At 71.0% G+C, this 115343-nt stretch carries 85 protein-coding genes and 10 pseudogenes (2 of these 95 cut by a window edge); 36 read left to right on the top strand and 59 right to left on the bottom strand.

The window, feature by feature from the left end; all coding sequences use genetic code 11:
• Together SVTN_RS37420 and SVTN_RS37415 are read right to left on the bottom strand one after the other, a co-directional pair.
• On the bottom strand, nucleotides 1-370 hold the beginning of the coding sequence (locus SVTN_RS37420; protein WP_041133059.1) for a flavin-containing monooxygenase. Its footprint begins 1295 nt before the window's first position; the window shows 370 of its 1665 coding nt (coding positions 1-370); its start codon is at nucleotides 368-370; the stop codon falls past the left edge of the window.
• 197 nt (nucleotides 371-567) lie between these two features.
• Nucleotides 568-1539, bottom strand: coding sequence for an alpha/beta hydrolase (locus SVTN_RS37415; protein ID WP_041133058.1), 972 nt, complete (start codon nucleotides 1537-1539; stop codon nucleotides 568-570).
• A 158-nt stretch (nucleotides 1540-1697) separates the two neighbouring features.
• On the opposite strand from SVTN_RS37415, the gene SVTN_RS37410 reads away from it, so the two are divergent.
• From SVTN_RS37410 to SVTN_RS37400, 3 genes are read left to right on the top strand one after another with little or no spacing between them, the layout of a single operon-like run.
• A complete protein-coding gene (locus SVTN_RS37410; RefSeq protein ID WP_041133057.1) occupies nucleotides 1698-2363 on the top strand; it encodes a hypothetical protein in 666 nt (221 codons plus the stop codon).
• On the top strand, nucleotides 2356-3726 hold the full coding sequence (locus SVTN_RS37405) for a glutamine synthetase family protein (protein WP_041133056.1): 1371 nt from the start codon (nucleotides 2356-2358) through the stop codon (nucleotides 3724-3726). The genes SVTN_RS37410 and SVTN_RS37405 overlap by 8 nt, the downstream gene beginning before the upstream one ends.
• Complete coding sequence (locus tag SVTN_RS37400) at nucleotides 3723-4496, top strand: gamma-glutamyl-gamma-aminobutyrate hydrolase family protein (protein ID WP_041133055.1); 774 nt, start codon at nucleotides 3723-3725, stop codon at nucleotides 4494-4496. The genes SVTN_RS37405 and SVTN_RS37400 overlap by 4 nt, the downstream gene beginning before the upstream one ends.
• Nucleotides 4497-4578: 82 nt before the next feature.
• Here the strand turns inward: SVTN_RS37400 and SVTN_RS37395 are convergent, their stop codons facing one another.
• The gene (locus tag SVTN_RS37395) at nucleotides 4579-5172 is read right to left on the bottom strand and encodes a TetR/AcrR family transcriptional regulator (RefSeq protein ID WP_041133054.1); all 594 of its coding nucleotides are present in this window, start codon (nucleotides 5170-5172) and stop codon (nucleotides 4579-4581) included.
• Between the two features lie 200 nt (nucleotides 5173-5372).
• Here SVTN_RS37395 and SVTN_RS37390 point away from each other — a divergent pair, with 200 nt between their 5' ends.
• The 7 genes from SVTN_RS37390 (at nucleotide 5373) to SVTN_RS37360 (ending at nucleotide 15169) form a co-directional block, all read left to right on the top strand.
• Nucleotides 5373-6272, top strand: coding sequence for a phytanoyl-CoA dioxygenase family protein (locus SVTN_RS37390; RefSeq protein WP_041133053.1), 900 nt, complete (start codon nucleotides 5373-5375; stop codon nucleotides 6270-6272).
• Between the two features lie 19 nt (nucleotides 6273-6291).
• On the top strand, nucleotides 6292-7008 hold the full coding sequence (locus tag SVTN_RS37385; protein WP_041133052.1) for a hypothetical protein: 717 nt from the start codon (nucleotides 6292-6294) through the stop codon (nucleotides 7006-7008).
• Nucleotides 7009-7076: 68 nt separating this feature from the next.
• Nucleotides 7077-9410, top strand: a complete 2334-nt coding sequence (locus SVTN_RS37380; RefSeq protein ID WP_041133051.1) for an AMP-binding protein — start codon at nucleotides 7077-7079, stop codon at nucleotides 9408-9410.
• A 113-nt stretch (nucleotides 9411-9523) separates the two neighbouring features.
• Complete coding sequence (locus SVTN_RS37375; RefSeq protein WP_041133050.1) at nucleotides 9524-10621, top strand: Zn-dependent alcohol dehydrogenase; 1098 nt, start codon at nucleotides 9524-9526, stop codon at nucleotides 10619-10621.
• Between the two features lie 27 nt (nucleotides 10622-10648).
• Nucleotides 10649-12112 (top strand): aldehyde dehydrogenase family protein, encoded by a 1464-nt coding sequence (locus SVTN_RS37370; protein ID WP_041133049.1) that lies wholly within the window; start codon nucleotides 10649-10651, stop codon nucleotides 12110-12112.
• A 118-nt stretch (nucleotides 12113-12230) separates the two neighbouring features.
• On the top strand, nucleotides 12231-13778 hold the full coding sequence (locus SVTN_RS37365; RefSeq protein ID WP_041133048.1) for a long-chain-fatty-acid--CoA ligase: 1548 nt from the start codon (nucleotides 12231-12233) through the stop codon (nucleotides 13776-13778).
• A 44-nt stretch (nucleotides 13779-13822) separates the two neighbouring features.
• Nucleotides 13823-15169 carry an NAD(P)/FAD-dependent oxidoreductase gene (locus SVTN_RS37360; RefSeq protein WP_041133047.1) on the top strand — a complete coding sequence of 449 codons (1347 nt, stop codon included), beginning with the start codon at nucleotides 13823-13825 and terminating at the stop codon, nucleotides 15167-15169.
• A 107-nt stretch (nucleotides 15170-15276) separates the two neighbouring features.
• Here the strand turns inward: SVTN_RS37360 and SVTN_RS37355 are convergent, their stop codons facing one another.
• From SVTN_RS37355 to SVTN_RS46710, 6 genes and pseudogenes are all read right to left on the bottom strand, one after another.
• Nucleotides 15277-16149 (bottom strand): MurR/RpiR family transcriptional regulator, encoded by an 873-nt coding sequence (locus SVTN_RS37355; protein WP_041133046.1) that lies wholly within the window; start codon nucleotides 16147-16149, stop codon nucleotides 15277-15279.
• A 162-nt stretch (nucleotides 16150-16311) separates the two neighbouring features.
• Nucleotides 16312-17526, bottom strand: coding sequence for a M20 family metallopeptidase (locus SVTN_RS37350; protein ID WP_052499536.1), 1215 nt, complete (start codon nucleotides 17524-17526; stop codon nucleotides 16312-16314).
• The gene (locus SVTN_RS37345; protein WP_041133045.1) at nucleotides 17523-18275 is read right to left on the bottom strand and encodes an amino acid ABC transporter ATP-binding protein; all 753 of its coding nucleotides are present in this window, start codon (nucleotides 18273-18275) and stop codon (nucleotides 17523-17525) included. The genes SVTN_RS37350 and SVTN_RS37345 overlap by 4 nt, the downstream gene beginning before the upstream one ends.
• 8 nt (nucleotides 18276-18283) lie before the next feature.
• A complete protein-coding gene (locus SVTN_RS37340) occupies nucleotides 18284-19249 on the bottom strand; it encodes an amino acid ABC transporter permease (protein WP_052499535.1) in 966 nt (321 codons plus the stop codon).
• A 2-nt stretch (nucleotides 19250-19251) separates the two neighbouring features.
• On the bottom strand, nucleotides 19252-20202 hold the full coding sequence (locus SVTN_RS37335; RefSeq protein ID WP_245727793.1) for an ABC transporter substrate-binding protein: 951 nt from the start codon (nucleotides 20200-20202) through the stop codon (nucleotides 19252-19254).
• Between the two features lie 250 nt (nucleotides 20203-20452).
• Nucleotides 20453-20678, bottom strand: a pseudogene (locus tag SVTN_RS46710) (hypothetical protein); the annotation flags it as partial.
• 29 nt (nucleotides 20679-20707) lie between these two features.
• Between SVTN_RS46710 and SVTN_RS46705 the strand changes: the two are divergent.
• Together SVTN_RS46705 and SVTN_RS45910 are read left to right on the top strand one after the other, a co-directional pair.
• Nucleotides 20708-20836 (top strand): annotated as a pseudogene (locus SVTN_RS46705) (aldehyde dehydrogenase family protein); the annotation flags it as partial.
• Nucleotides 20837-21088: 252 nt separating this feature from the next.
• Nucleotides 21089-21166: pseudogene (locus SVTN_RS45910) on the top strand (DNA-binding response regulator); the annotation flags it as partial.
• A gap of 43 nt (nucleotides 21167-21209) precedes the next feature.
• Here SVTN_RS45910 and SVTN_RS41285 read toward each other — a convergent pair.
• The 4 genes from SVTN_RS41285 to SVTN_RS37315 are packed head-to-tail and all read right to left on the bottom strand — an operon-like array spanning nucleotide 21210 to nucleotide 30307.
• On the bottom strand, nucleotides 21210-26357 hold the full coding sequence (locus SVTN_RS41285) for an SAV_2336 N-terminal domain-related protein (protein ID WP_052499534.1): 5148 nt from the start codon (nucleotides 26355-26357) through the stop codon (nucleotides 21210-21212).
• Nucleotides 26350-27294, bottom strand: coding sequence for an AAA family ATPase (locus SVTN_RS37325; protein ID WP_041133043.1), 945 nt, complete (start codon nucleotides 27292-27294; stop codon nucleotides 26350-26352). The genes SVTN_RS41285 and SVTN_RS37325 overlap by 8 nt, the downstream gene beginning before the upstream one ends.
• Nucleotides 27291-29333 carry a vWA-MoxR associated conflict system protein gene (locus SVTN_RS37320; RefSeq protein ID WP_041133042.1) on the bottom strand — a complete coding sequence of 681 codons (2043 nt, stop codon included), beginning with the start codon at nucleotides 29331-29333 and terminating at the stop codon, nucleotides 27291-27293. Before SVTN_RS37320 ends, SVTN_RS37325 begins: the two co-directional genes overlap by 4 nt.
• A 20-nt stretch (nucleotides 29334-29353) precedes the next feature.
• Nucleotides 29354-30307 (bottom strand): hypothetical protein, encoded by a 954-nt coding sequence (locus SVTN_RS37315; RefSeq protein ID WP_245727791.1) that lies wholly within the window; start codon nucleotides 30305-30307, stop codon nucleotides 29354-29356.
• Nucleotides 30308-30628: 321 nt separating this feature from the next.
• Here SVTN_RS37315 and SVTN_RS37310 point away from each other — a divergent pair, with 321 nt between their 5' ends.
• Nucleotides 30629-30832 (top strand): hypothetical protein, encoded by a 204-nt coding sequence (locus SVTN_RS37310; RefSeq protein ID WP_159026561.1) that lies wholly within the window; start codon nucleotides 30629-30631, stop codon nucleotides 30830-30832.
• Nucleotides 30833-30952: 120 nt separating this feature from the next.
• Nucleotides 30953-31372 carry a hypothetical protein gene (locus SVTN_RS44490; protein ID WP_041133039.1) on the top strand — a complete coding sequence of 140 codons (420 nt, stop codon included), beginning with the start codon at nucleotides 30953-30955 and terminating at the stop codon, nucleotides 31370-31372.
• Here SVTN_RS44490 and SVTN_RS45905 read toward each other — a convergent pair.
• Together SVTN_RS45905 and SVTN_RS43445 are read right to left on the bottom strand one after the other, a co-directional pair.
• Nucleotides 31327-31542 (bottom strand): hypothetical protein, encoded by a 216-nt coding sequence (locus SVTN_RS45905; RefSeq protein ID WP_245727790.1) that lies wholly within the window; start codon nucleotides 31540-31542, stop codon nucleotides 31327-31329. The genes SVTN_RS44490 and SVTN_RS45905 overlap by 46 nt on opposite strands.
• Nucleotides 31543-31684: 142 nt before the next feature.
• Nucleotides 31685-32481 (bottom strand): IS5 family transposase gene (locus SVTN_RS43445; protein ID WP_099055258.1). Its coding sequence is split into 2 segments (ribosomal slippage): nucleotides 31685-32148 and nucleotides 32148-32481, totalling 798 coding nucleotides; the frame shifts between segments, so codons are not numbered across the junction.
• Between the two features lie 46 nt (nucleotides 32482-32527).
• Between SVTN_RS43445 and SVTN_RS37290 the strand changes: the two are divergent.
• A pseudogene (locus SVTN_RS37290) lies at nucleotides 32528-33328 on the top strand (IS110 family RNA-guided transposase); the annotation flags it as partial.
• 9 nt (nucleotides 33329-33337) lie between these two features.
• Here SVTN_RS37290 and SVTN_RS37285 read toward each other — a convergent pair.
• Nucleotides 33338-34163 (bottom strand): annotated as a pseudogene (locus tag SVTN_RS37285) (IS5 family transposase).
• A gap of 65 nt (nucleotides 34164-34228) precedes the next feature.
• Between SVTN_RS37285 and SVTN_RS37280 the strand changes: the two are divergent.
• From SVTN_RS37280 to SVTN_RS37250, 7 genes and pseudogenes are all read left to right on the top strand, one after another.
• Nucleotides 34229-35360: pseudogene (locus tag SVTN_RS37280) on the top strand (IS110 family RNA-guided transposase).
• A gap of 556 nt (nucleotides 35361-35916) precedes the next feature.
• Entirely contained in the window at nucleotides 35917-36822 is a 906-nt protein-coding gene (locus tag SVTN_RS37275) for a sterol desaturase family protein (protein ID WP_041133035.1), read from the top strand.
• A gap of 128 nt (nucleotides 36823-36950) precedes the next feature.
• Nucleotides 36951-46277, top strand: coding sequence for a non-ribosomal peptide synthetase/type I polyketide synthase (locus tag SVTN_RS37270; RefSeq protein WP_041133034.1), 9327 nt, complete (start codon nucleotides 36951-36953; stop codon nucleotides 46275-46277).
• Nucleotides 46264-47949, top strand: coding sequence for a phytoene desaturase family protein (locus SVTN_RS37265; RefSeq protein WP_041133033.1), 1686 nt, complete (start codon nucleotides 46264-46266; stop codon nucleotides 47947-47949). Before SVTN_RS37270 ends, SVTN_RS37265 begins: the two co-directional genes overlap by 14 nt.
• Before the next feature lie 11 nt (nucleotides 47950-47960).
• Nucleotides 47961-49604 (top strand): phytoene desaturase family protein, encoded by a 1644-nt coding sequence (locus SVTN_RS37260; RefSeq protein ID WP_041134672.1) that lies wholly within the window; start codon nucleotides 47961-47963, stop codon nucleotides 49602-49604.
• Complete coding sequence (locus SVTN_RS37255; RefSeq protein ID WP_041133032.1) at nucleotides 49601-50656, top strand: MDR family NADP-dependent oxidoreductase; 1056 nt, start codon at nucleotides 49601-49603, stop codon at nucleotides 50654-50656. Before SVTN_RS37260 ends, SVTN_RS37255 begins: the two co-directional genes overlap by 4 nt.
• Nucleotides 50653-51747 carry a Rieske 2Fe-2S domain-containing protein gene (locus tag SVTN_RS37250; RefSeq protein WP_041133031.1) on the top strand — a complete coding sequence of 365 codons (1095 nt, stop codon included), beginning with the start codon at nucleotides 50653-50655 and terminating at the stop codon, nucleotides 51745-51747. The genes SVTN_RS37255 and SVTN_RS37250 overlap by 4 nt, the downstream gene beginning before the upstream one ends.
• Before the next feature lie 78 nt (nucleotides 51748-51825).
• Here the strand turns inward: SVTN_RS37250 and SVTN_RS37245 are convergent, their stop codons facing one another.
• Together SVTN_RS37245 and SVTN_RS37240 are read right to left on the bottom strand one after the other, a co-directional pair.
• A complete protein-coding gene (locus SVTN_RS37245; protein WP_041133030.1) occupies nucleotides 51826-52062 on the bottom strand; it encodes a hypothetical protein in 237 nt (78 codons plus the stop codon).
• A 7-nt stretch (nucleotides 52063-52069) separates the two neighbouring features.
• Nucleotides 52070-52384 carry a hypothetical protein gene (locus SVTN_RS37240; protein ID WP_159026560.1) on the bottom strand — a complete coding sequence of 105 codons (315 nt, stop codon included), beginning with the start codon at nucleotides 52382-52384 and terminating at the stop codon, nucleotides 52070-52072.
• A gap of 1028 nt (nucleotides 52385-53412) precedes the next feature.
• Between SVTN_RS37240 and SVTN_RS37235 the strand changes: the two genes are divergently transcribed.
• Nucleotides 53413-55011 (top strand): ISL3 family transposase, encoded by a 1599-nt coding sequence (locus SVTN_RS37235; RefSeq protein WP_245727788.1) that lies wholly within the window; start codon nucleotides 53413-53415, stop codon nucleotides 55009-55011.
• Here the strand turns inward: SVTN_RS37235 and SVTN_RS37230 are convergent.
• Nucleotides 54997-55584 carry an ATP-binding protein gene (locus SVTN_RS37230; protein WP_245727786.1) on the bottom strand — a complete coding sequence of 196 codons (588 nt, stop codon included), beginning with the start codon at nucleotides 55582-55584 and terminating at the stop codon, nucleotides 54997-54999. The genes SVTN_RS37235 and SVTN_RS37230 overlap by 15 nt on opposite strands.
• A gap of 269 nt (nucleotides 55585-55853) precedes the next feature.
• Between SVTN_RS37230 and SVTN_RS37225 the strand changes: the two genes are divergently transcribed.
• Nucleotides 55854-56180, top strand: a complete 327-nt coding sequence (locus SVTN_RS37225) for a hypothetical protein (RefSeq protein WP_245727784.1) — start codon at nucleotides 55854-55856, stop codon at nucleotides 56178-56180.
• Here SVTN_RS37225 and SVTN_RS46700 read toward each other — a convergent pair.
• Nucleotides 56177-56299 (bottom strand): annotated as a pseudogene (locus SVTN_RS46700) (IS481 family transposase); the annotation flags it as partial. The gene SVTN_RS37225 and the pseudogene SVTN_RS46700 sit on opposite strands and share 4 nt — an antisense overlap.
• Nucleotides 56300-56756: 457 nt before the next feature.
• Here SVTN_RS46700 and SVTN_RS37215 point away from each other — a divergent pair.
• Genes SVTN_RS37215 through SVTN_RS37205 form a run of 3 tightly spaced genes read left to right on the top strand, consistent with a single transcriptional unit; the run spans nucleotide 56757 to nucleotide 61844 of the window.
• Nucleotides 56757-58445: a GMC oxidoreductase gene (locus SVTN_RS37215; protein ID WP_218922699.1), complete on the top strand. Its 1689-nt coding sequence runs from the start codon at nucleotides 56757-56759 to the stop codon at nucleotides 58443-58445.
• Nucleotides 58442-59989, top strand: a complete 1548-nt coding sequence (locus tag SVTN_RS37210; protein WP_041133024.1) for a patatin-like phospholipase family protein — start codon at nucleotides 58442-58444, stop codon at nucleotides 59987-59989. The genes SVTN_RS37215 and SVTN_RS37210 overlap by 4 nt, the downstream gene beginning before the upstream one ends.
• A 16-nt stretch (nucleotides 59990-60005) precedes the next feature.
• Nucleotides 60006-61844 carry a hypothetical protein gene (locus SVTN_RS37205; protein ID WP_041133023.1) on the top strand — a complete coding sequence of 613 codons (1839 nt, stop codon included), beginning with the start codon at nucleotides 60006-60008 and terminating at the stop codon, nucleotides 61842-61844.
• On the opposite strand, the pseudogene SVTN_RS45900 reads toward SVTN_RS37205, so the two are convergent.
• Nucleotides 61801-62462: pseudogene (locus SVTN_RS45900) on the bottom strand (MDR/zinc-dependent alcohol dehydrogenase-like family protein); the annotation flags it as partial. The gene SVTN_RS37205 and the pseudogene SVTN_RS45900 sit on opposite strands and share 44 nt — an antisense overlap.
• A gap of 95 nt (nucleotides 62463-62557) precedes the next feature.
• On the opposite strand from SVTN_RS45900, the gene SVTN_RS37200 reads away from it, so the two are divergent.
• Nucleotides 62558-63655, top strand: a complete 1098-nt coding sequence (locus SVTN_RS37200; protein ID WP_041133022.1) for a baeRF2 domain-containing protein — start codon at nucleotides 62558-62560, stop codon at nucleotides 63653-63655.
• Between the two features lie 297 nt (nucleotides 63656-63952).
• Here SVTN_RS37200 and SVTN_RS37195 read toward each other — a convergent pair whose 3' ends face one another.
• Nucleotides 63953-64405 carry a YbhB/YbcL family Raf kinase inhibitor-like protein gene (locus SVTN_RS37195; RefSeq protein ID WP_041134670.1) on the bottom strand — a complete coding sequence of 151 codons (453 nt, stop codon included), beginning with the start codon at nucleotides 64403-64405 and terminating at the stop codon, nucleotides 63953-63955.
• Nucleotides 64406-64515: 110 nt separating this feature from the next.
• On the opposite strand from SVTN_RS37195, the gene SVTN_RS37190 reads away from it, so the two are divergent.
• Both SVTN_RS37190 and SVTN_RS37185 read left to right on the top strand, forming a co-directional pair.
• On the top strand, nucleotides 64516-65076 hold the full coding sequence (locus tag SVTN_RS37190; RefSeq protein WP_052499531.1) for a nucleoside-triphosphatase: 561 nt from the start codon (nucleotides 64516-64518) through the stop codon (nucleotides 65074-65076).
• 1622 nt (nucleotides 65077-66698) lie between these two features.
• On the top strand, nucleotides 66699-68030 hold the full coding sequence (locus SVTN_RS37185; protein ID WP_041133021.1) for a DUF1254 domain-containing protein: 1332 nt from the start codon (nucleotides 66699-66701) through the stop codon (nucleotides 68028-68030).
• 385 nt (nucleotides 68031-68415) lie between these two features.
• On the opposite strand, the gene SVTN_RS37180 is transcribed toward SVTN_RS37185, so the two are convergent.
• The 12 genes and pseudogenes from SVTN_RS37180 to SVTN_RS37130 all read right to left on the bottom strand — a co-directional run bounded on the left by SVTN_RS37180 (nucleotide 68416) and on the right by SVTN_RS37130 (nucleotide 79796).
• On the bottom strand, nucleotides 68416-70236 hold the full coding sequence (locus tag SVTN_RS37180; RefSeq protein ID WP_159026559.1) for an ATP-binding SpoIIE family protein phosphatase: 1821 nt from the start codon (nucleotides 70234-70236) through the stop codon (nucleotides 68416-68418).
• A gap of 513 nt (nucleotides 70237-70749) precedes the next feature.
• Nucleotides 70750-70911, bottom strand: a pseudogene (locus SVTN_RS45895) (IS110 family transposase); the annotation flags it as partial.
• Between the two features lie 158 nt (nucleotides 70912-71069).
• Nucleotides 71070-71765 carry a FadR/GntR family transcriptional regulator gene (locus SVTN_RS37175; protein ID WP_041133020.1) on the bottom strand — a complete coding sequence of 232 codons (696 nt, stop codon included), beginning with the start codon at nucleotides 71763-71765 and terminating at the stop codon, nucleotides 71070-71072.
• A gap of 38 nt (nucleotides 71766-71803) precedes the next feature.
• Nucleotides 71804-72673, bottom strand: a complete 870-nt coding sequence (locus SVTN_RS37170) for an amidohydrolase family protein (protein ID WP_041133019.1) — start codon at nucleotides 72671-72673, stop codon at nucleotides 71804-71806.
• Nucleotides 72670-72981: an L-rhamnose mutarotase gene (locus SVTN_RS37165; RefSeq protein ID WP_041133018.1), complete on the bottom strand. Its 312-nt coding sequence runs from the start codon at nucleotides 72979-72981 to the stop codon at nucleotides 72670-72672. The genes SVTN_RS37170 and SVTN_RS37165 overlap by 4 nt, the downstream gene beginning before the upstream one ends.
• Nucleotides 72978-73628, bottom strand: coding sequence for a LutC/YkgG family protein (locus tag SVTN_RS37160; RefSeq protein WP_041133017.1), 651 nt, complete (start codon nucleotides 73626-73628; stop codon nucleotides 72978-72980). The genes SVTN_RS37165 and SVTN_RS37160 overlap by 4 nt, the downstream gene beginning before the upstream one ends.
• The gene (locus SVTN_RS37155) at nucleotides 73625-75100 is read right to left on the bottom strand and encodes a LutB/LldF family L-lactate oxidation iron-sulfur protein (RefSeq protein ID WP_041133016.1); all 1476 of its coding nucleotides are present in this window, start codon (nucleotides 75098-75100) and stop codon (nucleotides 73625-73627) included. The genes SVTN_RS37160 and SVTN_RS37155 overlap by 4 nt, the downstream gene beginning before the upstream one ends.
• Entirely contained in the window at nucleotides 75097-75837 is a 741-nt protein-coding gene (locus SVTN_RS37150) for a (Fe-S)-binding protein (protein ID WP_041133015.1), read from the bottom strand. The genes SVTN_RS37155 and SVTN_RS37150 overlap by 4 nt, the downstream gene beginning before the upstream one ends.
• Entirely contained in the window at nucleotides 75837-76835 is a 999-nt protein-coding gene (locus tag SVTN_RS37145) for an aldo/keto reductase (RefSeq protein ID WP_041133014.1), read from the bottom strand. Before SVTN_RS37145 ends, SVTN_RS37150 begins: the two co-directional genes overlap by 1 nt.
• On the bottom strand, nucleotides 76832-77593 hold the full coding sequence (locus SVTN_RS37140) for an SDR family NAD(P)-dependent oxidoreductase (protein WP_041133013.1): 762 nt from the start codon (nucleotides 77591-77593) through the stop codon (nucleotides 76832-76834). The genes SVTN_RS37145 and SVTN_RS37140 overlap by 4 nt, the downstream gene beginning before the upstream one ends.
• Nucleotides 77590-78933 carry an L-fuconate dehydratase gene (locus tag SVTN_RS37135; protein WP_041134667.1) on the bottom strand — a complete coding sequence of 448 codons (1344 nt, stop codon included), beginning with the start codon at nucleotides 78931-78933 and terminating at the stop codon, nucleotides 77590-77592. Before SVTN_RS37135 ends, SVTN_RS37140 begins: the two co-directional genes overlap by 4 nt.
• A gap of 11 nt (nucleotides 78934-78944) precedes the next feature.
• On the bottom strand, nucleotides 78945-79796 hold the full coding sequence (locus tag SVTN_RS37130) for a fumarylacetoacetate hydrolase family protein (protein ID WP_041133012.1): 852 nt from the start codon (nucleotides 79794-79796) through the stop codon (nucleotides 78945-78947).
• Nucleotides 79797-80162: 366 nt separating this feature from the next.
• Here SVTN_RS37130 and SVTN_RS42725 point away from each other — a divergent pair.
• Nucleotides 80163-80342 (top strand): annotated as a pseudogene (locus tag SVTN_RS42725) (DNA polymerase/3'-5' exonuclease PolX); the annotation flags it as partial.
• A gap of 7 nt (nucleotides 80343-80349) precedes the next feature.
• Here the strand turns inward: SVTN_RS42725 and SVTN_RS37120 are convergent.
• The 5 genes from SVTN_RS37120 to SVTN_RS37100 form a co-directional block, all read right to left on the bottom strand.
• On the bottom strand, nucleotides 80350-81012 hold the full coding sequence (locus SVTN_RS37120; RefSeq protein WP_041133010.1) for a TetR/AcrR family transcriptional regulator: 663 nt from the start codon (nucleotides 81010-81012) through the stop codon (nucleotides 80350-80352).
• Between the two features lie 37 nt (nucleotides 81013-81049).
• Nucleotides 81050-82903, bottom strand: a complete 1854-nt coding sequence (locus tag SVTN_RS37115) for a bifunctional sugar phosphate isomerase/epimerase/4-hydroxyphenylpyruvate dioxygenase family protein (RefSeq protein WP_041133009.1) — start codon at nucleotides 82901-82903, stop codon at nucleotides 81050-81052.
• 49 nt (nucleotides 82904-82952) lie between these two features.
• Nucleotides 82953-83816, bottom strand: a complete 864-nt coding sequence (locus tag SVTN_RS37110) for a shikimate dehydrogenase (RefSeq protein WP_041133008.1) — start codon at nucleotides 83814-83816, stop codon at nucleotides 82953-82955.
• Nucleotides 83813-84274: a type II 3-dehydroquinate dehydratase gene (gene aroQ, locus SVTN_RS37105; protein WP_218922731.1), complete on the bottom strand. Its 462-nt coding sequence runs from the start codon at nucleotides 84272-84274 to the stop codon at nucleotides 83813-83815. The genes SVTN_RS37110 and aroQ overlap by 4 nt, the downstream gene beginning before the upstream one ends.
• Nucleotides 84275-84386: 112 nt before the next feature.
• Nucleotides 84387-85760, bottom strand: coding sequence for an MFS transporter (locus SVTN_RS37100; protein ID WP_245727782.1), 1374 nt, complete (start codon nucleotides 85758-85760; stop codon nucleotides 84387-84389).
• Nucleotides 85761-86025: 265 nt separating this feature from the next.
• Between SVTN_RS37100 and SVTN_RS37095 the strand changes: the two genes are divergently transcribed.
• Nucleotides 86026-86346, top strand: a complete 321-nt coding sequence (locus tag SVTN_RS37095) for a hypothetical protein (RefSeq protein WP_041133006.1) — start codon at nucleotides 86026-86028, stop codon at nucleotides 86344-86346.
• Between the two features lie 21 nt (nucleotides 86347-86367).
• Here the strand turns inward: SVTN_RS37095 and pcaDC are convergent, their stop codons facing one another.
• The 7 genes from pcaDC to SVTN_RS37060 form a co-directional block, all read right to left on the bottom strand.
• Nucleotides 86368-87489, bottom strand: a complete 1122-nt coding sequence (gene pcaDC / locus SVTN_RS37090) for a bifunctional 3-oxoadipate enol-lactonase/4-carboxymuconolactone decarboxylase PcaDC (RefSeq protein WP_041133005.1) — start codon at nucleotides 87487-87489, stop codon at nucleotides 86368-86370.
• Complete coding sequence (gene pcaB, locus SVTN_RS37085; RefSeq protein WP_052499528.1) at nucleotides 87486-88844, bottom strand: 3-carboxy-cis,cis-muconate cycloisomerase; 1359 nt, start codon at nucleotides 88842-88844, stop codon at nucleotides 87486-87488. The genes pcaDC and pcaB overlap by 4 nt, the downstream gene beginning before the upstream one ends.
• Entirely contained in the window at nucleotides 88841-89413 is a 573-nt protein-coding gene (pcaG, locus tag SVTN_RS37080; RefSeq protein ID WP_041133004.1) for a protocatechuate 3,4-dioxygenase subunit alpha, read from the bottom strand. The genes pcaB and pcaG overlap by 4 nt, the downstream gene beginning before the upstream one ends.
• Nucleotides 89413-90189, bottom strand: coding sequence for a protocatechuate 3,4-dioxygenase subunit beta (gene pcaH, locus SVTN_RS37075; protein ID WP_041133003.1), 777 nt, complete (start codon nucleotides 90187-90189; stop codon nucleotides 89413-89415). The genes pcaG and pcaH overlap by 1 nt, the downstream gene beginning before the upstream one ends.
• Nucleotides 90190-90281: 92 nt before the next feature.
• Nucleotides 90282-91487: a thiolase family protein gene (locus SVTN_RS37070; RefSeq protein ID WP_041133002.1), complete on the bottom strand. Its 1206-nt coding sequence runs from the start codon at nucleotides 91485-91487 to the stop codon at nucleotides 90282-90284.
• The gene (locus tag SVTN_RS37065; protein WP_041133001.1) at nucleotides 91484-92131 is read right to left on the bottom strand and encodes a CoA transferase subunit B; all 648 of its coding nucleotides are present in this window, start codon (nucleotides 92129-92131) and stop codon (nucleotides 91484-91486) included. The genes SVTN_RS37070 and SVTN_RS37065 overlap by 4 nt, the downstream gene beginning before the upstream one ends.
• Nucleotides 92128-92880, bottom strand: a complete 753-nt coding sequence (locus tag SVTN_RS37060) for a CoA transferase subunit A (RefSeq protein ID WP_041133000.1) — start codon at nucleotides 92878-92880, stop codon at nucleotides 92128-92130. The genes SVTN_RS37065 and SVTN_RS37060 overlap by 4 nt, the downstream gene beginning before the upstream one ends.
• A gap of 144 nt (nucleotides 92881-93024) precedes the next feature.
• Between SVTN_RS37060 and SVTN_RS37055 the strand changes: the two genes are divergently transcribed.
• Nucleotides 93025-93474 (top strand): MarR family winged helix-turn-helix transcriptional regulator, encoded by a 450-nt coding sequence (locus SVTN_RS37055; RefSeq protein WP_041132999.1) that lies wholly within the window; start codon nucleotides 93025-93027, stop codon nucleotides 93472-93474.
• Nucleotides 93475-93554: 80 nt separating this feature from the next.
• On the opposite strand, the gene SVTN_RS37050 is transcribed toward SVTN_RS37055, so the two are convergent.
• The gene (locus SVTN_RS37050) at nucleotides 93555-94925 is read right to left on the bottom strand and encodes an L-serine ammonia-lyase (protein ID WP_041132998.1); all 1371 of its coding nucleotides are present in this window, start codon (nucleotides 94923-94925) and stop codon (nucleotides 93555-93557) included.
• Nucleotides 94926-94976: 51 nt separating this feature from the next.
• Here SVTN_RS37050 and SVTN_RS37045 point away from each other — a divergent pair, with 51 nt between their 5' ends.
• Nucleotides 94977-95774, top strand: a complete 798-nt coding sequence (locus SVTN_RS37045; protein ID WP_078908657.1) for an IclR family transcriptional regulator — start codon at nucleotides 94977-94979, stop codon at nucleotides 95772-95774.
• A 94-nt stretch (nucleotides 95775-95868) separates the two neighbouring features.
• On the opposite strand, the gene SVTN_RS37040 is transcribed toward SVTN_RS37045, so the two are convergent.
• From SVTN_RS37040 to SVTN_RS37000, 9 genes are all read right to left on the bottom strand, one after another.
• A complete protein-coding gene (locus SVTN_RS37040; RefSeq protein WP_041132997.1) occupies nucleotides 95869-96471 on the bottom strand; it encodes a sarcosine oxidase subunit gamma in 603 nt (200 codons plus the stop codon).
• Nucleotides 96464-99763 (bottom strand): sarcosine oxidase subunit delta family protein, encoded by a 3300-nt coding sequence (locus SVTN_RS37035; RefSeq protein ID WP_041132996.1) that lies wholly within the window; start codon nucleotides 99761-99763, stop codon nucleotides 96464-96466. Before SVTN_RS37035 ends, SVTN_RS37040 begins: the two co-directional genes overlap by 8 nt.
• A gap of 11 nt (nucleotides 99764-99774) precedes the next feature.
• Complete coding sequence (locus SVTN_RS37030; RefSeq protein ID WP_041132995.1) at nucleotides 99775-101007, bottom strand: sarcosine oxidase subunit beta family protein; 1233 nt, start codon at nucleotides 101005-101007, stop codon at nucleotides 99775-99777.
• Nucleotides 101004-102287 carry a serine hydroxymethyltransferase gene (glyA, locus tag SVTN_RS37025; protein WP_041132994.1) on the bottom strand — a complete coding sequence of 428 codons (1284 nt, stop codon included), beginning with the start codon at nucleotides 102285-102287 and terminating at the stop codon, nucleotides 101004-101006. Before glyA ends, SVTN_RS37030 begins: the two co-directional genes overlap by 4 nt.
• Nucleotides 102288-102309: 22 nt before the next feature.
• Nucleotides 102310-104748, bottom strand: coding sequence for a GcvT family protein (locus SVTN_RS37020; protein ID WP_041132993.1), 2439 nt, complete (start codon nucleotides 104746-104748; stop codon nucleotides 102310-102312).
• Nucleotides 104749-104953: 205 nt separating this feature from the next.
• Complete coding sequence (locus SVTN_RS37015; protein ID WP_041132992.1) at nucleotides 104954-105931, bottom strand: ABC transporter substrate-binding protein; 978 nt, start codon at nucleotides 105929-105931, stop codon at nucleotides 104954-104956.
• An 11-nt stretch (nucleotides 105932-105942) separates the two neighbouring features.
• Nucleotides 105943-107916, bottom strand: coding sequence for an ABC transporter permease (locus SVTN_RS37010; protein WP_041132991.1), 1974 nt, complete (start codon nucleotides 107914-107916; stop codon nucleotides 105943-105945).
• Nucleotides 107916-109004: a quaternary amine ABC transporter ATP-binding protein gene (locus SVTN_RS37005; protein WP_041132990.1), complete on the bottom strand. Its 1089-nt coding sequence runs from the start codon at nucleotides 109002-109004 to the stop codon at nucleotides 107916-107918. Before SVTN_RS37005 ends, SVTN_RS37010 begins: the two co-directional genes overlap by 1 nt.
• A 20-nt stretch (nucleotides 109005-109024) precedes the next feature.
• Nucleotides 109025-110494, bottom strand: a complete 1470-nt coding sequence (locus SVTN_RS37000; protein ID WP_041132989.1) for an aldehyde dehydrogenase family protein — start codon at nucleotides 110492-110494, stop codon at nucleotides 109025-109027.
• 205 nt (nucleotides 110495-110699) lie between these two features.
• On the opposite strand from SVTN_RS37000, the gene purU reads away from it, so the two are divergent.
• The gene (gene purU / locus SVTN_RS36995) at nucleotides 110700-111593 is read left to right on the top strand and encodes a formyltetrahydrofolate deformylase (protein WP_041132988.1); all 894 of its coding nucleotides are present in this window, start codon (nucleotides 110700-110702) and stop codon (nucleotides 111591-111593) included.
• A gap of 67 nt (nucleotides 111594-111660) precedes the next feature.
• On the opposite strand, the gene SVTN_RS36990 is transcribed toward purU, so the two are convergent.
• Together SVTN_RS36990 and betA are read right to left on the bottom strand one after the other, a co-directional pair.
• A complete protein-coding gene (locus tag SVTN_RS36990; RefSeq protein WP_041132987.1) occupies nucleotides 111661-112497 on the bottom strand; it encodes a methylenetetrahydrofolate reductase in 837 nt (278 codons plus the stop codon).
• A 3-nt stretch (nucleotides 112498-112500) separates the two neighbouring features.
• Nucleotides 112501-114171 carry a choline dehydrogenase gene (gene betA, locus SVTN_RS36985; protein ID WP_041132986.1) on the bottom strand — a complete coding sequence of 557 codons (1671 nt, stop codon included), beginning with the start codon at nucleotides 114169-114171 and terminating at the stop codon, nucleotides 112501-112503.
• 150 nt (nucleotides 114172-114321) lie between these two features.
• On the opposite strand from betA, the gene SVTN_RS36980 reads away from it, so the two are divergent.
• Entirely contained in the window at nucleotides 114322-115119 is a 798-nt protein-coding gene (locus tag SVTN_RS36980) for an IclR family transcriptional regulator (protein ID WP_052499527.1), read from the top strand.
• 1 nt (nucleotide 115120) lies between these two features.
• Here the strand turns inward: SVTN_RS36980 and SVTN_RS36975 are convergent, their stop codons facing one another.
• Nucleotides 115121-115343 carry the 3' portion of an aromatic ring-hydroxylating oxygenase subunit alpha gene (locus SVTN_RS36975; RefSeq protein WP_041132984.1) on the bottom strand. It continues 908 nt past the right edge of the window, so only the last 223 of its 1131 coding nucleotides appear in the window; its start codon lies beyond the right edge, outside the window — the gene reads right to left on this strand; the stop codon is at nucleotides 115121-115123.

Raw genomic sequence — 115343 nt, 5'->3', positions numbered from 1 at the left:
GCTCGTCCGGGAGCCAGGTCGCGGACGTCACCTGGGTGTTGAAGCTGAAGTGCCTGCGCAGGTCGAAGCGGTCCGCGACGTGGTTGATGTAGCTCAGGATCTCGGCCTGCGGAGCGAAGCGCTCGCTCCACGTCCATTCCTGCAGAAGCTCCTGACTGAACGAGTAGGAGTAGTAGACGCTCTCGACGTCGCACCGGGCGCCGGGGTACGTGTTCCAGAACCAGGTGCCGCCGACATCGGGCGCGAGCTCGAATCCTGCGAATGTCCAGCCCTTCTCGACGGCCTTGTAGGCCGCGTAGAGGCCTGAGAATCCCGCACCGACACAGAGGAGGTCGACGACGGGTGCGGTGGGTGGAGCGGTCTCAGTCATGCGTGTGCCTTCGGATAGTCGAAATGCGGATGACATCTGGCCGTCAGGGCTTCGCCTCGGCGGGGGCCGTTCGCCCTCGGCGCATCGGAGCGCAAGTCATGGTCAAACGACTTAGTCGTATGACCAACGGAATCTAGCCATGTGCTCGAGTGCCGTCAACAGTCGGGTGCGCGTCGGTTCGCCCCGGCTGCGCGCACTCAGGAGCCGGCGACGCCTCGCAGGTGGCGCGCCACCTGCGAGATCGCCTCGTCCGTCCTGGCGAACACGCCCACCTCGGTGAAGAAGCCGTGGAAGACACCGGCACAGCGGGTCACCGTGACGTCCACTCCGTCGCGCCGCAGCCTCTCGGCGTACGCCTCGGCGTCGTCGCGAAGCGGGTCGACCTCGGCGGTGAGAACGAGCGCCGGAGGGAGATCCCGCAGCGATTCGGCACGCATCGGGGCCGCGTAGTGATCGACCGCTCCCCCATGGTCCGGGCCGAGGTACTGCTCCCAGAACCAGCGGGCATCCGCGCTGGTCAACAGGGGTGCGTCGGCGAACTCCGTCCAGGACGGGGTGGCGAACGCACCGTCGACGGCGGGGTAGACGAGCACCTGGGACACGGGGCGGGCGAGCCCGAGGTCCCGGAGCTTGAGGCACAGCGCGGCAGCGAGGTTGCCGCCGGCGGAATCTCCCCCGACAGCGATCATGTGCGGATCGACGCCGAGCCCGGAAGCCGCTCGGCGCAACCAGGCGAACGCGTCGAGACAGTCGTCGAGCGCGGCCGGATAGGGATTCTCCGGCGCGAGTCGGTACTCCAGGGAGAACACCGCCCACCCGGATCGGGCGGCGATCGCACGGCAGACCTCGTCCACTCCGTCGAGGGTGCCGAGGACGAAGCCGCCACCGTGCAGATAGACCAGCGCCGGGCGCGGTCCGGCGGACGGCGGCGCGTCGTCCGGGTGGTAGAGGCGTGCACGGAGCTCGCCGGAGCGGGCCGGCAGGGTCAGGCGTTCGACCCGGTCGAGAGGGGTGATCGGCTGCTCCGCCGGCGGGGTCGCCAGGAGCTTCCGCGCCGCCTCCGCACCCAGTTCCCGTACGGGCTTCTTGAGGGTTCCGGCGATGACCTGCGCCGCGTACCGCGCATCGGCGTCCAGCCGGTTCCAGTACGAGGGATTCACTTCATTCACGATGGGGCCTCCCCGAAGTCATTGACAGGTCGCGGCCTGTACCCCACCATCCTAGTCACCTGATCTAGTCACTTGACCATGATGATCACGGTCCATCCGAGATCCGAAGCAGCCGATTCGCGGCGCGCGTGATCTCCCGAAGTCGAAAGGACTGGAGGATGACCGAAACCACTACGGCCCCTGCGGTGTCCGGCGCAGCCACGGCCACAGAGGTCGACGTAAGGATCGAGGACGATGCGACTCCCCTCGTCCGGCTGATCGGCCGCACCCTGCGGGATTCCGCCCGCGCGGGCCATGCGCTCCAGGCGCTGCGGAAGCCGGCCGCCACGGTGGCGATCCGGTCCCACGAGACGCCGCAGGCGGCGACGATCGCCTTCACCGGAGGCGTCGTCGAGGTCTCGAGCGGAGTCCCCGTCGAACCCGATGCCACGATCACCGTCGACCTGAACGCCCGGTTCGCACCCGCCGGCGCCCCGTCGGGCGACGCCGAGCTCGCCGCGGACGCGCTGCTCGCGCTGTCGCCGCCGGTGCCGGACTGGCGGACGGCCGCCGAGCACTTCTGGACCGCCGCACGCTCCGTACCGGGGATTCCGGACGTGCTCATCGCGGTCACCGAAGGCCCCGAAGGCCTGGAGCAGGTCGTGCTCGGCGAGGGCACGACCCATTACCTCATCGCCGGAGCCCCCGAGACGCTCGCCGGCGTGTTCTCCGGAGCCGACGACCTCCTCGCCGTTCTCTCCACGGGTGTGCTGGGGATCCAGGGCACCCTCTCCCAGCTGTCGGTCATGGTCGGCGCTTCCTGGAAGGTTCGTTACGATGTCTGAACTCACCCGATCCGCCAAGGGAGTTGACACCCCCGACGCCACGAATCGGACCGTCCGGATCGAGGCGACGAACCACGACGGCTCGTTCCTCGGCAAGACCCTGACGCCGAAGAAGTTCGCCTCGGGCGTGGACTCGGGATTCGCCTTCGCCGACCTCCTGTTCGGCCTCGACCTCGGCAACGCCCCGGCCTTCGGCTTCGCCTATCCCGACTGGCGCGGGCATCTGGACGACGTCTACTTCCGCCCCGACATGTCGACCCTGGTCGAGTGGGAGCCGGGCCTCGACGCCGTGATCGGCGACTACTGGCTGAAGGACGGCACGCCGGTCCCCCTCTGTCCGCGCAACCTGACGAAGAAGATGGTCGACCGGCTCTCCTCGCTCGGCTTCACCGCGACCGTCGCCGTCGAGATCGAGGCGACCGTCTTCGAGGAGTCCATCCACCAGGCGCGCGCACGCGGTTACCGCGACCTGACCCCGCTCGGCGGGAGCGCGGGTACGGCCTACCACCTGGCGAAGTCCAAGGACTGGACCGGCTACATGAACGCCGTCGCCGACCGGCTCTACGCGGTCGGCATCGAGTGGGAGGCGTGGAGCGACGAGGACGCCGCCGGCCAGATCGAGATCAACCTGGCGCCCGGCGACCCGATCACGGTCTGCGACGCCTGGGCGCGGACCCGCCAGATCATGCGCGAGGTCGCGTTCGACCTCGGCCACACGGTCACCTTCATGGCCAAGCCCACCGCGGGCTACGGGCAGGCCTCGCACATCAATCTGTCCCTCCAGCGCGACGGCGTCAACGCGTTCTACGCGGAGGAGGGGCCGTCGGAGGCCATGCGCCATGCCGTGGGCGGTCTGCTCGCGACGATCGAGGGCAACACCTCGATCGTGCTCCCGCAGATCACCTCGTACCGGCGCCTGGTGGACCTCAGCGGCCCGCCGGTCACCGCCACCTGGGGCGTCAGCAACAAGACCACCGCGATCCGGGCGGTGTGCGGGCACCCGTCGTACTCCCGCCTGGAGTACCGGGTCCCCGGCGCCGACGCGAACCTGTACCTCGCGCTCGCCGGCGTGCTGGCCGGCGTGGTCGCGGGCCTGGAGCGCAAGATCGAACCGCCGGAGCCGGTCAGCGAGATGGCGTGGTGCATGCCGCCCGGGGAGATCACCCGGCTGCCGGACACCATCACGAAGGCCGCCGCCGCGCTCGAGGCGGACCCGGTCCTTCGCGACCTCCTCGGTGCCGATTTCGTGGACTACTGGGTCGGATCGCGCCGGTGGGAGTGGATGCAGTTCCACACCGCGGGCGGGGACCCGTTCTCCGAACTCTCCGAGTGGGAGTCCGCCCGATACTTCGAACTGCCGTGAGCACGACGGGCGACGCGCCGACCGCGGCGCGGCCGCTGATCGGCGTCACCGGCCGCCGGATCCGGCTGGACCTCATCAAGGGTGCGGACCGCCGGTACGGCGACCGCTGCGCCGACAGCTACATGTCCGACTACGCGATCCGGATCGCGCGGGCCGGCGGCCTCCCCGTACACCTCGCGTACGAGACGGATCCGGAGGCGGTCTGCCTCTGGCTGGCAGGCGTCGTCGTCACCGGCGGGCAGGACCTGCATCCGGCGTGCTGGGGAGGAGACCCCTCCGTGGTCCGCGACGTCGACCCGCGGACGAACCCGATGGTCCACGACGTCGAGCGGGACGGGTACGAGCTCGCGCTCGTCCGTGCCGCGCTCGACCGGGGGATCCCGGTGCTCGCCGTGTGCCGGGGCATGCAGGTCCTCAACGTCGCGCTCGGCGGCACGCTCGTCGCCGACCTTCCGCCCGGCGAGGTGCGGCACCTGTCGCAGGAGGCCGCGCTCACCGACGGCACGGACGATCACGTCGTGACCTTCGAGGCCGGCTCGATCGTGGCGGGACTGTTCGGAGAGCGGGCCGTCACCAACTCGTGGCACCACCAGGCCGTCGATCGCTGCGGCACGGGGCTCGTCGTCACGGGCCGGACGACCGACGGCGTGGTCGAGGCGGTGGAACTTCCGGACGCACCGGTTCTGGGAGTCCAGTGGCACCCGGAATGGATGGAGAGCGACGATCCGACGATGACGTGGATCGTCGAGGAATCCGTCAAACGCCTGTGACGGGGCCGACCCGAGCGCGTCAGCGCGTCTCCGGCGGGCAGACGCCGCTCGGGTCCGGTCGGGGACCGTACGAAGTCCGTGATCAGGCGAGCTTCGAGGCCAGCCACGCATCGAACACGTCGACGACGACCTCTGCCTGCTCGGCGGCTCGGGACTGGTCGGCGTACGTCAGCCAGTTCACGACGAAGCCGTCCGTCAGGGTACCGAGGACATAGCCGATCTGGTCGATCGTCTCGGGCGTGACGTCCTGGCCGGCGGCGGCTCGCGCGAGGATCGACCGCACGACGTTGAACGCCTCGTTGTAGACGGTCACCGCCGGGTGTTCTTCCTGACGCTGTGCCCAGCTGATCAGCTCGAAGCTCGCGGACGCGAATTCCGAGTCGGACTCGAGATACCAGTTCAGGAGTCCGCGGAGGATCGCACGCGCGGTCGTGACGAGGTCGCCGTGCACGTCGTTCTCGATCAGAACCTCGCGGTACCGCTCCGTCAGCCTCTCGAAGACGGCCGCGAACAGCAGCTCCTTGGTCTGGAAGCAGTAGTGCAGCGTGGCCAGCGGGGCGTTCGCCCGCTCGGCGATACGGCGGGTCGTCGCACCGTCGACGCCGTGGCTCGCGATCACTTGGATGGCGGCGTTCACCAGGTCGTTGCGTCGCTCGGCCGCCGGTACGCGTGCCACATCTGCCCCCTGTCGAAGTTGGACGTTTGATCAAGTCGACACCCAGGCTACCAGGCGGTTTGTCCACATCGACGGACTCCACAGCCCCGACCGAAATACTTGGTCGGATGACTTGATCGCATGACCAAGATGAACCAGCATGACCCTCATCCCCTCACGAAGACCCGATGCCGTCACCGGCATCGACTGGAGGAACAGCCATGTCGAACCCAGCACTCGCCCGCATCACCGCCGACACGTCCCCCGAAGAGGCGGTCGAGATCATCCTGCGAGACGGCGGGGTGATCGTCGAAGGGCTCTTCGACGAGGCGACGGTCCAGGGCCTCAGGGCCGATCTGGACCCCGTGCTCGACGCGGTGGACACGGGCCACGACGAGGTGTTCGCCGGCAACCGCACCCGCCGGGCGAGCGGCCTGTTCGCGAAGACCGAGCACATGGTCACCGTGGCGCTGAACCCGCTGTACCACCGAGTCGCCGAGCTCATCCTCAACAAGCCACTCAACGTCTTCTTCGGAGAAGAAGCGGTGCCGCACCCCGCGGGAATGCACATCGGCGGCACGATGGCCATCAAGATCGGCCCCGGCCAGGGCGCGCAGCCGCTTCACCGCGACGACTCCGTCTGGCTGTGGCGGCACCCGGAATACCGGCGTGAAGCCCGGGTCCAGATCATGGTCGCGGTCAGCGACTTCACCGCCGAGAACGGCGGAACGCTGGTGATCCCCGGGTCGCACCTCTGGGACGACCACCGGGCGCCCCGGCGCGAGGAGGCGATCCCCACCGAGATGAAGGCGGGTTCCGCGCTCATCTGGATCGGATCGACCTATCACGGCGGCGGCGAGAACACGACCACGGACACCCATCGCTTCGGGCTTTCGATGGGCTGGGACCTCGCCTTCCTGCGGACCGAGGAGAACCACTTCCTCGCGTACAACCTGGAGCAGATCCGGAAGCTCCCGGAAGAGATCCAGCGAGCCCTCGACTGGTCGTCGGAGCACTACCTCGGCTGGGCCGAGGTCGCCGGCCAGATGTCCGACCCCATGGACCTGCTCAAGCGCGACGACTACACCTCCCTCGACGCCGGCCTGCCCACCACGCTCTGACGAGGATCAAGGAGGAAAAATGGCACTCAGAGACCTGCTTTTCCTGCTCGCCGACGTCTGGATGATCGTCGTCGGATTCACTTTCGGGTGGAAATTCATCCGGAATTTCAAGAACTACCTTCTCGGCCTCGAATGGATCATCGTCGCCACCTCCGGGTCGAACTTCCTCGTCTACGCGCTCCTGGGCGCCGACGAGACGAGTCCCATGTACACCGTCGCGTACTTCTTCGACCAGTTCTCCCGGTCGGTCGGCATCACACTGATCCTCGTCATGGGCCTGATGCAGGTGACGCACCGGTACAGGCCGTCCGTGGGGACGGACGTCGGGGTGTTCGTCTTCGCCGCCGCGGTCGGACTCTTCCTGCTGTTCTTCAGTGAGCGGATCGGCGTAGGAGTCGCGATCTTCCTCATCGTGGTCAACGTTCTGACCACCCTGTTCCTGATCCACTTCGCGAAGCGGCTCTGGGCGATCGGCGCGAAGGGAACGGCCCTCGGCGTGAGCCTGGCGACCGCCGCCGCATGCGTCATCGCCTGGACGTACGACTTCGTCCACGTTCCGGGCGACGACGCCGCGCACACCCTCTTCTACATCGGCGCGCTGAGCACCTGGGGATTCCAGATGTTCACCTACTACTTCGCCTACCGCGCCCTGCACAGGCACAACGAGTCGGTCGACGCGGAGCCGAACCGACGCGAGCAGAGCCCTGCCGGGGCCGGGGAGCAGTCGTGGTCGTGAAGGAAACGCCTCAGCGAGAGGGAGACGCGGCCCCTCTCCGTCCGCAGCCGACCGTCAGGCCCGAGCAGATGGGAGCGGACCCGTCCGTCGCGACGCTGACCGGGTTGCTGGCCGAGCGCGCGCGGCGATCACCCGATCGGGAGTTCCTGCGCTTCGGCGACGAGTCCTGGACCTTCGCCGAGATCGACGCCTGGACCTCCAGGCTGGCGCACCGGCTGATCGAGGTGGACGGCGTCCAACCCGGCGACCGTGTCGCGATCATGCTCCCGAACATCGTGCACTGGCCGGTCGTGTGGCTCTCCGCGCTGAAGGCCGGCGCCGTGGCGGTACCGGTCAACTCCTCGTACAAGCGGGCCGATCTCACCTTCCTCCTGCGGGATTCGGGAGCCCGGGTCGTGTTCACCGATCACGAGCGGGCAGGTCTCCTGAAGGAAGTCGCCGACACCGAGACCGATCTGGCGGACCTGCGCGTCGTCGACGTCGCCGCCGACGGGTCCGCGCCCTTCCCGGCGACCGCTCCGGCGGTGCGCCCCACCGCCGGGACCCTGGCGAACCTGCAGTACACCTCGGGCACCACCGGCTTCCCCAAGGCGTGCATGCTCACCCACGACTACTGGGTGCGGCTGGGCTGGACCTGCGCCGCGGTGACCGGCCTCGGGTCCGACGACGTCCTGCTCACCGCTCAGCCGTTCTCCTACATGGACCCGCAGTGGAACACCGCGCTCGCCCTGACGATCGGGGCCCCGCTGGTCGTGCTGCCCCGGTTCTCCGCGTCGGGCTTCTTCGCCGACGTCCGCCGCCACCGCGCCACCTTCTTCTACGTGCTCGGATCCATGCCGACGCTGCTCTTCAAGCAACCGCCGCACCCCGACGACCTGGACAACCGGCTGCGCCTGGTGCTCTGTTCGGGCGTCCCGGTCGGGATCCACGCGCAGCTGGAGGAGCGCTGGGGCGCGCCGTGGCGGGAGATCTACGGCATGACCGAGACCGGCGTCGACCTGTTCGCCTCCGTCGACGACGCGGACTCCGTGGGGAGCGGGAGCCTGGGGTTTCCGGTGCCGACGAAGCGGGTCCGGGTGGTCGATCCGCAGGGAGTCGATCTGCCCGAGGGCGAGCCCGGTGAGCTGATCGTCTCGGGCAGGCCGATGATGCTCGGCTACTGGAACCGTCCGGAGGACACCGCCCGCGTGCTGCGGGACGGCTGGCTGCACACCGGCGACGTCGTCGTCCGCCGGCCGGACGGGGGCATTCAGCTGGTCGGTCGCATCAAGGACATGGTGCGTCGTGGCGGCGAGAACATCGCGAGCGCCGAGGTCGAGGCCGCTCTCGAACGTGACGGGGAGGTCGTGGCCGCCGCCGTCGTCGCCGAACCCGACGAGACCTTCGGCGAAGAGGTCAAGGCCTTCGTCCAACTCGCCGCCGGGGTGCCGGCCGACCGTACGACCGCCGCGCGGCTCGTCGACCGGGCCGGCCGACAGCTCGCCCGTTTCAAGGTGCCGCGCTATGTCGAGTTCGTCACCGACTTCCCGCGGACGCCGTCCGAGCGCGTGTCCAAGCTGGCGCTCAAGGCCCGCGCCGCGGCCGAGCCCGGCGTCACCTTCGACCTGGGCGACCGGCGCGGCTCTGCGGGCGCGCCCGCCGCATCGTCTGCGGGCGTCCTCGACGTCGACGTCGTACGGGGCGTGGCGGTGCTGACCCTGCGCCGCCCGGAGAAGCTGAACGCCATGGACGTCGCCACGCGACGGCGACTCGCCTACCTCATAAGGAAGTTCGGGTCCGGCGAGAACGTGCGCGGCATCGTGCTCACGGGTGAGGGCCGGGCGTTCTCGGCCGGCGAGGACCTCCAGGCGCCGCCCACCTCGTACGAGGAGATGCGGGAGGCGTTCGAGACCTTCCACGACATCACCCGCGCCGTCGTGGAGACACGGGTCCCCGTCATCGCGGCTGTGAACGGTCTCGCGGTGGGCGGTGCCTCGGAGATCACCCTCTGCTGCGACGCACGGATCGGAAGTCCGGCGGCGGAGTACTACCAGCCGGAGAACGGCCGGGGCATCACGATCTCGAACGCGTCGAGCCTGCTGCTGGCCCGGATCGTCCGGAACCACGCGATGCGCATGGTCCTCGGCTCGCCGCGGATCGGCGCCGAGGAGGCCCTGCGGATCGGCCTCCTGGACGAGATCGTCGCGCCCGGCGAACTCGTCGACCGCGCGGTCGACCTGGTCGTCGAGTGGACGCCGGACAACAACACGACGGCGCTCCACCTGGCGCTCCTGCGGCCGCGGCTCGACGAGATCGAGCAGGCCTTCGCCCGTGAGGACGCCGCCGCGCGGGAGACCTGGGAGAGCGGGGTGTTCAGGGCGGGCGTCGAAGGCTTCTGGACCGCGAAGGGCACCGGCAAGTAGCTCCGGACAGGGGGTCGGTACGGCCCCTTCCGTAAGAAACGGGTCGGTACGGCCCCTTCCGTAAGAAACGGGTCGGTACGGCCCCTTCCGCAAGGAACGACAGAGGAGAAGACGTGATCGACACGGAGGCCGCGGTGCTCACCGCGGTGAACGAACCGCTCGAGATGACCACGATCCAGGTGGACGATCCCGAGCCCGACGAGGTGCGCGTCGCGGTCTCGCACGTGGGCCTGTGCCACAGCGACCTGCACTACATGACCGGCACGGTGCCGACCGACCTGCCGGTGGTGGTGGGTCACGAGGTGGCCGGTGTGGTCGAGGCGACCGGCTCCGCGGTGACCGGACTGCGTGTCGGCGACCGCGTGGTCGGGGCGCTGACGCCGTCGTGCGGCCGGTGCGCCAACTGTGAGGCCGGCCGGTCGACGCAGTGTCAGCGCGTGGCGGAGGTCCGTCGTCGCCCGCGTCCCGCGTTCCGGCTGGCGGACGGCAAGCCGGTCGAGCGGCTCGGCGACGTCGGCGCGTTCTCGCGGCACACCCTCATGCGGGAGAACGCGCTGGTGAAGCTGGACGACGCGGTCCCGCTGCACGTGGGATGTCTCCTGGCGTGCTGTGTCATCACCGGCGTCGGCGCCGTCTTCCGCGGTGCCCGGGTGCGTCCGGGAAGCACGGTGGCGGTGATCGGCTGCGGCGGCGTCGGGTCGGCCATCGTCCAGGGAGCCAGACTGGCGGGGGCCTCGGCCGTCGTCGCGATCGACCTGGACGAGGCGCGGCTCGAGGCCGCGCGCGGCTACGGCGCGACGCACGTCGTGAACGGGGGCGCCGAGGACGTCGCCGCGGAGGTCCGGAAGCTGCTGGGCGACGGGGTCGACTACGCGTTCGAGGCCGTCGGCTCGGCGCGCACCGCGGCCACGGCACTCTCGGTGGTGCGGGCGACCGGCACCGCGTGCCTGGTGGGCATCGCCCCGGAGGGCACCGAGCTCAAGGTGCCCGCGTCGGACTTCTTCTTCGGCGAGAAGCGCCTCATCGGCTCGTACATGGGATCGGGTCAGGTGCGCCAGGACATCGTCCAGCTCGCGCGCCTCTACCAGCAGGGGCGGCTGCTGCTCGACGAGATGGTCACGCAGGTCATCCCGTTCGGCGAGATCAACGAGGGCTTCAAGGCGATGCGCAGCGGTGACGTGACGCGCGTCGTCGTCGATCTCCAGGCCTGACCCACAACGGATGCAGAGGTGACTCACATGTCGAGCGGCGAGACGACGATCCCCCAGCCGGTGAACTACATCGCGGACGCCTGGAGCGACTGCGAGACGATCCGGGGCGAATGGAACGTCGACCCCAACACCCGGGAACCGGTGCACCGCACGGTCACGACCGGCTCCGAAGACATCGAACGGGCGCTGCGGCACGCCGAGCGCGTGTACGGCGTCGGCCGGTGGGACGACGAGGCCCGCCAGGAGCGTGCCGACGTGCTCGAACGCGTCGCCGCGCTCATCGAGACCCGGGCCGAGGACATCGCCCGTACGGATTCCCTGACCAGCGGTGTGCCGATCGGCGTCACCCGGAAGGTGGCGGCGTTCCTGCCCGCCAGGATACGGGCGACGGCGGCGGACCTGCTGAACATCCCCCGCGTACGCGCTCTGGCGGCGGGCGGCCGCGATGTCCGCCTCTACAAGGTCCCGTGGGGGCCGGCCGCGATCCTCACCCCGTGGAACGGCCCGAGCTTCATCCCCGCGGCGAAGGTCGTGAGCGCGGTCGCGGCGGGCTGCCCGGTGATCCTGAAGCCGTCGGAGCACGCCCCGGGCAGCGCGCAGATCGTCGTCGAGTGCTTCGTCGAAGCCGGGCTGCCCAGCGGTGCGCTGCAGCTCGTGCACGGCCGGGGCGACGTGGGTGCCGCACTGAGCGGTGACCCGCGCGTCAAGGTGCTGTCGTTCACCGGTGGTCCGGCCGCCGGCCGGGCGATCGCCCGGGCCGCCGCGGAGGACTTCAAGGTCCTCCAGCTGGAGCTCGGCGGCAACAACCCCGCGCTCGTCCTGGACGACGCCGACGTCGAGGTCGCCGCCGACGGGATCTTCGAGGGCATGACCAAGCTGAACGGCCAGTGGTGCGAGGGACCGGGCAAGGTCCTCGCCCACCGGAGCCTGGTGGGGCCGCTGCTCGAAGCGCTGACCGAGCGCATCTCCAAGGTCGTGATCGGTCACTCGCTCGACGAGGGCACCGAGCTCGGCCCGATCTCGAACGCACCGCACTTCGCGACGCTGGAGAGCCGGATCGAAGGACTGCGCGCCCTGGGAGCGAGCGTCCACGGACCGGCCCGGCTGCCCGAGCTCGACGGGTTCTTCCTCTCGCCGACCGTCGCCGCCGGGGCCGACCCGGCGAAGGCCACCGCCGAGCTGTTCGGTCCCGTGGTGTCCCTGCACGCCGTCGACTCCGACGAGGAGGCGCTGCGCCTCGCGAACGCCCACCCCTCGGGACTCGACGCCTATGTGTTCGGCGGCGACACGGAGCGCGCGATCGAGGTCGGCTCGCGCGTGCTGTCCGGCGAGGTGCGGGTCAACGGCGCCAAGGTCGCCGACCTCGGCGACGATTCCGCGCAGAGCTTCTGGGGACCGTCCGGCATCGGCGGGCACGGCCCCGCCGAGTCGGTGCGCGTGTTCTGCGGCGACCGGGTGGTCGGAGTCGACTCGCCGGACCTTCCCTTGTGAAACGCGCCGCTGTCGTGTCCGGGACGCGGGTGGAGGACGCAGCGGCCGAGAGCTGACGTCTTCGACTCATCCGTCGAGACCACCCGCTGACCGAACCCAGAGCCGCTGGAGAACCACCTTGCTGAACCTCTCGATCCTCCTCGAAGACTCCGCCCGTACGTTCCCGGACCGGGACGCCCTCGTGCTCGGCCCGACCCGGCTGACCTACCGCCAGGTCGACGCGGCGGCGAACCAGGTCGCCAACCTGCTGGTGTCCCGGGGCATCCGGCCCGGCGACAAGGTCGCCCTCAGCTGCCCCAACCTGCCCTCCTTCCCCATCGTCTACTACGGCGTGCTCAAGGCGGGTGCGGTCGTGGTCCCGCTCAACGTCCTGCTCAAGGGCCGCGAGATCGCCTACCACCTGGACGACGCGGACGTCTCGGCGTACTTCTGCTTCGAGGGAACCCCGGAGCTGGCCATGGCCGCGGAGGGCCATGCCGGATACGAAGAGGCCGGAACGGTCGAGCACTTCTTCGTCATCACCGCCGACCAGGAGGCCCCCAGCCCGATCGCCGGTACCGAGACGCTCGGTCAGGCACTCGCCGGCATGAGCACCGTGTTCGAGTCGGTGGTCAGGGAGCCGACCGACACCGCGGTCATCCTCTACACGTCGGGAACGACGGGACAGGCCAAGGGCGCCGAACTCTCCCACGCGAACACGATGATGAACGTACTGGCCAACAACCGGTTGTTCCGCAACGAACCGGCCACCGACAGCCACGCGGTGTGCCTTCCCCTGTTCCACACCTTCGGCGCGACGGTGCAGATGCACGCGGGGTTCTCGGTCGCGGCGACCCTGCACCTCGTGCCGCGCTTCGCCGCCCGTGAGGTGGTCGAACTCATGAGCCGCGAGGTCATCACGTTCTTCGCGGGTGTCCCGACCATGTGGTGGGGGCTGCTCAACGCCCTCACCGACGACGTCGACGTCCGTCGGATCGCCGGCAACCTACGGATCGGCATCTCCGGTGGGGCGGCCCTGCCGGTCGAGATCATCAACCGGGTCGAGCAGCGCCTCGGCGTCACCGTGCTCGAAGGGTACGGACTGTCCGAGACATCGCCCGTCGCCACGTTCAGCGACCCCCGGCTCGAGTCCCGACCGGGCTCGATCGGCATCCCGATCTGGGGTGTGGAGCTGAAGCTGATCCGACCGGACTGGACGGAGGTCACCGAGGCCGGGGAAGTCGGCGAGATCGCGATCAGGGGCCACAACGTCATGAAGGGCTACTACAACCGCCCTGAGGCGACGGCCGAGGCGATCCGCGACGGATGGTTCCGCACCGGGGACCTCGCACGACGCGACGAGGACGGTTTCTACTACATCGTCGACCGGGCCAAGGACCTCATCATCCGCGGCGGTTTCAACGTCTACCCCCGCGAGATCGAGGAGGTGCTCCACACCCATCCCGCGGTGAGCCTCGCGGCGGTCATCGGCATCCCGCACGACAGCCACGGCGAGGAGATCAAGGCTTTCGTGATCCTCGAGAAGGACGCCGCCCTCACCGCCGACGAGCTCGTCGCCTGGGGCAAGGAACGGATGGCCTCCTACAAGTACCCCCGCATCGTCGAGATCGTGTCGAGCCTGCCGATGACCGGCAGCGGAAAGATCCTCAAGCGCCGGCTGGCCTGAAGCCGAGCCGCTGCCGCGTACCACACGAAGCAAGGAACCATGAGATGAAGACGGACAACGTCGAGTACACCACCTTCAGTGGATGGGTCGACCCGCCCGGCGACGTCCAGTCCGCCCTGGAAGAGGACGTCACCTGTGAGGTGGCGGTCGTGGGCGGCGGCCTGGCAGGGATGTCGACGGCGCTGCGGCTGGCGGAGCGCGGCCAGGACGTGGTGCTGCTGGAGGCCGAGTTCTGCGGCCACGGCTCCGCCTCGCGCAATGCCGGACAGGTCGCGGGTGCCCCGGGCGGCGACATCCAGTTCCTGAACATCCTCTACCCCAGGAAGCTTCCCGGCATCGTCCGGTTCGCCGAGAACTCCGCGCACTTCGTGGAGCACCTGATCGAACGGCTGGACATCGATTGCGACTACGAGGCCACCGGCAACGTCTGCGCCGCGGTTTCCCGTGGGCAGATGGGCCGCGTGCGTCGCGTGGCCAAGATCCTGCAGAAGGCCGGCGGGAAGGTCGAACTCGGCACGAGTGCGGAGCTGGGCATCCCCCGCGGATTCCTCGGCGGTTTTCGCGAGTCCGTCGGCGGGATGATGAACCCCGGCAAGTTCAGCCTGGGCATCCGCCGCGCCGTCCTCTCGTCGAGTGCCCGGGTCTTCGAACGGACGAGGGTCACCGACATCACGCGGGACGGCGATCGCATCGCCGTCAGGACATCCGGCGGTGAGGTGCGCGCGAACAAACTCGTGCTCGCGACGAACGCCTTCGGCGGCGAGCTGGCGATCACTCCGAAGCGACTGTCCGTGCCCATCTGGGTCACCGAGGTGGAGACCGAGCCCATCGATCCCGCGCGCCTGGCCGCGCTCGGCTGGAGCAGCCGGTCGGGGGTGGTCACCCAGCACAACTTCATGGAGAACTACCGGCTCACCTCGCGCAACACGATCGTGTTCGGCGTCCGTCGGATCCAACGCGGGAAGAGCTACCCGCTTCCTCTGAGGAAGCCGGACGAGGCAGTCGTCGCCGACCTCGCACGCGGCTTCGAGACCCGCTTCCCCGCGCTGGCCGACGTCGCAGCCGCTCGAGCCTGGGGCGGCTGGATCGGGATCACGACGTCATGGCTTCCACTCGCCGGCACCATCGAGGACAACGTCTTCTACTCGGTCGCCTGCAACGGCCACGGCTTGGCCCAGGCGCCGTACCTCGGCTCGCTCATCGCCGACCACATCGTGGACGGAGAACAGCACGAGGATCTGAAGGCTCTCTGGGTGAAGAAGCCCAAGTTCGGACGCCCCGTGATGATGGGTGCTCCAGGGCTGCGGACCATCTGGGCCGTCGACCGGTTCAACGACCGGATCAACGGAAGCCGGCGAAACGCTCGACGCGGCGCGGCCCCGGTGAACTGACCGGGCCCCTGGGGCAGAGGGGCCTCGGGCAGGCTCGTTCACGTCTGCCGGCGCCGTCCGTTCACCGCGAGCCGATGCCCCGGGTCACTGCAGCCCGATACGCCGGGTCACTGCAGACCGATACGCCGCGCGATCTCCTCGGTGTGCCGCAGACGCGCGGGCGCGTCCTCGCCGAGCGCCGCGACGACCCCGGCGACGACGGTCTCGACCACCGCGAGGGTGGGCACCAGACTGTCGTACGGCGACGGCGTCGTGACCAGGCTGGTCAGCACGACCTCGGCGTGCGCGGAGACCGGGGACAGCCATCGGTCGGTGAACAGGACGACCTTCGCGCCCTGTTCCAGGGCGAGTTGGGCCATGGTGACCTTGTCCTGCTCGTAGCGGCGGTAGTCGAAGACGACCAGGACGTCGCGGCGCGTGAGCGCACCGAGTGCCGCGGTCCGCTCGACGTCGCCCGCGGGCAGGAGCCGGATGTCGCCGCGCAACTGCATGAGGTGCAGTCCGAGGTACTGGGCGAGGAGATGGGTGAAGCGGCCGCCGGCCAGGGTGATGCGCCGTTTGCCGTCGGCCAGGAGCGAGACGGCGTGTTCCAGGTCGTGCGGCGGGAGTTCGGTGAGGGTCTGCGCGACGGCGGAGCTGAACAGTCTGCTGCCCTGCTCGAGAAGGGATGCTTCGCCGTCCGGTGCCTCGTCGGTGCGGGTGCGGTCGGCGGATTCGTACAGGGACAACGGCGAGGCGTTGCGCTCGTCGAGTTCCTCGCGCAGGGCGGTCTGGAAGTCGGGGAAGCCCCGGTAGCCGAGCCGGTTGACGAAGCGGATGACGGTGGGGGCGCTGACGCCCGCCCGTTCGGCGAGGACGGCGACGGTCTCGAAGCCGGCGGAGGGGTAGTTGGCCAGGAGGACGCGGGCGACCTTGCGCTCGGCCGGGCTGAGATCGCCCAGCTTGTGCCGGATCACGTCGGCGAGTGCGCCGGAGGCCATCGCGGGTTCCTTTCTCGTTCGTCGGCAGGCGTGCGCCCGCGTGCCGAGCCTAATGCCGATCGTCGGGGCCGCGATCGCGGCCGCCGCGCCCCGGGGCGACGACGGGTGCTCCCGCACCGGGCAACGGCGCGGTGAACCGGTGCGGGAGCGTCGGGGGCAGCGTCAGTCGCTGCGGCCGTCGCCGAGGTCGGCGATGAGGGAGGCGAGCAGGGCGACCCTGGCCGGGACCGTACTGACGTCGAGCCACTCCTCGGGGGTGTGGTCGGCGCCGCCGACCGGTCCCAGACCGTCCAGCGTCGGAACCCCTGTGCCGGCGATGGTGTTGGCGTCCCCCACGCCGCCCGTCGCCGTGGCGCCGAAGGTCAGCCCCAGGCGTACGCCGATGTCCTGGGCCCGGGCGAACATCCTGCGGGAGGCGGCAGTGTCCTCCATCGGCGGGCAGGACGCGAGTTCCTCGACGGTGGCGCGGGTGCCGGGGACGACGCACCACGAGGCGGCCTCCTCGAGGGCGACGGTGGCCGCGCGCATGCCGCTGTCCGTGGCCGAGCGGATCTCGACGAGGAGTTCCGCGTCGGGGCAGACGATGTTGAAGCGGCTGCCCGCGCGCACGACGCCCACGTTGAGGGTGACGCCCTCCCACGTGCCGTTCAGCGCTTGGATCGCGATGACGAGGTGGGCGGCGGCCAGTGCCGCGTTCGCTCCGCGTTCGGGTTCGATGCCCGCGTGTGCGGCGCGGCCGGTGACGGTGACCCTGAAGTCGGCCACACCCTTGCGCGCGATGACCAGGTCGCCGTTCTCCCGGGCGCATTCGAGGGCGAGGGCGTAGTGCGCCCCTTCGGCCGCCCGCCGGGTGACCGGCCTGCTGGCGGGTGAGCCGATCTCCTCGTCGGGTGTGGCGAGGAAGACGAGTTCCGCGTAGTCCTCGATGCCGGCCGAGGCGAGGATCTCGAGGGCGGCGAGGCCCGCGACCAGGCCTCCCTTGTCGTCGCTGACGCCAGGTCCGTGGGCGAGGGATCCGCTGAGGGAGAAGGGGCGTTCGGCGGCGGCCCCGTCGTCGAAGACAGTGTCCATGTGCGCGGCGAGCAGGAGTCTGCGGCCACCGTCGGCGACGGCGAGGCGACCTTCTTTGCGGCCGATGAGCACGTCTCCGGTGCGGTGTCCGTGGGCCGGCGGCAGCGGGACGCGTTCCACGGAGAAGTCCAGCCGCTCCAGGTGGGCCCGGACCAGGTCGGCGACCCGGTTGACGCCGTCGGCGCTGTACGAGCCGGAGTCGATCGCGACGAGTTCGGCCAGGTCTTCGAGGTACCGGGCCTGGTGTGCGTGGGACAGGGACAGCAGCGCTTCGTCGAGGGGCCGCTGCCGGGGCGGGGCGCTCACAGGACCTTCGACAGGAAGGCGCGGGTGCGTTCCTGCTCCGGTTCGGCCAGGACCCGTCGGGGGTCACCGGATTCGACGACGACGCCTTCGTCCATGAAGACGGCCAGGTCGGCGACTTCGCGGGCGAAGCCGATCTCGTGCGTGACGACGACCATGGTCATGCCGTCGTCGGCGAGCCGGCGCATGACGTCGAGGACGTCGCCGACGAGTTCGGGGTCGAGCGCCGACGTCGGCTCGTCGAACAGCATCAGTTTCGGTTTCATGGCGAGGGCGCGGGCGATGGCGACGCGCTGCTGCTGGCCGCCCGAGAGCTCGGCCGGGTAGTGGCCCTCCCGGTCGGCGAGCCCCACCTGGTCGAGCAGGGCCCTCGCCTCGTCGCGGGCCCGGTCGCGGGTGGCGCCGGCGACCTTGACGGGGGCCTCCATGACGTTCTCCAGGGCGGTCATGTGCGGGAAGAGGTTGAACCGCTGGAACACCATGCCGATGTCGCGCCGCCGGGCGGCGACCTCGCGCTCACGCAACTCGTGGAGGCGAGTGCCCTGCGGCCGGTGGCCGACCGGTTCGCCGTCGACGGAGAGGCGTCCTCCGTCGATCTTCTCCAGATGGTTGATGCACCGCAGGAACGTGGACTTGCCGGACCCGGAGGGCCCCAGGAGGCAGCACACCTGGCCGCGTTCGACCGTCAGGTCGATGCCCTTGAGGACCTGGAGCTTCCCGAAGTGCTTGCGCACGCCCTCGGCGTGCACCATGGGCGCGTTCAACGGCCCTCCTCCTTCTGTGTGCGGCCGCGCAGGGCGGTGAGGGGTCCGGCGCACAGGCGTCGCAGGGGGGAGATCTCCGCGCTACGGGCCGTGCCGCGCCCGTAGCGGCGTTCGAGCCAGGCCTGCGGGACGCCCAAGACGCTGACCAGAGCCAGGTACCAGAGCGATGCCACCACGAGCATCGGGATAACCTGGTAGTTCTGCCCGTACACGTCCTGGATGTTGGACATCAGGTCGTGCGCCGCGATCACCGACACGAGGGCGGTCATCTTGAGCATGTTGATCGTCTCGTTGCCCAGCGGCGGGATGATCACCCGCATCGCCTGGGGCAGCACGATCCGCCGCATGGTGAGTGCGGGGCGCATGCCGAGCGAGTGGGCCGCCTCGGTCTGCCCCGGGTCGACAGACCGGATCCCGGCGCGGACGATCTCGGAGGCGTACGCGGCCTCGTTCAGGCCGAGCGCGAGCAGGGCCGCGACGGACGGGGTGAGCAGGGTGTTGGTGTCGGCCTGGAAGAAGGTGACGCCGGTGAACGGGATGCCGATCATCACGTGCTGGTAGAGGGCTCCGGCGTAGCCCCAGAAGATGATCTGTACGAGCAGGGGGGTGCCGCGGAAGACCCAGACGAACAGCGACGAGAGGCCGTACAGGACCGGGTTGTCGGAGAGCCGCATGACGGCGACGAGGGTGCCGAGGACGAGGCCGAGGGTCATCGCGGCGGCGGTCAGCCACAGGGTGGTGGCCAGGCCGTCGAAGATGAGCCCGGCGAACAGGTAGTGGCCGACGACGTCCCAGTGCAGGTTGCCGTTCTTCGCGAGCGAGCCGACGAGGCCGGCCAGCGCGGCGACGGCGGCCACCGCGGAGACCCATCGGCCCCAGTGGCGGACGGGGACGATCTCGAAGGCGTCGGGTGCGAGGGTCTCGCCGGTGTGCGGTGTGCCCACGTGGGTGGTGGTGGTCATCTCTAGTCCACCGCCGCGTTCTTGGTGGCTTCCTTCACGGCGATGGAGGCGACGCCGTACTTGTCGCAGATCTTGGTGAGGGTGCCGTCGTCGATCAGCGCCTGGAGCGCCCGCCTGATCGCTTCGGTCAGTTGCGGGAGTCGTCTGCTGACCGCGATGCCGTTGGGCGAGGCGCGGTAGCCGGCCGGCGCCTCGGGGTCCTCGGCCAGGTCGAAGGCCTTGCCGCCGTCGGCGGTCTTGGCCGACCAGCCGGCGGCGGGCTTGGTGACGACCTCCGCGATCACCTTGCCGGAGCGCAGGGCGAGTTGGGCGTCGGAGTCCTTGGGGAAGGTCTGGATGTCGGCCGGCTTCCGGCCGGCGGCCCGGCATGTGGACTGGTGGGCGTCGAGCAGCTTGTACTGGTTGGTCGCCGCCTGGACGCCGACCTTCCTGCCGCAGAGGTCGTCCAGCGTGCTGATCTTCGCCGGGTTGCCCTCGGCCACCAGGATGCCCGAGCCGGAGCGCGAGTAGTCGACGAAGTCGACGACCTTCTGCCGCTCCTTGTTGTCGGTCAGCGCCGACATCGCGGCGTCGAACTTGCCGGCCTGGAGGGCGGGCACGATGCCGTCGAACTTCGTCGGGGTGAAGGCGAACCTGACGCCGAGCTTCGCGCCCAGGGCCTGGCCGAGGTCGTAGTCCAGGCCGGTCAGTTCGCTCTTCCCCTCGGTGACGAACATCGCGAACGGGGGGTAGGGGACGTCCGTGGCCACGCGCACGGTGCCCGCCTTCTTGATCTGCTCGGGCAGGGCCTCGTGGAGGGCCGCGTCCCGCGTGACCGTGACCCCGGCGACCCTGCCCCCGGCCGCCGGCCCACCACCGCCGGTATCGCTCGCGCCGCAGCCGGAGACCACCGCCAGAGCCGTGCAGGCCAGCACGGCAGTCGCCCCGCGGCGGGGCACAGAGATGTACGTCAACGTCGTTCCCTCTCGGACGTCCGAAGCAAGCGGAATCACCTCCGCCGACGTTGCAGAAGTTACACATCAACGTTCACGATGGCTAGATGTAATGCTTATTACTAACAAGTCTCTGCCATGGGACCGGTCCCCAGACGGTGTGCAGGTCTTCCTCAGGAGCACCCCTGGCCTGCGCAAACGCCAGCCAGGTGCGATCTGTCCCGGTTGGTCTTGCCAGCAGCGTTTCGGCAGGTTCTGGGTCTGCTCTTCAGGACCAGCCGCGTTCCTCCAAAGCGAGCCGGAAACCCACGCTTCGGCCGTAACCGGCGTCCGCCACGATCACCGGCACCGCAAGACTGCCGGGGGCCCACGGAAGCGGTGCCGCACTTGGGAAACGACCCGCCGGCGATCACCCACACCTCAGGCGCGATCACCTCACACAACCGCTCGGCGATCCGCCGCACCGGCAGCAGATCCCGCGGCGACTGGTTCACGAACTACTTACGGAGTTCGATCGAACTCCGTACATAGCGCTTTCGGGGGCTACAAGCAGTCGGGCATCGGCCGGGAGACCCACAAGATGATGCTGGAGCACTACCAGCAGACCAAGAACCTGCTGGTCAGCTACTCGCCGAAGAAGCTCGGGTTCTTCTGAGCGTCTTCGGTGAGACGTGCCAGGAGGCGCTGAGGCAGCCGAGACCGCGAGCCACGAGGCGGTGTTGCGGAGGCGGCATGTCACGCAGCAGCGGCCGATGGCGTCCTTGGCTCCGGACAGTCCGACAGACCGGCTTCCGTAATGGAGTTGGCCGCTGAAGCACGCCACTTCACACTGGCAGTCATGACCACGAACCCCCGCCCCCTGCTCATCGTCGACGTCGACGACCCCGCCACGTGGCCGCAGCCTCTCGCCGACCTCTTCCAGAAGCTGGGCATACGCAACCGCCTCGAAGTCACCCGCTACGCAATCCGAGTGGGGCTGATCGAGCTGCAGGGACGCCCCAGGCGCGGTAGCGACGGGAGGATGCGACTCACTGGCGCCTCCCAGGTGGCCGGGTCCATGCGTCGATGCCCGGGGGCTCCGGGTACCCAGCCACGGAGATCCACGCTTTCTCCGCGCCCTCCTTAGTTCCAACAAAGACGACGCGGAAGGTACTAGCAGGATTGGCGTCGGTGGCAAAAGCACGCGAGAAGAGGGCGTCGGAGATCGCCACGGCCACTGGCGCACGGCTCCCCGCCTTCAACGTCGCGCGCAGCGGCGCCGACTCCACCAGTCGGGCCGCCGTCACCAGCCCCGGGCCGAACCATCCCGCCCCCTTACGTTCGACGGTGCCGTGATGCAGGGCGATGCGCAGCCTCAGCGACCCAAAGTTGTCGTGTTCATTTAGCGCGCTCTCCAGGCGCATGAGCAAGCGGGGCACGAGGTACCCACGCTGCATGCGCACAGGGAAGAGAACGACCATCCCGTCCCCCGTGCTCCAACTCTCCCGGAGTGCGGCATCCTCGTACGGCAGCACGCGGGAGGCGAGATCGTGCAACGCACGCTGCGCGTGTTCCTGCTCCCGAGTCGTTCGCCCGGCATAGCCGACGATCTCCATGATCAGGATCAGTCGACCGGGCGTGTCCTTCTGGTGCGTGACACGGTCGACCAGTGCCTTCACTCCGTGGTCCGACTCGCCCCTGCCCACGCGGCCGAGGCTCCATGCCGTCCCCAGTGCCACCGCCTCGGCCTTCGCTTCATGGCTCAGGTCGGTGCGTGCAAGCAACGGGGAGAGGACGAACCGGGCGGCCCGGTCGGTCGTCCGGGGGCGGAGCCAGGCCAGCGCGTAACCCACGGCGGCGTCCGCTTCCGCGGGGGTGAGGTCGCCGCGGTGGAGCAGTGCGCTCAGGACGAACTGGGCGTCACGGGCGGCGCCGTGCTCCCTCAGCCACGCCAGGGCGAACGCCGTGCCGGTCCGGACCTCTTCGGGCGCGAGGTCGGAGCGCTGCAACAGGGGGCGGAGCACGAACTTGGCCGCGGTGTGCCCGTCGACCGCCCGCAGCCAGTCGAACCCGATCCGCAGGAACGCGTTCCGGGCGGTTCGGTCCAGGTCCGTCTTGCGCAGCACGGCGCTGAGGGCGAACTGGCTCTGGATGTCGGTCTCGCGTCCTTCCAGCCAGCCCAGCGCGTGCCCCTCCGCCGCCCGGGCCTGTTCTTCCGGCAGGTCCCCGCGCAACAGCAGGGGGCGCAGCACGAACTGCGCCGAATCGCCCTGTCCATGGATGCCGAGCCAGTCCAGGGCGTGGTGCACGGTGGGGCCCGCCTGTTCCCCGGGCAGTCCGGTGACCGCCAGCAGCGGGCCGAGGACGAACTCCGCGGCCCGTGCAGCCCCGTGCGCGTCCAGCCAGTCCAGCGCGTACCGTACCGCTTCGGACTTCACCTGGCGGGACAGGCCGGTACGGGAGAGGAGGCCGTTGAGGACGAACTGGGCTTCCTCCGCGAGGGGGTCGACACGCAGCCACTCCAGTGCCCGGTCCACGGTGGCTCCCGCCTGCGCGTCGCTCAGGTCGGTGCTCCGCAGCAGTTTACGCAGGGCGGGGGCGGCGATGTCGTGCGGGGTGAGCGTCTCCTCAGGCCGTGGGGTGGGTTGGGAAAGGGTGTGGAAGCGTTCCGCGCGCGCCGTGTCCCCCCGCTCCCGCGCGGCGCGGGCTACGGCTTCCAGATCATGCCGGGAGGCGTGCGCGGCCAGTGCGTCCCACAGACCTTCGGGCGGCTCGATGCCGTCCCGGACCCAGCTTCCGTACCGTTCCAGCTCGTCGGAGAGGAGGTAGTGCTCGGGGAGCCAGTGCTCCCCCCATGTCTCCGTCTCGTGCGCCGGGGGGCGTACGGGGGACAGCAGAGCCGCGCCGGTGGGCACGTCGGCGCAGAGCGAGTCGAGGGCGGACGCCAACCAGATGTCGGAGCTGTGCTGTTCGGGTGCGGGCAGGTAGTGGGGGGCCGCCGCTCTCAGCAGGGTGAGGGGAAGTCGCGGGCCGTGCCCGCAGCGCCGGGCGTCGATCGCGGCGTCCAGGAGCGCCCGGGAGGGGGCCGGCTCGGAGAGGTACCGGCTGATCCGGTCCTCTCCCGGTGTCCGGGGCGTCTGGATGCTCAGGGCCTCCCGGCACAGGGCACGGGCCTGCGCGTGGGGGTCCGGGGCGCCGGCCGGCGGGGGCGTCATCAGGAGGTTCCAGACCTCCGGTGTCAGCAGGCCCAGCACCAGCACCGGATCCCGGTCGGTCCTCCGGAGCCGTGCCCGCAGAGCGGCGGAGATCCGTTCGCCGAGGCCTCCGTCCGATTCGTCCAGGAGGTGGCGTGCCGCGTCCTCCAGCCGGACCACCGTGTGTGGACCGATCGAGGAGGGCCCGTCGAGCTCGGCGGCCAGCGCGGCAGGGCTGGGAGGCTCCCACACCCGGTAACCGTCCGGGAGCAGGCGCAATGCTTCCAGGCTCGCATCGGTCCGGCCCGATCCGGGCGCGCCGATGAGCAGGACCAGTCCGCCCGTACCGGTGGCGAAGCCCTCTACGGCAGCGCGCAGTTGTAGGTCGGGGGGACGTCTGATGTGCGGTTCGGGCGTGCTTCCAGTGAATTCGGTGATCGGGCGTCCGAGGCTCTCCGACCTTCGGCCCTTCGCCCTGCGCTCCTCCCCCAGGGCGTGGTGGCGGAGCGCCGCGAGCCGGTAGGGCGACCACTCGGCGTCATCGGTCAGCCCCGCTCGTCGGACGAGGAGGCGCGTCAGCCAGTCGAAGGCCCGTTCGTCGGCGGGGACGGCGTGTCCGAGGAACCAGTCGCTCAGCGTCCCGGGATCGAGCGGGATCGGGGGCGACGCCTCGGCGGCCTCCCTCGCCAGTTCCTCGAACGCCTGGAAGCCCGCCAGTTGGTGCAGTAGGACCAGATGATCGGTCAGCGTGGCCCGGCTGTCCTGGGGCGTCCTTCCGTACCGGGTCTGGAGGCGGAGGACGACGACCGCTTCCTGTCCGCTGGTCCCTCTCCGGATCAACCTCACGCAGGAGGCCGGGTCGTGGAGGCCTTCGGGTTTGTCCGACTCGTCGAGGACGAGCAGGAACTCGACCGGGGGGCCGGATGCCGAGGGGGGGATGGTCCCGGACCGCACGGCATCCGTCACCTGTGCCCAGGAGAAGTCCGCCTGGGTCTTCAGATCGACGGAGAGGATACCGCCGGGAGTCTTCCAGACCAGGTCGTGCCCGGTGTCGCGCGCGCCCTGGACCGGCTTCTCGAAGGTGACGTCCTCCGGAGAGAAGCGGTTCACGAGGTCGTCGAGCACGTCGGCACCGGTGAGGGAGCCCTTCGTCGCGCGCAGGTCGTCGAAGCACGTGTCCTGTCCGGGCCAGCCGCCCCAGGGGGCCGGAAGCCGGGAGATCAGGTAGCTGGTCAGGCGCCACAGGAGGAGTTCGGCATGCTGCGTGCCCCGGTCCCAGGAGCTGTGCTCAAGGAAGCGCCGCAGTTGCCGCAGCACCGCGTACGCGTCGGTCGGGTCTTCGGCCCGGTCTTCGGTCACGTCCGCCGGCGTGTCCTCGCGCGGTGTCGTGCCCGGCCGGTGTGCCTCCGGCGGCATGCCTCGGGCGTCGTCGTCCCGCGCTTCCCGTGTCGCCGTTCCGGCTTGCCGTACCAGGACGTTCTTCTCCGCGAACGCCCGGGGTTCCGCCGGGATCTCCGTGTCCGCCAGCGCGTCGTGGAGGACGGCGGTGATGCCCTGGGGGGCGTACGGGTGGGCGGCCGCGTGGTGGCTGAGAGCGGCCTTGGTGAGCCACATGTCGTGAGTCGTCAGATGGGTGCCGAGGTGTTCCCGTGCTTCGGCGCGCAGGGCGAGTACGGGGTCGCCGCCAGGATCGCGCCGTACCGCGAACAGTCCGCTGGTGAGCAGCTCGGCGAGGTCCGCGTACCGGGCCTCGGGCACCGCCTGGTCACGCAGGACGTGCAGCAGTGGCAGGGGCAGCTCGGGAAGGCCGGCGCACAGGACGGCGAGTCGCACGGCGGGAGTGGGCGCCGTGCGGGTGAACGCCTCGGCCAGCCGCGCGGGGTCGGGCCGTCGGGGAGGGGGTGCGCCGTCCCGTGCCGTGGAGGGGCGGCCGGTGGCGGGGATGAGGACGGCGTCGCAGCCCCGGGGGTCGGCACGCATGAGGGTGCTCGCCCAAGCGCCCAGGGAGCGCGGGGTGCAGGACACCACGGGCAGGGCGGTCCATGGTCCGGCCGGGTTCGCGCCGTTGGCGGGCGGCCTCAGCCGGGGCGGCAGGGTGTAGCGGAGGGCGCCGTTCCGGGCGCCGGCCCGGCCTGCGGTGACGCGTACGGCGGGCAGGTTGAGGGCGGAGCGGCGCCATAGGCGCGGGGGCAGCGGGTCCAGCAGGGCCACCGGGACGCGCTCGCCCCATTCCCTCAGGAGCAGCCAGGGGGCGGGGGTGTGCCAACCGCGGGCGGCGCAGTCGGAGACCATCAGGACCATGCGCCTTCCCCGGGTGCCGCCTCCATGGTGGGGAACGCGCCCGCCGGGCACCTCGTGGCCGTGGTGGTCGCGCACCACCGGCGCACCCTGCTCCCATGCGAGGTGCCAGGTGTGCACCGTGCGGAAGCCTCCCAGGGCGGTCAGGAGTCGGGTCAGGGCGCGGGTGGTCTCTTCCCACACGCTCATGGACAGGGAGGAGTCGACGAGGAGCACCACTTCGAACCAGGGTTCGGGGGCCGGGTGGAACAACGGCACCAGCGGACCGCCGCGCGCGTAGTGCTCCACAGTCGCCTCAACGTCGAGGCGGTCGCGTCCACCACGCGGCCACGGCCTGCGGAACGGCTGGATCGCGCGGCCGACGGCGAGGGCGTCGGGCAGCGGGTCGGCCCGCCCCAGGGACATCGGAACGCCGCGGACGGTGGTGTCCGCTCCAGCGCCGCGCACGGACAGTTCCCTGCTCTCCGTGCGGTGGACGGGGGCCTCTCCGTCAGGTGGTGCTCCGCCGCCGACCGGAGGCGCCTCGCCGGGCTCCGGGTCGGCGGTCGTCTCGTCGGAGAGCCCGTCGTGGACCTTCGGCGCGCCTTCGGCGGGTGTGCCGGAGGCGGCGAGCCACAGTGCGTCGGCGAGGACGGTGGCCTCCGCTCCGGAAGGCAGCGGGACATTGGCCCACGCCTGCAGGAGACGGTCCAGGGCCTCAGACACGGGAGAGTTCACGCAGGATCAGTGCGCGCAGTTCCTCGTGCTGGGCGCCTTGTGGGGCCTGGTCGCCGGTGAGCAGGGCCACCGCGTTGAGCAGTTGGTCGATGGCCAGGTGTTCGCCCGCCATGACGCGTGCGGCGAACCCCTCGACGAGGTCCTCTCCGCCGTCCGGCACATCGTCGAAGTGGGCCCGGACGATGCCGTGCAGCAGTTCGGCGGTGAGCGGCGGCATCGTGTAGCGGACGCACCGGCGCAGGAAGGCGGGTGAGAAGTCCCGCTCGCCGTTGCTGGTCAGGAGGATGAACGGGAACTGGGTGCACTGCACGCGGCCGTCCTCGACGAGGTGTTCCTCGTCGCTGTCCCACTGCCGGACCATGACGCGGGAGCGCCGGTAACGGACGAGTTCGGGGATCTCGTACTCTCCGCGCTCCAGGACCTCCAGGAGGTCGCTGGGCAGGTCCAGGTCGCTCTTGTCGATCTCGTCGACGAGCAGGGCGCGAGGCCGCTCGGAGGGCAGAAGCGCGGTGCCGAGGGGGCCGAGTTGCAGGAAGGGGGCGATGTCGTCCCGGCTCCGGCCGTTGCGCGCGCCGCGCGCCGCCGCCGTGCGCAGGCTCTGGGCGTGGATGCGGCCCAGCGCGTCATAGCGGTACAGGGCTTCGGTCAGGGTGCTGCGCGAGGTGATGTGCCAGCGCAGCACCGGTCCGAGGTCCAGCTCGTGCGCCACCTGCTCGATCACGGTGGACTTCCCGGAGCCTGCGGGGCCGCTGACCAGCAGCGGCCGGCGCAGGTGGACCGCCGCATTGACGGCGTCGACGAGGCCGTGGGGCGGCTGGTACTGGCGGTGCTGCGGTGTGCGCGGGAACGATCGCCACGGCGGCGGGTCGGCCAGCGGGGTGACCCGCCGCTCGCCGTCACCTCTGTAGTAGGGCTTCCAGGTCACAGCTCCTCCTCGGGGCCGGTCACGACACGCTGTTCGAAGGGTCGGCAGAACTCCAGCCAGGCCTCGTCGTGCCAGACCGCGCGGACATCGCCGAGGCACATCACGCATCCGGCGTGCTCCTTGGCCCACCGTTCCCGGTAGGCGGGGGCGAGGTCCCGGGGAAGCCCGCGCCAGTGCCGGCGCACCAGCAGTCGCAACCAGTTCCGGTCCGGCGTGTCGTTGTGGCCCGGCCAGAGGATGATCGGCGCGTACGGCAGCAGTTGTTCGAGGGTGTCCTGCAGGTCGTCCGGGTGGTGGTCGAGCCCGACGACGGTGTCGTACCTGCCGGTCATGAGCTCCTGTTCGAGAGTCTGCCGGTCTCCCAGGACGGACGAGTCGATCCATTCCACCGGCGCGGCAGAGCAGTCCGTCATCCGGCTCAGCGCCTTGCGGGCCGCGTCGTTCATCTCGGAGTTCTCCTCGTCCGGGTCCATGCGGCCGCTCCACCGGACGACGACGTCGTGGTGGACGCCGAGCCACCGGCGGTCGATCGGGGTCTCCTCGGGCCGCCAGGAGGCGAGCAGGTGGGCGGGGGCGGCCACGTCCACGTTCTCCAGTCGCTGTGGGGCGGTCAGGAGAGAGCGCGCCCAGGTCAGGGCCGCTCCGATCGCCCGGCCCGTGCCGGTGCGGTCCGCGGTGCCGCACGGGAAGCGCTCGTACGGTGGCAGCCTCTCGCCCGTGCCGACCAGCCAGGCGTCCACCTCTTCGGGCCAGTCGGTCAGCGCGCCGGCGAGGCTGACCACGAGCCTGAGCCCGTCCTGCCGTCGTTTCCTCTCGAACCCGGTCACGGCGTCGTTGAACTCGGCGATCACTCCGTGGTCCACAGCCCACTTCCGCAGTTCTTCGACCACGGTGCCCGATCCGGACAGGTGGGCGAGGGCGCCGACGAACCGCGTGGGCGCCTTCAAGGGGTGCTCGCCCCCGCGCGGTGCCCGTACGGCCGCGTACTCGACCAGGTCGCGCAGGAGTTCGGACCCCTCGGCTTCGGGCGGCAGCCCGGACAGCCGGCGCGCCTCCCTCAGTAGATCGGTGGACATCACCGAGGCGAGCGTGTTGTCGAGGAGGGGGACGATGCGGGCGCAGACGAGGAGGGCGGCGACCAGCTGGGTGACCCTGTCGTGCCAGTTCCGGTCGCCCGTGCCCGCCGCTTCCGGCTGTCGGACGAAGGCGTACAGATCTTCCAGCACCGAGCGGGTCAGGGGCGTGGGCAGGCTCTTGCCGGCCTGCCACATGGTCACGGCCTGCTCAAGGGCCTGGCGTCCCACCTTCCCGATGACGCCGCCCGTGGTGCCGGTGGCGAAGCACACGTTGCGGGCCAGCCACAGGTCTTCCTGCGCGAAGGGGTCGTTGTCGTACTCGAACCGGCCGACCACCTGGCCGGCGATGCGCTCGCGCAGCCCACTGGTCAGCAGGGCGTCGACGCGCACCTTGGCCCCCGCCCCGGTCAGGCCCTCCCGGAGGATGGCGACGAGGGCACGGGTCAGACGCATGCCGCGGGCCGGCTGGTCGGCGGCGGCCGCCGTGAGCACGGACAGCCGGGTCTGACCGGACCGGACCCCGCCCGCGATCCGGCCCGCGTCCGGCATCCCGCCCGCCGAGTAGCAGGTGTCGATCAGGGCGATCACACCCTCGACGCCCGACTCGTCGACAGCCACGGCAAGCAGTTGACCGACGTCCACCGCGGAGAGGGGACTGCCGGTACTGGAGCCGGCGACCATGAAGTACAGGTCGGTCTGCTGCGGTGTGGTGAAACCGTGTCCGAGCAGTGCCAGGACGAGGACTGCTTTGTCCTCCCGGGCCCGGCGCACCGCTTCCCGTACGGCCCTGTGGACGTCCTCGGGTTCGAGGGAGTCACTCACCACGAGGGAGCTGTACTCACCGGTCCTGGTAACGCACTCCCCGAGCGACGCGTCCGTCAGGACGGCGTGCAGGTCCCGGGCGGCTTCCTCCAACCGGGACAGGGTGGGCATGGAGGCGCACTGCGCCGCTATGACCAGCACGTGCCGGCGTCGTGCTCCCGTCACCTCTTCAGGGCTTCGACCAACGGGCCCGCGACGTCGGACTGGCGCAGGTACTTGGTGGCCGTGTGGACCCACAGGCCGTCGGAGTCCACCCGTTCCGTCACCGGCAGGACGCCATCGGCGTTGGGCAGCATCCACTTCTCGATGCGGGGGCGGCCCACCACGACGTCGTCGCGGTCCCAGAAGTTCAGCCACCGCTCGACCCGTGCGGGAGTGCGGGGCGGCTGGGGCACCAGGCGGTGCAGGACGGCCGCCGCCGTGGCCAGGGGCGAGCCGAGCGTCATCAGCAGCGGGACCTGGCCTTCGTAGCCGCGCAGTGCCTCGAAGGCGACCACCGTGCCCAGGGAGTGGGCCACCACGATCAGTGGACGTTCAGGGTCCGTCCCCTGAAGGACACGTTGCCTGATGCGGGCGTCCAGGGCCAGCCCGCCATCCGCGGCACGGCGCCTGCTGAGATAGCGGCCGACCTGGGAGAGGTGCCCCAGCAAGGGCAGGCCGCTGGCCCACTGGGCGCTTCCCCGCAGCCCGGGGATCTGCAGCAGCGACGTCAGCGCCCGGCCGAGGACGCGGACGGGCTCTCCGAGGCCCTGCTCCTGCTCGTCGTCCACACCCGGCAACTGGGCCCGGGCGTCCTCGACGATCGCTGATGCCCTCCTGTCGCCCTGTTCCCGAGCCTGGTGGCCGAGTTCGTCGACCAGTGCGGCGACGAAGTCCTCCAGGAAGGCGATGCCCTCAGGGTCGTCGGACACCCCGGCCGATCCCCCCTGCGCCTCGGCGTCCGTGAACAGATCGCTGTAGTTGGCGAAACGGGTTTCCGCCAGCCATCCCCGCGTCAGCCCGGAGATCACATCGGAGTGTCCGGCCCCGCGCGCTCCGTCGGCCAGGGCTTCGAGCCACTCGCGGCGCTGCTGCTCCGTGTCCCGCAGCCCACCAATCCCGTGAACGAAAACCAACTGAGGAGTAACCGAACCACTCACCCATGCCCCCGAAAACCCGCACACCGTCGTTCAGCCGCACCCTAAGCCACGACGCGCGGGCACCGGATGCGAATCGGCCATTTCCCCGCCCGCGGGGGCACGCCCCTGAGGCGAACGGCCGGTCAGACACAAACGTACGGGCCACAGATGTCGTCGCAGCGGGTCGACAAGGGCCGTCCAGGATGTCTCCGCCATGCATGAACCTGCCGACATCGTAAGAGAACTGCTTCCCGTTGCCGTGCGGCCAGTGGAGAGGAAGACAACCTTGGGGTCTCGCACCTCGTGCGCGGCGATGCCATGCGGCTCGTGAAGGCGAACCTTGCCAGCAACCCCACCCTCGAACAGGTCCGCGGGATGAAGTACCAGTGCTCCAAGGCAGACATCGAACAGTGGAGGATCCGAATCTCCGCGCTGGAGGCCATCGTCGACAAGCACGAGCTGGTACGCGAGTATGCCGCCATCAAGGACGCATTCGAGCCCTTGGAGGAGTCGGCAACCTGATCGCTGCCCATCAAGCCGCCCCGGCCATGGCCTACGAAGAGGCCGTCCGCCTCAGTCCCCGCCGACAAGCCGCTGGGCGGCACCCTGCACAGCCTGGCCGCACACGCCATGGGCCGGACCATGGACATGGACACCCTGCACAAGGCAAGGCAGGCCCGGAACTGGATCGCCCACGAAGGCGCCTCAATCGGCTCCACCTGGTCCGTTAACCGTGCCCGCATCCTTCAGCATGCCCTCAAGCCGCGCACCGCGATGACGGATCTCGCGCTCGGCGACAACATCATCTCGCAGTGGTGCCACGGCCTGGCTGAACCGCGTACCCCGCCCCCAAGAGACTGGATCAACGGCTACCCCGACGTGGTTGTCGCCTGGTCTTCAGCCATCTCCATGGCCTGCTGCCGAGCAGACTTCGAGCCTCGCCAGCTCGGAGTGACGGCGCAGCCCCTGTGGTCAGTCGTCTTCGCCCTCGGCCAGGTGCTCCATAAGAGGTCGTCTCATTCGGTGCTGGAGAGAGCCCTTGATGCGAGTAGGGCGAGCTGACGCAGGCGCTCGTAGTACTGGGTTCCTGCGGGTTCGGTGATCTGAGGGATGACTCGGTCCAGGTCCTCGATGCAGCTCTGCAGGATGCGGGTGCGCTTCGGGTCGAGAGCGCCGCCGTTGTTCAGCCACGTAAGAACGCAGCCGGCGGTATCCGCGTCGAGCAGCACCATGTCTGTATCCCCGAACTCGGCACCGCGCAGACTGGCGGGGAAAGGTGCATGACGGTGTTCGTGCCAGAGACGGGCTGCGTTCTGAACCTGCTCAGATGATGCGCTCACCTGCACCATGTTGCCGCAGCCCCTGGTGCGATGGTCACGACTTCAGGCGGCGGTAGCAGATGAGGGTGCAGGCGATGGCGGTGAAGGCCAGGAAGTGTTCGGCCTTGCGCTCGTAGCGGCGGTGCAGGCGGCGGCAGCCGCCCAGCCATGACATCGTGCGCTCGATCGTCCAGCGGTGCCGGCCCAGCCGCGTGGAGGACTCGACGCCTCTGCGGGCGATGCGGTGACGGATGCCGCGCGAGCGGAGCCAACGGCGCAGGTGGTCGTGGTCGTATCCCTTGTCCGAGTGGAGTTTGGCGGGCCGCCGGCGTCGCGGGCCGCGACGGGACCGGATCGGCGGAATGCCGCGGACCAGCGGCTCAAGCGCCTGGCTGTCGTGAAGGTTCGCGCCGGAGATCCCGACGGAGATGGGCAGACCGGTCCGCTCGGTGATCAAGTGGATCTTCGAGCCTTTCTTGCCCCGGTCGACAGGATTCGGGCCTGTCAGCTCCCCCCTTTCAGGGCCCGCATGTTCACCGAGTCGATCGCGCAGCGCGACCAGTCCAAGCTGCCGCGCGAGCCCAGTTCATCGAGGATGACGCGGTGCAGCTTGGCCCAGACCCGGGCGGTACTCCACTCGGTGAAGCGCCGGTGTGCGGTCGGCCCCGACGGACCGAAGACCGGCGGCAGCTGCCGCCAGGTGCAGCCTGCTGTGGCCACGAAGACGATCGCGGCCAGCACTTCGCGGTCTCCGTACCGGCGTCGGCCGCCGCCCTGCGGTCGTGCCGGAGCGGGCGGGACCACCCGCTGGAACAGCTCCCACAGCTTGTCCGGCACCAAATGTTCGACCATCACCACACGGCGCAGACTACTCAGCAGGCCAAATGAGACGACCTCTAAGATTCTCACCGGTCGGCGCGTAGACCTGGTCGCCGACCGCACCCGCACCGTCAACCGGCTGAGGGCCCAGCTGACTGGGATTTTTCCCGATCTGGAGCGGGCCCTGGACCTCACCAACAAGGGTCCGCTGATCCTGCTGTCCGGCTACCAGACCCCCGCGGCCATCCGCCGGCTCGGCGCCAGGCGTCTGGAGACCTGGCTGCGCAACCGCAAGGTCCTGCGCGCCGACCAGCTCGCCGAGGCCGCGGTCGAAGCGGCCGAGCGCCAGCAGACCAGCCTGCCCGGGGAGACGCTGACCGCCCAGATGGTGCACACCCTGGCGAAGGAGGTGATGACCCTCAACGAGCAGATCGCCGAACTGGACAAGCTCATCGAGACCCGGTTTCGCGACCACCGCCACTTCGATGTGATCACCAGCATGCCCGGCCTCGGCGTCATCCTCGGAGCCGAGTTCCTGGCCGCTACCGGCGGCGACATGTCCGTTTTCGGGACCCCCGACCGCCTCGCTGGCTCCGGCGGCGTCGCACCGGTCCCGCGTGACTCCGGAAAGATCAGCGGCAACCTGCGGCGCCCGCAGCGCTACAACCGAAGGCTCCAGCGCGTCCTCTACACCTCCGCGCTGTTCAGCATCCGGCGGAGCGACGAGTCACGCCGGTTCTAGGATCGCAAACGCGCAGAAGGCAAGCGTCACACCCAAGCCGTCCTTGCCCTCGCCCGCCGCCGGGTCAACGTCCTCTGGGCCCTTCTCCGCGACGGACGGTGCTATGAGCTCACGCCGCCGGCCGCCCTCGCAGTTTGACAGACGGCATTAGGAATCACTGAGCCTCTTCCATCCTCTGTATTCGCAGGTCAGGAGGGTGTGAACGGCGGCGATGATGCGTCCGATGCGGTTGGTCGAGCATCGGGCTCGGCGAAGTAGGCGCCACGTTTTCAGCTGTGCGAAGGCGCGTTCGCCCGGGGCGCGCAGGCGGGCGTGGTCCCGGTTGTACTGCTGGTAGCGCTCGGGCAGTTCGTGGTGGCGGTAGTAGGGGGTTCGGACGGTGGCGCCGGCGCCCTGGTAGGCGCGGTCGGCCAGGACGAGGATCTGCCTGGTCGGGCAGCTCTCGATCACGCCGTGGGCGCGGGCCGCGGTCAGGTCGTGAGTGCGTCCGGGCAGGGCCCGCGAGAACCACAGGGGTGTGCCGTCGGGTGCGGCAATGACCTGCACGTTCATGCCGTGCTTCTTGTGTTTCTGGGAGTAGTACGGCTCGTCCGCGGCGATGCGGTCGGTGGGGATGAGGGTGCCGTCCAGGATCACGAAGTTGTCCTCGCCGCGACCGGCCAGGGCCTCGCGCAGGCCGGGCGCCCAGGCGGCGAGGACGTCGACCGTCTCGTCGACGTAGCGCCAGGCTGTCGCTTCGGAGATGCCGAACCCTGCGCCGAGCTGGGCGAGCGTGTCGTTCTTCCGTAGATGGGCGAGCGCGAGCAGGGCCTGCCGGAAGCAGTTCAACTTCCGCCAACGGGTGCCTTGTTCACACCTTCGGGCGTAGATGAGCCACGAAACATGCTCGACCAGCTCGTGCGGGACATCGAGCGTGGAAGGATACGGAGCCAACGAAGCCCCCGGCCGTCGGCGTGTTGAGTGAGATCACCACACCAACGACGAGGGGCTTCGCCACGTCACCGCTCTTGACCAACACGGTTCACCCCACAGCCCAGGATGAAAGGGCTCAATGAGATCGGAGCTTTCCTCGGCCTGGACGTCAGGAAGGGCGAACACCACGCTACCGCCGTCCCCCGGCCGGGAAGAAGGCGTTCGACAAACGGCTGCCCAACAGCGAACCGAAGCTCCGCGCGGTCTTCGGCAAGCTGCAGGCCAAGCACGGAACGGTGCTCGTGGTGGTCGACCAGCCGGCCTCGATCGGAGCCCTGCCGCTGGCGGTGGCCCGGGACATAAGCTGCCCGGTCGCCTGTCTGCCTGGACTGACGATGCGGCGGATCGCGGACCTCTACCCAGGTGAAGCCAAGACCGACGCCTGCGGTGCGTTCGTCATCGCGGACGCGGCCCGCGTCATGCCGCACACGCTCCGCTGGGTCGACCTCGAAGACGAGACCATCGCCGAGCTGGAGATGATCGTTGGCTTCGATGACGACCTGGCCGGCGAGGCAACGAGGATCAGCACCCGGCTGTGCTCAAGCTCCTCGATCAGTTCGGTTCTCCGGCCCAGATCCGCAAGCCCGGACGCCGTCGGCTGGTGACGCTGATACGTCCGAAGGCGCCGCGGATGGCCGAGCGGCTGGTCGAGGACATCTTCACCGCGCCGGACGAGCAGACCGTCGTCGTCCCGGGCACGGACGCAGCCGCACTGATCGTTCCCCGTCTTGCCGACTCGCTCCAGGCAGTGCTTGACCAGCGGAAACTGCTGGCCGCGAGGATCGAGGAACTGCTGGAGGCACACCCTCTTTCCACGGTCCTGACGTCCATGCCGGGGATCGGCGTCAGGACCGGAACCCGGATCCTCATCGACGTCGGCGACGGATCCAGTTTCCCGTCCGCCGCCCACCTCGCCGCCTATGCCGGCCTGGCCCCGGCGACCCGGAGCTCGGGCTCGTCGATCCGCGGCGAACAACCGCCCCGGAGAGGAAACAAGCAGCTCAAACGGGCCTTCTTCCTCTCCGCGTTCGCCGCCCTGGCCAACCCGGCCTCCCGCACCTACTACGACAAGAAGATCATCCAAGGCAAACACCACACCGAAGCCCTGCTCTGCCTCGCCAGGCGCCGGGCCGACGTCCTCTTCGTGATGCTCCGCGACGGAACCTTCCACGAACCCCGGTCGGCTACTTCGGGCTGAACCTCAGCACCCTCGCCACACACCAGGCAGTCACGCTCGTCGATCGAGCTCAATCACGACCGGGTGACCACAGAAGTCGCACGAACGCATGGCCTCACCAGCCGCCCCCGAACAGACACGTCATCACTCACGACAGCCACACTGCCGGACCCACCAGACACCGACCCGACCACCTTGACCAAAGACATAGGGGCACCCCCCGTGAGCCCGGCGCGGGAGGATGAGCGGATCAGCGGATGGCGTGGCGGCACGGGGCGATGGTTTCGGGCATATCCGCCGGGCCCGGGACCCACGGCAACCGCTCTCCGGGCGGGTGGCGACCGACACGGCCGGCGTCGCCCGCACGAGTGCGGAATCGTTGCTTCCGAGCACCGGCGCCCCGCGCCCTCCAGCCCGCCCCACGAACACCGGAGAACGAAAAGAACTTCTTCTTATAAATACCCCTCGCGCGCCCCCTTTCCGCGCTGTCCAAAAAACGCCGTCCACTCATTCACGGCCCCTCACGTCCGCTGCTACTCTGCAAACTCCCCATTCGGATGTGATGGAGATTCTCCGCATGGAAGATCGACCCGATAAGGGGTCGCCGCCGGCGAATTCGTGGACCATCGGCGCGTCCGCCCGCGAGTGCCTCCGCTATGCCGCGTACCCGATTCTGCTCCTGTCCGCAGTCTGGCTCTTCACCTCGGTCCTGCACTTCGGCTGGGACCGCGGCCGGGCCGTCCAGTTCTTCCTGATCGGCACCATCGTCTATCTCGCGGCACTGGAGCGGCTGATCCCGCACCGGACCGACTGGCACCCGAGCGGCCCGGAACTGTGCTGGTACACAGCGTATTTCGGGTTCACCATGGCCGGCGCCGTGTTCGGCAAGTCGGTCGTCACGGCCGTTCTGGCCGCGACCCCCGTCACGGGGCCGGGGCTCCCTCTCGGGGCCGAGGTGCCCCTCGCCCTGCTCGCCTCCTCACTGGCCGGCTACCTCGCCCACCGCTGGGCGCATTCCAATCGGTGGCTGTGGAAGGTACACGGAATCCATCACGTCCCGGGAAAAGTGAACGTCGCCAACAACGGCGTCAACCACCTACTGGATGTCGCCTTCAAGCAAGGCGCTGTCCAATTGACACTGGGATTTCTCGGATTCTCCACCGACTGCCTTTTCGCGGTGGCGCTCTTCACCCTTGTGCAGGGTTATTTCGTGCATGCGAACGTGGACGTCCGGCTCGGTCCGCTCCACCACGTCCTGGCCACTCCCGAGCAACACCGGCTGCACCACAGCGCCGACCTGGCCGAGGCCGGTCACTTCGGCGTGGACCTCTCGGTCTGGGACCGCCTCTTCGGCAGCTTCACCTGGCGACCGGACCGCCGCCCGGCGATCGTCGGCGTCAAGGACCCCGCCACGTTCCCGGAGACCGGCTCGATCCTCGCCAGCCTGCTCCACCCCGTGCGCCGTCCGCCCCGCACCGCGTAGTCCCCCCGTACCGCGCGCACCCGCTCGGTACCGCGCACCTCCCCGCCCCGTACCGCGCCGTACCGGCGTCGTGCCCCCACACGCCCCGCCCGGCCCGTACCGAGGCGTCGTCCCTACCGGATTGGACCATGACGGACTCACCCAGCTCCGCCCACCGCGACAAGATCGCCATCATCGGCATCGGCTGCCGGCTCCCCGGACACGCGGGTGACCACCGGTCCTTCTGGCGCAATCTGATCGAAGGCCGGGACTGTCTCGTCCCCACCCCGGCGGACCGGTACGACACCACGACCCTCGGCAGCCGCGACCGGGCCAAGCCGGGCCGGCTGACCGGCGGGCGGGGCGGCTACATCGACGGCTTCGACGAGTTCGACCCCCACTTCTTCGGGATCAGTCCGCGCGAGGCCGAGCACATGGACCCGCAGCAGCGCAAGCTCCTGGAGGTGTCCTGGGAGGCGCTGGAGGACGGCGGGCAGCTGCCCGCCGAACTGGCCGGGCGGGACGTCGGCGTCTTCATCGGCGCCTTCACCCTGGACTACAAGATCCTGCAGTTCGCCGACCTCGGCTTCGAGACGCTGGCCGCGCACACCGCGACCGGCACGATGATGACGATGGTCTCGAACCGCATCTCGCACTGCCTCGACTTCCGCGGCCCCAGCGTCTCGATCGACACGGCGTGCAGCTCCTCCCTGGTCGCGGTCCACCTGGCCTGCCAGAGCCTGCGGCGCGGCGAGAGCGAACTCGCCCTGGCCGGAGGCACCCTGCTGCACCTCGCGCCGCAGTACACCATCGCCGAGACCAAGGGCGGCTTCCTCTCCCCGGACGGACGCTCCCGCGCCTTCGACGCCTCCGCCGACGGTTACGTACGGGCCGAGGGCGTCGGCGTCGTGGCGCTCAAGCGCCTCTCGGACGCGCTGCGCGACGGCGACCCGGTGCACGCCGTGGTGATCGGCAGCGGGGTGAACCAGGACGGACGGACCAACGGCATCACCGTGCCCAGCGCCGACGCCCAGGCCACGCTCATCGAGCGGGTCTGCGCCGAGGCGGGAGTGTCACCGGGCAGCCTCCAGTACGTCGAGGCGCACGGCACCTCCACCCCCGTCGGCGACCCGATCGAAGCGCGGGCGCTGGGCCGGGTACTGGCGCAGGGCCGGGCGCCCGGCGCGCGGTGCTACGTCGGCTCGGTCAAGACCAACATCGGGCACACGGAGGCCGCCGCCGGCGTCGCGGGCCTGATCAAGACGGCGCTGGCCCTCCGGCACCGCCGCATCCCACCGCACCTGAACCTCGAGCAGCCCAACCCCGCCATCGACTTCGCCGCGCTGCCCTTCGAGATCCCGACCGCACCGGTCGACTGGCCGGAGCACGAGGGACCCGCGCGGGCGGGCGTCAACTCCTTCGGCTTCGGCGGCACCAACGCCCACGTCCTGCTGGAGGAGGCGCCGCCCCGCCCGCCGGAGGAGCCGCACGCGACGGCCCGGACGCCCGCCCGCTCGGTCCTCCCGCTGAGCGCCCGGCACGTGTCTGGTCCGGCCGAACTGGCCGCGGGCGTCCGCCGCGAACTCGCCGCCGGAGCGTCCCTCGCGGACGTCGGGCACACCCTGGCCCACCGCCGCCAGCACTTCGAGGAGCGCCTCGCCGTCGTCCACTCCCCCCTCGACCCGCCCGGCTCCCTCGACGAGGTGCTGGCCGCCTGCGAGCGCGGGGAGCAGCACCCCCGGGCCGTGCGGAGCCGCCTCCGGGACGCCGGGGCGCGGCGGCTGGTGTGGGTGTTCACCGGCATGGGGCCGCAGTGGTGGGGCATGGGGCGCGAGCTCCTCGACTCCGAGCCCGTGTTCCGGGAGGCGGTCGAGCGCTGCGACGGGGAGGTCCGGCGCCAGGCGGGCTGGTCGCTGCTCGACGAGCTGACCCGGCCCGAGGCGGAGTCCCGGATGACCGAGACCTGGCTCGCCCAGCCCGCCAACTTCGCCGTCCAGGCGGGGCTCGCGGCGCTGTGGGAGCACCACGGGGTGCGGCCGGACGCCGTCGTCGGGCACAGCACCGGCGAGATCGCGGCCTTCCACCTGGCCGGGGTGTACGGCCTGGAGGACGCCGTCCGGATCGCGCTGGCGCGCAGCGCCCTCCAGCACCGGCTCGCGGGCACCGGCGCGATGCTGGCGGCGAACCTGTCCGAGGAGGAGGCCGAGCGGCTGGTCCGCCCGTACCGGGACCGGGTGTCGGTCGCCGCCGTGAACAGCCCGGCGTCGGTGACGCTGTCCGGGGACCGGGACACCCTCGGGGAGCTCGCCGGGCGGCTGGAGCGGGAGCAGGTCTTCGCCCGGTTCCTCGACGTCGAAGTGCCCTATCACAGCGTGCGGATGGACCCGATCGAGGCCGAGCTGCACGAGGCGCTGGCCGGGATCGCGCCGCGCGCCGCCGGTCTCCCGCTGTACCTCACCGCCCGCGAGGGGCGTGCGCTGGGGCCGGAGCTGGACGCCGCGTACTGGTGGGAGAACGTCCGGCGGCCCGTCCGGTTCCGTGCCGCGGTCGACCGGCTCGTCGACGACGGGTACACGCTGTTCCTGGAGATCGGTCCGCACCCGGTGCTCGGCCACTCGATCCGGGAGTGCCTGGAGGGCCGGGCCGTCGAGGGGGTGACGCTGCCGTCGATCCGGCGCCGGGAGGACGAGCCCGATCGGTTCGCCCGCTCCCTCGCGGAGCTGTACACGCTGGGTGTCGACGTGGACTGGTCGGTGCTCCAGCCCGTGGGGCGGCCGGTGCCGCTGCCGGGCTATCCGTGGCAGCGGGAGCGGTACTGGGTGGAGCCCGCGCCGGTGGAGCAGATCCGGCTCGGCCGGCTGGACCACCCGCTGCTCGGCCGGCGGACCTCCGCGCTGCAGCCGACCTGGGAGAGCCGCCTGGACACCGAGCGGCTGGCGTACCTGGCCGACCACCGGATCGAGGACAGCACGGTCTTCCCGGCCGCCGGGTACCTGGAGATGGCCGCGCAGGCGGTCCGGGCGCTGACCGGCGGCGACACGGCCACCCTGGCCGACGTCGAGTTCTCCCGGGCCCTGTTCCTGCCCGACGGCGAGGCGACGACCGTCCAGCTGGCCTTCGCGCCGGAGGAGTCCGGGTTCACCATCGCCTCCCTCGCCGGTTCCGGGACCGGGGCTCCGGACCGTACGGTCCACGCGAGCGGGGTCGTCCGCACCGGGCAGCCGCGCCGGCACGCGGAACCGCTGGACGCGGACGCGGTACGGGCGCGAGCGGGGCGCCGGCTCGACCGGGAGGCGTGCTACGGCGAGCTGGCGGCGCTCGGCTACCACTACGGCCCGGCGTTCCGGGCGATCGACGAGGTGTGGACGGCGCCCGGCGAGGCACTGTCGCTGATCCGGCCCACCCCGGGCATGGGCGACGGGGCAGCGGACTGCCATGTGCACCCCGTGCTCCTGGACGCCTGCTTCCAGACCGTGCTCACCGCGATGACGCCGGACGACGGCCGGTCCGCCGGGATCCGGCTGCCCGTCGGCATCGCGGAGCTGCGGCTGGACGCGGTCGGCGACCGGGCCCTGTGGGCGCACGCGACGGTGACCGCAGAGAGCGCCGGGGAACTGGTCGGCGACCTCGCCCTGTACGCCGAGGACGGGACGCCGCTCGGCCGGATCAGCGGCTTCCGCGCGGCGGCGGTGGACCGGGGGGCATCCTCGGTGAAGCTCGGCACCATCGACGGCTGGCTGGCCGAGGTGGTTTGGGAGGAGGCGCCCGCCGAGGCGCCGGAGGACGGCGGGACCGCAGAGGGGACCGGGGACGGCCCCGGCGGCTCCCCCGCGCCCGACCTCGTGGTCTTCGCCGACGAGGGCGGGCTCGGCGCGCGGCTGGCCGAGGCAGTCGTGGCGCGCGGCGGGCGGTGCCGACTGGTCCGCCCGGGGAGCCGTTACCGGAGCGGGGCCCGGCACGTGACCGTACGGCCCGATTCGGCGGCCGATCTGCGCAGGCTGTTCGACGAACTCGGGTCGGGGTTCGGAGCCGTGGTGCATCTGTGGAACCTCGATCTGCCGCCGCTGGACACGGTCGGCGCGGCGGACCTCGACGGGATCGGCACGCTCGGCGGCTACTCGCTCGTCCCACTCGCCCAGGTGCTGCCCGAGGCGTGCCCGGAGGGGCGCCTGCACATCGTCACCCGGGGCGCCCAGGCGGTGGTGCCGGGCGAGCCGGTGGAGCCGTTCGGCGCGCCCGCCTGGGGCATCGGCCGGGTGCTGTGGCAGCAGGAGCTGACCGGTCACAGCGGCAAGCTGATCGATCTCGACCCGGCCGGGGGTCCCGGCGAGGCCGAGGCGCTGCTGCGCGCGCTCACCGCGGACGACGGGGAGTGCGAGATCGCGCTGCGGTCCGGGCGGCGGCACCTCAGCCGGCTGCGTCCGCCCGTGGGGCTGACCCGTCCCCTGCCGCTGCGGCTGCGCGCGGACGGCGCCTATCTGGTCACGGGCGCGTTCGGGGCGCTGGGGCGGCTGCTCTGCCGCACCCTGGTACGGCGCGGGGCCCGGCGCCTGGTCCTGCTCGGCCGCACCGGCGTGCCGGAGCGCGGCGCGTGGCGGAGGCTCGATCCGGGCGGCCCCGAGGGGCGGCGGGTCGCGTTCCTGCGCGAGCTCGAAGCGCTCGGCGCGGAGGTGTTGGTCGCCGCGGTCGACGTGACCGACACGGCGGCCATGGAGGGCTGGCTGGCCGGGCGTCGGGCCGCCGGTCTGCCGCCGGTGCGGGGCGTGTTCCATCTCGCGGGGCAGGTGCGGGACGTCCTGCTGCCGTCGTTGGACCGCGAAGCCTTCGACGCGGGCTACGGGCCGAAGGTGCACGGCGGGTACCTGCTGCACCGGCTGCTGCGCGAGGAGCCGGTCGAGCACTTCGTGCTGTTCGCGTCGGTCGCCTCGCTGCTGACCACGGCCGGTCAGGTCAACTACTCGGCCGGGAACGCGTTCCTGGACGCGCTCGCCCATCACCGCCGGGCACTCGGTCTGCCGGCGCTCAGCCTGGACTGGGGGCCGTGGGCCACCGGCATGATCGAGGAGCTCGGACTGGTCGCCCACTACCGGGACGCGCGCGGGATGAGCTCGCTGGCGCCGGAGGCGGGCATGGCGGTCCTGGAGCGGGTGATCGGGCAGGACCGGGCCCAGTTGCTGGTGGCCACGGTGGTGGACTGGCCGGTGTTCCTGTCCTGGTACCCCACCCCGCCGCCGCTGGTGTCGGCGCTCGCCGCCGCGGCGGCCCGGGAGGTCCCGGCGGGGCAGGGCGGCGGTCTGCTCGACGCGTTCCGCGCCGCCGACGAGCCAGCGCGTACGGCGCTGGTGACCGAGCGGTTCGCGGCCCTCGCGGCGGGTGTGCTGCGGGTGCGGCCGGAGCTGGTCGACGCGGACGCCCGGCTCGGCTCGCTCGGTCTGGACTCGCTGCTCGCGATGGAGCTGCGGGTCCGGGTCCACGCCGAGCTGGGCGTCTCGCTGCCGGTGGTGGCACTGCTCAGCAACGGGCCGGTGAGCGAGCTGACCGAGCGGCTGCACGCGGGGCTGACCGAGCTCGCGGCGGCCGGGGGTCCGGTGACGGAGACGGCGGTGGAGCCCTTCACCGACGAGGCGTGCCACCCGCTCACCCACAACCAGCAGGCCCTGTGGTTCCTCCGGCAGCTCAACCCGGACGGCTTCGCGTACAACATCGGCGGCGCGGTGGAGGTGCGTGCGGAGCTCGACCCGGAGCTGCTGTTCGAGGCCTTCCGGACGTTGATCGCCCGGCATCCGAGCCTGCGCGTCAACATCACCGCCGAGGACGGGCGTCCGGTCCAGCGGGTGCGGCCCGAGGTCCTCGCCGACACCGGTCTTCTCGATGTGTCCGGGCTGCCCTGGGACGAGGTCCGCTCCCGACTGGTGGCGGAGTACCGCAGGCCGTACGACCTGGAGCGGGACCCCCTGGTGCGGCTGCGGCTGTTCCGGCGGGCCCCGGACCGCTGGGTGCTGATGAAGGCCGTCCACCACATCGTCTCGGACGCGATCTCCACCTTCACCTTCATCGAGGAGCTGTTCGAGGTCTATCACGGGCTGCGCACCGGCCGGCCGGCGGAGCTGGCACCGGTCCCGGCCCGCTACCTGGACTTCCTCAACCGGCAGAACCGCTTCCTGGCCGGGCCCGAGGCGCGGCGGATGCTGGAGTACTGGCGGGAGCACCTGCCGCGGGAGGTCCCGGCGCTCGAACTGCCCACCGACCGGCCGCGCCCGCCGGTGCAGACCGACAACGGCGCCTCGGAGTTCTTCCAGCTCGACGACGAGCTCAGCGCCCGGGTGCATGCGCTGGCCCGGGAGCACAACGTCACCGTGTACACGGTGCTGCTCACCGCGTACTACCTGCTGCTGCACCGCTGGTCGGGGCAGGACGAGATCGTGGTCGGCAGCCCCGTCACCGGGCGCACCGAGGAGGAGTTCGCCTCCGTCTACGGCTACTTCGTCAATCCGCTGCCGCTGCACGTGAGCCTGGCCGGGGAGCCGTCGGTGGCCGAACTGCTGGGCCGGGTGCGGGACACGGTCCTCGGGGGCCTCGACAACCAGGAGTACCCGTTCGTGCTGCTCGTGGAGCAGTTGGGCCTCCAGCACGACCCGAGCCGCTCGGCGGTCTTCCAGGCGATGTTCATCCTGCTCACCCACAAGGTGGCCGTGGAGCGATTCGGCTACGCGCTGGAGTACATCGAACTCCCTGAGGAAGAAGGGCAGTTCGACGTCACGCTGTCCGCGTACGAGGACCGTTCCGACGGCCGCTTCCACTGCGTGCTGAAGTACAACACCGACCTGTTCGACGCGGCGACGATGCGCCGGATGGCCGTGCACTACCGGACCCTCCTCGACGGCCTGACCCGCGCGGAGGGCGGCCGTCCGGCGGCACGGCTGCCGATGCTGGAGGCCGGCGAACGGGAGCGGATCGTCACCGGGTTCGGCGGCGTCGGCCGACGGATCGACCACGACGTGCCGGTGCACGAGCTGATCGGGAAGATCGCCGCGCAGTTCCCCGAGGCGGTCGCGGTCTCCGTACCGGGCGGGCGGCGGCTCGGCTACCGGGAGCTGGACCAGCGCTCGCGGCGCGTGGCGGCCTCTCTGCGCGAACGCGGCGTCGGCGTCGGGACGGTCGTGGCGGTGCGTCTCGCGAAGTCGCCGGAGCTGGTGATCGCGCTGCTCGCGGTGTTGCGGGCCGGGGGCGCGTACCTGCCGCTGGACCCGGACCACCCGGCGGAACGGCTGGCCGAGCTGATGGAGAACGCCGGGGCCACGCTGGTCCTGACCGACGGGCGGCCGGGCGAGGCGGCCCGGCTGCCGGGACGGCCGGTCACCCTCGACGAGCTGGACCGGCCGGGGACCGAGGAGCGGCCGGAGCCGGCCGTCGGCCTCGACCAGACGGCCTACGTGATCCACACCTCGGGTTCCACCGGCCGCCCCAAGGCGGTGCGGGTCAGCCACCGCAACCTGGCCTCGGTGTTCGTCGCCTGGCAGCAGGAGTACCGGCTGGACACCGACGTCCGGGTGCACCTGCAGATGGCGGGCGTCTCCTTCGACGTGTTCACCGGGGACCTGGTCCGGGCGCTGTGCTCGGGCGGGACGCTGGTCCTCGTCGACCGGGACCTCCTCTTCGACACCGCGCGGCTCTACCGGGCCATGCGCGCGGAGGGCGTGGACTGCGGCGAGTTCGTGCCGTCGGTGGCGCGCGGGCTGCTGGCGCACTGCGAGCGGGAGGGGCTGGGCCTGGAGTTCATGCGCCTGGTGATCATCGGCTCGGACGCCTGGCGGGTGGGCGAGCACCGGAGGCTCATCGCGCTGTGCGGGCCGGGCACCCGGGTGGTCAACTCGTACGGGCTGACCGAGGCCACCATCGACAGCGCCTACTACGAGGGGCAGGCCGAGGGGCTGGAGCCGGGCCGGATGGTGCCGATCGGCCGGCCGCTGCCCAACAGCGAGCTGTACGTCCTCGACCGGCACGGCGAACCGGTGCCGCCGGGGGTGGCCGGTGAGCTGTGGATCGGCGGCGCCGGCGTCGCCGACCACCACCTGAACGATCCGGAGCGGACGGCCGAACGGTTCGTGGCCCTCGAACCGGGCGGCGAACCCGTACGGCTGTACCGGACGGGGGACCTCGGGCACTGGGACGCGGAGGGGGTACTGCACCTCCTCGGGCGGGCCGACGGGCAGGTGAAGGTGCGCGGCCACCGGGTGGAGACCGGGGAGGTCGAGGCGCGGCTGGCCGCCCAACCCGAGCTGGCGCAGGTGTGCGTGACGGTACAGCGGGACGAGACGGGCGAGAACGTGCTGTGCGCCTACTGCGTGCCCGCGCCGGGCGCGGTGGCCGACGCCCGGGAGCTGCGCCGCCACCTCGCGGAGGAGTTGCCGACGTATCTGATCCCGGCGCACTTCACGGAGCTGTCCGCGCTGCCGCTGACCGCGAACGGCAAGGTCGATCTGGGTGCGCTGCCGGAGCCGCGCGCGGAGGCGGGACCGGAGCGGTACGAGCCGCCGGTGACGCTGTACGAGACGCGGATGGCGGCGCACTGGCGGTCGCTGCTCGGGCTGGAGCGGCCTGGGCTACGGGACGACTTCTTCGAGGCGGGCGGCAGTTCGATCAAGCTGATCGAACTGATCCACCACCTGCGGACCGAGTTCAACGCGTCCGTGCCGGTCGGGCGGCTGTTCCAGACCAGCACCCTGCACGGCATGGCCCGCACCCTGGAGGACGTCGTCACCGGGCGGCTGCCCGGCGCCGAGCCGTACCTGTGGTTCAACCCGGGCGCGGACCCGGCGGCGACGGTGTTCTGCCTGCCGCCCGCGGGCGGGCACGGGCTGGTGTACCGGCAGCTCGCGGCGCGGCTGCCCGAGCACCGCTTCGCCGCGTTCAACTACCTGTCGGGTCCCGACAAGGCGGCCCGGTACGCGGATCTGGCCGAGGAGCTGCACCCGGGCGGGCCGTACACGCTGTTCGGCTACTCCCTCGGCGGCAACCTCGCGTTCGAGATCGCCGGGGAGCTGGAGCGGCGGGGCCGCGTGGTGGACCTCGTGCTGATCATGGACTCGTACCGGATCGCCGAGGCCGTCGCCCTCGGCGAGGAGCACCTGGCCGAGTTCGAGGCGGAGCTCGCGGAACACCTGCGACGGCACACCGGTTCCGAGATCGTCGCCCGGGAGACCGTGGAGCAGGCCCGCGAGTACCTGGCACACTGCGGTGCCCACCCCTCGCTCGGTGTGCTCGGCGCGCCGATCGCGGTGATCTCCGACCAGGACAAGCTGCTCCGCTTCGCGGCGGACGAGCCCGGCGGCTGGCACGGCGTCACCACCGCCGGGTGCACCGTGCGCGAGGGACACGGACGGCACGCCGAGATGCTCGACGGCTCGTTCCTCGACGGGAACGCGGAGCTGGTCCGGACGCTGCTGGCGGGAGGTGCCGCGGATGGGCGTGCGTGACGGCGGGCCCCACTGGGAGGCCCGGCCTCCCGGCGGGCGGCCCCGGGTGATCATCATCGGCGCGGGCATGTCGGGTCTGGCCGCCGGCTGCTACGCGCAGATGAGCGGACTGGAGAGCCGGATCTTCGAGAAGCACGTGCTGCCGGGGGGCTGCTGCACCGCCTGGGCACGGCAGGGCTACCTCTTCGACTACTGCATCGACTGGCTGATCGGCACGGCACCCGGGACCGGGGCGAACGAGGTGTGGCGCGAGCTCGGGGCGCTGGACGGGAAGCGGATCACCCTGTTCGACCAGTTCAACCGGGTGGTGGCCGAGGACGGCCGGTCCGTCACCTTCTACAACGACCCGGACCGGCTCCAGAAGCACCTGCTGGAACTCTCGCCCGGCGACGCGCGCCTGATCCGGGCGTTCTGCCGGGACCTCAGGCGCTTCGCGGAGCTCGACCCGCACTGGGAGCTGAAGCCGCCGCCGCTGAAGTCCCCGGCGGAGAAGGTGCGGACGCTGCTCGCGATCCTGCCGGCGTTCCGGCTGTACTGGCGCACCGCCGCCACGCCCATGCGCCGGTTCGCGGACCGCTTCGAGGACCCGCTGCTGCGCCGGGCGTTCCCGAACGTGTTCCTACAGGAGCTGACCGGCTTCCCGCTGCTCCCCTTCCTCTTCACGATGTCCTGCGCCTCCAACGGCAACGCGGGCTTCCCGGAGGGCGGTTCGCTGGGTCTGGCCCGGTCGGTGGAGGAACGGTACACGGGGCTCGGCGGGCACATCGGCTACCGCGCCCGGGTGGAGCGGATCCTCGTCGAGGACGGGCGGGCGGTCGGCGTACGCCTGCGGGACGGGCAGGAGCACTTCGCCGACCACGTGATCGCCGCCTGCGACGGGCCGACGGTGCTGGACCGGCTGCTGGAGGGGCGGTGGAGCAGCCCGCGCACCGAGCGGCTGTACAAGGAGCTGCTGGACCGGCCGGACAACCTGTACCCGGCGGTGGTCTCCGCGTTCGTCGGGATCGACGGGCCGCTGCCCGCCGGTGAGCCGCACAGCACCACGTACCTCCTCGGGCCGGAGCGGGGCGCGGCGCTGCCGGGGAGCCTCCAGCACAGTCTGGTGGTGCAGCGGCGGTCCGACTACGCCGACGGCTTCGCGCCGGCCGGGAAGTCGGTGCTGCACTGCACGTACTTCACCGACCACCGGTCCTGGCAGGAGCTGCGGAACGCGGACCGGCGGGCGTACCGGGAGCGCAAGCAGGAGGTCGTCGACTTCCTGCGGGGCTTTCTGGCCGAGCGTCATCCGGGCCTCGAGAAGCGGATCGAGCTGGTGGACGTGGCGACACCGGCGACGACGGAGCGGTACACCGGCAACACCTACGGCAGCATCCTGGCCTGGAAGGCGTTCTCCGAGGCCGACGACGTGTCGACCGCGCTGGTGGACCGGGACCGGATGCGGCTGCCGGGGCTGAGCGGCTTCTCGATGGCCGGTCAGTGGACCGGGATGGGCGGCCTGATCCGGGCCGCGACCAGCGGCCGGTACGCGGTCCAGTTCCTGTGCGACGAGCTGGGCCGGGAGTTCCGGGCCTGGCCGAGCGAGGGTGTCGGGCCGTGGCATCCCGGGAAGCTGGGCCGGCTGCCACGACTCGAACAGCGGGGCGACACCCGGAAGGCGGTGGTGGCCGAATGACCAGAAAGACCATGCTGATCGTCGGCGGAGGGCTCGGCGGGCTCTCCACCGGCTGCTACGCCCAGATGAACGGCTATCGCAGCCGGGTGCTGGAGATGCACGAGATCCCGGGCGGCTCCTGCACGGCCTGGGACCGGGGCGACTTCACCCTCGACTGCTGCGTGAGCTGGCTGCTCGGCAGCGGGCCGGGCAACGAGATGCACCAGATCTGGCTGGAGCTCGGCGCGCTCCAGGGCAAGCGGATGCGCAACTTCGACGTGTTCAACACGGTGCGCGGCCGGGACGGGCGGGCGGTCCACTTCTACTCCGACCCGGACCGCCTCGAAGCGCACCTGCTCGCCCTCTCCCCCGGCGACGCCCGGGTGATCCGCGACTTCTGCGCCGGACTGCGGACCTTCCGCAAGGCGCTGGCCCGCTACCCCTTCCTCACCCCGGTCGGGCTCATGGGCCGCCTGGAGCGCTGGCGGATGCTGGCGTCCTTCGTCCCCTACTTCAACGTGATCCGGCGCTCCATCGGCACGCTGATGCGGGACTACTCGGAGCGCTTCCGGGACCCGCTGCTGCGCGAGGCGTTCAACTTCATCCTGTACGAGAAGCATCCCAACTTCCCCGTGCTGCCGTTCTACTTCCAGCTCGCGGCGCACGCCGACGCCTCGGCCGGTGTCCCCGAGGGCGGCTCGCTGGGCCTGGCCCGCTCGGTCGAGGAGCGCTACCGGGGGCTCGGCGGCGAGGTCACGTACAACGCCAGGGCCGTGGAGATCCTGGTGGAGAACGACCGGGCGGCCGGGGTCCGGCTGAGCGACGGCACGGAGCTGCGGGCGGACATCGTGGTCTCCGCCTGCGACGGGCGCACCACGCTCCTCGACCTGCTGAAGGGCCGCTACCTCACCGACACGTACCGGGAGTTGTACACCCGGACCATCACGGAACCCGGCATGGTCTTCCCCGGCTACCTGACGGTCTTCCTGGGGCTGCGCCGGCCCTTCCCGGACTGCGAGCCCTGCACCACGTACCTCCTGGAGGACGCGGTCGCGGAACGGCTCACCGGCATCCGGCACCCCAGCGTCAACGTGCAGTTCCGCAGCCGCCACTACCCGGAGCTGTCGCCGCCGGGCACCTCCGTGGTGTACGCCACGTACTTCTGCGACATCGCGCCGTGGCGGGAGCTGAGCACCGGTCCGGAGCGGTCCACCCGGAACCGCCGGGGCGAGGAGCTGCACACGCTGCCGGTCGGGCGCGGACGCGAGTACCAGCGAGCCAAGCGGCAGGTGCGGGACACGATCGTGGACTTCCTCGACGAGCGGCACCCCGGGCTGCGGGACGCGATCGTGGTGCGGGACGTGTCCACCCCGCTCACCCAGGTCCGCTACACCGGCAACTACGACGGCACGGTGCTCGGCTGGCAGCCGTTCGTGGACAGCGGCGAGACCGTGGAGAAGGAGGTCAAGCGGCACGGCCCGGGGCTGCCGGGGCTCGCGGACTTCTATCTGTCCGGCGTCTGGGCCACCACCGGCGGCCTGATCCGGGCCGCGGCCTCGGGACGGCACGTCATGCACTTCGTCTGCCGCGACGACGGGCGGTCGTTCACCGCCTCCGTCGACGACAGCGCCCCTCTCCCCGTCCAACTCATCGAACCCGCAGGAGCGACCCCGTGAAGATCGAGAAGTGGATCGTCAGCGAGCACAACGACGGCGTGCCGGACGTGGACCGGATGTACGTGAAGGTGGTGGAGGAGCTCGACACCGACCTGGCCGAGGACGAGATGCTGCTGCGCACGCGGTACGTCTCCGTCGACCCGTACCTCCAGGGGATCGCCCTGGACACCCCGGTGGGCGACCACATGGGCGCCGACTCGATCATGGAGGTGCTGGCGGCCGGACCGCGGGCGACGTTCGGCGTCGGGGACCTCGTGCAGGGCTTCGGCGGCTGGCGCACCCACCTGGTCAGCAACGGCGCCGAGGCCCTGTGGCAGACCGGCACGTTCCCGATGGTCTTCCCCGCGTACCGGAAGCTGGACCCGGCCCACTACGACGAGGCGCTGCCGCTGAGCACTGCGCTCGGCATCCTCGGCGGCGCCGGGATGACCGCGTGGGGCACCCTCACCACCTTCCTGGCCGTACGGCCAGGCGACACGGTCCTGATCAGCGGCGCGTCCGGCGCGATCGGCACGCTGGTCGGGCAGCTGGCGAAGCGGGCGGGCGCGCGGGTGGTGGGCACGACCGGTTCGCCGGAGAAGGCGGCCCGGCTGACGGCGCTCGGCTTCGACGCCGTCGTCGTCTTCCGGCACGGCGGGGACCCGGCGCAGCTCCGCGAGGACCTGGCGAAGGCGGCTCCCGGCGGCGTGGACCGGTACTTCGACAACCTCGGCGGGGTCATGACCGACACCGTCTTCACGATGCTCACCGTGGACAGCCGGGTCGCGGTGTGCTGGCAGTGGTCGAGCCAGGTCGGCGGCGAGTGGACCGGACCCCGGCTGCTGCCGTACATCATGTTCCCGCGCACGACGATCCGCGGGATCTTCGCGCTGGAGTGGTTCACCGAGGACAACTGGGCGGCGCTGCATGCCGAGCTGGGGCCGCTGGTGCGCGCCGGCGAGATCCGCTACCAGCAGACCGTGCACCGCGGCTTCGACTCCATCCCCGCCGCCTACCGCAGCCTGTACACCGACCGCGCTGCGTCCTTCGGCAAGGTGCTGGTCGAGCTGTGAGGCGCGGCCACACCCGGGCGCTCACGGAGGGCCCGAGCCCGGCCGACGCGCACGAGCCGGCCCTGCCGTACCCCGACGGCTGGTTCTCGGTGGCGTTCTCCTCGGAGGTGGTGCGGGGCGCGCTGCTGACCCGGCCGCTCCAGGGCGAGGACGTGGTGCTCTACCGGCTCCGCGACGGCGAGGTGCGGGCGGTCCGCCCGTACTGCCCGCACCTGGGGGCGCACCTCGGGCTCGGCGCGCTGGAGGGCGACGAGCTGCTGTGCCCCTTCCACCGCTTCGCCTTCGGCCCGGACGGCGCCTGCACGCGGACGGGGTACGGCACGCCCCCGCCGCCGTCCTCGGACCTGACCCTGCTGCCGGTGCGCGAGGTCGACGGCGCCGTCTTCGTGTGGCGGCACCACGACGGGCGGGCGCCGGACTGGGAGCTCACGCCCTGGCACACGCTCGGGACTCGGGCGCCGCGGCTGGCTGCGTGGGAGATGGCGGGGCACAGCCAGGACGTGGTCGAGAACACGGTGGACATCGGGCACTTCACGCCGCTGCACGGCTGGGGTGCGTCGGAAGTGGCCGAGCCGGCGGTCTTCGAGGGGCGGTCCTTCCGGATCTCGGTGCGCTCCGAGGAACGGGTGCCGCTGCTGGGCGCGAGTCCGCTGGAGGTGACGCTGGAGGGCAACGGGATCAGCCGGGTGCACGTGTGCACGGCGCTCCCCCGGTTCGGGGTGCGCACCTGTGCCGTATACACGACCACAATGATCGCGCCCGCGGCTTTCCAGCTGCGCCAGACGAGCCGCTTCGAGGTGGCCGAGCCGGCCTCCCTCCCGGCCCCACTGGCCCGCTGGTTGAGCGGCTCGGCACACTGGCTGCTGGCGGGTGTGATGTTCCGGGGCAACTGCGCTTTCGTGTCCCAGGACTTCCCGGTCTGGTCGACGAAGCGGTACGTGTCCCCGCCCCGGCTGGCCCGCGGCGACGGCCCGATCGGCCCGTTCCGCCACTGGGCCCGGCAGTTCTATCCGCCGGACCGGCTGCGGGCGCACGTGCCGTCGTCGGTGGTGCGGAGAGCGGCGGGGGAAGCGGAGAGCAGGATGACGTAGTCCGGCTGCTCCCAGAAGCGGGGGCTTCGCCGGACGGGAGGACGGAAGGACGGGGCGTTCGGGGGCGGCGGCGAGGTGTCAGGCGCTCCGCCGCGCCTGCTGCTCGGCGTGGAGCTCGCGCGCGTTGCCGAGGGTGCCGTCGTCGGTGTGGGCGCACAGGGTGGCGTCGGAGCGTGGACCACCGTGTGGGGCCCGTCCGTCGGCGACCCGCATACGGTGGTGCGCCGTGCGGTCGTCGCGGGTGTCGGCAGGCGCCGAGGTCCTGCCGGACGCCCCGCCGCCCATGGCGCCCGGCTCCTCGCCGTTGTTCACCACCTGGCCTTCAAGGTGTGGCCCTGTGCGAGACCTGCCGGCCGCCGGTGCAGACGCTGGACGAGACCCACCGGGCCGCCGTGCACCGGGTGGCGCCGCCGGTGACGGTCGGGGAGAGGATCGCCATGTGGCCGGCCGAGGCGCTCGCCCCGTCGACCGCGATCCGGTACGTGCCGCAGACCGTGGCCGCGGTGGTCTCGGGAGTGAGAGCCGAGGGCTCTCCGGCCGTCACGGGGGCGAGGCTGAACGCGGCGGTGCCGCCGGCGGGCAGGCCGCTGGCCGTGGGGTTCACCATCTGGCCGTACATGGCCGCTGTCAGCGTCACCGACATGCCCCCCGGCGTCCCGCTGTCCCTGCCCGTCCACGGGTATCGCAAGCCCGAAGGGCAGATGACACAGGGCGAGCAGTACGACGGTTGGAGCTCGCCGCCCACGCCTACGGCCACCCCCTGCCCGACGCCTTCGTCGCCGCCGTGCAGCGTGATGGCCGGCACTGCACTGCCGCAGGCACGGCCGGACGCCGGGATCACCCTCTCCATCAGCGCCGAGGAGGGCCTGGTCGCCTCCCCCGGGGGGCGAGAAGCACTCCCGCGGACACGCTGTCCTCCGCTCGACAGGCGCCTTCGGGAAACAGAAGACGGCGTCCACGTCCTGCGCGACCTCGGCACGATGCGGGACGTGATGCCCTCTCCGGTCAGGCCGCCACGCTCTGCCGCGTCGCACTGACCACCAGCCACCGCCCACACCTGGGGGACCACGCCCAGGAACTGCGGAGCCGAGCCTCCCTGGACCTCGGGGATCAGCACAGAAGAGGAATATCCAGGTCAGCACACCCGCCCCCGCGCCTTCAGCTGCGTCGCCGGACCTCCGGGGCGTCCAGGCGGTCGCCGTCGTATGCCCTTCACCCCGCCGAAGCGGTCGGTCGCCATCTGGTCCTCGCGGGCCTTCCGGATCTCGGGCCCCCTCCGCCTGAGCGGGGACGTAAGGATCACAACTCCCGGTTCATCATGGCCATAAGGAGGCAGGGCTGATCGGCCGTCGTCCTTCGGTTCGACCTGCTTCTGCATGGCGGTCGCCCTTCAGGGCTAGGGACGAGACCGACCCAGATCCGGTCCATACGCGGACCAGCCGCCTGCAGCTTGGCCGGATCGTGGCCGTTTCCGCTGGTCAGCGGCCACACGACGCGTGTACCACCAGCACACGAGGGTCTGGCCCAGGTTCTGTGGTCGGTGACGCTGAGTGACGGATTCTCGAGGTCGGTGGGGCTGGGAGATCGTCCGGATCTCGTCGGCGAGGCGCCTCGGATAGCTGACTGTCGGCGACTGTGTCGCAATCATGGTCGTGGCTCGGCAAGTTGCTGTTTCCGTCGCTGCCGCAGGTGGAGATCGTCCACTTCAAGGCGTCGGGTCCGGTGGTGCGGGTCGAGGCCCGGCTCACCACGCTGGGTGCTGCTTGCCCGTCCTGCGGAGCGTGGTCGGAGCGAGTGCACGGCTCCTACCTGCGCTATCCGTCCGATCTACCCAGCTGCGGGCGGCCGGTGGTGGTGTCGTTGAGAGTGCGCCGGTTCATCTGCGGGCAGGCGTCGTGTCCGCGGCGGACCTTCGTCGAGCAGGCACAGGGGCTGACCCGCCGGAACGGTCAGGTCACCGAGCGACAGCGTGCGTCGGTCGCGTGTCTCGGCCTGGCCCTGGCGGGGCGGGCCGGCGCGCGGATAGCCGCGCTGCTTGGCATCCGGGCGAGCCGCAGCACCCTGCTCCGACGGGTGATGGACCTGCCCGACCCGGCCGTCGGCGCCCCGGTCGCGGTCGGCGTCGATGACTTCGCACTGCGCCGCGGCCATGTGTACGGCACCGTGATCACGGACGCGGCCACGCACCGGGTGCTGGACATGCTCCCGGACCGCGACGCGGCGACGCTCGTCCCCTGGCTGGCCGGACATCCGCAGATCGAGATTCTGTGCCGCGACCGGGCCAGCGCCTACGCGGACGCCGCTACGACCGCCGCGCCGCAGGCCAGGCAGGTTGCTGACCGGTATCACCTGTGGGCGAATCTTGTCAGCGCGGTCGAGAAGACCGTGGTCGACCACCGCCGCTGCCTGCACTCGCTGCCCACCATCGCTCCGGAGCCCGACCCGCAATGGGAAACTCCACCACACGACGATTCCGCCGGTGAGCCGGCAACCGGGCCGACGGAGCCGGCCGGCAAGATGGCCGAGCGCCGACGTCTCCACCACGCTCTGGTCCACGACCTCCTCGACCAGGGCCTGAGCGAGCGGGCGGTCGCCCGCCACCTGAGCTGGAGCCGTAACACCGTCCGCCGCTACGCCCGCGCCGCGCGGTGGCAGGACATGATGAAGGGGCGGCCCCAGCCGCGCGCGAGCATCCTCGACCCGTACAAGCCCTACCTGGAGCGACGCTGGGCAGAGACGGGTGGGAAGATCACCGGTCTCGCGCTCCTGGCAGAGATCCGCGAACGCGGCTACCGGGGCGGCCACACCGTGCTGTCCGTGTGGAAGCAAGGCCAGCAGGGACCCGACCCGCCTGCTCCGCCTCCCGCACCGCCCACCGTCCGGGCAGCGGTCGGCTGGCTCACCCGCCACCCCGCCGGCCTCACCCTCGACGAGGAACTACAGCGCAAGACTCTCCTGGCCCACTGCCCCGAACTGGAGACGACCGCCGACCTGGTCCGGTCCTTCGCCGAGATGCTCACCAGCCTGGAAGGCAACCGGCTGCCCGAGTGGATCACCCAGGCGAGGACGTCCGGACTACGCGGGATCAGCACCTTCGCCACCGGACTGAACAGCGACTACGACGCAGTCGGAGCCGGGCTGACCACCCAGTGGAACTCCGGCCATGTCGAAGGCGCCGTCAACCGCATCAAGATGCTCAAACGACAAATGTTCGGACGCGCCGGCTTCGACCTCCTACGAAAACGAGTCCTACTCGCCGAGTGACCCCTCAGTCTCCACGCGGAGGTCGTGAATCGGGAACATCGCGGGTGAGGGATGTTCTTTGCACGTTCCTCCTTCTCGGTGCAGTTCTTCGGGGCTCAGCGCCCAAGCGATGGCCTCGCCCGGACCACAGAATGAAGGATCGAGGTGGAACGTGGTCCGGGTCCCGAACGGTTTCGGCGCTGAGAACTCTTCCCGAGGGCCGGTCGGATCCATCCCGACCAGCTGCTGGCGATAGCCGTGACCGTTCAGCCACACCTCGATGACCGTGCAGACGCTGAGTGCGGCAGCGGCAGAGGGAGCCCAGCGCTGCATGTCGAACATGTCGAGCAGAGAACCGAAGAACCCTGGAAGAAGCCTCTCCCGTTCATCGATGCTGGGGCGCTGATCGCTCTCCACGGTGAAGGTGAAATCAGATCCGATCTCGACGCTGATCCGTCCATGCCTGCCGTCGCGACGATGCAGAGCATCCCAGGCCACCGCCCGAAGGACCTCGGTGGGAAGCTCAGGGCTGCCCTGCTCAACCAGAAAGTACATCTGTGGGCGGCGCCGCACGTGCTTCACGAAGTCGACCACCCGAAGTGGCTCGACTGTGAACCTCTCCATCCGCCCTCCCATCTCTGCACTTTCCAGCCAGCTACAGCCGATATGACACCCACCACTGCCAAGCTCCACGCTTCTTATCCGCCCGGCAGCTGTGACGGAATGTCACCAATCACGGAAGTTGAGCCAGACTCCGCATCGGCGCGGAGGAGGACGCGTACTACCTCCTGGACGCGGAAGGCACCGAGGCCGCTTGCGGCGGATTCAGCGCCACCGCCCGCGACCTGGCCCGGCTCGGCGAGATGATCCGCTGCGGCGGCGCAACCGGCGACTGCCAGATCGTCCCGGAAACCGTCGTCTCCGGTGTTCCTGACGGATACCCCCGCCGCGTCCGCTTCCCCGCCCCCCCCGAGGCGCCCGCCACGCTCTCGTACCACGACCCCCGGTGGATCCCCAACGATCCCTACGGCTCCTTCATGGCCAGCGGCATCCACGGCCAGCGCCTCTTCGTCTCCCCCGCGCTCGACCTGGTGATCGTCCACTACGCCTCCCAGATCGTCTCCCCGGTCGTCCCCCAGGTCCCCCTGGTCCAGGCGTTCCTGAAGATCGGCACGCACCTCCGCGGCTAGGTGTATTGACCCGCAGCGTTGTTGACGCAGTTGATGGGCGGGTGCCCGCCGAGTGCGGTGTGGCAGCGGTGGTGGTAGGTGTGGAGGAAATCCGACAGAGCAGCTGTCCGCTCGTGGTGCGCGATGCCGGCCGCGGTGAGGCTCTGGGTGAAGAGCTTGGACCTGTAGCAGGAGCCGTTGTCGGACAGGACGCGTTCGACCAGGATCCGCCTGCCGTGAACGGTCAGCCGGGCATCACGGTGGGAGACGAAGACCTCCGTGTGCGGTGTGGAGCCCAGACACCTCCACCGCACCGGAGGTCTTCGCCATGATCAAGACCAGTCAGCGTTGACAACGCTCGTGATCAATACACCAGGCCGCCCTCTTCGGACCGTCCGGCTCGGGGAGCACGTCGACGCCTTCGGCCTCGACGCCCTGTGCCAGGGCTGAGTCCACGACGTACACCTGGCCTCCGCCCGACTTCGACATGCGATTCACCGCACGCGGGTGAACCATGGAGAGAGGTCGTGCGTGCGGCAGCCGCAGACGGGGGAGTCAAGGCAGCTGTTCCGGCTCCGGCTTCCAGAGGTGGCGAGCGTGGACGTTTTCGATGCCGTCGTCGTCGGGTCGGGTTTCGGCGGGTCCGTGACGGCGTATCGCCTGGCCGACGCCGACCTCCGTGTATGCGTCCTCGAAAGAGGGAAGCCGTTCCCGCCCGGGTCCTTCCCCCGCAGCCCCCACGAGACGGCCAAGAACTTCTGGGACCCGGATTCCCGGTTGTACGGGATGTACGACATGTGGAGCTTCTCAGGGATGGACGCGCTCGTGTCCAGCGGGCTGGGCGGGGGGTCGTTGATCTACGCGAACGTGCTGATCCGCAAGCCGGAAAGCTGGTTCGTGCACGAGTCCTTCGATGGCGGCTACGAGAACTGGCCCGTCACCCGTGAGGACCTCGATCCGCACTACCAGTCGGTCGAGACCATGCTGGGCGCGCGGAGATACCCCTTCGACGTGGAGCCCTATCGGAGCACGCCCAAGACCCTCGCCATGCGCCAGGCTGCCGAGCGGCTGGGGCTTCCGTGGGAACTTCCGCTGCTGGCCGTCTCCTTCGGAGACCCTCCGGTGCCCGGCGCCCCCCTCGCCGGCGGCGAGGACAATCTGCACCACAGCCCGCGCTATGCGTGCAGGCTCGTCGGCGAATGCGACCTGGGCTGCAACCTCGGCAGCAAGAACAGTCTGGACTTCACCTACCTCAGCGCAGCGCACCGGCTCGGGGCGGACATCCGGACCCTCTGCGAGGTCCGCTCGTTCGAACCGGTCCGAGAGGGCTTCCAGGTCTCGTACATCGAGCACCGCGCCGCCGGGGACGAGGATCCGTCGGCCCCTCCCGTACGGCGAACCGTCAGGGCCAGGCGGCTGATCCTCTCCGCCGGCACGCTCGGCACGACCTATCTGCTGTTGCGGAACCGCAGCGCCTTCCCCACGCTCAGCCCGGCCCTTGGAACGCGTTTCTCCGGGAACGGGGACTTCCTCGGGCTGGTGTTCAAGGCCAAGGAGCGGCGTCGGGACCGGCCCGGGGAGACCGTGCCGCGCCTGATGGAGCCGAGTTTCGGGCCGGTCATCACGAGTGCGATGCGGGTGGACCGCAAGGGGAGCGGCGAGAGGGACCGGGGGTTCTACATCGAGGACGCCGGGTACCCGGAATTCCTCAACTGGCTCGTCGAGGACAATGTCCTCACGATGTCCGACAGGGTCGCGAGGTTCCTGCTGCGCCGAGGGTGGTCGCGGCTGACCGGGACCGCACGAAGCCGTGTGGGACGACAGCTCGGTGACGCCCTGGGCAAGGGGCTGTTCACCGCGACGTCCCTGCCGCTGCTCGGCATGGGAAGGGACGTGCCCGACGGCCGGATGTTCCTCCGGGACGGGAATCTGGACCTCGACTGGAAACCGGCCGCGTCCGATCGGTACTTCGAGCAGATGAACGAGACCATGGAGCGAGTGTCCCGCAGTCTCGGCGGACGCTACGCGGCGAATCCCCTGTGGCTGCTCAACCGCCTCATCACCGTGCATCCCGTGGGCGGCGCTCCGATGGGGAGCAGCGCACGGGAAGGCGTCGTGGACCCCTTCGGCCGCGTGTACGGCTACCCGGGACTGTCGATCGCCGACGGCTCGGTGCTGCCCGGCCCCGTCGGCCCGAACCCGTCGCTCACCATCGCAGCGCTCGCCGACCGGTCGGCCACCCGCATCATCGAGGACCACCGGCAGAACTCCGAGGACCCCTCATGACGACCGGACCGGGCACCACGCCCCACGGCGGATCCCCGCGCAGATCCCTCCTCCTCGCCGGCGGCGGGCTGAAGGTGGCCTACCAGGCCGGCGTCCTCCAGGTCCTGCTCGACGAGGCCGAGCTGACGTTCGACCACTCCGACGGCGCCAGCGGAGGCGTGTTCAACCTCGCGATGTACTGCCAGGGGATGTCCGGGCGCGAGATCGCCGACAACTGGCGCACGCTCTCTCCGCTGAAAGGCGTCAGCCCGAACTGGCGCGAACTGCCGAAGGGGCCCTACGCCCGTTCCCTCTTCACCCTGGACGGCTACCGGCGTCACGTCTTCCCGGACTGGGGTCTCGACTGGGAGCGGATCCGGGCCACCGACCGTGAAGCCACCTTCAACCTCTACAACTTCAGTGCCAACGAACTGGAGCCGGTGACCGCCGACCGCATGGACGAGGACCGGCTCTGTGCCGGGGTGGCGCTTCCCATGTGGTTCCCTCCGGTCGTCATCGACGGGCAGACGTACATCGACCCGGTCTATCTGACCGACGCGAACGTCGAGGAGGCGATCCGGCGGGGCTGCGACGAACTGTGGATCATCTGGACGGTCAGCCGAAGGCACCGCTGGCGCAACGGCTTCGTGGCCAACTACTTCCACATCATCGAGACGACGGCCAACGGCCGGCTCCAGGAATGGCTGCGCCGGATCGAGGCCAGCAACGCCGCCATCCGCGACGGGGAGGAGGGAGAGTTCGGGCGCCCGATCGAAGTCCGGCTGCTGGACGGCGAGGTCCCCCTGAACTACCTCATCAACTTCAGCCGGGACCGATTCGCCCAGGCCGTGGAACTCGGAGTCCAGCACGCGCGCCGCTGGTGCACGGACCACGGGATCCCCTGCAAGCCCGGCGAGCCTCCGGACCGCCCCGACGACCCGACCCGCCTGCGCTTCACCGAGCGCATGGTCGGCCGTGTCGTCTTCGGGGAGGACGACCCCCGGAAGGCGGCCTCGTCGGCGGGCGGAGCCGCCGCTGACATCACCTTGCACGTGACCGTGGACATCCGGGGAATGGACCGCTTCCTCGCCGACCCGGAGCACGAGGCCGAGCTGCGCGGAGAGATCCTCTGCCAAGAGCTGGGCGGGCGCCTGCCGGTCGAACGCGGAACCTTCCAGCTGTTCGTGGAGCACTCCGACCCGGAGCACCTGCGGATGCGCTACCGCCTGTTCTTCACCGACCGGGCCGGTCACCGGCTCACCCTCAGCGGGTACAAGGAGGTCAGCGAGGACTCCCGTCGGGGGATCTGGAAGGACACGTCCGTCCTGTACACGCACATCCTCCGTGGTCACGTCGCTGCCGGCGAGGAGTCCGGAGCCGAGTCGGTGGCCTCGGGAACCGTTCACATCCGCCCCACCGACTTCCTGAAGCAACTCACCACCTTCCGGGTCGAAGCGCCGACGCTGCCCGGCAGGGTGACCGCCCTGGGACGGTTCGGTCAGTTCTTCCTCGGCAAGCTGTGGGACGTGTACGCGCAGAACGTCCTGCCCTGGTCCCCGCTGTGACCGAGGAGGAGTCGACATGGACTTCCATGAACTGCGCAGACACGCGGAGGCGCTCCGATTCACTCCTCAGGAGCAGGTCCGCTGGCTCGCGCCGAAGGAGCTGGCGCGTACGGCGGTCAAGGTCCTGCTGGCCGCCGTCTTCGCCGACTACTCGGACAAGCGAGAGATCCAGGGCGCCCTGAAGGCCGGTCTCCTGCGGGCGCCGTTGGCGGATCCCGGCGCCGAGGAGATCTGGATCGATTTCGTCGCGGACCTCGGCGACGGATTCGAGGCGACGGCCTCGGTGGCATCCGTCCTGGGGGCGGACCGACTCGCCGTCGACGGGGCCGACCCACTCCCCCGTGGCGCGCTGCTCGTCCTCGGCGGGGACCAGGTGTACCCGGTGGCGTCGGCGACCGGGTACGAGGACCGGATGAAAGGGCCCTACCGCGCGGCGCTCCCGTCGGCGCCGGACGAGCCGCTCATGGTCGCGCTGCCGGGCAACCACGACTGGTACGACGGACTCACCGCGTTCCTACGGATGTTCGCCCAGGAAAGCGCGATCGGCGGCTGGCAGACCCGGCAGACCCGGAGTTACTTCGCCGTGGAACTGCCGCAGCACTGGTGGCTCGTCGGTCTGGACAGCCAGCTCGGCACCTACTTCGACGATCCGCAGCGGCGCTACTTCGAGACCCACCTCTCGCCGCGGCTGCGTCCGGGTGACAGCGTGATCGTCTGCTCGGCCGAGCCCACCTGGGTGAGGAGCGACGAGAGGCCCGACGCCTTCAACTCCCTGCACTGGTTCGACCGCAACATCGTGCGGTCCCGCTTCGACCGGACGACCCGGAAGCGCGAGGAGACGGGCGCCTCGATCCGGTTGTGGCTGACCGGCGACAAGCACCACTACGCCCGCTACGCGGAGCGGCTGCCCGACGACCGGGCCGGGGCCGGCGACGCCCTGCCCCCGGACCCCCGGCGGCGCCAGATGGTGACGTGCGGCCTCGGCGGGGCGTACCTCTCGTCCACCCACAGGCTCCCGAAGGCCCTGCTCCTGCCGCCGGCCGCCTCGCGCATGCAGAAGAAGGACCAGCCGCCGACTGCGCTCGCCCTCGCCCAGCACACGTACCCGGACGCGGCGGAGTCCCGCTCGCTCGCCCGCGCCATCGCCGAGCCGTGGTCGCGGTACTGGCTCCCTCGGCGCAACCCCGGATTCGCCGTCCTGGCCGGGGCGGTACAGATGGTGCTCGTCCTGATCATGAGCGGCGCGTTCGCGCTGGCCGAAGGCCGGCACAATCCCGTCGGGGCCTTGCGGAGCGCCGGCGTCGACGATGTGCTCGGCCTGCTCTGCACGAGTGCCGTCCTCTTCGTCCTGCCCTTCGTGATCGGCTGGTGGAGTGGGCTGCTGCGCGAACGGCGCCCCAGGGCGCCGTCCGGTCCGGTCGTGGCCGTGCTGTTCCAGGCGGCGGTCGCCGCCGCGTCGCTGACCGTCACCGTCGCCATCGCCCGCTCGGTCCCGTCCTCCTGGAACGGCTTCGCGTTCCTGGCGATCCTGCTGGTCGTCGCCGCGGTGATGGGCGCTTCCCTCGGCTCCCAGCTCTTCGCCCTGTGGGTGCTGTGGACGAACCGGGGCCTGGTCGCCGACTGGCAGATGTCCGGGCAGTCCATCGACGACCACAAGGGCTTCCTCCGGATGCACCTCGCACAGGACGGCACGCTCACCCTCTACCCGCTGGCACTCGACGGGACCTGCCGGAACTGGAAGATCGACGAGGTCGCGGACGCAGAGGGCGTGTGGAAGCGGCCGGTACCCGAGCCGGCGCCGACCGTACGGCTCATCGAGGAACCCGTCGTGATCGCACGGCACGGTCAGGGGTGACCGCGAGGAGGCACCGGACCGATTGTCTGCGAACCCACTCCTTCCGGCTGACGGCGACCGCCTCACCGTCACGGCTCTCCCCAGCACGGTTACGGTCGGCCGGCGGGTAGGCGCGGATCAGCCGGTCGAAGGGGAACCGTCCGGCCCGCCACAGGCCGGTCAGCCGGGGTACCAGCGGTCCGGGTACCGCGTCGCCTTCTCAGATGTGGCGGAGGCTGCGGCCCCGGTCGAGCGTGCCCGGTCCGAGCGGCAGCGGGGTGCGCAGGCGTGCCACGAAGCCGGGGGTTCCGGTGGGGCACAGTGTTTGGAGCGCGTTGTTGATGAGCGGGGCCGCCCCGGACGGCGTTGCGGGCCGGGACGAGCGCGTACGCGGCGAGGGAGGACTGGCCGAACCATCAGGGGGCCGGCGCCTTCCCCGATGGCGCCGGTGAGCCGTGGCGCGTCCTCTCGCGTCCTCCGAAGAGGTTGAGAGAGGCGAAGGAGCCGCAGTAGGCGGGGGCGGCGGCAAGAAGGTCGTCTCGGCCGAGTTCTGCACGCCCCGGCCCCCCTGACGCCGGGCGCCACCCGCTCCCGCACGTGCCAAGGGCCGGGAAGAGGAGATCGTCGGCCGCTGTGCCGCCACCGCTCTTCTGCGCTCGTCGGGCTCCGTCACCCTCGGGGGCATGCATCATCGAATGTGGGGAGACCATCGGCACCATCGACGAGGAGTGGCGATGAGGTTGTCGTTCCTTGAGCCCCTCTACGCGGAGCCGGGTCCGTACGCCTCCGTGTACCTGGATACCTCCCGGAACACAGAGGATCCCGAGCGGGCGATCGCGCTTCGCTGGCGGCAGCTGCGCGAGAGCCTGTCCCGTCAGGGCGCGGATCAGGGGCTGCTGAACGTGCTGGAGAAGGTGGTCGGCACCGACACCGAGGTGCCCGGGGTGCACGGGCAGACCCTCTTCGCCGCACACGGCACGCTCGTGCTGAACGGGGAGCTGCCCTGGCCGCCCGAGCACGACTCCGCGCGCTACAGCACCCTGCCGGACGCGATGCCCCTCGTCACCCAGCACGTTCCGGAGATCCCCTACATGGCCGTGGTCGTCCACTACGGCGGCCTGCCGACCGCCGAAGCCCGCGGGTGGGTGACGCTGGAGGCGGAGACCGGCACCTGGCCCACGTCCACCGTCGCCCCGGGTGAGCGGCTGCACCGCAGGGTCTCGGTGGCGACCTGGCACCGCACCGCCCTCCGGCTCGGCCATCGGCTGGACGAACGGGCGCGGCGCGCCCATGCCGACGCCGTCGTCGTCGGCGGCGACGAGTGGGCGTGCAACGTACTGATCCGCCGCCTGCCGCACACCCTTCGGGACAAGGTCGTACGCGTGGGCGGCCGGACTCCCACCGACACCCGACGCGCCCTCCTTGAGCCCCAGCTCGACGGCGTCTTCCGCGGGCGCATGGCCGCGCACGACCGGGAACTCGTGGACGTCTTCATCGGCCGGCGTGCCCTGGACGGACCCATGGCGGAAGGGCTGGCCGCCACTGTGGCCGCTCTCCAGCGCGGCCAGGTGGCGGCACTGTTGCTGAACCGCCCACCCGCGTCGTCGCTGCTGCTCTGGGCAGGCTCGCAGCCCACTCAGCTCGCCCTGAGCGAGGCGGAGCTGATGTCCTTCGGCGTGCGGGCCCCGCGTGAGGAGCGCGCCGACGAGGCCCTTGTCAGGGCCGTCGTCGGCACTGGTGCCGAACTGGTGGTCGTACCGGAGAGCGAGCTGGGACTGTACGAGGGCGTGGGCGCCCTGCTGCGGTACACCGACCTTGGGACCCCCTCCTGACACCGGCACGCTGCCCGTTCCACTCCCCCGGCAGATGAGCACCCAGCCCTTTCTGATCGCGATGATGGTCTCGGCGCTCGGCCATGCGCGTCGTCGGCGTCGAGCTTCTGCACGACCTGCTCGACGGGGCCCGCCCACGGCCGGCCGGACAGGACGTCGGCAAGACCGAGGGCGTACTCGGCAACAGGATCCTCGGATGTCACGCCGTGCCGCTTACGGCCGCGCCTCGTTCCCGCAGGCCCCGGGAACAGCTCCGCGCCGGTGACCGGCTCATCCGGCCGATCGGCGATGCCACGTTCAGCGCTGATAGGTCCCGACCAGGGTGCCCGAAGCCAGCTCCCTGCCCTTCAAGGCACGGTGCACGTCCTCGGCGCCTGGGTGACCGTGCAGCGGCAGCGGCTCGGACAGGGCATACAGACGGAAGAAGTAGCGGTGCTGCCCGTGCCCCGGCGGGGGCATCGGCCCTCCCCAGCCGACGCGCCCGAATCCGTTGGGCCACGGCAGTCCGCCCTGGGGTTTCTGGCCCTCCGTCACGCCGGCGGTCCCCGGATCGATGCCGGTCACCAGCCAGTGCAGGAACGTCGTCCCCGGCGCATCCGGGTCCTCGCACAGGAGCACCAGCTCCGTGGCCTCCCGGGGCACCCCCGACCAGGTCAGGGGCGGTGAAATGTTCTCTCCTTCCCCGCTGTGGCGACGGGGGATCACCGTTCTGTCGTCGAACGCGGTGCTGCTGAGTTCAATTCCGCTCATGCGCCCCGCCATACCCGCGGGTGGCGGCGTCGGCACCGGTCCGCACCCGAAACCCCTCGTTCGACCCAGCCCACCCGGCCCACCGCGGGAGGCTGGGCGAAAACGGCGGTGTGCCGACAAGGATCCTGATCGAGGGCCGCCCTGGCGCGGGCAAGACAACCGCCCTCCGTCGGCTGGCCGCGCTGCTGCCCACCCGCCCGGCCACCGGCTTCACCACCGAGGAGATCTGGCAATCCGGCGTCCGGGTCGGTTTCGTCCTGGAGACCCTGGCAGGCCGACGTGAGGTGCTCGCCCATGTCGACCTGCCCGGTCCGCCGCGGGTAGGGAAATACGGCGTCGACCTGGGCGTCATGGAGCGACTGGCGCTGCCGACACTGCGACCGACAACAACGGCGGAGTCGGCACGGCGGCTGGTTCTCATCGACGAGCTGGGGCGGATGGAACTGGCGTGTACTGCGTTCCGGGACGCGGTCGACGCTCTCTTCGCCGCAGAGGCCGACATCGTCGCCACAGTCCACACGCACCGCGATCCGTTCACCGACACCCTCAGGCGGCGTGCCGACATCGAGGTCGTCCACCTCACTGCGGCGAACCGGGACGTCCTGCCCGGGGAGCTCGCGGCCCGGCTGCAGCAGCCCGGGACTCGTCAAGGGCCTCCCGCTCACCGATGAGACGTATCGCGTCCGAGCTACGGGGTGGTCGATCGAGCACTACCACCTGAGTCCTTGCGTCCTCGGCAGGGGCAACGGGCCCGGTCTGACGAACCTGCTTCGGGTGGACGTCGTCGAGGGCCGGAGCTCTGGTGCCGTACTGGTTCCGGACGTGTGCGTAGGTCTCGGTCAGCCGGTGGACCGAGATGTGCGCGTCGATCATCGTGGCTACGCGGGACGAGCACGGGATCGCTCGGCAGGGACCGGGTGTGCACGACGGAGCCGGAGCAGTCGACGAGTACGACCCTGGCCCGTCGAGTCGGCCGGCTCGGCGCCGGCGAAGGCGTGCGGGGCGGGCGCGGCGGCCGCCTACAGGGGGCATGGCCTCCCTGCTTCGCCGAGGGGAACGCCGGGGCCGAAGCACAGCAGGATGACACGGTCACCGGCTTCGGAGGGCACCAGAGCGAAACAAGCCGGGATGCGATTCCTCTTGCCGAGGACGGTCGCCTGCTCGTCGGTGGCAGCGGCCCGTCGGGAAGCCCAACGACGCCGGCCGAGGAGGGTGGCCAGAAGGCCGGTCGTCCGGGGGCTGGTCATGCCAGGGCCGGCCGCCTCGGCGCTGCTCGTGGCGAGGTTCCCTGTGTCGCGGTGCGCCGTCTTCGGGCCGGGCCGCGTAGCCGGTTCCCCGACCGTCCGTCACCTGCCGTCAAGACCAGCAGATCAAGGACCGTGGAGTCGTTCACCGACCAGGCGGTCCGACTCCCCGGCGCGCCGGTGACACCTGTCGGTTGACCAAGATGCGGACCATACCCGGTCCAAGCCACTGACCTGATCCCAGAAGACCACCGTTTCCCATGGTCAGCACAGTTGCTGCTCGTGTACCACCAGCAGACGAAGAACCTGCTGGTCGGCTCCTCGCCGAAGAAGCTCGGGTTCTTCTGGGACTTGTTGCCGAAATGATCTCCATCTGTAGATCATGATGTGGTGATACGCCGCCATGAACTGACTGATGCGGAGTGGGATCTCGTCCGGCCGTTGCAGCCCCGCCCTGTGCTTGGTCGGCCTCGGCTGGACGATCGGACGGTCCTGAACGGGATGGCGTAGAAGTTCCGCGCTGAGGTCACATGGCGGCATGTCCCCGAGCGAAACGGCTCCTGGGCCACGCTTCACACCCGCGGCGCGGCGCAGGGCCGCCGCCGGCAGCGCGGCTCACACGTTCTCGCACCGATGACGCGGCGGTCTCGGCCCCCGCCGCGACGTGGCCCCACGGCCGGAGCAGGACGGCCGTTCCGGCAGCCGACCATCCGGAGGTGTTGCGCAACTTCCTCAGCCAGACCGGCTCGTCCCCGGGGCGGCTCTCCTTGGGCCGTTCGTGGGTCATGGCCCGTCGGGCCACGCCTCGCCCAAGGCCCGGACCACTCGCGGAGCACTACGCCGTCCCGCAGACCCACCCATCCATTTCGATCGCCGACCGCGGCCGGCAACTGTCCAGGCGCTCTTCGTACGGCGGCGAGCAGCCCCTTGCCGGCCGGCTCCGACACTTCCGCCCAGCTCACCCGTTCGGCGGACTCGCCGCGCCGGAGGCAGGCGACGCTCGTAGCGTCGGGGCGGACAGCGTTCGCCGTAGCACCCGGGAGAAGCCGATGACGGATGAGTCGATGGAGAAGCTGGCCACGGAGGCATGGCTCTACGGGTACCCGCTGGTCACGGCAGCCGTGACGAAAAGCAACATGACCGCGGTCCCGGCCCGGGACGACGCGCGCCGGAAGGCCCCGGTCAATCAGTTCTGTTACATGCGAGCCACCCCGGACGCCTCCTTCACCGAAGTCGTCTCACCGAACGCCGACACCCTGTACTCCAGCGCCTGGCTCGATCTGTCCGAGCAGCCTCTGGTGCTGACCGTTCCCGAGTTCGGTGACCGGTTCTGGATGGTCCCGATCCTGGACGCCTGGTCGAATGTCTGCGCTGTCGTCGGCCAACGCAAGAACGGTCGGTCCGCTGGCCCGTTTCTGATCGCTGGGCCAACCTGGTCGGGAGCGGTCCCCGCCGGCCTGACCCTGTTGAAGTCGCCCACCGCCGTGAACTGGATCATCGCCCGGTACGCGACCAGCGGCCCGTCGGACTTCCCGTCCGTCAACCGGCTCCAGGACGGCACGCGGCTGATTCCGCTGTCGGAATGGACCGGCGATCCCGAGAGCTACTCCCCTCCCACCAGCGTCCCCGTCCCCGCCGGCGCCGACGCCACGACGGCGCCCGTCGACAAGGTCCACGCACTCAGCGGCCGCGAGTACTTCACTCTCCTCAACCGGATGATGGTCGACAACCCTCCGGACCCTGCCGATGCCCCGTTCCTGGGCACCCTCGCGAAGCTCGGCATCGTACCGGGCGCGACCCTGGACGACCTGTCCCCCGAGGAGCTCGCCACCCTGGACGCGGGTGCGCGACGCGGCCCGGAGGTCCTGCGTGATCTGCTCGCCGGTGCGGAATCCGCGGGCTCCGGTGGGTGGACCGTGCACCGAGGCCTGGGGGATTACGGAACCGACTACGCCAAGCGCGCGGTGATCACCCGGTTCGGGTACGGAGCCAACCTCGACGCCGACGCCCTGTACCCGCACGCCACCACCGACTCCGAGGGTCGGCCCCTCGACGGCGCCCACACCTACGTGCTGCACTTCGACGCCGGGGATACCCCGCCCGTCGACGGCTTCTGGTCCCTCACCATGATGAACGAGCGCCAACTCTTCACCGACAACCCGCTGAACCGCTACGCGATCGGCGACCGCAGCAGCATGCGGACCAACCCCGACGGCTCCCTGGACATCTACGTCCAGCACGACAACCCCGGACCCGACCGCGAGACCAACTGGCTCCCCGCCCCCGTGGGCAGCTTCAACGTCTTCCTGCGCCTCTACTGGCCCCAGCAGCCCGCCCTCACCGGCAGCTGGACCCCGCCGGCGCTGCAGCGGACCAGTTGACCCCCGCACGGGAACGGACCATACCCGGTTCGATTCCTGGACCAGGCCTGCCGAGGCGGTGGGCCTGGTCCTCGTGCGCCACGTCGTACTGTCATCCAAGCAGATGTGTCCAGGTGATTAAGCCGCACAGGGAGCAGTCGCGATCACCCACGGATTCAGCGTCAGTCTGCTGAAGTTCCCTTCCCGCCACCGCACACCGACTCGAACGACCAAGAGAAATGACCGGCCGACGCTCACGCACTCGCAGAACTCGACCACCCGCAAACGCCGGAGGCTTTTTGCCGTGCCGCTCGGCGACGCCCGCGATCCGCGCCGGCGTCTCCGTCGGGAGGTCCCGGGCCTGCGACAGCCAGTGGTCGAGCCAATCGCCGTCCGTCGCACCTGTCTAGGCTCCGTGCGGCAGCGGTTGCCGCGCCCAGATGGTCTTGCCGCGGTCGTGGTAGCGAGTCCCCCACAGGTCGGCGAGCTGGGCGATCATGTAGAGCCCGCGTCCGCCTTCGTCGGTTTCGGCCGCGTGCCGCACATGGGGGGAGGTACTGCTGCCGTCGGTCACCTCGCAGGTCAAGCCCTCGTCTCGGATCAGCCGCAGCTGGATGGGCGGCTTGCCGTAGCGCAGTGCGTTGGTGACCAGCTCGCTGACGATCAGCTGGGTGCCGAACTCCAGGTCCGCCAGGTCCCAGGCGTGCAGCTGCTCGGTCACCAGCGTGCGGGCGCGGCCGACCTCCCTGGAATCGCTCGCCAGGTCCCAGCCGGCGTGGAACTCCGGCCCGAGGCTGCGCAGCCGCGCGGCCATGAGCACGGCGTCGCAGAGCCGGCCGCTCGGGCCGAGCAGATTGATCAGCTGGTCGCACATCCCGGTCGGATCGGTCTGCGCCGCGTCCGGCCCGGCCGGTGGGACCAGTGAGCTCAGCGCGGCCAGCAGGGCCTCCGGGCGGCCGTCGGCGTCGGTGCTGCCGAGACCCTTGGTGCTCAGGACCAGCACGTCGCCGTCGGTCCAGGGCATGACGGTGCTCTCGTAGGGCGTGCCGGGGACCCCGAACGGGTGACCGACCGGCATGTCGACGGCCCGTACGCCCTGGCCGGCGGCGCGGATCACGGGCACCGGGTGGCCCGCACTGGCCAGCGAGAGTTCCTGCTTGATCGGGTCGAAGGTCGCGAACAGACAGGTGGACCCGATCGGGCCGCTCCCGGTGTGCGCGAACTCCGCCACGAAGCGCTTCACCATCGCGTCCAGCCGCGTGAGCACCTCCTCCGGGCTCAGGTCCTCGTACGCGAGGGCTCGGGTGGCCGTGCGCATGCGGGGCACGTAGACGGCGGCCTGCAGCCCCTCCCCCGGCGCGTCGCCGACCACCAGGACGGTCCGAGAGCCGGAGAGCCGGATGACGTCGTACCAGGCGCCGCCGAGCCCGCCGGGGCCACGTGCCGGCAGATGGCGGTAGGCCACGTCGACGGTCGATGCGCCAGGCAGCAGGCTGGGAAGCAGGCCGGGCAGCATCAGGCGCTGGAGGTCCAGGGCTCGGGCCTGGTCCCTCGCGTGGAGCCGGGCGTGATCGATGGCGATGCCGGCCTGCTGGACGATCTCCGCGGCGGTGGCCACGTCGTCGCTGTCGAAGCGCTGCGCGGCCTTGAGCGGGTCGGTGAGCGGTTGTTCGAGCGAGTCCTCGAACCGGACGAGGACCACGACGCCGAGCGGCAGCTCCCCTACGTGCATCGGCACGGCGAGCCAGGAGCGCACATGGCCGCGCGCCACTGCCGCCACCCGCGTGTTGCCGCTGTCGGCGGCTGCCGAGGCCAGTTCCTCGCCGGTCAGAAGCACCGGCCGCCGACTCGCGAGGGCTCGCAGGACCGGCCCGCCCGGGAGGGACGCGAACGCGTCGGCCTCCCCCACGTCCGAGACCGTCCGGATCGGCGGCCGACCGGCGGTGGCGGTCGCCGCCCGCAGCAGCGGGAGTCCCGAGGCGACGGCGTCGGGATCGGGCTCGCCGGTTCCGACGACGAACTCGAAGAGGTCGACGTGGGCGTAGTCGCACAGCCGCGGGACGACGAACTCGGCCAGGCGCTGCGCGGTCTCGCGGACGTCGAACCGGCCGCCGCCGAGCCACAGGCCCACCTCGTTCACCGGCCGCAGCCGTTCTCGGGCGAGTTCCTCGCGGGCGTTGTCGACCAGGATGTGCGCCTGGCCGACTGGCTCGCCGGCGCCGCGCAAGGGGAAGAGCATCTCTGACGAGACCACGTGGCGGCGACTGGGCGCTGATGCGGTGCCTTGCGCCTGGACCCGCAGCAGCGGCTCGACGGTGCCGGGAACAGCGCGCTGCCGCTCCTCGAAGGCGTCCGCATCCAGCAGCCGACCGCGTCCACGACTGCGAAGGCGTCGCCCTGCGGATGCGGGTCGGCGTGCGGGCTCTGCGGTGAGGCACCGCTGGCAGCCATGGTCCACCTCGGTACTCAGGGGATGCCAACCTCAAGTCCCGGCGAGCCGGTGCCGCTGCCGGACCGGACCGACCGGATCTTTCTCGGTCCCCTTGCGTCAGCATAAGTCGGGGGTCGCCGGCCTGCCCGGTGCGTGGTCCGGTGCGTCCCGGCGCAGAGCGTCGCCGCGCCGCTCTCCACGCTGGTCCGTGCGGTGTGCAGTGCGTATGCGTACGAGAGGTCGATGGCCCCGGAGAGGAGACACAGACCACCAGGGCGGGCGCCACCAGCCCCCACCAGGACAGAATCGGAACCGTTCCAGCAGGGTGAGGGTGGCCGGGTGCTGCGACCGCGACCCCGGCACTCGCTCCAGCGAAGGATGGATCTGCGTCGGCAAGCCATGGAGTCGATTGGCGAAGCGGGTCGATTCCCCGGCCGGGTCGTCGTCGAAGCCGACGCTCATCTCCAGTTCGCGATCGCGTCGTCCTCCCCTCCCCCACAGCCGGCGGACGCTCGTGACGCAGCGGCCGGACATCGGCTCGGCCACCAGCGGAGGTCGGTCTACTGAGGCCGAGGACACTCCGCGGAGAAGTCGCCGCTGACGGGCCGGATGCCCGGGGATCCGGCCCGTCAGGCGCGTTCGGGCTCCACCGCGTCGAGCGTCCCCCGCAGCCACTGCTCGACCTCGGCCACGTGTACCGTCGCCCACGCCTGGGCGACTTCGGGCTGCCGGGCGGCGACCGCCTCGTAGATGGCGCGGTGCTGCTGCCAGGCCCGCGCCACCGCGCCCTCCTCGATCCGGCCGCGCCACAGGCGGGCGCGGGCCGTGGGACCGGACATGCCGTCGAGGAGCGAGCAGAGCACGGCGTTGCCCGATCCAGCCGCGAGCCTGCGGTGGAACTCCAGGTCGTGGTCGATCAGTCCCTCCAGGGTCGGATCGTCGTCGAGCCGGTCGAGGACCTCGCCGAGCGCGGCGATCTCCTCGTCCGGCATCACCCGGGCGGCCATCGCGGCGGCGGCCGGTTCGAGGATGCGCCGGACCTCCAGGAACTGCAGGACGGTGTCGTCCTGCTGGAGGTCGGCGACGAACGTCAGGGCGTCGAGGAGCAGGTCGGGTTCCAGGCTCGTGACGTAGGTGCCGTCGCCCTGGCGGACGTCGAGGACCCGCATGAGCGAGAGGGCCTTGACCGCCTCGCGCAGCGAGTTGCGGGAGAGGCCGAGCCGTTCCGCGAGATCGGCTTCGCGCGGGAGTCGGGAGCCGGGGCGGAGCTCACCGCTGACGATCATGGCTTTGATCTTGTCGATCGCCTCGTCGGTGACTGGCACTCTCTCGCCTCTCTCTGGGGTGGTCCGTGCAGGATAGGTCACGGCCGTGCGGGCGGCCGCAGGCCGTAGACCCCGGCCGCGTTGTCGTGGAAGACCGCGTTCTTCTCGGCGGGACTCAGGCCGTCGGTGAGGGCGTCGGCGATGCGGATGATCTCGCCGTAGCCGGCCTGGAGGGTGGAGACCGGCCAGTCGGAGCCGAAGAGCAACCGCCGGGGGCTGAAGGCGTCCAGGACGGTGTCGGCGTAGGGGGCGAGGGTGGCGGTGGTCCATGCGCCGGGGGTGGCCTCGGTGACCATGCCGGAGAGCTTGCACACGGTGTTGGGCAGGGCGGCGAGACGGCGTACGTCGGCGGCCCAGGGTTCCAATGCGCCGCTGGCGATCGGCGGTTTGCCGAGGTGGTCCAGGACGAAGGTCAGGCCGGGTACCCAGGCCGCGGCGGCGGTCGCGGCGGCCAGTTGGGGCGGGGTCACGACGAGGTCGTAGGCGAGCCCGGCCTCGGCGACCGCGGTCAGGCCGCGCCGTACGGCCGGACGGAGCAGCCAGCCGGGGTCGGGCTCCTCCTGGACCTGGTGGCGGATCCCGACCAGGCGGTCCCCTCCCGGTCCCTCGCGCAGTGCGGCAAGTGCGTCGGCGATGTCGGGGGCGGTCAGGTCGGTCCAGCCGACGACCCCGGCGATCAGGTCGTCTTCAGCGGCGAGGGCCAGGAGTTCGGGGGTCTCGTCGGGGACGCAGACGGTCTGGACGACGACGGTGGCGGTCACGCCGGCGGCTCGCGCCTCGGGGGCCAGATCGGCGGCGGAGAAGGAGCGGGCCAGCGGGGCGAGGGCCTCGCCGGTGATCCAGGGCTGGGGGCGTACGGCCAGGTCCCACACGTGGTGGTGGGCGTCGACGATCGGACGGTCGGTCACAGCTGCCACACCACCGGGAGCCCCGCCTCGGCGCCGGCGCGGGAGTAGTCGTGCGTCACGTCGAGGAGGTCGGCCATCCGTGCCTGCCAGGCGATGTTGACCGGGAGGTGTTCCAGTTCGGCGAGCAGGCGGGCGTAGTCCTCGCATTCGAGGAGGTGGAAGAGTTCGCGGCCACTGCGCCAGATCGTCCAGGAGGTGACACCGGCGGCCCGGATGGCGGTGGTGAGCTCCTCGGGTACCTCTCGGTGCGCCGTCTCGTACTCCTCGATCCGGTCCGCGCGGACGCGGGTGTGCAGGGCGATCCTCATGGGTGCTCCGGGTGGGTGGGGTCGACGACGATGACGTCGAGGGTGCGGGGGCCGTGGACGCCTTCGACGCGGTCGAGTTCGATGTCGCTGGTCGCGGAGGGGCCGGACACGAAAGTGAGCGGCCGGGTCGGGTCGAGGAGGCCGAGCGCGTCGGGGACGTCGGCGGCGATCTGCTCGGCGTACACGATGCACAGGTGGTGGTCGGGGACGAGGGTGAGGGCGCGACGGCCCTGCCCGGCGCCGGTGTCGAGGACGACGGTCCCGGTGACGGCGATGCCCGCGGCGGCGAGGGTGACGGTGCCGTCCAGGGCGTCCAGGTCGGGCACCTCCAGCGGTTCCCTGTGCCACGTCCAGGGGCCGGAGGGCAGCAGCGCGGAGGGGAAGTCGCGGGGCAGGGCCAGCCGGCGGACACCACGGGCGGTGAGCGCGGCGGCGATCGCGTCGGTCAGTCCGGTCTCGTCGGTGCGGTGGACGGTGGCGCGGTAGTCGGCGACCCGTTCGGCGAACAGGGTGACGAGGTCGTCGCCCGGTGCGGTGTGGGCGCGCCGGTAGTTCCTCGGTACGGGAACGTCCTCCGGGATTTCGTCGACGGGTACGTCCGCGAGTGCGGCGCGGACGCGGCCGAGGATCGCCTCGCGGCTGCTCATCGTTCCCCTTCCTTCTGCGAGCGGTTCTTGCGCCACCAGGTACGGAACGACTCCGCCGGCGGTGCGGGGGTGTCGCGGGAGTCCGACCACCCGCGCAGCGGACCCGGCAGGCGGCCGATGCGGCCGCGCCGGGCGAGGGCCCTGCCGCCGATCGCCGCCGTCCTCTGGGCGACGCCGAGCAGTGCCGGTGAGCCGAGGACGGTGGCGGCGGCCTTCATGGCCAGCGCCTCGGCGGTGGGGGTACGCCTTTCGGCGCGCGCCTGCTCGACGACCCGGGCCCGCAGGTGGGCCAGTACCTCCGGGATGTCGATCTTCACCGGGCAGGCGTCGTAGCAGGCGCCGCACAGCGTGGAGGCGAAGGGCAGCGAGGCCGCGTTCTCCACACCGACGAGCTGCGGGGTGAGGACGGCGCCGATCGGGCCGGGGTAGACCGATCCGTATGCGTGGCCGCCGGTGCGCTCGAAGACCGGGCACACGTTGAGGCAGGCCGAGCAGCGGATGCAGGCGAGGGCCTGGCGGCCGACGGTGTCGGCGAGGGTGTCGGTGCGGCCGTTGTCGAGGAGGACGAGGTGGAACGCGGCCGGTCCGTCGCCGTCGGTGGTGCCGGTCCAGGTGGAGGTGTACGGGTTCATCCGCTCGCCGGTCGACGAGCGGGGCAGCAGCTGCAGGAAGACCTCCAGGTCGGTCCAGGTGGGGACGACCTTCTCGATGCCCATGACCGTGATCAGGGTGGGTGGGAGGGTGAGGCACATCCGGCCGTTGCCCTCGGACTCGACCACGACGACGGTGCCGGTGTCGGCGACGGCGAAGTTGGCGCCGGAGACGGCGACCTTGGCGGTGAGGAACTTCTCGCGGAGGTGGCGGCGAGCGGCGTCGGCGAGTTCGGCCGGGTCGTCGGTGAGGCCGTCGGGCGCCGGGCGCCCCCAGTGGCCCATCTCGGCGGCGAAGAGGTCGCGGATCTCGGTGCGGTTCTTGTGGATGGCGGGGACGAGGATGTGGGAGGGGCGGTCCTCGCCGAGCTGGACGATGAGTTCGGCGAGGTCGGTCTCGTAGGCCGTGATCCCCTCGTCCGCGAGGTGCTCGTTGAGTCCGATCTCCTGGGTCGCCATCGACTTGATCTTCACGACCTCGCGCTCGCCGGTCGCCCGTACGAGCTCGGTGACGATGCGGTTGGCCTCGGCGGCGTCCGAGGCCCAGTGGACGGTGCCGCCCGCCGCGGTGACCGACTCCTCCAACTGGACCAGGTAGTGGTCGAGATGGCGGGCGGTGCGCTTCTTGATCGCGGCGGCCGAGGTGCGCAGCTCCTCCCAGTCATCCAGCTCGGAGGCGACCGCGAGGCGTTTGTCGCGGATGGTGGAGGTGGCCCGCTTCAGGTTGGCACGGAGCTGTGTGTCCTTCAACGCGTCGCGGGCGGCGTCGGGGAAGGCCGGGGAACCGAGCCAGACGACACCTCGGCCTGCGGGATCGCTCATGGGGTGGCTCCTTCCGTGTGCGCGAGGATCTCGGCCAGGTGCAGGGTGCGTACGGCGCTGCCCTGGCGGGACAGGCCTCCTCCGATGTGCATCAGGCAGGAGTTGTCGACGGCGCACAGCACGTCGGCGCCGCTGTCGAGGACTCCCCCGGTCTTGTCGGCGAGCATGGCGCTCGAGGTCTCCGCGTTCTTGACGGCGAAGGTGCCGCCGAAGCCGCAGCAGGAGTCGGCGGCGGGCAGGTCGACGAGTTCGATGTCCTTCACCCCGCTCAGGAGCCGGTGCGGCCGGTCGCCCAGCCTGAGCCCGCGCAGGGAGTGACAGGCGGGGTGGTACGCGACCCGGTGCGGGAAGCGTGCGCCGACGTCGGTCACGCCGAGGACGTCGGTGAGGAACTCGGTGAACTCGTGGACGCGGGGCGCCACTTCCGCGACGTGCCGTTGGAGCGCGGCGGATCCGTGCTCCCGGGCGAGGACGGGGTGGCTGTCACGGATCATGCCGGCGCAGGAGGCCGAGGGGGTGACCACGGCGTCGTAGGCGGCGAAGGTCCGCGCGAAGCGCTCCACCAGGGGGACGGCCTCCGGGCGGTATCCGGTGTTGAAGTGCATCTGCCCGCAGCAGGTCTGCTCCTGCGGGAAGTCCACGGTGTGGCCGAGGCGTTCGAGGACGGTGACCACGGCCCGGCCGGTGTCGGGGAAGAGGGTGTCGTTGAAGCAGGTGAGGAAGAGGGCGACGCGCATCAGCCGGCCTCCCCCGGTGTCGGGACGTCGGCCGGGAGCAGTCCGCGTTCCTCGAGTTCCGCCCACAGCGCGTCCGGGACGTGGTGGGCGAGCATGGCGGCGGCGTCTCGGACCTCGGCGGCACTGCGGAGCCCGACGAGGACGCTCGCGACGGCCGGGTGCCCGAACGGGAAGCGGAGTGCGGCGGCTCGCAGCGGTACCCCGTGCCGCTCGCACACGGCCTTGAGGTCCAGGGCCCGGGAGAACAGGTCGAGGGGCGCCACCGCATAGTCGAAGGTGGCACCGGGGCGGGGGTCGGCGAGCAGGCCGGAGTTGAACGCGCCGCCGATCACGACGCCGACACCACGCTCGGCGGCGAGCGGCAGCAGTTCGGCGAGGCCGCCCTGGTCGAGGAGGGTGTAGCGGCCGGCCAGGAGGACGGCGTCGATGTCGGTGTCGCGGACGAAGCGGGCGAGCGGGGCGGCCTGGTTCATGCCGACGCCGATCGCGCCGAGCACGCCTTCGGCGCGGAGCCGTTCCAGCTCGGGGTACGCCGTTTCGAGGGCCTGGTCGAGGTGGTCGTCGGGGTCGTGGAGGTAGACGACGTCGATGCGGTCGAGGCCGAGCCGCTGCAGGCTGTCCTCGATCGACCGGCGCACGCCGTGGGCGCTGAAGTCCCAGCGCCTGCGGTGCGTGGCGGGGACGGCGAAGCCGTTCGCGAGGTCGTCCCCGGTGGCTTCCGGGGTCGGGACCAGGATCCGGCCGACCTTCGTGGAGACCACGTACTCGTTCCGGGGGCGGGAGCGCAGGGCGGCGCCCAGGCGCCGCTCGGACAGGCCGAGGCCGTAGTGCGGGGCGGTGTCGAAGTACCGTACGCCCGCCTTCCAGGCGGCGTGCACGGCCTGTTCGGCCTCGGCGTCCGTCACGGCCGTGAACAGATTGCCGATGCCGGCGGCTCCGAAGGCGAGCTCGGTGACCTGGACGGCGCTGTGGCCGAGCGTATTCCGGTACGGGGTCACGGCGTGGGCTCCGGGCGCAGGCGCAGGCCGGCCATGCCGCCGTCGACGGCGAGGGCGGTACCGGTCACCGAGGCGGCGGCCGGGGAGGCCAGGTAGGCGATGGCGGCGGCCACCTCCTGGGCGGTGACCAGGCGGCCGGTGGGCTGGCGGGCGTTCAGTGCGGCGCGTTCGGCGGCCGGGTCGGGGGCGGCGTCGAGGAGGCGGCCGACCCAGGGGGTGTCGACGGTGCCGGGGTTGACGCAGTTGACGCGGATGCCCTCGCGGACGTGGTCGGCGGCCATGGCGAGGGTGAGGGAGAGGACCGCGCCCTTGCTGGCCGAGTACAGCGCGCGCTGCGGCAGCCCGGCGGTGGCGGCGATGGAGCAGGTGTTGACCACCGCCGCGTGGGCCGAGGCGCGCAGAAACGGGAGGGCGGCGCGGGTGGTGCGGACGATGCCGAGGACGTTGACGTCGAGGACGCGGTGCCACTGCTCGTCCGGGTTGTCCTCGACGGTGCCGGCGGCCCCGATCCCGGCGTTGTTGACGAGGATGTCGATGCCGCCGAGGGCCTCGGCGGCCGCCTCGACGGCGGCGCGGACGGATGCGTCGTCGGAGACGTCTGCGGTGAAGCCGTGCAGCGGGGCGGGGGCACCGCTCGGGTCGAGGTCGAGGACGGCGACGTCCGCGCCCCGCTCGGCGAGCAGTGCGGCGGTGGCCAGGCCGATGCCGGAGGCGCCGCCGGTCACGAGGGCGGTGAGGCCGTGGAGTTCGGTGGTCATGCGCGTGCCTCCGGGGTCGGTGCTGCCAGGTCGGCGGCCCAGAAGGCGCCGTCGGGGTAGCGGTAGGCGTCGAGGCTCGACTGCCTCATGGTGGCGGAGAAGCCGGGCTCGGTGGGGGCCCGGTAGTGGCCGCGGTCGATCATGACCGGGTCGAGGAAGTGCTCGTGGAGGTGGTCGACGAACTCCACCACCCGGTCCTCCGTGGTGCCGGAGAGGGCCACGTAGTCGAACATCGACAGGTGCTGGACGAGCTCGCACAGGCCGACGCCGCCGGCGTGCGGGCAGACGGGGACGCCGAACTTGGCGGCGAGCAGCAGGATGGCGAGGTTCTCGTTGACTCCGGCCACACGGGCGGCGTCGAGCTGGAGGAAGTCGACGGCTTCGGCCTGGAGCAGCTGCTTGAAGACGATCCGGTTCTGCACGTGCTCGCCGGTGGCGACCTTGACGGGGTGGACACCGCGCCGGACGGCGGCGTGGCCGAGGACGTCGTCGGGGCTGGTGGGCTCCTCGATCCAGTACGGGTCGAACTCGGCGAGCGCGTTCGTCCACTCGACCGCCTCGGCCACGTCCCAGCGCTGGTTGGCGTCGATCGCCATCCGGATGTCCGGGCCGACGGCGGCGCGCGCGGTGCGGCAGCGGCGGATGTCGTCGTCGAGATCGGCGCCGACCTTCAGCTTGATCTGGGTGAAACCGTCGGCGACGGCCTCCTCGGCGAGGCGGGTGAGCTTCTCGTCGGAGTAGCCGAGCCAGCCGGGAGAGGTGGTGTACGCGGGGTAGCCGCGCCGCAGCAGGTCGGCGGCGCGCTCGGCGGCGCCCTGCTTGCCCTTGGTCAGCAGCTCCAGCGCCTCGTCGGGGGTCAACGCGTCGGTGAGGTACCGGAAGTCGACCTGGGAGACGAGCCACGCGGGGGCGGCGTCGGCGAGGAGCCGCCACAGCGGTTTGCCCTCGCGCTTGGCGGCGAGGTCCCAGACCGCGTTGACGACGGCGCCGATCGCCATGTGCATCACGCCCTTCTCCGGCCCGAGCCAGCGCAGCTGGCTGTCGCCGACGAGGTCGCGGTACAGGACGCCGGGGTCGGCGCAGAGTTCGACGACGGACCGTCCGACGACGTGCCCGCGCAGGGCGTCGATCGCGGCGACCTGGACGTCGTTGCCGCGGCCGATGGTGAAGGTGAACCCGTGGCCCTCGTGGCCGTCCGCCGCAGAGGTGCGCAGGACGAGGTAGGCGGCGGAGTAGTCGGGGTCCGGGTTCATCGCGTCGGACCCGTCGAGCTCCCGCGAGGTGGGGAAGCGGACGTCATAGGTGTCGATGGAGGTGATCCGTGCCGTGGGGTCGGGCAACTCGATGCCTTTCACGCGTTGTTGAACGTCTGGCGCTGGGTGCCGAGGCCGTCGATCGAGAGCTCGACGGTGTCGCCCGCGCGCAGGTAGGGGGTGCCGGGCAGGCCGAGGGCCACGCCGGCGGGGGTTCCGGTGTTGATGACGTCGCCGGGGCGCAGCACCATGTACTGGCTCAGGTACCAGACCAGGTACGCGACGTCGAAGATCATGTTCTTGGTGTGGCCGTTCTGGCGCGTCTCGCCGTCGACCGCCAGGCGGAGCCCGAGGGCCTGCGGGTCACCCACCTCGTCGGGGGTGACCAGCCACGGACCGAGCGGGTTGAAGGTCTCGCAGGACTTGCCGAGGTCCCACTGGGCGGAGAACTCAAGCTGGAACTCCCGCTCGGACACGTCGTTGCTGACGGCGTAGCCGGCGATGTGGCCGGGGGCGTCGGCGGGGCTCGCGAGGTAGCGGGCCTCGCGGCCGATGACGACCGCGAGCTCGACCTCCCAGTCGGTCTTGACCGAGCCGCGCGGGATCAGCACCTCGTCGTACGGACCGACGACGGTGGACGGGTCCTTCATGAAGACCACGGGCCGCTCCGGAACCGCCGCACCCGTCTCCTCCGCGTGGTCCCGGTAGTTGAGGCCGACGCAGACCACCTTGCCGGGCCGGGCGACCGGGGCGCCGACCCGCGCTCCGGCGATGTCGAGCACGGGGAGGGCGCCGGCCGCGCGGGCCTCCTCGATCCGGCCGATGACGTCGCCGGCGAGGAACTCCCCGTCGATGTCCCGGGTGAGGGCCCGCAGATCCAGCGCGGCCCCGTCTTCGAGGAGCAGCGCCGGAATCTCCCGCCCTGGATCTCCGATACGGATCAGCTTCATGTCCGGTCTCCTGTCATCGCGCGGGACACACCCCAGGTCGATACATCCGATGAATCGGGCGGGATGGCTCGACCATACGAGGCAGAGCCGCCCCGCCGCAAGAAGACATCCGATGTCTCATCCCCGGAAGGGGAGGGATGCGCGATTTCCGCCCTCTCGCCCACCCCTACCGGCAACTCATCCGACGTTTTGGGAGGTGTCTCCGCAGACGTTTGGGAGGTGTCTCCGCAGACGGGCGAGGAGACGAAGGTGAACTCGCTCGGCCTGGCCTGGAGCCGGGGCGCCGTTCTCCTGCGGGCGGACGTACGGGGTCTGCAGACCGTCCATCGGGGTGGACTACAGGGCGGCGAGGTGGACGGCGGTGGTGCCCGCACCGGCACTGCCCCGGAGACCGACGCCCGGCCCGACCGCCTCGACCTGGGCGGCGAGGACATCCTGCGGGCCAGAAGTCCCGGGGCGAAGTTCGCCGTCGACACCGATGCCCGCTCGATCCCCGCGCTCGCGTGTCTCCGCTACGGCATCGGCACGGCACAACGGGGCCGGCTCGTGTTCGTCAGTGGGTCTCGGCCGTGAGGTAGGAGATGACCAGGTCTCCCAGCATCGTCCGGTAATGCGCGCGGCGGGCGGCGTCCGTCAGGTCGCGGCCGAAGAGGGCGCGGAAGGTGTGCCGGTTGGAGATGCGGAAGAAGCAGAAGGAGCTGATCACCGCGTGCAGGTCGACGGCGTCGACATCCGCGGTGAAGACTCCTTCGGCCCGGCCGGCTTCCAGGATGCGGGCGATGACGTCGATCGCCGGAGAGCTCAGGGAGGCGAGGCTCGGCGATCCGGAGATGTGTTCGGCCTCGTGGATGTTCTCGATGGAGACGAGCCGGATGAAGTCCGGATGCGCTTCGTGGTGGTCGAAGGTGAGTTCCGCCAGGCGGCGGATGGCCGAGACCGGGTCGAGGTGCTCGACGTCCAGTTTCTGTTCCTCGTCGCGGATGACCGTGTAGGCCCGCTCCAGGACCTCGGTGAAGAGCTGCTCCTTGCTCCCGAAGTAGTAGTAGATCATCCGCTTGGTGGTCCGCATCCGGGCGGCGATCTCGTCGACCCGGGCGCCCGCGAAGCCGAGACGGGCGAACTCCTCCGTGGCCACGTCGAGGATCTCCGCCCGGGTCCTCGCCGCGTCACGGGTGCGCTTGACGGGCCGGGACGACGGGGGGACGGCGGCTGCCATGCGGCTCCTCGGGGCGGACTGTGCGGCGGCGGCCAGTCTAACCGCGAGGTCCGTGCGCCGGGACGCCGTGCCGGTGGGTGTGCTGGGCGGCGAGGCGGACGCCTGCGTTCAGCGCCCCGTACCCCTGGTACCCGCCGATCCGCTGGACGAGCTCGAAGAACACCCGCCCGACGGTGACGGTGTAACAGTGCAGGAACTCCCCCGCCTCGTCACGGTCGTAGAGGACGCCGAGTTCCGCGAGGGCGGCCAGGACTCCGGGGTCGAGTTCGTGGCGGGCGTCCAGGTCGTCGTAGTAGTTCGCCGGGATCGGCAGGAGGGCCCCACCTCGTTCCCGGATACGGCGGGCCGCCGCGACGACGTCTCCCGTGGCCAGGGCGATGTGCTGGACGCGCGGGCCTTCGGCGTCCGGCGCAGGGGCGATGTTGAGCGCGATCCGGACCGCGCCGTCGGCAGTGGCGAGCGCCTTGCTGCGCCGCAGCCCGTACGGGTCGGCGAGGTCGAGGCTGTCGTCCGCGTCGAGGCCGAGGACTCCCTGGTGGAAGAGAGCGGCCTCGTCGAACTGGTGCCAGGGCTGGATGAGGGCGATGTGGTCGATCCGCTCGATCCCGACCGGTTCGATCCCGACGGGTCCCACGCCGGGTCCGGGCCCCGGCACAGCCGTGAAGTCCGTCGTCCAGCCGGGACGGTCGAGGGCGTCCGTACGGCAGAAGAACACCTCGGTGCCGTCGGGTGCGGCGACCGCGTCCAGGGGCGCGTCCTTCGGAGCACGGCGGCGGGGAACGACGGGGGCGAGCATGGCCTCGGCCCGCGCGACCGCCCGGTCGGGGTCGGGAGTCTCCAGGCCGATCGCGGTCAGCGCGGGACCGGCGCGGCGGTCACCGGCCGTCCCGGCGGTGTTGAGCAGGATGCGGGCCTCGCCCTGCTGCCACAGTTCGACCGGTTTGGAGGTGTGGCGGCCGGTACGGGTGAAGCCGAGGGCGCCGAGCATCCCGCGCAGGGGGTCGGTGTCGGCGGCGTGGAGTTCGGCGAAGGCGATGCCGGTGGGGACGGCCGGTGCGGGCGGGGCGGTGAGCCCGGCCTTCTCCTGGAGGAGGAGCAGGGAGCGCAGGGCGTCGACGGCGGTGGAGGCGGCCTCGGACTGCCGGAAGACGTCGTTGAAGACCTCCAGGGAAAGCGGCCCGGTGTATCCGGCTCGTACGGCGTGGCGGAGGGGCCCCGCCACGTCGAAGCCGCCCTGTCCGGGGAAGCAGCGGTAGTGGCGGCTCCACTGGAGGACGTCCATCGCCATCAGGGGGGCGTCGGCCAGTTGGAGGAAGAAGATCTTCTCGCCGGGGATGGACTCGATCCCCTGGGGGTCGGAGCCGCGCGAGAGGATGTGGAAGCTGTCGAGGCAGGTGCCGAGGGCGGGGTGGTCGGCCTGTTCGACGATGCGCCAGGCGTGGTCGTACGTGCTGACGTGCCGCCCCCAGGCCAGCGCCTCGTACGCGATGCGGATTCCGTGCGCCTCGGCACGGTCGGCGAGCAGACGCAGCTGCTCCGCGGCGAGCGCGTCGTCGTCGACGGCGGCGGGCGAGACGCTGGAGCAGACGAGGAGCAGGTCGGCGCCGAGGCGCTCCATGACGGCGAACTTGCGCTCCGCGCGCCTCAGATTGCGGGCGAGGAGGTCGGCAGGGACGGCCTCGAAGTCGCGGAAGGGCTGGTAGAGGTCGATGCTCAGGCCGAGGTCGGCGCAGCGCAGCCGGATCTCCTCGGGGCTGTGCGGGCCGGCGAGCAGGTCGTTCTCGAAGATCTCGACTCCGTCGAACCCGGCGGTGGCGATCGCGGTGAGTTTCTCGGTCAGCGGTCCGCTGAGGGACACGGTGGCGATCGAGGTGCGCGGGGGGCGGGGCATGACGGTTTCTCCCTCAGGCCGCGGGGGGTGGGGCATGACGGTCTCTCCCTCAGGCCGCGGTGGCGGTCAGGTCGGTGAGGTCGGCGAGCATCCGCTCGGTGTGCGGTTCGAGACCGGTGAAGAGCCGGAAGGCGTCGGCGGCCTGGAAGACGGCCATGCCGCCGCCGTCGAGGGTGCGGCAGCCGATCGCGCGGGCCTCGCGGAGCAGGGCGGTCTCCAGCGGGCGGTAGACGACGTCGGCGACCCAGAGGTCCGGTCGCAGCAGGGCGGCGGGGACGGGGAGACCGGGGTGGGCGGCCATGCCGGTCGGAGTGGCGTGCACGAGCCCGTCGGCGCGGGCGAGCCGTTCGGCTGCCTCGGCGGCGAATCCGGCGGCGGCCCGCCCGGGCCCGAAGCGCCTGGTCAGCGCGTCGGCGAGGGTGCGGGCCCGGCCGGAGTCGGTGTCGAGGACGGTGAGCCGGTCGACGCCGAGGGTGAGCAGGGCGTGGGCGACGGCGGCGCCGGCGCCGCCCGCGCCGAGCTGGACGACGTCACGGGTGGGGGCGTCGGGCAGGCCGCGGGCGAAGGACTGGGCGAAGCCGGTGACGTCGGTGTTGTGCCCGACGGCGCGGCCGTCCTGGAAGACGACGGTGTTGACGGCACCGAGTTCGGCGGCCTCGGGAGCGAGTTCGTCGAGGTGCTCGATGACGAGCTGCTTGCAGGGGTGGGTGATGTTGACGCCGTCGAAGCCGAGGAAGCGGGCGGCGTGGATGATGTCGCCGACGTCCTCGGGCTCGACGTCGAGCGTGTGGATGTCGAGCGTGCGGTAGAGGAGGCGGATGCCGTGCCGGTCGGCCTCGCGTTCGTGCAGGGCGGGGCTGAGGGACGGGCCGATCCCGGAGCCGATCAGTCCGGTGAGATACGAGGTGGTCATCGGGCGCTCTCCTGAGCGTGGTCGAGAAGGCGGGCGAGGTGGGTCACCGCGAGGGCGTAGCCGTGGGCGCCGGCGCCGCAGATGACGGTGTCGGCGACGGCGGAGACGTAGGAGTGGTGCCGAAACGGCTCTCGGCGGTGGATGTTCGAGAGGTGGACCTCGACGACGGGCAGGCCCACGGCGGCGAGCGCGTCGCGCAGGGCGACGGAGGTGTGGCTGTAGCCGGCCGGGTTGATCACGATGCCGCGGTGCGCGGTGCGTGCTTCCTGGACGGCGTCGACGAGTACGCCCTCGTGGTTGCTCTGCCGGAAGTCGATGTCGAGTCCGAGCGGTGCGGCGGTGGCACGGCACAGCTTCTCGACGTCGCCGAGGGTGTCGCTGCCGTAGATCGCGGGTTCCCGCAGACCGAGGAGGTTGAGGTTGGGCCCGTTGAGGACGAGTACGGAAGTCGTCACGATCGCTTCACTCCCTCTAATGTACTAACTGGTTAGCTCATTAAATCGCCGGAAGGCCCCCGGGGGAAGCGAAGGCCCACTCGGGGGCTCCGGCGAGAACTGCTGGGGAGAGGCGTCAGATGGTGGCGGACTGACGGGCGGCGATCGACGCGGACCGCTCCCGGGGGCGCAGGCCGAGGTCGGCCGTGGGCACGCGATGCGTTTCGCGCCCGGTGGCGACGGCGATGGCGCAGACGGCACAGAACACGGCGGTGAAGATCGCGACGCCGAGCCAGTCGTCCCCGTCGGGGCCTGCGATCTGCGCGGCGAACGTGACCGCGAAACCGGCGACCGCGAAACCGATCTGGGTGCCGACGGCCATGCCGGACAGCCGGACGCGGGCGGGGAACATCTCGCCGTAGAACGACGGCCAGATGCCGTTGGCGGCGCTGTAGACGACGCCGAAGAACGCGAGGCCGGCGACGAAGACGAGCGGGTAGCTGCCGGTGGAGATCGCCCACAGGTAGACGAAGACCATCACGCCGCTGCCGAGGGCGCCGGTCAGGAAGACGGGCTTGCGGCCGATGCGGTCCGACAGCTTCGCCCAGAGCGGGATGGCGAGCAGGGCGACGCCGTTGGCGCAGCCGTTGACCCAGAGGATGTCGGCCTTGTCGAACCCGACCGCGTCACTGGTGGCGTACGCGAGGGCCCAGACGGAGAAGACCGTGGAGACGGTGGCGATGGTGGCCGCGGCGACCACGCGCAGGACGTCGGCCCAGTGGTCGCGCAGGAGCTCGGCGAGCGGCATCCGGGCCACGTCGCGTTCGGCGCTGGCCTGCCGGAAGACGGGGGTCTCCTCCAGCGTCCGGCGGATGACGTAGCCGGCGACGGCGACGACCACGCTCAGCAGGAACGGGATGCGCCAGCCCCAGGTGTAGAGCTGCTCGTCGGGCAGCGCGGCGACCGGGATGAAGACGACGGTCGCGAGGATCTGGCCGGCCTGCGTGCCGTTGAGCGTGAAGCTCGTGTAGTAGCCGCGCCGGTGCTCCGGTGCGTGTTCCAGCGTCATGGCGTTCGCGCTGGCCTGCTCGCCGGCGGCCGACAGTCCCTGGAAGACGCGCATCAGGACAAGGAGTACGGGAGCGAGGGTGCCGACCTGGGAGTACGTGGGCAGACAGCCGATGAGGAAGGTGGACAGGCCCATCAGGACCAGGGTCCACACCATGATCTTGCGGCGGCCGAGCCGGTCGCCGAGGTGCCCGAGGAGCAGGGCGCCGAGGGGGCGTGCGGCGTACGCGACGCCGAAGGTGGCCAGCGAGATGAGCGTGGCGGTGGCCGGGTCGTCCGGGTCGAAGAAGACCTTGGGGAAGACCAGGGCGGCGGCGCTGCCGTAGATGAAGAAGTCGTAGTACTCCAGCGCGCTGCCGATCCATGCGGCGAGGGCGGCCTTGCGGGGCTTGCCCTGGGGTGGCGCTGCGGACACCGGGGCCGTCTGCGGCTGATCGGACACGTGAACTCCTCGGGGAGATGCAGCCTAGCCCGGAAGCGGGGAGGCGGCGAGGGTGGCAGGGGGCCGACGCGAGAGAGGCGCCGGAGCTGAGGCTCCGCGTGAGAACGCGGGCCCGACACGTGCTGTTAACGCACTAGATAGTTCATTAACCTGGTGGTGATGCTCCCCCGCCCCCCGGGCGGTGTCAATACATCCAGGCGTAACAGAACACGCAGCTTCCCCCAGTGACTCAGTGCACTGAGCGTCTTCCTCCGAAAGGACCGTCATGACGAACGATGGACACCCCTCCCCCACCGCCGCGGACCTGTGGGTCACGGCCGCCCGGGGACGCGACGCCGCCGCCGACGCGCTGCGCGAGTCCCCCACCGCCGACGACCTGCTCGGCACCCTGCGCGCCCTGCACCAGGCACAGCGCGCGGCCGAGCTCAGCGTCGGCGCGGCCGTCGAGGCCCTCCTGAGCTCCGGACACCCGTGGCACGAGATCGCCGCGGCGCTCGGCCTGGGCCCCACGGACGAGGCCCGTCGCGTCACCGAGCGCGGACGCGCCGAAGCGCGGGAGGCGACTCGGCGCCGCCTCCCGCACTGATCGCGCTGATCGCGCTGCCGTTCAGTTCCCCGGCGCGTCCTCCTCCAGAACCCGCTGAGCCACGGCGAACGCCGTGTTCGCCGCCGGCACTCCGCAGTAGACCGCCGTCTGGAGGAGGGCGGCGCCGATCTCGTCGGGAGTGAGCCCGTTGCGGCGGGCCGCCCGGACGTGCATCGCGAGTTCGTCGTGGTGGCCGTGGGCGACGAGCGCGGTGAGGGTGATCAGGCTCCGTTCACGCCGGGAGAGGGTGGGGTCGGTCCAGATCTCCCCCCAGGCGTAGCGGGAGATGAAGTCCTGGAAGCGGGCGGTGAAAGGGGTCTGCCGGCCCTGGGCCCGGTCCACGTGGGCGTCGCCGAGAACCTCGCGGCGCACGTTCATTCCGCTCCGGGCGGACGTACCCGCGAGGTGGGCGCGCAGGGCGGCGAGGACGGCCTCCGGCTGTTCGGCCGGCGCCAGGTGGGAGGCCCCGGGGATCTCGGTGAGCGCCGCGCCGGGCACCGCGTCGGCGATCTCCCGCAGATGGGCGGGCGGGGTCGCCGGGTCCTCGCGCCCGGCGACGACCAGGGTGGGAGCGGTGATCTCCCGGAGCCGGTCGCGCAGGTCGAAGGCGGCGAGCGCGTCGCAACAGGCCGCGTACGCCTCCGGGTCGGCGCTCCGGTGGTCCTCCACCAGTTCCGGGACGGTGAACCCCGGGGTGAACCAGCGGGCGTTCGCGGTCGCGGCCAGCTTCTCCAGACCCTCGCGGCGCACGGTCTCCGCCCGGTCCTGCCACATCGCGGAGCCGTCGAAGTGGGCCGAGGAGCACAGGACGGCGAGTCGGTCGATCCGTTCGGGGTGCTGGGCGGCGAGCTGCAGCCCGACGGCGCCGCCGAGGGAGACCCCGGCGTACGAGAAGCGGTCGACGCCGAGCGAGTCGGCGAGGTCGAGGACGAGGCGGGCGAGATCGGCGACGGTGGCACCCGGCCCGATGAGGGAGGAGGGTGAGCGGCCGTGCCCCGGAAGGTCCCAGCGGATCACCCGGTGGGTGGCCGAGAGTTCGGGAGCCACCGCGTCCCACAGGGCGGTGGAGGTGCCGAGCGAGGGCCCGAGGAGAAGGACGGGCGCGGTGGCCGGGCCTTCAGCCCGGTGGTGAAGGGCGGTCATGATCGCTCCAGGGCACGGTCGGTGAGGGCTCCGGCGGAGCCGGTGTAGCGGGTGGGATCGGTGACGTCGTCCACGTCGATGCCGGCCGCCTCGGGTGCCTCTCGCAGGAGCGCGGCGAGCGGGCGCCTCTCGCGGTGGGCCCGGGCGGCGAGTTCGGTGAGCAGGGACCTGGCCCGGGCGCGGCCGAGGATCGGGGCCAGTGCGGCCGACAGCCGCTCGGAGACGATCAGGCCCTGGGTGAGATCGAGGTGTTCACGCATGGCGTCCGCGTGCACCCGCAGCCCTTCGGCCAGCTCGGCGGCGTCGCGCGCCGCGCCGCCCACCAGCCGGAGGAGATCGCGCAGCGGCTCCCACTCCGCGTGCCAGGCCCCGGCCGGCCGTTCGTCCTCGGCGGCCATGGAGAGGTACAGGGTGCCCGCGAACCCCGGAGCGCGGCGGGCCGCTGCCGCGATGAGTGTGGCGCGCACGGGGTTCGCCTTGTGCGGCATCGCGGAGGACCCTCCGCCCGCCCCCTCCGACACCTCGGCGATCTCGGTGCGGGAGAGCGTCAGGACGTCGACGGCCGTCTTGCCGAGGGCCCCGGCGGTGAACGCCAGGGCGCCCGCGAGGTCGGCGACGGGGGTGCGCAGGGTGTGCCAGGGGATCTCGGGCGCGGCGAGGCCGAGCTCACGGGCGTACGTGGCCGGAAGCGTCGTCGCGCGCTCGGCACCGAAGGCGATGAAGGCGGCCAACGTTCCTGCCGCTCCCCCGAGTTGGGCGGGCAGGGAGCTCCGTACCGTACGCAGACGGTCGCGCGCGTCGAGCACCAGCGAGCGCCAGCCGGCCGCCTTGAGACCGAACGTGGTGGGTACGGCGTGCTGGGTGAGCGTGCGGCCCGGCATCGGCGTGTCGCGGTGCGCCGCCGCGAGCGATCGCAGGGCCTGTTCCGCACGCCCCAGGTCGGCGTCGATCAGGCTCAGCGTCCGGGCGGCCATCAGCATCACGGCGGTGTCCATGATGTCCTGGCTGGTCGCCCCCCGGTGGACGTACGGGCCCCATTCCCTCCCGACCGCCGCCGTCAGGTCCGCGACCAGCGGGATCACGGGATTGCCCCCGTCACGCGCGCGCAGGGCGAGTGCCTGGAGGTCGAAGCGGGCCTGGTCGGCGGCGGCCGTGACCGCCCGGGCGGCGGCCTCGGGGGCGAGGCCGTGGGAAGCCTGAGCGCGGGTGAGTGCCGCTTCGGCGTCGAGCAGGGCCTGGAGGAAGGCGCGGTCGCCGGTGGCGGACTCGGCGGGGCAGCCGGCCCGCCCGGGGGCGAGCAGGCTCGCGTCGGCTTCGAGCGGGTGGCGACCGTCGGGTGCCGCTTCGGGGGTCATCGGAACTCCAGGAAGACCGTTTCGCCTTCGCCCTGGAGGCGGATGTCGAAGCGGTACGTACGGTTCGGCTCCTCGGTCGCGATCAGGGTGGCGCGCCGCTCGCCGGGCAACTTGTCGAGCAGCGGATCGGGCCCGTCGGCGAGATAGGCGCGGGTGAAGAGGTGGTCGAGCAGGCCGCGGGCGAAGACGCAGACGCTGATGTAGGGCAGTCCGGGGTTGCCGGGCGGCAGGGTGTGCAGGGCGTAGTGGCCGTCGGCATCGGTGGCGACGCGGCCGAAACCGGTGAAGTCCGTGCCGCTGCGGCCGAGGAAGCCACCGGTGACGGGATCGCGGCGCATCGAACCGGGTGCGCCGGCGAGGGAGCCGTCGGGGGCGGCCTGCCAGAAGTCGAGAAGGGCGTCGGGGACGGGGTTCCCGTCGCCGTCGAGTATGTACCCGTGCAGGGAGATCCGGTCGGGGTGGCCCAGGGGGGCGATCTCCTCGCCGCCGGGGAACGGCAGGGCATAACCGTAGAACGGGCCGACCGTGTGGGACGGGGTGGGCAGCAGTTTCTCCGTACGCGCGGTCATCAGTCGCGTCCTTCCTCGATCCAGGTGGCGGCGGGGCCGTCGAGCACGATGTCCCACGCGTATCCCAGCGAGAACTCGGGCCGGGAGAGGTCGTGCCGGTAGGCGGCGACCAGCCGGTCGCGCGCCGCCCGGTCGGTCACGGACCGCAGGATCGGGTCGTACGGGAACAGCGGGTCGTTCGGGAAGTACATCTGCGTCACGAGCCGCTGGGCGAACGCCGAGCCGAAGACGGAGAAGTGGATGTGCGCGGGGCGCCAGGCGTTGGTGTGGTTGCGCCAGGGGTACGCACCGGGCTTGATGGTCGTGAAGCTGTACCGGCCCTGATCATCCGTCAGGGTGCGTCCCACTCCCGTGAAGTTGGGGTCGAGGGGGGCGGGGTGCTGGTCGCGCAGATGGGCGTACCGACCGGAGGCATTGGCCTGCCACAGCTCGATGAGCTGACCGCGCACCGGGCGGCCGGCCCGGTCGAGGAGGCGACCGGAGACGGTGATCCGCTCGCCGAGCGGTTCGCCGGGGTGGCCCACGGTGAGGTCGTTGTCGGTCTCGGTGACGTCGGTGACGCCGAAGACGGGCCCGGACAGCTCGACGGCCTCGGGGTCGCCGCCGCCTCCCACGGCCACCAGCGGCTGCCGGGGGTGACGCAGGAGGGAGCTGCGGTACGGGGCGTAGTCGCGCGGTGGGTGGTGCCGCACCGGCCTGCCGTCGGACACGGCCTTGTCGTAGGCGTTCTGGAGGTCGCCCATCTCGGTGTCGATGTCGGACTGGGTGAGAGCCATGGGGACTCCTGCGTTTTTTTGGAAGGTCTCGGCGCGGGAAGGTCTCGGCGCGGGAAGGTCTCGGCGCGGGAAGGTCTCGGCGCGGGAAGGTCTCAGCGTTCGAGGACGAGGGCGAGGCCTTGGCCCACGCCGATGCAGAGGGTGGCGACTCCGGTGCCGGAGCCTGCGCGGGCGAGCTGGTGGGCCACGGTGCCGGCGAGCCGGGCCCCGGAAGCGCCCAGCGGGTGACCGAGGGCGACCGCGCCGCCCAGCGGGTTGAGGATCGCCGGATCGAACTCGGGCCACTCGGTGACGCAGCCGAGGACCTGGGCGGCGAACGCCTCGTTGAGTTCGAGGACCGACAGGTCGGCGAAGGTCCTGCCCGCCTTGGCGAGAGCCCGGTTCACCGCCTCGACGGGACCGAGTCCGAAGTAGTGCGGGTCGATGGCCGAGACGCCGGTTGCGGAGATCCGGGCGAGGGGCTCACGGCCGGTGGCCCTCAGCCCTGCCTCGTCGACGAGGAGGAGCGCGGCGGCCCCGTCGTTGAGCGGGGAGGCGTTGCCCGGCGTGACCGTTCCGTTCTCACGGAAGGAGGGCCTGAGCTTGGCCATGGCCGCCAGGGAGGCGTCCGCCCGGACGCATTCGTCGGCGTCGAGGACGAGCGGGTCGCCGTGCCTCCGGGGGAGGGTGACCGGGACGATCTCGTCGTCGAAGAGTCCCGCCGACCGGGCTGCGGCGGCCTTGCGGTGCGAGGCGAGGGCGAACTCGTCCTGCTGCTCACGGCTGATCTTGTGCTTCTCGGCGATGAGTTCGGCGGACTCCCCGAGGGGTACGGTCCACTGCGGGTCCATGGCGGGATTGACCATGCGCCAGCCCAGCGTGGTGGAGTACAGCTCCGCGTGGCCCGCCGGGAAGGGGCGGTCGCTCTTCGGCAGGACGTAGGGAGCGCGGGTCATCGACTCCACGCCGCCGGCCAGGGCGATGGAGGCGTCGCCGAGTGCGATGGCCCGCGCGGCCTGGACGACCGCCTCGAGGCCGGAGGCGCAGAGGCGGTTGACGGTGACGCCGGGCACGGAGGTCGGCAGGCCCGCGAGCAGGGCTGCCATGCGGCCCACGTTGCGGTTCTCCTCGCCCGCGCCGTTGGCGTTGCCGAGGTATACGTCGTCGATGCGCGCCGGGTCCAGGCCGGGGGTCCGGGCGAGGAGCTCACGGACCGCGTGCGCGGCGAGGTCGTCGGGGCGGACCGGGGCCAGCGCTCCGTTGTACTTGCCGATCGGGGTGCGGACGGCGTCCACGATGTAGACGGTGCGGGGGTTCATGCCGCGGCCTCCTCCGGCATGCGGACCTCGGCGGCGGTCTTCGCCGTGATCTCCTCGGCGGTGACGCCGGGTGCGGTCTCCACGAGGACCAGGCCGTCGTCCGTGACGTCGAGGACGCCGAGGTCGGTGACGATCCGGTCGACGCAGGCCCGGCCGGTGAGGGGCAGGTCGCACTCCGCGACGATCTTGGGGGTGCCGTCCTTGGCGGTGTGGGTCATGACGACGATGACGGTGCGGGCGCCGTGGACGAGGTCCATGGCGCCGCCGATCCCGGTGATCATCTTGCCGGGGACGGCCCAGTTGGCGAGGTCGCCGCGGGCGGAGACCTGCATGGCGCCGAGGACGGCGACGTCGATGTGGCCGCCGCGGATCATGCCGAAGGAGAGCGCGGAGTCGAAGTAGGAGGCGCCGGGCAGGACGGTGACGGTCTCCTTGCCGGCGTTGATGAGGTCGGGGTCGACCTCGTCCTCGGCGGGGTACGGGCCGGTGCCGAGGATGCCGTTCTCGGACTCCAGGACCACCTCGACCCCGTCCGGGAGGTGGTTGGGGATGAGCGTCGGCAGGCCGATGCCGAGGTTGACGTACTGGCCGTCCCTCAGCTCCCGGGCGGCGCGGGCTGCCATCTGCTCACGGGTCCAGCTCATCGCGTGGTCCTCTTCTCTATGCCCTTGTCGGCGGCCTGGGCGGGCGTGAGGGCCACGACCCGCTGCACGAAGATCCCGGGCACATGGACCTCGTCGGGATCGATCTCGCCCGGCTCCACCAGTTCCTCGACCTCGGCGACCGTGACCTTGCCGGCCATCGCCGCGAGGGGGTTGAAGTTCCGGGCCGACTTGTTGAAGACGAGGTTGCCGTGCCGGTCCCCCTTGGCGGCGCGGACGAGGGCATAGTCGGTGCGGATGGCGTGCTCCAGGACGTACGCGACCCCGTCGAACTCCCGTACCTCCTTGGGCGGTGAGGCGAGCGCGACGCCGCCCCGGCCGTCGTAGCGCCAGGGCAGGCCGCCGTCGGCGACCTGGGTGCCGACGCCCGCGGGGGTGAAGAAGGCGGGGATGCCGCAGCCCCCCGCGCGCAGTCGCTCGGCGAGGGTGCCCTGCGGGATCAGCTCGACCTCCAGTTCGCCGGCGAGGTACTGCCGGGCGAACTCCTTGTTCGCGCCGATGTACGACCCCGTCACGCGAGCGATGCGCCCCGCGGCGAGCAGGACGGCGAGGCCGGAGTCCATCGCCCCACAGTTGTTCGACACCACGGCGAGATCCCTGACGCCGCGCTCGTACAGGGCCTTGATCAGGACGTTCGGCACTCCGCTCAGCCCGAAGCCGCCCACGGCGAGCGACACCCCGTCGGGCACGTCGGCCACCGCCTCGGCGGCGGTGGCGACCACCTTGTCCATAGGAGCCCCTTAGGATTTAGTCAGTGCACTGAGCATCTGGGAATGGCGTCATGCTGACAGCCTGATCCAGCAGAGTCAATAGCCACCCGAAGTGGGCGAGTATCGTTCAGTGCACCAATGGATCCAGCAGGAGGCGAAGGAATCATGGCCGCGGTGGACCTGACCACGCACCCCGGGCACCTGGCCCGGCGGCTCCAGCAGGCACACCACCTGCTGTGGACGACGATGGTCTCGGAGGAGATCACCTCCCCGCAGTTCGGCGTCCTCAACGCGCTGACGGCCGAACCGGGCCTTGACCAGCGGACCGTCGGCGAGCGGGTCGGGCTCGACCGCTCCACCATCGCGGAGGTCATCAGCCGGCTCACCCGACGGGGACTGCTGGAGAAGGAACGCGACCCGGACGACGGCCGCCGGTTCCTGCTGCGGCTCACGGACGACGGAGTCCGCACCCACCGTCGGCTGACGACGCGCACGGCCCGGATGAACCAGATCTTCCTGGCTCCGCTCACCCCCGAGGAACAAGCGCTCTTCCTGTCCCTGCTCCGCCGGGTCTCGGACGCCGCGGAAGAGCTCCGCACCCCCGCCGGCCCGTGACCTGACGCCCCGGCCACTTGGCGCGGCCGGGGATCCCGGGGCCGGCCGTTCGTGTGCATGAACGATTCAGCGTGAACGGTTCAGCACTCGATGATGTTCACCGCGAGACCACCCCGCGCGGTCTCCTTGTACTTCACGCTCATGTCCGCACCCGTCTCCTTCATGGTCTTGATGACCTTGTCCAGGGAGACCAGATGGCTGCCGTCGCCGCGCATCGACATCTTCGCCGCCGTGACCGCCTTGACCGCCGCCATGCCGTTGCGCTCGATGCACGGGATCTGCACCAGACCCCCCACCGGGTCACAGGTCAGACCCAGGTTGTGCTCCATGCCGATCTCGGCCGCGTTCTCCACCTGCTCCGGCGAACCGCCCAGCACCTCGGCCAGCGCCCCCGCCGCCATCGAACAGGCCGAACCCACCTCGCCCTGGCAGCCGACCTCGGCACCGGAGATCGAGGCGTTCTCCTTGAACAGCATGCCCACCGCGCCCGCCGCCAGCAGGAAACGGACGATGCCGTCCTCGTCCGCACCCGGCACGAAGTTCATGTAGTAGTGCAGCACCGCCGGGATGATGCCGGCCGCCCCGTTGGTCGGGGCGGTGACCACCCGGCCGCCCGCCGCGTTCTCCTCGTTCACGGCCATCGCATACAGGGTGATCCACTCCATCGCGTGCGCGGCCGGGTCGCCCTCGGAACGCAGCTTGCGGGCCGAGGTGGCGGCCCGGCGGCGAACCTTCAGGCCGCCGGGCAGGATGCCCTCGCGGGACATGCCGCGCGAGACGCAGGCCTGCATGACCCGCCAGATCTCCAGCAGGCCCGCGCGGATCTCGTCCTCGGTGCGCCAGGCCTTCTCGTTCTCCAGCATCAGCGAGGAGATCGACAGGCCGGTCTCCCGGGCCAGCCGCAGCAGCTCGTCGCCGGTGCGGAAGGGGTACTTCAGGACGGTGTCGTCCGGGATGATCGGGTTCTCGCCCGCGACCGCGTCGCCGTCGACGACGAAGCCGCCGCCGACCGAGTAGTAGGTCTTCTCCAGCACCAGCGCGCCCTGCGCGTCGTAGGCGAAGACGGTCATGCCGTTGGCGTGGTACGGCAGTGCCTTGCGGCGGTGCAGGACCAGGTCGTCGTCGAAGGAGAAGGGGATCTCGTGGGCGCCGAGCAGGTTGATCCTCCCGCTCGCCTTGATCCGCTCGACCTCCTCGTCGGCGGTCTCCACGTCGACGGTGCGCGGCGAGTTGCCCTCCAGGCCGAGCAGGACGGCCTTGGGGGTGCCGTGGCCGTGGCCGGTGGCGCCGAGCGAGCCGTACAGCTCCGCCCGTATCTGCGCGGTGTGGGCGAGCAGGCCCTCGTTCTTCAGGCGGCGGGCGAACATCCGGGCCGCGCGCATGGGGCCCACCGTGTGGGAGCTCGAGGGGCCGATGCCGATCGAGAACAGGTCGAAGACCGAGATGGCCACGGGAGGACTCCTTGTGGGGGCTAGAGATCCGACCTTGCTTATAGTTGCACCATGAGCAACCAGTCGGCACATGGCGAAACACAGGCTCCCGCAGTGAACGGGGTGCAGTCCGTCGACCGTGCCGTCAGCGTCCTGGAGATCCTCGCCCAGCGCGGTGAGGCGGGCGTCAGCGAGGTCGCCGCCGAGATCGACGTCCACAAGTCGACCGCGTTCCGCCTGCTCGGCGCGCTGGAGGCGCGCGGTCTGGTCGAGCAGGCGGCCGAACGGGGCAAGTACCGGCTGGGCTTCGGGATCGTGCGCCTGGCGGGGGCGGTCACGGGCCGTCTCGACATCACACAGCAGGGCCGGCCGGTGTGCGAGCGGCTCAGCGAGGAGATCGGCGAGACCGTCAACATCGCCGTCCTGCAGGAGCATTACGCGGTCAACCTCTACCAGGTACGCGGCCCGGGCGCGGTCGGCACGCACAACTGGGTCGGGCAGCTCACCCCGGTGCACGCGACGTCCAGCGGCAAGATCCTGCTCGCCCATCTGCCGGCGAAGGAGCGCGCCGGCGTGCTCGCGGCATCCGGGTTGAAGAAGCTGACGCCGCACACCCTGACCGCCAGGACCAAGCTGGAGAAGAACCTCGCCGAGGCGCGGGAGCGCGGGTACGCGGTGACGCTGGAGGAGTTCGAGCTCGGACTGCACGCCGTCGCGGCCCCGATCCGTTCCCACCAGGGCGAGACCCTCGCCGCCCTCAGCGCCTCCGGCCCCGCGTACCGCTTCACCGAGGAGCGCGTCCACGAGCTCGCACCCCTGCTGGTCCAGGGCGCCGAGGAGATCAGCCACCGGATGGGCTACGTGGGCTGAGTCTCTCCCGGCCCCCGTGGAGGGGCGCCGCTCGCCCCGGGAGGCGTGCACGGTCCCCGGTGCGGCGGCGCGGAGCGCCGCCGCACCGGACCGTTCACCCGTATTCCACGGCCGCGTCAAGGAGCCAGTCCGTCAGGTAGCCGGCGAAGGAGGAGCGCACGAGCACCCAGAACCCCGCCCTGGGCTCGTCCCGGGCCACCAGGACGACCTGGGTGCGGGCCAGCGTCGTCTGGGCCGAACGGCCGGGGCCGAAGACGCGCGGGTGCAGGTCCAACCGGCAGCCGTGGGACAGCAGGTCGCGGGCGCGCGGTCCGCCGACCAGGAGGGTGGTGCGCTGGGCGGAGACGTCGGTGACGGAGACGTGCTCGTCCCCGGCCGCCGAGCGGATCCTGCTCTCCAGGTCCCGCTGGGTGCCGGGCGGGCCCACCACCAGCCATTCGTCGGGGCCGAGCCACACCGCGCCCAGCTCCCCCACGCGTACGACGGTGTCGGGCTCCAGGGGCAGTGGGAGTCCCAGGGCGAGTCCGACGGCGTCCGCCGCCGGGCTCTTGGCGTCGAGGCGGACGTTCAGCTGGGCCAGGAAGGGGACTTCGGCCAGGCGGACCGCGCCGCCCGAGGAGCGCGTCGCGGCGGCCAGGCGGTCGGCGGCATGCGCCAGCGGGCTGCGCTGCCGTGCGGTCGGAGCGGTGTCAGCCATCGCGGCGGGCTCCCTCGGGGTCGTAGAGGACGGGGCTTGCGACGGTCACCGGCAGCAGCCGGTCGCCGACGGGTGCGTAGAGGCGTTCGCCGATGCGGTCCCGGCCGCCCTTGACCAGGGCGAGCGCGAAGGTCCGGCCGAGCGCCGCGCTGCGGTAGCTGGAGGTGACGTGCCCGAGCATCGGGACGGGCGGGGCGGGCAGTTCGCCGTCGGCGACCAGGTGGGTGCCCTCGGGGAGGAGGGCGGCCGGGTCTTCGGGGAGGAGGCCGACGAGGTGCTTGCGGTCGGGGCGGACGGTGTCGGCGCGGGCGTAGGAGCGCTTGCCGATGAAGTCGGGCTTCTTCTTGGACACCGCCCAGCTCATGCCGAGGTCCTGCGGGGTGACCGTGCCGTCGGTGTCCTGGCCGATGATCGGGTACCCCTTCTCCGCGCGCAGGACGTGCATGGTCTCCGTCCCGTACGGAGTGATGCCGTGCGGGGCGCCCGCCTCGTACAGCGCCTCCCACAGGGCGAGGGCCTCCCACGGTGACACGTTGATCTCATAGGCGAGTTCGCCGGAGAAGCTGATCCGGCACACCCTCGCCTCGATGCCCGCGACCGTCGTCTCCCGCCACGCCATGAACGGGAAGTCGTCGTTGGCGACCGCAAGTCGGGGCGCGAGCGAGCCGAGCACCTCGCGAGAACGCGGGCCGACCAGGGCGACGGTGGCCCACTGCTCGGTGACGGAAGTGCAGTGGACGCGGAGTTCGGGCCACTCGGTCTGCAGCCACTCCTCCATCCAGTCCAGTACGGCGGCCGCGTTGCCCGTCGTGGTGGTGACCAGGAAGCGGTCCTGGGCGACGCGGATGACCGTGCCGTCGTCGAAGATCATGCCGTCCAGGCGGCTCATGACGCCGTAGCGGATCATGCCGACCTTCAGGGTGCTCATCATGTTGGTGTAGAGCCGGTCGAGGAAGACCGCGGCGTCCGGGCCCTGCACGTCGATCTTGCCGAGGGTGGAGGCGTCCATGAAGGCCACGCCCTCGCGGGCGGCGCGGCACTCGCGCAGCACGGCCGCGTCCATGTCCTCGCCGTCCTGCGGGTAGTACCAGGGCCGCTTCCACTGGCCGACGTTCTCGAACAGGGCGCCGTGCGCGACGTGCCACGCGTGGACGGCGGTCGTGCGGATCGGGTCGGACAACGCGCCGCGGTCGCGGCCGGCGAGGGTGGCGAAGGAGACGGGGGTGTACGGCGGCCGGAACGTGGGCAGGCCGAGCGCCGAGATGTCCACGCCGAGGAGTTCGGCGACGATCCCGCTCGTCAGGACCCCGCCCGTCTTGCCCTGGTCGTTGGCGGTGCCGGCCGTGGTGTAGCGCTTGGTGTGCTCCACCGAGCGCAGGCCCGCCCCGGTCGCCCGCGCCAGGTCGTCGACCGTGACATCGCGCTGGAGGTCGACGAACCGGGGGGCTCCGGTGCCGGTGGGGACGGCGAACACCTGCATGGGCGGGGTGTGCGGCTGGGCGGCGACGGCCGGGAGGGCCGGCGCCTCGGCGGCGTAGCCCTCCGCCTCGACCGCGCGGGCGCCGGCCGCCGCGCCCTGCGCGAGGGTCGTGGCGAGATCGAAGGCCCCGTTCGCGCTGCCCGCGACGTCCACCGCCTGACGGCAGCTGTCGGGCACGAACGTGCCGAGTACGTCGTCGTGGCGGAGCTTGCCGCCCGCCTGGCTGAACAGATGCGCGACCGGGTTCCAGCCGCCGGAGACCAGGAGCAGGTCGACGGCGAACTCCCGTCGTCCCACGGGCTCCCCGTACGGGGCGACCGTCACGGCGGTGAGGTGGGCCCCGCCCTCCGTGGCCGTGACCGCGTGTCCGGCCAGCACCTCGATCCCGGCGGACCGGGCACGCTCGGCCCACTCCCCCGGTTCGGGCCGGGTGTCGACGATCGCCGCGATGTCCACTCCCGCCGCCGACAGGTCGAGGGCGGCGGCGTAGGCGCTGTCGTTGGTGGTGAACACGACCGCGTGCCGACCGGGCAGAACGGCGTACCGGTGGAGGTACGTCCGGGCCGAGGCGGCCAGCATCACACCGGGGCGGTCGTTGTCTCCGAACGCCAGTGAGCGCTCGTGGGCGCCGGTCGCGAGGACCACGCGCCGGGCGCGGATCCGCCAGACGCGCTCGCGGGAGACGTGCTCCGGGGCCTCGGCGCCGAGGTGGTTGGTGCGGTGCTCGACGGCGAGGAGGTGGTTGTCGTCGTAGTGGCCGAAGACGGTGGTGCGCCGCAGGACGCGTACCTCCGGGGCGGCTTCGAGCCGTGCGCGGGTCGCCTCCACCCAGTCGAGGTGTTCACCGGTGCCGAGCAGGCTGCCGCCGGGTTCCGGCTGGTCGTCGGCGAGGACGACGCGTGCGCCGCTCCTCGCGGCCGCCGCGGCGGCCGCGAGGCCGGCGGGGCCCGCGCCGACGACCAGCAGGTCGCAGTGGGCGTGTACGGCGTCGTAGCGGGCGGGGTCCGGTTCGGTGGCGAGGCGTCCCTGGCCCGGGAGGCTGCTCGCGACCAGACCGTCGTAGAGCTCGATGGTGGTGGCGGGGAGCATGGGCTCGGGGAAGGGGGCCTCGATCTGGACGATCGCGTTGGGTTCCTCCACGCCGGCCGAGAAGATGCCGCGGGGGCGGCCCAGCTTGATGCTGGTGGCGGCTTGGACGACGCCGTTGGCGAGGAGGGCGGAGGCGAGGGTGTCGCCCCGGAACCCTTCGTACCGGATGCCGTCGAAGGTGAAGGTGAGGGGGGTGCCGCGGTCGATCCGGCCGCCGGTGGGGGTGCGGAAGGGATGGTCGTCCCTGCCGCCCCTCCCTGTCCCGCCCTCCGGGGGCGCTGCCCCTTCGACCCCGCCGGGGGGCTCCGCTCCCTGGATCCCCGTCGGCCCTGAACGGGCCTCGTCCTCGGTCGCCGGACGGGCTGACGATTCCGGGCGCGGCTGAGAGGTGACCGGACGCGGTTGTGAGGTGACCGGACGCGGCGGTGAGGTGACCGGACGCGGTTCCACCGTCTCCGGGCGCGACTCCCCCGCCTTGTAGACGGCCAGGATCTCGTTCGTCGCCGTGTCGCGCACCGCGTTGAACCACCTGCGGCAGCCCGCCGCATGGCTCCACCGCTCGGCGAACGGGCCCTTGGGGTTGTCGCGGAAGAACAGGTACCGCGCCCACTCCTCGTCGGTGAGGGCGGCGGGATCCTCGGGATAGGGCACGTGCGCCTGGCCGCCGTAGTGGAACTCGGCCTCGTCGCGGGGCCCGCACCACGGGCAGGGGATGAGCAGCATGGTTCGGCTCCCTAGTGGGCCACCGCGGCCGCGCCGTGCTCGTCGACGAGCGCGCCGGTGGTGAAACGGTCGAGCGAGAAGGGGGCGTTCAGGGGGTGGGGGGTGTCGTGGGCGATGGTGTGGGCGTAGACCCAGCCGACGCCCGGGGTGGCCTTAAAACCGCCCGTGCCCCACCCGCAGTTGAGGTAGAGGTTGTCGACCGGGCTGAGGCCGACGATCGGCGAGGCGTCCGGGCTGACGTCGACGATGCCGCCCCAGGTGCGCAGCACGTGGGCGCGGGCGAAGACCGGGAAGAGTTCCAGGGCGGCGGACATCTGCTCTTCGATGATGTGGAAGGCACCGCGCTGGGTGTAGGAGTTGTACGCGTCGATGCCGGCGCCCATCACCAGCTCGCCCTTGTGTGCCTGGCTCACGTACACGTGGACGGCGTTGGACATGACCACCGTGGGGTGGACCGGCTCCAGGAGTTCGGAGACCAGGGCCTGCAGCGGGTGGCTCTGGAGCGGGAGTTCGATGCCTGCCATGGCGGCGAGGACCGAGGTGTGGCCGGCCGAGCACAGGGCCACCTTGCCCGCGCCGATGGGACCGCGCGTGGTCTGGACGCCGACCACCCGGCCGCCGACCACGTCCAGGCCGGTGACCTCGCAGTTCTGGATGATGTCGATGCCGGCGGCGTCCGCGGACCGGGCGAGGCCCCAGGCCACGTAGTCGTGCTTGGCGATGCCGGCGCGCGGCTGGTAGGTGCCGCCGAGGACCGGGTAGCGCACGTCCGGGGAGGTGTTGACGATCGGGCAGACTTCCTTGACCTGCTCCGCGTCCAGCCACTCGGCGTCCACGCCGTTGAGCCGGTTCGCCTCCACCCGGCGCACGCTGTCGCGGACGTCCTGCAGGCTGTGGGCGAGGTTCAGCACGCCGCGCTGGGAGAAGAGGATCGGGTAGTCCAGCTCCTCCTCGAGGCCTTCCCACAGCTTGAGCGCGTGCTCGTAGATGCCGGCGCTCTCGTCCCACAGGTAGTTGGAGCGGATGATCGTGGTGTTGCGGGCCATGTTGCCGCCGCCCAGCCAGCCCTTCTCCAGGACCGCGACGTCGGTGATGCCGTGGTTCTTCGCCAGGTAGTGGGCGGTGGCCAGGCCGTGTCCGCCGCCGCCCACGATCACCACGTCGTACGAGCGCTTGGGCTCGGGATCGCGCCAGAGCCAGTCGGGGTGGTCGGGGAGGTCGGCGCCTGGGGTGCTGGGGCTCATCGGACGTCTCCGTCTTCCGAAAGGTGCGGGTAGAGCGGGTACTTGGCCGCGAGCGCCTCGGTGCGGGCGCGCAGGGCGGCCACGTCCGGCTCGGGCTTGAGGGCCAGTGCGATCACGTCGGCGACTTCGGCGAAGTCCTCCTCCGTGAAGCCCCGGGTGGCCAGGGCCGGCGTTCCGATGCGCAGGCCGGAGGTGACCATGGGCGGGCGCGGGTCGAAGGGGACGGCGTTGCGGTTGACGGTGATGCCGATGGCGTGCAGCAGGTCCTCGGCCCGCTTTCCGTCGAGTTCGGAGTCCCGCAGGTCGACGAGGACGAGGTGGACGTCCGTGCCGCCCGTCAGGACCTTCACTCCGGCCGCGGCCGCGTCGGACCGGGTGAGGCGCTCGGCGAGGAGGCGGGCACCGGCCAGCGTACGGGCCTGGCGTTCGGCGAACCCGGGCGACGCCGCCACCTTGAAGGAGACCGCCTTCGCGGCGATGACGTGCTCCAGCGGGCCGCCCTGCATGCCGGGGAACACCGCCGAGTTGATCTTCTTGGCGAGGTCGGCGTCGTCGGTGAGGATGACTCCGCCGCGGGGACCGCCGAGCGTCTTGTGCGTCGTGGTGGTGACCACGTGCGCGTGCGGGACGGGGCTGGGGTGCAGTCCGGCGGCGACCAGGCCCGCGAAGTGCGCCATGTCGACCATGAGGAGGGCACCGACCTCGTCGGCGATCCGCCGGAAGGCCGCGAAGTCCAGCTTCCTGGGGTACGCCGACCAGCCCGCGATGATCATCTTGGGCCGGTGTTCCTTGGCGAGCCGCTCGACCTCCTCCATGTCGACGAGGTGGTCGGTCTCGGAGACGTGGTACGGCACGACATCGAGCATCCTGCCGCTGTAGTTGATGCGCATGCCGTGGGTGAGGTGGCCGCCGTGCGCGAGGTCGAGGCCGAGGACGGTGTCGCCGGGCTGGAGGAGGGCGAAGAAGACGGCGGTGTTCGCCTGTGCGCCCGAGTGCGGCTGGACGTTGGCGAAGCCCGCCCCGAAGAGGGACTTGACGCGCTCGATGGCCAGGCGCTCGGTGACGTCCACGTGTTCGCAGCCGCCGTAGTAGCGGCGGCCGGGGTAGCCCTCGGCGTACTTGTTGGTCGCGACCGACCCTTGGGCCTCCATCACGGCGGACGGCGCGAAGTTCTCGGAGGCGATCATCTCGAGGGTGGACTGCTGGCGGTGCAGCTCTGCGCGGAGGGCCTCGTGGACCTCGGGGTCCAGCTCGGCCAGGGAGGTGTTCAGCACGTTCATACGGTGTTCGCCTTCCTCGTGGTCAGCCACGGAGGCGGGACATGGTCGGGTCGAACAGCGGCTCCTCGGCGACGACCGCCTCGACGCGCCGGTCGAAGTAGCCGATGTGCAGGGTGGTGCCGGGGGTGGTGAGTTCCGTCGGGAGCCAGGCGTACGCGATGCCCTTGCCGATCGTGTGGCCGTAGGCGGCGCTGGTGACGTAGCCGACCGCGCGGTCGCCGTCGTAGACCGGCTCCTTGCCCAGGACGACCGACCGCGGGTCGTCGATGGTGAGGCAGGTCAGCTTGCGCCGTACGTCTTCCCTGCGGCGCTCCAGGGCTGCCTTGCCGATGAAGTCGCCCTTGTCGAGCTTGACGGCGAAGCCGACGCCTGCCTCGTAGGGGTCGTGCTCGTAGGTCATGTCGGTGCCGAAGGAGCGGTAGCCCTTCTCCAGGCGGAGGCTGTTGAAGGCGCCGCGGCCGGCGATGACGCCGCCGAGCGGCTGGGCCGCCCGCCACAGGGTGTCCCACAGCTTCAGGCCCTGGTCGGCTGTGGTGTAGAGCTCCCAGCCGAGCTCGCCGACGTACGACAGTCGCATCGCGGTGACGGGCACCGAGCCGATGTAGGCGCGCTTGGCGCGGAAGTACTTCAGGCCGTCGCCCGAGAAGTCCTCGTCCGTCAGCGGCTGCAGGACCTTGCGGGCCAGGGGGCCCCACAGGCCGATGCAGCAGGTGCCGGCGGTGATGTCGCGCACCTGGACCGTGCCGTCGGCGGGGAGGTGGCGGGTGAGCCAGTCGAGGTCCAGGTTGCCGTTGGCGCCGACCTGGAAGAGGTCGCGGGCCAGCCGGGCGACGGTGACGTCGCTGCGGATGCCGCCGTCGTGGTCCAGGAGCAGGGTGTAGGTCACCGAGCCGACCGACTTGGCGACCTTGCCGGTGGTCAGTCCCTCCAGGAAGTCCGCGGCACCCGGGCCGCTGACCTCGAGTCGCTTGAGGGCCGTCATGTCGTACATCGCGACGGTCTCGCGGGTGGCCTGTGCCTCGGCGCCGACGACGGGCGACCAGAACCGCGCGGCCCAGTCGTCGGGGGTGGGAATGTTGCGGCCTTCGACCAGCCCCGCGTTGGCCTCGTACCACTGGGGGCGTTCCCAGCCGCTCGCCTCCAGGAAGAACGCGCCGTGCTCCTGCTGGCGGGGGTGGAAGGGGCTCGTGCGGATCGGGCGCGGATCCCCCGACGGCTGGAGGGGGTGGATGATGTCGTAGACCTCGACGAAGTTCCGGCAGTCGCGGGCCAGGACGTACTCCGGGGACAGCTGGTGCGGCTCGAAGCGGTTGACGTCGCACTCGTGCAGGTCGAAGGACGAGCAGTGGCCGTCGACGAGCCATTCGGCCATGGCGCGGCCCACGCCCGCGGAGTGGGTGACCCACACCGCCTCCGCCACCCAGAAGCCCTTGACGTCCTGGGACTCGCCGAGGAGCGGGAAGTTGTCGGTGGTGAAGGAGAACAGGCCGTTGATGCCCTCTTCGACCTTGGCCTCCGCCGTCGCGGGGAGCAACGACCGGGTCTCGGTCCAGGCGTCCTCGAAGTCCTCCTCGGTGAACGTGAGGACCGAGGGCATGCGGGCGGCCTCGTCGACGGAGAGGATGTCGTCGGCCGAGACGGGCATGGGGCGGTGGCCGTAGTAGCCGATGCCGATGCCGTCGAAGCGGTCGCGGTAGTAGAGGTCGGCGTCCTGGTGGCGCAGGATCGGTCGTACCGCCTCCTCCGTCTGGCCCGCGAGCGCCGGGACCGGGCCGGTCCAGGCGAGCTGGTGGGCGAGCGGGGTCAGCGGGAGGTTCATGCCGACCATGCGGGCGATCTTCGGGCCCCAGATGCCGGCGCAGCACACCACGATGTCGGCGGCGAGCTCGCCCTGGTCGGTGAGGACGCCGGTCACCCGGCCCTCGCTCTGTCGGACGTCGAGGACTTCGTGGCGGGCCAGGAAGGTGACGCCGCGTTCGGTGGCCCGGCGGATCTGCGCCTCGACGGCGAGGACGGCCTTGGCGATCCCGTCCGTCGGGATCAGGAGGCCGCCGAGGATCCTGTCCCGGTTCACCAGCGGATGCCGCTCGACGCACTCGTCGGCGCTCAGCATGCGGGCCTCGACGCCCCAGGCGGTGATCCAGCCGTGGCGGCGGTGGAGTTCCGCGAGGCGTTCGGGGGTGGTCGCCACTTCGAGGCCGCCGACCTGCAGGAAGCAGGGCTTGCCGTCGACGTCGAGGGAGCAGAACTTCTCGACGGTGTAGCGGGCCAGCTCGGTCATGGTCTTGGAGGAGTTCGTCTGGAAGACCAGGCCGGGGGCGTGCGACGTGGAGCCCCCGGTCGCGGGGAGCGGGCCCTGGTCGACCACGGTCACTTCGGTCCAGCCGCGCGCGGAGATCTCGTCCGCGAGCGCCGCTCCCACGACGCCCGCTCCGATGATCACCACTCGGGGTCCCGCCATCGCCGCACCTCCTGATTCAAAACCAGTCAAGTTGCTTGCTGCGCAACATGGTTCAGGTTGCGCAACTCAATGTGCCGCTCGCGGAGAGGGGTGTCAAGGGGTCGGTGACGCCGGCGAACAGCCCGGAACGCGGCAATGCCCGGAGGGCGGCGCACACAGGTGCACACCGCCCGCCGGGCATCTCGGACCGCCTTCTCGACGTGGGCTACTTGAGCCAGGCGTCGACCTTGTCGCGGTTGGCCTCCACCCACTTCTTCGCCGCCGCCTCGGGCGACATCTTGTCCACCGCGATGTACTTGGCCACGGTGTTCTGGTCGTCGTTCGTCCACGTGAAGTTCTTCACCAGGCGGTAGGCCGGGCTGCCGGACTTCGCGAACTTCACGCTGACGATCTTGTCGAGGTCGTACACGGGATAGTCGCAGGCGATCTTCGCCGCGTCGGCGTCACAACCCGTCGTGTACGCGGGCAGGTTCACCTTGACCAACGGCACCTCGGACAGGAACCACTGCGGCTCGTAGAAGTAGCCGATCACCCATTCCCTGTTCTTCTCGGCCTTCCGGAAGGACTGGATGAGCGCGGTCTCGCTGCCCGCGTACACCACCTTGAAGTCCAGCTTCAGGTTCGTCACCAGCGCCGCGTCGTTGGTGACGTACGAGGGGTCGCCGTCAAGCAGCTGGCCCTTGCCGCCCGACTCGGAGGTCCTGAACTCGGACGCGTACTTGTTCAGGTTCTTCCAGTCGGTGATGTCCGGGTGCGCCTTGGCCAGCCACGGCGGCACGTACCAGCCGATGATGCCCTTGTTGCCGGTCGAGCCGGCGCTCACGGCGGTCTTCTGCTGGGTGATGTACTTCTTCTTCAGATCGTCGTGGCCCCAGTTCTCCAGGACGGTGTCGACCTCGCCCGTCCCGAAGCCCTGCCAGGCGATCTCCTCCTTCAGGTCCTTCTTCTTGACCGTACAGCCGAGGTCCTTCTGCGCGACGTACGCGACGACCGCCGCGTCCGCCTCGTAGCCCACCCACGGGTTGACCGCGAGGTTGAAGGTGCCGCACTTGCCCGGGCTGCCCGAACCCGCGGAGTCGTCACCGACCTTCGCGCCGCCGCAGGCGGTGAGGGTCAGCCCGAGGACGGTCACGACGGCTGCGCCGACCGTGCCGGTTCTCCACTGTCGTACCTGTGCTGCCATGCTGGTGCTCCTTACGCGCTCGCGCGTCGCGCCGCTGCCTGGGTGATCCGGTCGAACATGACTCCGAGAAGGACGATGGCGAGTCCCGCCGCGAGCCCCTTCCCGTACAGCTGGCCCTGCGAGAATCCGGCCACGACGTCGTAGCCGAGGGCGCCCGCCCCCACCAGGCCGCCCACGACGACCATCGACAGCACATAGATCAGGCCCTGGTTGGTGGCGAGCGTCAGGGCGCCGCATGACATCGGCAGTTGGACCTTGGTGATGATCTGCCAGGTGTTGCACCCGGCGGACACGGCCGCCTCGACGGTGGTGCCTGGCACGGCCCGCACCCCGTCCGCGATGATCTTGATGGCGACCGGCACCGCGTAGACGACCGCCGCGACGATGGCCGTGAAGCGGGTCGCGCCGAACAGCGCCAGGAACGGCACGAGGTAGACGAACGGCGGCATGACCTGCGCCGCGTCCAGGGAGGGCCGCAGCAGCCGGTCCACGAGCATGCTGCGCCCCATCCACACCCCGAGGACGATGCCGAGCAGCATGACCAGCACCGTCGCCACGAGGGTCGACGCCAGCGTCGTCATGGCGTCCGACCACAGGCCGGTGCCGACCAGCAGGCCCACGCACACGGCCGTGGTGACCCCGGCCCGCCAACCGCCGAGCACGGCGCCGAGTGCGATCAGCACCGCGCCGACGAGCCACCACGGGGAGTCGGTGAGCAGCGTCTGGAGCGGATTGAGCAGGCCGTTGGTGATGCCGTCGCGGAAGGCGTTGGTGAGGCCCGAGAGGTTGTCCTGCACCCAGGCGGTCACGGTGTCCGCCGCACTCGCGATGGAACCACCGATACTGCCCTCGCCGGGGAACTCCGCCGCCCATACATAGGTGTGCGACAGATAGACGAGGACCGCCGTGACCACCGCGCCCACGCCGAGCAGCGGCCTGCGCCACGTGAGGAGGCGGTTCTTCGAACGCCGGGCCGTCTCCTCGCGGGCGCCGGCCGCCGTGGTGACCCGGTCGAGGACGATCGCCATGACGACGATGGCGAGTCCCGCGTTGAAGGCCGTTCCCACATCGAGCGACTGAAGGGCCTGGACGACGGTCTTGCCGAGACCGGGCGCGTCGATCAGGGCGGCGATGGTCACCATGGCCAGGGCGGCCATGATCGACTGGTTGACACCCATCACCACGGTCCGCTTCGACATGGGCAGCAGGACCTTCAGCAGCGCCTGACGCCGTGTCGCGCCCAGCGATTCGGCGGCCTCGACGGTGGTCTCGGGGACGGAGCGGATGGCGTGCGCGGTGATGCGGATCGCGGGCGGTGCCGCGTAGATCACGGTGGCGATCGTGGCGGAGGCCCCGCCGATGAGGAAGAACAGGGTCAGCGGGGCCAGGTAGACGAAGGTCGGCATCGTCTGCATGAAGTCCAGGAAGGGCGTCACGATCCGGTTGAACCGCTCGGACAGCCCCGCCCCCACGCCCAGCGGAATCGCGAACAGCAGCGCCACGAGGACCGCAGAGAGGGTGAGCGACAGGGTGTCCATGCTCTCCTGCCACAGCCCCTGCAGCCCCAGGAAGGTGAAGCCCGCCACGGCCAGGAGGGCGACCCGCCAGTTGCCCACGGCCCAGGAGACGTAGCCCGCGATGCCGACGACGCCGAGCCATCCGATCTGCGGGACGGGGCGGCCGGCGGGGGGCTGTGAGATCAGGTGCTGGACGAAGGTCACCAGGTTGTCGATGACCAGGCGGATCTCGTTGAAGAAGTAGAGGAAGAGCGGGTTGGAGTTGCGGTCCGCGCCGATCGAGTCGTTGACGTCGTTGAACCACCGGTGCAGGTCGGTGAGGTCCGCCGCCGCCAGGGTCAGGGTCTGCTTTCCGCGGAGGACCACGAAGAGCAGCAGCCAGGCGGCCAGGATCGCGGCCACCACCGTGCGCCGGCCGACCCTGCGTACGCCGGCCACGGGGGCGGACTTCTCCAGGGCGACGGCCATCACGCGCCGCCTTCCTGCCCGGCGACCACCGCGAGGATCTCCTCGTCGCCGACGATGCCGAGCAACTTGCCGTCCTCCACGACCTTGACCGGCCGGTCGGCCGCCAGTACCGCCCGGGTGGCCTCCTTCACCACGACGTCCGGGCCCAGCTCGGGACCGTCCAGGGCGTCATGGGGCCCCACCGGGCGCATGATCCACCGCAGGGTGAGCACGTCGCCGCGCGGCACGTCCTTGACGAACTCGCGGACGTAGTCGTCGGCCGGGGCGCCCACCAGCTCGTCGCCGGTGCCGCACTGGACCGTCCTGCCGTCGCGCATGATCAGGATGCGGTCGCCCAGCTTGAGCGCCTCGGAGAGGTCGTGGGTGATGAAGACCATCGTCTTGCCGACCTCGCGGTGCAGCCGGATGACCTCGTTCTGCATGTCGCGGCGGATCAGCGGGTCGAGTGCCGAGAAGGGCTCGTCGAAGAAGAGCACGTCGGGGTCGCCGGCCAGCGCCCGGGCGAGGCCGACGCGCTGCTGCATGCCGCCCGAGAGCTGGTCGGGGTAGGAGTTCTCGTAGCCTGCGAGGCCGACCAGTTCGACGACCTCCAGGGCCCGCGCGGTGCGCTCGGCCCTGCTCATGCCGCGGATCTCCAGACCGAAGGCCACGTTGTCCACCACCCGGCGGTGGGGCAGCAGCCCGAAGTGCTGGAAGACCATGGAGAACTTGCGGCGCCGCAGCTCGCGCAGGCGCCTGCCGTCCGCCTCGCGGATGTCCTCGCCCTCGAAGAGGAGCTCACCGGCGGTGGGTTCGATCAGCCGGGTCAGACATCGCACCAGCGTGGACTTGCCCGAGCCGGACAGGCCCATGACGACGAACACCTCCCCCTTGCGGACGTCGAAGTCGACGTCGCGGACGGCGGCGGTGCACCCGGTGCGGTCCATGAGCTCGCGGCGGGTGAGGCCGCGCAGCTCCTCGGAGTCCGGTACCTGGTCGGCCTTCGGCCCGAACACCTTCCACAGCCGGCGCACGGATATGACCGGAGTGCCGTACGAATCCTGGTGCGCGCCGTGCCGCTGCGACACCTCGGTCTGCGTTGGGGTCATGGTCGACCTCTCTTCGGCATTCAGCCGCGGAACCAGTGTTGCGGCCGGGGTTGGATGTTCTGCCAGATGTGTTTGGGCTCTCGGTACTCGTTCAGACCGGTCGGTCCCAGCTCCCGGCCCACGCCCGAGTGCCCGAAGCCACCCCATTCCGCTTGCGGCACGTAGGGGTGGTAGTCGTTGATCCACACCGTGCCGTGGCGCAGCCGCCGGGCGACCCGCTGGGCCTTGCCGGCGTCCTGCGTCCACACGGCTCCGGCGAGTCCGTACTCGGTGTCGTTGGCGATGCGTACGGCGTCGTCCTCGTCGGTGAAGCGCTCGACGGTGAGCACGGGCCCGAAGGACTCCTCGTGCACGACGCGCATGTCCTGCCGGCACTCGTCGAGGACGGTCGGCGGGTAGTAGAAGCCGTCTCCGAGGGTCGGATCGTCGGGCCGTTCACCACCGCAGCGCAGTACGGCGCCCTCGGCGAGGCCTGCCGCGACGTACGCCTCGACCTTCTCCCGGTGCCGCGCGGAGATCAGCGCTCCGGTCTCGGCCTCGGGGTCGAAGGGCCCGCCGAGGCGGATCCGCCGGGCGCGGCGGACGACCTCGTCGACGAACCGGTCGTGCAGCGAGTCCTCGACGATCAGCCGGGCGCCGGCCGAGCAGACCTGCCCGGAATGCAGGAAGACGGCCGTGAGGGCGAAGTCCACGGCCGTCTCGAAGTCGGCGTCGGCGAAGACCACGTTGGGGTTCTTGCCACCGAGCTCCAGCGCCACCTTCTTCACGGTCGCCGCGGCGGCGGCCATGATCCGCTTGCCGGTCTCCAGGCCGCCCGTGAAGGAGACCATGTCGACGGCGGGGTCCTCGGAGAGCGGGGCGCCCGCCTCGGGCCCGGCGCCCAGGACGAGGTTGGCGACGCCGGCCGGGAGCCCGGCCTCCTCCAGCGCCTTCATCAGCAGGATCGAGGTGGAGGGGGTGAGCTCACTGGGCTTGAGGACGATCGTGTTGCCGGCGAGGAGCGCCGGGGCGACCTTCCAACTCGCCTGCAGCAGCGGATAGTTCCACGGGGTGATCAGGCCGCACACGCCGATCGGCTCGTAGACGACACGGCTCACGGCGTCGTCGCGGCCGGTGTCGATCACACGCCCGGCGTCGATGCCGCCGATCCCGCCGTAGTAGCGGAAGCAGGAGACGACGTCGGCGATGTCGTACTCGCTCTCCACCAGCCGCTTGCCGGTGTCCAGCGACTCGGCGCGGGCGAACTCCTTGGCGTCGCGCTCGATGAGGTCGGCGGTGCGCAGCAGCAGCGCGCCGCGCTCCCGCTCGGAGGTGCGCGGCCAGGGGCCCTCGTCGAAGGCCCGGCGGGCCGCGGCGATCGCCGCCTCGGTGTCGGGGCGCGTCCCTTCCGAAACGGTCGCGGTGAGCGAGCCGTCGGCGGGACAGCGGATCTCCCGGCACCCGCCGGCCACCGGGTCCCGCCATTCCCCAGCCACATACAGATCTGCCACGCGCCAAGCCCTTCAGCCGAAATGCGTTGCGCATCATGCATTCAATTGCTTGTGGTGGAACACCTTGGCGAACCTGCGGACCTGCGTCAAGAGGTCGGCGCATGACGATTTCGCCGGGCCGGCACTTGCGCAACCACCCTTGACCGCAAGGGGAGTCGAGCCGACCATGTTGCGTATCGCTCACCATGTTGTGCATGACGCACCAATGGAGGTCGCTGTGTCCCCCAAGTACCCTCGACCGCGGCCCGGCCGTGAATACGTCCTCACCCTCTCGTGTCCCGACAGCGCCGGACTGGTCCACGCGGTGAGCGGCTTCCTCGTCAGGAACTCGGGAAACATCGTGGAAAGCCAGCAGTTCGACGATCGACTCCAGGGCCGTTTCTTCATGAGGGTCCACTTCGACGTCTCCGACCCGGACACGAATGCGAAAACCCTGCGTTACCGATTCGGTCCCGTCGCCGAGGCCTACCGCATCGACTGGACCCTGAGCGAGGCGTCGACCCCGACCCGGACGCTCATCATGGTGTCCAAGTTCGGCCACTGCCTCAACGATCTGCTCTTTCGCCGGCGCACCGGTGCCCTCAACATCGAGATCCCCGCGATCGTCTCCAACCACCGGGACTTCGAGGGGCTGGCGGAGACCTACGGCATCCCCTTCCACCACATCCCGGTCACCAAGGACACCAAGGCCGAGGCCGAGGCGCGCCTGATGGAGCTGGTACGCGAGCTGGACATCGACCTGGTCGTGCTGGCCCGCTACATGCAGATCCTCTCCGACGACCTGTGCAAGCAGCTCGAAGGCCGCGCCATCAACATCCACCACTCCTTCCTGCCCAGTTTCAAGGGCGCACGCCCGTACGAGCAGGCCTACGCCCGCGGCGTGAAGCTCGTCGGCGCGACGGCGCACTACGTGACACCGGACCTGGACGAGGGACAGATCATCGAGCAGGACGTGGTCAGGGTGGACCACTCGCTCGACCCCGGGGACCTGGTCACGGTGGGACGGGACGTGGAGGCGCAGGTCCTCGCGCACGCGGTGAAGTGGCACAGCGAGAGCCGCGTCATGGTGTACGACAACCGCACGGTGGTCTTCCGCTGAGCGGTACGGCACGAGGGGGCGGGGCTGGTCTTCCAGCCCCGCCCCCTCGTGCGTACGACGCCCGCGTTCAGCTTCCGAGCCGGTCGATCGCGGCACGGCGCCACCGTTCCGTCTCCGCGATCTGGTTGAACGTGAACAGGTGCAGCCCGGCCACCCCCGCCGACGGCGCGGTGAGCGCCTTCTCGCCGCGCGCAAGGAGTCTGTCGGGCGAGTACCCGCCGGGCGTCGCGAACCGCAGGAACCACGAGGCGTGCCTGGTGAGGAAGCGCGTCGACTCGCCCACGCCGATCTTCGTCGCCATCGTCAGCAGCTTCGCCCGCTGCACGGGCCCCGCGACGCCCAGGTGGACGGGCAGGGTGACGTCCCGGCGCCGTATCCGGGCGATCCACTCCCCCAGCACCCGCGGGTCGAAGCAGAGGTTGCTCACGATGTACGTGGCGTGCTCGCGCTTGTCCCACATGGCCTGGATGGTGACGTCGTCGTGGATGAGCGGATGGCTCTCGGGATAACCGGTGACGCCGACGCGGGCGAAGGGCCTGCCCAGCTCGCTCAGCCCGCGCAGCACCGGCAGCGCCCCGTCGTAGGCCCCGGCCGGCGGATCGGCGTCGCCCGCGGGGACGAAGACGTCGTCCACGCCCGCCTCGCGCAGCCGGTCGACGACGTCCTTCAGGTGCGCCTCGTCCCGCAGCAGCCGCGCGGGCACGTGCGGGACGACGCGGTAGCCGTTCGCCGCGAGCCGCCCGGCGAGGTCGAGGGTCGGTTCCAGGCCCTTGACCGGCGACGCCGTCACGGTGACGACGACGTCGCGCGGGACATGGGCGAGGACCTTGTCCTCGGTCGTCTTCGCGGGCAGCACCTCGTAGCGGACACTGTCGAGGAGCGCCCTCAGTCCGGCGGTGGCCAAGGTCTACCCGACCTGCTTCCGGGCGTCACGGAGGCGGTAGTACGCGGCCTTCGACGGCGCCTGCGGCTCCTTGCCGAGGATCAGGTCGGCGGCCTTCTCGGCGATCATCATCACCGGTGCGTAGATGTTGCCGTTGGTGACGTACGGCATCACCGACGCGTCGACCACGCGGATGCCTTCCAGGCCGTGCACGCGCATGCTGGTGGGGTCGACGACGGACATCTCGTCGGTGCCCATCTTGCAGGTGCAGGACGGGTGCAGGGCGGTCTCGCCCTCCTTGGCGACCCAGGCGAGGATCTCCTCGTCCGTCTCGACCTCCGGGCCGGGCGAGATCTCCCCGTCGTTGTACGGGGACATCGCGGGCTGGCCGAGGATCCTGCGGGAGACGCGGATGGCCTCGACCCACTCCCGGCGGTCCTGCTCGGTGGAGAGGTAGTTGAAGCGCAGCGCCGGGTGCTCGCGCGGGTCCTTGCTCCTGATCTTCACCGAGCCGATGGCGTCGGAGTACATGGGCCCCACGTGCACCTGGTAGCCGTGGCCGCCGGCCGGCGAGGAGCCGTCGTAGCGGACCGCGACCGGCAGGAAGTGGAACATCAGGTTGGGGTAGTCCACGTCCTCGTTGCTGCGGGCGAAGCCGCCGCCCTCGAAGTGGTTGGTGGCGGCCGGGCCCTTGCGGAACAGCCACTGCAGGCCGATGAAGGGGGCCCGCCACTTCGCCATGTACGGCTGCATGGAGACCGGCTGCTTGCAGGCGTACTGGACGTAGACCTCGAGGTGGTCCTGCATGTTCTCGCCGACGCCCGGCAGGTCGTGGACGACGTCGATGCCGAGGGCGCTCAGCTCCTGAGCGTTGCCGACGCCGGAGAGCTGGAGCAGCTGCGGGGAGTTGATCGCGCCGCCGCACAGGATGACCTCCTTGGCGCGGACCTGCTGGAGGGCGCCCTTGCCGCGCTGGTACTCGACGCCGACGGCCTTCTTGCCCTCGAAGAGCACGCGGGTCACGAGCGAGCGGGTCCTGACGGTGAGGTTGGGCCGCTTCATGACCGGCTTGAGGTACGCCTTGGAGGCCGACAGGCGGCGGCCCCGGTGGACGTTGCGGTCGAACTTGGCGAAGCCTTCCTGCCGGTACCCGTTGACGTCGTCGGTGGGGGCGTAGCCCGCCTCCTGGGTGGCCTTGAAGAAGGCGTCGAAGAGCGGGCTGGTCGCGGGACCGCGTTCGAGGACGAGGGGGCCGTCGTGGCCGCGGAACTCGTCGTCCGGGTCGGCGGCGAGACAGTTCTCCATCCGCCGGAAGTACGGCAGGCAGTGGGCGTAGTCCCAGGTCTCCATGCCGGGGTCGGCGGCCCAGCGCTCGTAGTCCATGGGGTTGCCGCGCTGGAAGATCATGCCGTTGATGCTGCTGGAGCCGCCGAGCACCTTGCCGCGCGCGTGGTAGATGCGCCGGCCGCCCATGTGGGGCTCGGGCTCGGACTCGTACTTCCAGTCGTAGAAGCGGCTGCCGATCGGGTAGGTCAGCGCCGCGGGCATGTGGATGAAGACGTCCCACGGGTAGTCGGAGCGGCCGGCCTCCAGTACCAGCACCCGGTTCGCCGGGTCCGCGGAGAGCCTGTTCGCCAGTGCGCTGCCGGCCGATCCGCCGCCGACAATGACGAAGTCGTATTGCAGGGGAGCCATAGTGCCTCGTCTCGCTCGCGCCGTAGATATGCGGGGCATGCTAATCCGGTATCGCAATGCGCACCAGGTTGCGAACAACGCAACTTGCAGGGTTTTTTATTCGGCTTCGAAGCTTGCGGCGACGTTGTTTACCGCGCGTATAGTTTCGCCATGAGCAACCACAGCCAAGACAGCGAAGCGTCGAACTCGCCGGCCGGTGGAGTGCAGTCGGTCGACCGCGCCATCAGCGTCCTCGAGATCCTGGCCCAGCGCGGCGAGGCGGGCGTCAGCGAGGTGGCCGCCGAGATCGACGTCCACAAGTCCACCGCGTTCCGCCTGCTCGGCGCCCTGGAGGCGCGCGGCCTGGTGGAGCAGGCGGGCGATCGGGGCAAGTACCGGCTCGGCTTCGGGATCGTCCGTCTGGCCGGTGCGGTCACCGGACGCATCGACATCACCCAGCAGGGCCGCCCGGTCTGCGAGCGTCTCGCCGAGGAGATCGGCGAGACGGTCAACATCGCCGTCATGCAGGAGCACTACGCGATCAACCTCTGCCAGGTGCGCGGCCCCGGGGCCGTCACCGCGCACAACTGGGTCGGCCAGCTGACCCCGTTGCACGCCACCTCCAGCGGCAAGATCCTGCTGGCCCACCTGCCCGCCGAGGAGCGGGCCGCGCTGCTGGCCGAGGCGGGCCTGAAGAAGTCCACTCCGCACACCCTCACCTCGAGGACGAAGCTGGAGAAGAACCTCGCCGAGGCCCGCGAGCGCGGCTACGCGTGGACCCTGGAGGAGCTGGAGATCGGCCTGCACGCGATGGCCGCCCCGATCCGCGGCCGGGACGGCACGGTCATCGCCGCGCTCAGCGCCTCCGGGCCCTCGTACCGCTTCACCGAGGAGCGCCTGCACGAGCTCTCCCCGGTGCTGCTCAAGGGGGCGGAGGAGATCAGCCACCGGATGGGCTACATGGGCTGAGTCACGCCTGGGGAGTGCCCAGGCGCTCGTTCACCCAGTCGTGGAAGGCCCCGATGTGGTGCTCACTGGGCACAAGCACGCCGCCCTTGGCGTACATGCGGGAGCTCATGCCGGGCTGCGTGCGCTCGCATGCGTCGAAGTCCTGGCGGTTGACCCGGTCGAAGAGTTCCACGGAACGGCTGACGTCCTTGCCGCTCTCGACGACGTGCGGGAGATAGAGCCAG

Source organism: Streptomyces vietnamensis (genome assembly GCF_000830005.1).
GTDB classification, from domain to species: Bacteria; Actinomycetota; Actinomycetes; order Streptomycetales; family Streptomycetaceae; genus Streptomyces; species Streptomyces vietnamensis.
The sequence above is the reverse complement of the archived record's forward strand: the minus strand, read 5'-3'. Positions and strand labels throughout refer to the sequence as shown.

Excerpts from the sequence above, each read along its gene's own strand:
- SVTN_RS37140 (WP_041133013.1), bottom strand. The coding sequence starts at position 77,593 with ATGACCACCGAACTCCACGGCCTCACCGCCCTCGTGACCGGCGGCGCC.
- pcaDC (WP_041133005.1), bottom strand. The coding sequence starts at position 87,489 with ATGACCGCCCTTCACCACCGGGCTGAAGGCCCGGCCACCGCGCCCGTC.
- SVTN_RS37355 (WP_041133046.1), bottom strand. The coding sequence starts at position 16,149 with ATGGCCTCCGGCGCACTCGCCGACGTGATCCGGCACAAGCTGGGCGAT.
- SVTN_RS37260 (WP_041134672.1), top strand. The coding sequence starts at position 47,961 with ATGCTGATCGTCGGCGGAGGGCTCGGCGGGCTCTCCACCGGCTGCTAC.
- SVTN_RS37095 (WP_041133006.1), top strand. The coding sequence starts at position 86,026 with ATGACGAACGATGGACACCCCTCCCCCACCGCCGCGGACCTGTGGGTC.
- SVTN_RS37060 (WP_041133000.1), bottom strand. The coding sequence starts at position 92,880 with ATGGACAAGGTGGTCGCCACCGCCGCCGAGGCGGTGGCCGACGTGCCC.
- SVTN_RS37340 (WP_052499535.1), bottom strand. The coding sequence starts at position 19,249 with ATGACCACCACCACCCACGTGGGCACACCGCACACCGGCGAGACCCTC.
- pcaH (WP_041133003.1), bottom strand. The coding sequence starts at position 90,189 with ATGGCTCTCACCCAGTCCGACATCGACACCGAGATGGGCGACCTCCAG.
- SVTN_RS37055 (WP_041132999.1), top strand. The coding sequence starts at position 93,025 with ATGGCCGCGGTGGACCTGACCACGCACCCCGGGCACCTGGCCCGGCGG.
- SVTN_RS37120 (WP_041133010.1), bottom strand. The coding sequence starts at position 81,012 with ATGGCAGCCGCCGTCCCCCCGTCGTCCCGGCCCGTCAAGCGCACCCGT.
- SVTN_RS37210 (WP_041133024.1), top strand. The coding sequence starts at position 58,442 with ATGACGACCGGACCGGGCACCACGCCCCACGGCGGATCCCCGCGCAGA.
- SVTN_RS37130 (WP_041133012.1), bottom strand. The coding sequence starts at position 79,796 with ATGAAGCTGATCCGTATCGGAGATCCAGGGCGGGAGATTCCGGCGCTG.
- SVTN_RS37380 (WP_041133051.1), top strand. The coding sequence starts at position 7,077 with ATGGGAGCGGACCCGTCCGTCGCGACGCTGACCGGGTTGCTGGCCGAG.
- purU (WP_041132988.1), top strand. The coding sequence starts at position 110,700 with ATGGAGGTCGCTGTGTCCCCCAAGTACCCTCGACCGCGGCCCGGCCGT.
- glyA (WP_041132994.1), bottom strand. The coding sequence starts at position 102,287 with ATGAACGTGCTGAACACCTCCCTGGCCGAGCTGGACCCCGAGGTCCAC.
- pcaG (WP_041133004.1), bottom strand. The coding sequence starts at position 89,413 with ATGACCGCGCGTACGGAGAAACTGCTGCCCACCCCGTCCCACACGGTC.
- SVTN_RS45905 (WP_245727790.1), bottom strand. The coding sequence starts at position 31,542 with ATGGTGCTGCTCGACGCGGATACCGCCGGCTGCGTTCTTACGTGGCTG.
- SVTN_RS37070 (WP_041133002.1), bottom strand. The coding sequence starts at position 91,487 with ATGAACCCCCGCACCGTCTACATCGTGGACGCCGTCCGCACCCCGATC.
- SVTN_RS37270 (WP_041133034.1), top strand. The coding sequence starts at position 36,951 with ATGACGGACTCACCCAGCTCCGCCCACCGCGACAAGATCGCCATCATC.
- SVTN_RS37310 (WP_159026561.1), top strand. The coding sequence starts at position 30,629 with ATGCGGCTCGTGAAGGCGAACCTTGCCAGCAACCCCACCCTCGAACAG.
- SVTN_RS37195 (WP_041134670.1), bottom strand. The coding sequence starts at position 64,405 with ATGAGCGGAATTGAACTCAGCAGCACCGCGTTCGACGACAGAACGGTG.
- SVTN_RS37160 (WP_041133017.1), bottom strand. The coding sequence starts at position 73,628 with ATGAGCAGCCGCGAGGCGATCCTCGGCCGCGTCCGCGCCGCACTCGCG.
- betA (WP_041132986.1), bottom strand. The coding sequence starts at position 114,171 with ATGGCTCCCCTGCAATACGACTTCGTCATTGTCGGCGGCGGATCGGCC.
- SVTN_RS37030 (WP_041132995.1), bottom strand. The coding sequence starts at position 101,007 with ATGAGCCCCAGCACCCCAGGCGCCGACCTCCCCGACCACCCCGACTGG.
- SVTN_RS37385 (WP_041133052.1), top strand. The coding sequence starts at position 6,292 with ATGGCACTCAGAGACCTGCTTTTCCTGCTCGCCGACGTCTGGATGATC.
- SVTN_RS37205 (WP_041133023.1), top strand. The coding sequence starts at position 60,006 with ATGGACTTCCATGAACTGCGCAGACACGCGGAGGCGCTCCGATTCACT.
- SVTN_RS37390 (WP_041133053.1), top strand. The coding sequence starts at position 5,373 with ATGTCGAACCCAGCACTCGCCCGCATCACCGCCGACACGTCCCCCGAA.
- SVTN_RS37150 (WP_041133015.1), bottom strand. The coding sequence starts at position 75,837 with ATGCGCGTCGCCCTCTTCCTCACCTGCTTCAACGACACCCTCTTCCCC.
- SVTN_RS37065 (WP_041133001.1), bottom strand. The coding sequence starts at position 92,131 with ATGAGCTGGACCCGTGAGCAGATGGCAGCCCGCGCCGCCCGGGAGCTG.
- SVTN_RS37225 (WP_245727784.1), top strand. The coding sequence starts at position 55,854 with ATGATCCGCTGCGGCGGCGCAACCGGCGACTGCCAGATCGTCCCGGAA.
- SVTN_RS37115 (WP_041133009.1), bottom strand. The coding sequence starts at position 82,903 with ATGCCCCGCCCCCCGCGCACCTCGATCGCCACCGTGTCCCTCAGCGGA.
- SVTN_RS37405 (WP_041133056.1), top strand. The coding sequence starts at position 2,356 with ATGTCTGAACTCACCCGATCCGCCAAGGGAGTTGACACCCCCGACGCC.
- SVTN_RS37410 (WP_041133057.1), top strand. The coding sequence starts at position 1,698 with ATGACCGAAACCACTACGGCCCCTGCGGTGTCCGGCGCAGCCACGGCC.
- SVTN_RS37015 (WP_041132992.1), bottom strand. The coding sequence starts at position 105,931 with ATGGCAGCACAGGTACGACAGTGGAGAACCGGCACGGTCGGCGCAGCC.
- SVTN_RS37020 (WP_041132993.1), bottom strand. The coding sequence starts at position 104,748 with ATGGCGGGACCCCGAGTGGTGATCATCGGAGCGGGCGTCGTGGGAGCG.
- SVTN_RS37360 (WP_041133047.1), top strand. The coding sequence starts at position 13,823 with ATGAAGACGGACAACGTCGAGTACACCACCTTCAGTGGATGGGTCGAC.
- SVTN_RS37165 (WP_041133018.1), bottom strand. The coding sequence starts at position 72,981 with ATGAGGATCGCCCTGCACACCCGCGTCCGCGCGGACCGGATCGAGGAG.
- SVTN_RS44490 (WP_041133039.1), top strand. The coding sequence starts at position 30,953 with ATGGACATGGACACCCTGCACAAGGCAAGGCAGGCCCGGAACTGGATC.
- SVTN_RS37035 (WP_041132996.1), bottom strand. The coding sequence starts at position 99,763 with ATGCTGCTCATCCCCTGCCCGTGGTGCGGGCCCCGCGACGAGGCCGAG.
- SVTN_RS37110 (WP_041133008.1), bottom strand. The coding sequence starts at position 83,816 with ATGACCACCTCGTATCTCACCGGACTGATCGGCTCCGGGATCGGCCCG.
- SVTN_RS37155 (WP_041133016.1), bottom strand. The coding sequence starts at position 75,100 with ATGAGCGATCCCGCAGGCCGAGGTGTCGTCTGGCTCGGTTCCCCGGCC.
- SVTN_RS36980 (WP_052499527.1), top strand. The coding sequence starts at position 114,322 with ATGAGCAACCACAGCCAAGACAGCGAAGCGTCGAACTCGCCGGCCGGT.
- SVTN_RS37275 (WP_041133035.1), top strand. The coding sequence starts at position 35,917 with ATGGAAGATCGACCCGATAAGGGGTCGCCGCCGGCGAATTCGTGGACC.
- SVTN_RS37010 (WP_041132991.1), bottom strand. The coding sequence starts at position 107,916 with ATGGCCGTCGCCCTGGAGAAGTCCGCCCCCGTGGCCGGCGTACGCAGG.
- SVTN_RS37005 (WP_041132990.1), bottom strand. The coding sequence starts at position 109,004 with ATGACCCCAACGCAGACCGAGGTGTCGCAGCGGCACGGCGCGCACCAG.
- SVTN_RS37040 (WP_041132997.1), bottom strand. The coding sequence starts at position 96,471 with ATGGCTGACACCGCTCCGACCGCACGGCAGCGCAGCCCGCTGGCGCAT.
- SVTN_RS37185 (WP_041133021.1), top strand. The coding sequence starts at position 66,699 with ATGACGGATGAGTCGATGGAGAAGCTGGCCACGGAGGCATGGCTCTAC.
- SVTN_RS37345 (WP_041133045.1), bottom strand. The coding sequence starts at position 18,275 with ATGGTGCACGCCGAGGGCGTGCGCAAGCACTTCGGGAAGCTCCAGGTC.
- SVTN_RS37265 (WP_041133033.1), top strand. The coding sequence starts at position 46,264 with ATGGGCGTGCGTGACGGCGGGCCCCACTGGGAGGCCCGGCCTCCCGGC.
- SVTN_RS37045 (WP_078908657.1), top strand. The coding sequence starts at position 94,977 with ATGAGCAACCAGTCGGCACATGGCGAAACACAGGCTCCCGCAGTGAAC.
- SVTN_RS37370 (WP_041133049.1), top strand. The coding sequence starts at position 10,649 with ATGTCGAGCGGCGAGACGACGATCCCCCAGCCGGTGAACTACATCGCG.
- SVTN_RS37200 (WP_041133022.1), top strand. The coding sequence starts at position 62,558 with ATGAGGTTGTCGTTCCTTGAGCCCCTCTACGCGGAGCCGGGTCCGTAC.
- pcaB (WP_052499528.1), bottom strand. The coding sequence starts at position 88,844 with ATGACCCCCGAAGCGGCACCCGACGGTCGCCACCCGCTCGAAGCCGAC.